General features: G+C 57.1%; 107 protein-coding genes, 5 tRNA genes, 1 rRNA gene and 1 other RNA gene (1 of these 114 cut by a window edge). 70 read left to right on the forward strand and 44 right to left on the reverse strand.

Going from position 1 to position 113,737, the window contains the following annotated elements:
• Positions 1 to 114: 114 nt before the first annotated feature.
• A 5S ribosomal RNA gene (gene rrf, locus BLV48_RS09095) occupies positions 115 to 230 on the forward strand.
• 158 nt (positions 231 to 388) lie between these two features.
• Here rrf and pyrE read toward each other — a convergent pair.
• Positions 389 to 1,036: an orotate phosphoribosyltransferase gene (gene pyrE / locus BLV48_RS09100; protein ID WP_091826235.1), complete on the reverse strand. Its 648-nt coding sequence runs from the start codon at positions 1,034 to 1,036 to the stop codon at positions 389 to 391.
• Between the two features lie 169 nt (positions 1,037 to 1,205).
• On the opposite strand from pyrE, the gene BLV48_RS09105 reads away from it, so the two are divergent.
• The gene (locus BLV48_RS09105; protein WP_091826237.1) at positions 1,206 to 1,979 is read left to right on the forward strand and encodes an exodeoxyribonuclease III; all 774 of its coding nucleotides are present in this window, start codon (positions 1,206 to 1,208) and stop codon (positions 1,977 to 1,979) included.
• 39 nt (positions 1,980 to 2,018) lie between these two features.
• On the opposite strand, the gene rph is transcribed toward BLV48_RS09105, so the two are convergent.
• Positions 2,019 to 2,789: a ribonuclease PH gene (gene rph / locus BLV48_RS09110; RefSeq protein ID WP_277987736.1), complete on the reverse strand. Its 771-nt coding sequence runs from the start codon at positions 2,787 to 2,789 to the stop codon at positions 2,019 to 2,021.
• A 95-nt stretch (positions 2,790 to 2,884) separates the two neighbouring features.
• On the opposite strand from rph, the gene BLV48_RS09115 reads away from it, so the two are divergent.
• Positions 2,885 to 3,748, forward strand: a complete 864-nt coding sequence (locus BLV48_RS09115) for a YicC/YloC family endoribonuclease (protein WP_091826239.1) — start codon at positions 2,885 to 2,887, stop codon at positions 3,746 to 3,748.
• A 3-nt stretch (positions 3,749 to 3,751) separates the two neighbouring features.
• Here BLV48_RS09115 and BLV48_RS09120 read toward each other — a convergent pair whose 3' ends face one another.
• Both BLV48_RS09120 and BLV48_RS09125 read right to left on the reverse strand, forming a co-directional pair.
• The gene (locus tag BLV48_RS09120; RefSeq protein WP_091826241.1) at positions 3,752 to 3,904 is read right to left on the reverse strand and encodes a DUF2256 domain-containing protein; all 153 of its coding nucleotides are present in this window, start codon (positions 3,902 to 3,904) and stop codon (positions 3,752 to 3,754) included.
• A complete protein-coding gene (locus tag BLV48_RS09125) occupies positions 3,882 to 5,933 on the reverse strand; it encodes a deoxyribodipyrimidine photo-lyase/cryptochrome family protein (RefSeq protein WP_175527632.1) in 2,052 nt (683 codons plus the stop codon). Before BLV48_RS09125 ends, BLV48_RS09120 begins: the two co-directional genes overlap by 23 nt.
• 357 nt (positions 5,934 to 6,290) lie before the next feature.
• Between BLV48_RS09125 and BLV48_RS09130 the strand changes: the two genes are divergently transcribed.
• The 6 genes from BLV48_RS09130 (at position 6,291) to spoT (ending at position 12,452) form a co-directional block, all read left to right on the forward strand.
• Positions 6,291 to 7,310: a TRAP transporter substrate-binding protein gene (locus BLV48_RS09130; RefSeq protein ID WP_091826245.1), complete on the forward strand. Its 1,020-nt coding sequence runs from the start codon at positions 6,291 to 6,293 to the stop codon at positions 7,308 to 7,310.
• A gap of 60 nt (positions 7,311 to 7,370) precedes the next feature.
• Positions 7,371 to 7,943: a TRAP transporter small permease gene (locus BLV48_RS09135; protein WP_091826246.1), complete on the forward strand. Its 573-nt coding sequence runs from the start codon at positions 7,371 to 7,373 to the stop codon at positions 7,941 to 7,943.
• Between the two features lie 37 nt (positions 7,944 to 7,980).
• On the forward strand, positions 7,981 to 9,264 hold the full coding sequence (locus BLV48_RS09140; RefSeq protein ID WP_091826248.1) for a TRAP transporter large permease: 1,284 nt from the start codon (positions 7,981 to 7,983) through the stop codon (positions 9,262 to 9,264).
• 87 nt (positions 9,265 to 9,351) lie between these two features.
• The gene (gene gmk, locus BLV48_RS09145; RefSeq protein ID WP_091826250.1) at positions 9,352 to 9,978 is read left to right on the forward strand and encodes a guanylate kinase; all 627 of its coding nucleotides are present in this window, start codon (positions 9,352 to 9,354) and stop codon (positions 9,976 to 9,978) included.
• Positions 9,979 to 10,034: 56 nt separating this feature from the next.
• Positions 10,035 to 10,247: a DNA-directed RNA polymerase subunit omega gene (gene rpoZ, locus BLV48_RS09150; RefSeq protein ID WP_091826252.1), complete on the forward strand. Its 213-nt coding sequence runs from the start codon at positions 10,035 to 10,037 to the stop codon at positions 10,245 to 10,247.
• Positions 10,248 to 10,328: 81 nt separating this feature from the next.
• Entirely contained in the window at positions 10,329 to 12,452 is a 2,124-nt protein-coding gene (spoT, locus tag BLV48_RS09155; protein ID WP_091826253.1) for a bifunctional GTP diphosphokinase/guanosine-3',5'-bis pyrophosphate 3'-pyrophosphohydrolase, read from the forward strand.
• A 20-nt stretch (positions 12,453 to 12,472) separates the two neighbouring features.
• Here the strand turns inward: spoT and ggt are convergent, their stop codons facing one another.
• Together ggt and BLV48_RS09165 are read right to left on the reverse strand one after the other, a co-directional pair.
• Positions 12,473 to 14,215, reverse strand: coding sequence for a gamma-glutamyltransferase (gene ggt, locus BLV48_RS09160; RefSeq protein ID WP_091826255.1), 1,743 nt, complete (start codon positions 14,213 to 14,215; stop codon positions 12,473 to 12,475).
• Positions 14,212 to 14,697 carry an asparaginase domain-containing protein gene (locus tag BLV48_RS09165; protein WP_091826257.1) on the reverse strand — a complete coding sequence of 162 codons (486 nt, stop codon included), beginning with the start codon at positions 14,695 to 14,697 and terminating at the stop codon, positions 14,212 to 14,214. The genes ggt and BLV48_RS09165 overlap by 4 nt, the downstream gene beginning before the upstream one ends.
• Positions 14,698 to 14,796: 99 nt before the next feature.
• Between BLV48_RS09165 and BLV48_RS09170 the strand changes: the two genes are divergently transcribed.
• Positions 14,797 to 16,113 (forward strand): HDOD domain-containing protein, encoded by a 1,317-nt coding sequence (locus BLV48_RS09170; RefSeq protein ID WP_254775003.1) that lies wholly within the window; start codon positions 14,797 to 14,799, stop codon positions 16,111 to 16,113.
• Here the strand turns inward: BLV48_RS09170 and BLV48_RS09175 are convergent, their stop codons facing one another.
• Complete coding sequence (locus BLV48_RS09175) at positions 16,114 to 18,042, reverse strand: ATP-binding cassette domain-containing protein (protein ID WP_091826258.1); 1,929 nt, start codon at positions 18,040 to 18,042, stop codon at positions 16,114 to 16,116.
• Between the two features lie 21 nt (positions 18,043 to 18,063).
• Between BLV48_RS09175 and BLV48_RS09180 the strand changes: the two genes are divergently transcribed.
• Complete coding sequence (locus BLV48_RS09180; RefSeq protein ID WP_091826260.1) at positions 18,064 to 18,549, forward strand: TIGR02444 family protein; 486 nt, start codon at positions 18,064 to 18,066, stop codon at positions 18,547 to 18,549.
• A 62-nt stretch (positions 18,550 to 18,611) separates the two neighbouring features.
• Entirely contained in the window at positions 18,612 to 19,307 is a 696-nt protein-coding gene (locus tag BLV48_RS09185) for a BamJ family beta-barrel-assembly machinery protein (RefSeq protein ID WP_091826262.1), read from the forward strand.
• An 89-nt stretch (positions 19,308 to 19,396) separates the two neighbouring features.
• Here the strand turns inward: BLV48_RS09185 and BLV48_RS09190 are convergent, their stop codons facing one another.
• Positions 19,397 to 20,377, reverse strand: coding sequence for a WD40 repeat domain-containing protein (locus BLV48_RS09190; RefSeq protein ID WP_091826264.1), 981 nt, complete (start codon positions 20,375 to 20,377; stop codon positions 19,397 to 19,399).
• A gap of 2 nt (positions 20,378 to 20,379) precedes the next feature.
• Positions 20,380 to 20,844, reverse strand: a complete 465-nt coding sequence (gene rsd / locus BLV48_RS09195) for a sigma D regulator (RefSeq protein ID WP_091826265.1) — start codon at positions 20,842 to 20,844, stop codon at positions 20,380 to 20,382.
• 138 nt (positions 20,845 to 20,982) lie between these two features.
• Between rsd and BLV48_RS09200 the strand changes: the two genes are divergently transcribed.
• A complete protein-coding gene (locus tag BLV48_RS09200) occupies positions 20,983 to 21,381 on the forward strand; it encodes a flagellar basal body-associated FliL family protein (RefSeq protein ID WP_091826267.1) in 399 nt (132 codons plus the stop codon).
• Positions 21,382 to 21,384: 3 nt separating this feature from the next.
• Here BLV48_RS09200 and gshA read toward each other — a convergent pair whose 3' ends face one another.
• From gshA to pyk, 3 genes are all read right to left on the reverse strand, one after another.
• The gene (gshA, locus tag BLV48_RS09205; RefSeq protein WP_254775004.1) at positions 21,385 to 22,956 is read right to left on the reverse strand and encodes a glutamate--cysteine ligase; all 1,572 of its coding nucleotides are present in this window, start codon (positions 22,954 to 22,956) and stop codon (positions 21,385 to 21,387) included.
• Positions 22,957 to 23,022: 66 nt separating this feature from the next.
• Positions 23,023 to 25,287 carry a Tex family protein gene (locus BLV48_RS09210; protein ID WP_091826269.1) on the reverse strand — a complete coding sequence of 755 codons (2,265 nt, stop codon included), beginning with the start codon at positions 25,285 to 25,287 and terminating at the stop codon, positions 23,023 to 23,025.
• A gap of 18 nt (positions 25,288 to 25,305) precedes the next feature.
• Positions 25,306 to 26,742 carry a pyruvate kinase gene (gene pyk, locus BLV48_RS09215; protein ID WP_091826271.1) on the reverse strand — a complete coding sequence of 479 codons (1,437 nt, stop codon included), beginning with the start codon at positions 26,740 to 26,742 and terminating at the stop codon, positions 25,306 to 25,308.
• A gap of 134 nt (positions 26,743 to 26,876) precedes the next feature.
• Between pyk and BLV48_RS09220 the strand changes: the two genes are divergently transcribed.
• Entirely contained in the window at positions 26,877 to 28,751 is a 1,875-nt protein-coding gene (locus BLV48_RS09220; RefSeq protein ID WP_254775005.1) for a sensor histidine kinase, read from the forward strand.
• Positions 28,748 to 30,115 carry a sigma-54-dependent transcriptional regulator gene (locus BLV48_RS09225; protein ID WP_091826274.1) on the forward strand — a complete coding sequence of 456 codons (1,368 nt, stop codon included), beginning with the start codon at positions 28,748 to 28,750 and terminating at the stop codon, positions 30,113 to 30,115. Before BLV48_RS09220 ends, BLV48_RS09225 begins: the two co-directional genes overlap by 4 nt.
• A gap of 63 nt (positions 30,116 to 30,178) precedes the next feature.
• On the opposite strand, the gene BLV48_RS09230 is transcribed toward BLV48_RS09225, so the two are convergent.
• From BLV48_RS09230 to BLV48_RS09245, 4 genes are all read right to left on the reverse strand, one after another.
• Positions 30,179 to 31,786 (reverse strand): methyl-accepting chemotaxis protein, encoded by a 1,608-nt coding sequence (locus BLV48_RS09230; protein WP_091826276.1) that lies wholly within the window; start codon positions 31,784 to 31,786, stop codon positions 30,179 to 30,181.
• Between the two features lie 212 nt (positions 31,787 to 31,998).
• Positions 31,999 to 34,164 (reverse strand): TRAP transporter fused permease subunit, encoded by a 2,166-nt coding sequence (locus BLV48_RS09235; protein ID WP_091826277.1) that lies wholly within the window; start codon positions 34,162 to 34,164, stop codon positions 31,999 to 32,001.
• Between the two features lie 82 nt (positions 34,165 to 34,246).
• Positions 34,247 to 35,230, reverse strand: coding sequence for a TAXI family TRAP transporter solute-binding subunit (locus BLV48_RS09240; protein WP_091826279.1), 984 nt, complete (start codon positions 35,228 to 35,230; stop codon positions 34,247 to 34,249).
• A gap of 64 nt (positions 35,231 to 35,294) precedes the next feature.
• Entirely contained in the window at positions 35,295 to 35,747 is a 453-nt protein-coding gene (locus BLV48_RS09245; protein WP_091826281.1) for a universal stress protein, read from the reverse strand.
• A 276-nt stretch (positions 35,748 to 36,023) separates the two neighbouring features.
• On the opposite strand from BLV48_RS09245, the gene BLV48_RS09250 reads away from it, so the two are divergent.
• The gene (locus BLV48_RS09250) at positions 36,024 to 36,575 is read left to right on the forward strand and encodes a hypothetical protein (RefSeq protein ID WP_091826282.1); all 552 of its coding nucleotides are present in this window, start codon (positions 36,024 to 36,026) and stop codon (positions 36,573 to 36,575) included.
• Here BLV48_RS09250 and ilvA read toward each other — a convergent pair.
• The gene (ilvA, locus tag BLV48_RS09255; RefSeq protein WP_091826284.1) at positions 36,561 to 38,078 is read right to left on the reverse strand and encodes a threonine ammonia-lyase, biosynthetic; all 1,518 of its coding nucleotides are present in this window, start codon (positions 38,076 to 38,078) and stop codon (positions 36,561 to 36,563) included. The genes BLV48_RS09250 and ilvA overlap by 15 nt on opposite strands.
• A 143-nt stretch (positions 38,079 to 38,221) precedes the next feature.
• Between ilvA and rpiA the strand changes: the two genes are divergently transcribed.
• The gene (rpiA, locus tag BLV48_RS09260; protein WP_091826512.1) at positions 38,222 to 38,893 is read left to right on the forward strand and encodes a ribose-5-phosphate isomerase RpiA; all 672 of its coding nucleotides are present in this window, start codon (positions 38,222 to 38,224) and stop codon (positions 38,891 to 38,893) included.
• A 2-nt stretch (positions 38,894 to 38,895) separates the two neighbouring features.
• On the opposite strand, the gene BLV48_RS09265 is transcribed toward rpiA, so the two are convergent.
• From BLV48_RS09265 to BLV48_RS09275, 4 genes are all read right to left on the reverse strand, one after another.
• Positions 38,896 to 39,345: a heavy metal-responsive transcriptional regulator gene (locus tag BLV48_RS09265; RefSeq protein ID WP_091826286.1), complete on the reverse strand. Its 450-nt coding sequence runs from the start codon at positions 39,343 to 39,345 to the stop codon at positions 38,896 to 38,898.
• Positions 39,346 to 39,361: 16 nt separating this feature from the next.
• Positions 39,362 to 39,487 (reverse strand): hypothetical protein, encoded by a 126-nt coding sequence (locus BLV48_RS19480; protein WP_277987737.1) that lies wholly within the window; start codon positions 39,485 to 39,487, stop codon positions 39,362 to 39,364.
• A gap of 130 nt (positions 39,488 to 39,617) precedes the next feature.
• Entirely contained in the window at positions 39,618 to 42,086 is a 2,469-nt protein-coding gene (locus tag BLV48_RS09270) for an ABC transporter permease (protein ID WP_091826288.1), read from the reverse strand.
• Complete coding sequence (locus tag BLV48_RS09275; protein ID WP_091826290.1) at positions 42,083 to 42,778, reverse strand: ABC transporter ATP-binding protein; 696 nt, start codon at positions 42,776 to 42,778, stop codon at positions 42,083 to 42,085. The genes BLV48_RS09270 and BLV48_RS09275 overlap by 4 nt, the downstream gene beginning before the upstream one ends.
• Here BLV48_RS09275 and BLV48_RS09280 point away from each other — a divergent pair.
• Positions 42,777 to 43,394 carry an arylesterase gene (locus BLV48_RS09280; protein WP_091826292.1) on the forward strand — a complete coding sequence of 206 codons (618 nt, stop codon included), beginning with the start codon at positions 42,777 to 42,779 and terminating at the stop codon, positions 43,392 to 43,394. The two genes, BLV48_RS09275 and BLV48_RS09280, sit on opposite strands and share 2 nt — an antisense overlap.
• On the opposite strand, the gene BLV48_RS09285 is transcribed toward BLV48_RS09280, so the two are convergent.
• The 3 genes from BLV48_RS09285 to nudE form a co-directional block, all read right to left on the reverse strand.
• On the reverse strand, positions 43,333 to 45,048 hold the full coding sequence (locus BLV48_RS09285; protein WP_091826294.1) for a sensor histidine kinase: 1,716 nt from the start codon (positions 45,046 to 45,048) through the stop codon (positions 43,333 to 43,335). The two genes, BLV48_RS09280 and BLV48_RS09285, sit on opposite strands and share 62 nt — an antisense overlap.
• An 88-nt stretch (positions 45,049 to 45,136) precedes the next feature.
• Positions 45,137 to 45,721, reverse strand: a complete 585-nt coding sequence (locus tag BLV48_RS09290; protein ID WP_091826295.1) for a Fe-Mn family superoxide dismutase — start codon at positions 45,719 to 45,721, stop codon at positions 45,137 to 45,139.
• 216 nt (positions 45,722 to 45,937) lie between these two features.
• Positions 45,938 to 46,486, reverse strand: a complete 549-nt coding sequence (nudE, locus tag BLV48_RS09295) for an ADP compounds hydrolase NudE (RefSeq protein WP_091826297.1) — start codon at positions 46,484 to 46,486, stop codon at positions 45,938 to 45,940.
• A 46-nt stretch (positions 46,487 to 46,532) separates the two neighbouring features.
• Here nudE and yrfG point away from each other — a divergent pair, with 46 nt between their 5' ends.
• On the forward strand, positions 46,533 to 47,189 hold the full coding sequence (yrfG, locus tag BLV48_RS09300; protein WP_091826513.1) for a GMP/IMP nucleotidase: 657 nt from the start codon (positions 46,533 to 46,535) through the stop codon (positions 47,187 to 47,189).
• On the forward strand, positions 47,186 to 47,611 hold the full coding sequence (gene hslR, locus BLV48_RS09305) for a ribosome-associated heat shock protein Hsp15 (RefSeq protein WP_091826298.1): 426 nt from the start codon (positions 47,186 to 47,188) through the stop codon (positions 47,609 to 47,611). Before yrfG ends, hslR begins: the two co-directional genes overlap by 4 nt.
• On the opposite strand, the gene BLV48_RS09310 is transcribed toward hslR, so the two are convergent.
• Positions 47,612 to 48,406, reverse strand: a complete 795-nt coding sequence (locus BLV48_RS09310) for a phosphatase PAP2 family protein (RefSeq protein ID WP_091826300.1) — start codon at positions 48,404 to 48,406, stop codon at positions 47,612 to 47,614.
• Between the two features lie 95 nt (positions 48,407 to 48,501).
• On the opposite strand from BLV48_RS09310, the gene hslO reads away from it, so the two are divergent.
• Together hslO and BLV48_RS09320 are read left to right on the forward strand one after the other, a co-directional pair.
• The gene (hslO, locus tag BLV48_RS09315; RefSeq protein WP_091826302.1) at positions 48,502 to 49,377 is read left to right on the forward strand and encodes an Hsp33 family molecular chaperone HslO; all 876 of its coding nucleotides are present in this window, start codon (positions 48,502 to 48,504) and stop codon (positions 49,375 to 49,377) included.
• A gap of 196 nt (positions 49,378 to 49,573) precedes the next feature.
• Entirely contained in the window at positions 49,574 to 51,121 is a 1,548-nt protein-coding gene (locus BLV48_RS09320) for a phosphoenolpyruvate carboxykinase (protein ID WP_091826304.1), read from the forward strand.
• A gap of 57 nt (positions 51,122 to 51,178) precedes the next feature.
• On the opposite strand, the gene BLV48_RS09325 is transcribed toward BLV48_RS09320, so the two are convergent.
• Both BLV48_RS09325 and ppx read right to left on the reverse strand, forming a co-directional pair.
• Positions 51,179 to 52,150, reverse strand: coding sequence for a hypothetical protein (locus BLV48_RS09325; RefSeq protein WP_091826306.1), 972 nt, complete (start codon positions 52,148 to 52,150; stop codon positions 51,179 to 51,181).
• Positions 52,150 to 53,670 carry an exopolyphosphatase gene (ppx, locus tag BLV48_RS09330; protein ID WP_091826308.1) on the reverse strand — a complete coding sequence of 507 codons (1,521 nt, stop codon included), beginning with the start codon at positions 53,668 to 53,670 and terminating at the stop codon, positions 52,150 to 52,152. Before ppx ends, BLV48_RS09325 begins: the two co-directional genes overlap by 1 nt.
• 187 nt (positions 53,671 to 53,857) lie before the next feature.
• Here ppx and trxA point away from each other — a divergent pair, with 187 nt between their 5' ends.
• The 4 genes from trxA to BLV48_RS09350 all read left to right on the forward strand — a co-directional run bounded on the left by trxA (position 53,858) and on the right by BLV48_RS09350 (position 58,037).
• Positions 53,858 to 54,184, forward strand: coding sequence for a thioredoxin TrxA (gene trxA, locus BLV48_RS09335; protein ID WP_091826310.1), 327 nt, complete (start codon positions 53,858 to 53,860; stop codon positions 54,182 to 54,184).
• A 217-nt stretch (positions 54,185 to 54,401) separates the two neighbouring features.
• Entirely contained in the window at positions 54,402 to 55,661 is a 1,260-nt protein-coding gene (gene rho / locus BLV48_RS09340) for a transcription termination factor Rho (protein ID WP_091826312.1), read from the forward strand.
• Between the two features lie 113 nt (positions 55,662 to 55,774).
• Positions 55,775 to 57,256: a 4-hydroxy-3-polyprenylbenzoate decarboxylase gene (ubiD, locus tag BLV48_RS09345; protein ID WP_091826314.1), complete on the forward strand. Its 1,482-nt coding sequence runs from the start codon at positions 55,775 to 55,777 to the stop codon at positions 57,254 to 57,256.
• A gap of 43 nt (positions 57,257 to 57,299) precedes the next feature.
• Positions 57,300 to 58,037 (forward strand): NAD(P)H-flavin reductase, encoded by a 738-nt coding sequence (locus BLV48_RS09350; RefSeq protein ID WP_254775006.1) that lies wholly within the window; start codon positions 57,300 to 57,302, stop codon positions 58,035 to 58,037.
• A 64-nt stretch (positions 58,038 to 58,101) separates the two neighbouring features.
• Here the strand turns inward: BLV48_RS09350 and BLV48_RS09355 are convergent, their stop codons facing one another.
• The 10 genes from BLV48_RS09355 to BLV48_RS09400 all read right to left on the reverse strand — a co-directional run bounded on the left by BLV48_RS09355 (position 58,102) and on the right by BLV48_RS09400 (position 69,315).
• Positions 58,102 to 59,355 (reverse strand): heme biosynthesis HemY N-terminal domain-containing protein, encoded by a 1,254-nt coding sequence (locus BLV48_RS09355; protein ID WP_091826317.1) that lies wholly within the window; start codon positions 59,353 to 59,355, stop codon positions 58,102 to 58,104.
• Positions 59,352 to 60,632, reverse strand: a complete 1,281-nt coding sequence (locus BLV48_RS09360; RefSeq protein WP_091826318.1) for a uroporphyrinogen-III C-methyltransferase — start codon at positions 60,630 to 60,632, stop codon at positions 59,352 to 59,354. Before BLV48_RS09360 ends, BLV48_RS09355 begins: the two co-directional genes overlap by 4 nt.
• Positions 60,633 to 60,649: 17 nt before the next feature.
• Complete coding sequence (locus BLV48_RS09365; protein WP_091826320.1) at positions 60,650 to 61,432, reverse strand: uroporphyrinogen-III synthase; 783 nt, start codon at positions 61,430 to 61,432, stop codon at positions 60,650 to 60,652.
• Complete coding sequence (gene hemC / locus BLV48_RS09370) at positions 61,425 to 62,363, reverse strand: hydroxymethylbilane synthase (protein ID WP_091826322.1); 939 nt, start codon at positions 62,361 to 62,363, stop codon at positions 61,425 to 61,427. Before hemC ends, BLV48_RS09365 begins: the two co-directional genes overlap by 8 nt.
• Before the next feature lie 106 nt (positions 62,364 to 62,469).
• Positions 62,470 to 63,246: an IclR family transcriptional regulator gene (locus BLV48_RS09375; protein WP_091826515.1), complete on the reverse strand. Its 777-nt coding sequence runs from the start codon at positions 63,244 to 63,246 to the stop codon at positions 62,470 to 62,472.
• A gap of 218 nt (positions 63,247 to 63,464) precedes the next feature.
• On the reverse strand, positions 63,465 to 64,967 hold the full coding sequence (locus BLV48_RS09380) for a CoA-acylating methylmalonate-semialdehyde dehydrogenase (RefSeq protein ID WP_091826517.1): 1,503 nt from the start codon (positions 64,965 to 64,967) through the stop codon (positions 63,465 to 63,467).
• A 37-nt stretch (positions 64,968 to 65,004) separates the two neighbouring features.
• Positions 65,005 to 66,171 carry an iron-containing alcohol dehydrogenase gene (locus tag BLV48_RS09385; RefSeq protein ID WP_091826324.1) on the reverse strand — a complete coding sequence of 389 codons (1,167 nt, stop codon included), beginning with the start codon at positions 66,169 to 66,171 and terminating at the stop codon, positions 65,005 to 65,007.
• Between the two features lie 18 nt (positions 66,172 to 66,189).
• Positions 66,190 to 67,545 (reverse strand): TRAP transporter large permease, encoded by a 1,356-nt coding sequence (locus BLV48_RS09390; protein WP_091826326.1) that lies wholly within the window; start codon positions 67,543 to 67,545, stop codon positions 66,190 to 66,192.
• Positions 67,535 to 68,173 (reverse strand): TRAP transporter small permease subunit, encoded by a 639-nt coding sequence (locus tag BLV48_RS09395; protein WP_217632986.1) that lies wholly within the window; start codon positions 68,171 to 68,173, stop codon positions 67,535 to 67,537. Before BLV48_RS09395 ends, BLV48_RS09390 begins: the two co-directional genes overlap by 11 nt.
• Before the next feature lie 77 nt (positions 68,174 to 68,250).
• Positions 68,251 to 69,315, reverse strand: coding sequence for a TRAP transporter substrate-binding protein (locus BLV48_RS09400; protein WP_091826328.1), 1,065 nt, complete (start codon positions 69,313 to 69,315; stop codon positions 68,251 to 68,253).
• 251 nt (positions 69,316 to 69,566) lie between these two features.
• Here BLV48_RS09400 and argH point away from each other — a divergent pair, with 251 nt between their 5' ends.
• Entirely contained in the window at positions 69,567 to 70,964 is a 1,398-nt protein-coding gene (gene argH, locus BLV48_RS09405) for an argininosuccinate lyase (RefSeq protein ID WP_091826329.1), read from the forward strand.
• Between the two features lie 57 nt (positions 70,965 to 71,021).
• Here argH and BLV48_RS09410 read toward each other — a convergent pair whose 3' ends face one another.
• Entirely contained in the window at positions 71,022 to 71,537 is a 516-nt protein-coding gene (locus BLV48_RS09410) for a glycine cleavage system transcriptional repressor (protein ID WP_091826331.1), read from the reverse strand.
• Positions 71,538 to 71,607: 70 nt separating this feature from the next.
• On the opposite strand from BLV48_RS09410, the gene BLV48_RS09415 reads away from it, so the two are divergent.
• Together BLV48_RS09415 and BLV48_RS19485 are read left to right on the forward strand one after the other, a co-directional pair.
• Positions 71,608 to 72,516 carry an AEC family transporter gene (locus BLV48_RS09415; RefSeq protein ID WP_091826333.1) on the forward strand — a complete coding sequence of 303 codons (909 nt, stop codon included), beginning with the start codon at positions 71,608 to 71,610 and terminating at the stop codon, positions 72,514 to 72,516.
• Between the two features lie 213 nt (positions 72,517 to 72,729).
• A complete protein-coding gene (locus BLV48_RS19485) occupies positions 72,730 to 72,855 on the forward strand; it encodes a hypothetical protein (RefSeq protein ID WP_302847885.1) in 126 nt (41 codons plus the stop codon).
• Here BLV48_RS19485 and BLV48_RS09420 read toward each other — a convergent pair.
• The 4 genes from BLV48_RS09420 to BLV48_RS09435 all read right to left on the reverse strand — a co-directional run bounded on the left by BLV48_RS09420 (position 72,845) and on the right by BLV48_RS09435 (position 74,252).
• A complete protein-coding gene (locus BLV48_RS09420) occupies positions 72,845 to 73,438 on the reverse strand; it encodes a 5-formyltetrahydrofolate cyclo-ligase (protein ID WP_091826335.1) in 594 nt (197 codons plus the stop codon). The two genes, BLV48_RS19485 and BLV48_RS09420, sit on opposite strands and share 11 nt — an antisense overlap.
• A gap of 8 nt (positions 73,439 to 73,446) precedes the next feature.
• A non-coding RNA gene (gene ssrS, locus BLV48_RS09425) (6S RNA) lies at positions 73,447 to 73,626 on the reverse strand.
• Positions 73,627 to 73,719: 93 nt separating this feature from the next.
• Positions 73,720 to 74,046 carry a cell division protein ZapA gene (locus BLV48_RS09430; RefSeq protein ID WP_091826337.1) on the reverse strand — a complete coding sequence of 109 codons (327 nt, stop codon included), beginning with the start codon at positions 74,044 to 74,046 and terminating at the stop codon, positions 73,720 to 73,722.
• Positions 74,043 to 74,252: a TIGR02449 family protein gene (locus BLV48_RS09435; RefSeq protein ID WP_091826339.1), complete on the reverse strand. Its 210-nt coding sequence runs from the start codon at positions 74,250 to 74,252 to the stop codon at positions 74,043 to 74,045. Before BLV48_RS09435 ends, BLV48_RS09430 begins: the two co-directional genes overlap by 4 nt.
• Before the next feature lie 165 nt (positions 74,253 to 74,417).
• On the opposite strand from BLV48_RS09435, the gene BLV48_RS09440 reads away from it, so the two are divergent.
• The 9 genes from BLV48_RS09440 (at position 74,418) to BLV48_RS09480 (ending at position 83,397) form a co-directional block, all read left to right on the forward strand.
• Positions 74,418 to 75,026 (forward strand): UPF0149 family protein, encoded by a 609-nt coding sequence (locus BLV48_RS09440; protein WP_091826341.1) that lies wholly within the window; start codon positions 74,418 to 74,420, stop codon positions 75,024 to 75,026.
• Positions 75,027 to 75,042: 16 nt separating this feature from the next.
• Entirely contained in the window at positions 75,043 to 76,359 is a 1,317-nt protein-coding gene (gene pepP / locus BLV48_RS09445) for a Xaa-Pro aminopeptidase (RefSeq protein WP_091826521.1), read from the forward strand.
• Positions 76,360 to 76,376: 17 nt separating this feature from the next.
• Positions 76,377 to 77,621, forward strand: a complete 1,245-nt coding sequence (gene ubiH / locus BLV48_RS09450) for a 2-octaprenyl-6-methoxyphenyl hydroxylase (protein ID WP_091826342.1) — start codon at positions 76,377 to 76,379, stop codon at positions 77,619 to 77,621.
• A 24-nt stretch (positions 77,622 to 77,645) separates the two neighbouring features.
• Positions 77,646 to 78,911, forward strand: coding sequence for a UbiH/UbiF/VisC/COQ6 family ubiquinone biosynthesis hydroxylase (locus tag BLV48_RS09455; protein WP_091826344.1), 1,266 nt, complete (start codon positions 77,646 to 77,648; stop codon positions 78,909 to 78,911).
• Between the two features lie 126 nt (positions 78,912 to 79,037).
• On the forward strand, positions 79,038 to 80,141 hold the full coding sequence (gene gcvT / locus BLV48_RS09460) for a glycine cleavage system aminomethyltransferase GcvT (protein ID WP_091826346.1): 1,104 nt from the start codon (positions 79,038 to 79,040) through the stop codon (positions 80,139 to 80,141).
• A gap of 29 nt (positions 80,142 to 80,170) precedes the next feature.
• Positions 80,171 to 80,563: a glycine cleavage system protein GcvH gene (gene gcvH / locus BLV48_RS09465; RefSeq protein ID WP_091826348.1), complete on the forward strand. Its 393-nt coding sequence runs from the start codon at positions 80,171 to 80,173 to the stop codon at positions 80,561 to 80,563.
• A 75-nt stretch (positions 80,564 to 80,638) separates the two neighbouring features.
• Positions 80,639 to 81,835, forward strand: coding sequence for a class I SAM-dependent rRNA methyltransferase (locus tag BLV48_RS09470; RefSeq protein ID WP_091826350.1), 1,197 nt, complete (start codon positions 80,639 to 80,641; stop codon positions 81,833 to 81,835).
• Between the two features lie 27 nt (positions 81,836 to 81,862).
• The gene (locus BLV48_RS09475) at positions 81,863 to 82,900 is read left to right on the forward strand and encodes an NADP(H)-dependent aldo-keto reductase (RefSeq protein WP_091826351.1); all 1,038 of its coding nucleotides are present in this window, start codon (positions 81,863 to 81,865) and stop codon (positions 82,898 to 82,900) included.
• Between the two features lie 77 nt (positions 82,901 to 82,977).
• Positions 82,978 to 83,397 (forward strand): CBS domain-containing protein, encoded by a 420-nt coding sequence (locus tag BLV48_RS09480; protein ID WP_254775007.1) that lies wholly within the window; start codon positions 82,978 to 82,980, stop codon positions 83,395 to 83,397.
• A gap of 49 nt (positions 83,398 to 83,446) precedes the next feature.
• Here BLV48_RS09480 and BLV48_RS09485 read toward each other — a convergent pair whose 3' ends face one another.
• The gene (locus tag BLV48_RS09485; RefSeq protein WP_091826353.1) at positions 83,447 to 84,103 is read right to left on the reverse strand and encodes a histidinol-phosphatase; all 657 of its coding nucleotides are present in this window, start codon (positions 84,101 to 84,103) and stop codon (positions 83,447 to 83,449) included.
• Between the two features lie 165 nt (positions 84,104 to 84,268).
• On the opposite strand from BLV48_RS09485, the gene BLV48_RS09490 reads away from it, so the two are divergent.
• The gene (locus BLV48_RS09490; RefSeq protein ID WP_091826354.1) at positions 84,269 to 84,745 is read left to right on the forward strand and encodes an RNA pyrophosphohydrolase; all 477 of its coding nucleotides are present in this window, start codon (positions 84,269 to 84,271) and stop codon (positions 84,743 to 84,745) included.
• 38 nt (positions 84,746 to 84,783) lie between these two features.
• Positions 84,784 to 87,114 (forward strand): phosphoenolpyruvate--protein phosphotransferase, encoded by a 2,331-nt coding sequence (ptsP, locus tag BLV48_RS09495; protein ID WP_091826525.1) that lies wholly within the window; start codon positions 84,784 to 84,786, stop codon positions 87,112 to 87,114.
• Here the strand turns inward: ptsP and BLV48_RS09500 are convergent.
• Complete coding sequence (locus BLV48_RS09500; protein ID WP_091826356.1) at positions 87,020 to 87,835, reverse strand: NRDE family protein; 816 nt, start codon at positions 87,833 to 87,835, stop codon at positions 87,020 to 87,022. The genes ptsP and BLV48_RS09500 overlap by 95 nt on opposite strands.
• 70 nt (positions 87,836 to 87,905) lie before the next feature.
• On the opposite strand from BLV48_RS09500, the gene BLV48_RS09505 reads away from it, so the two are divergent.
• From BLV48_RS09505 to rplB, 30 genes are all read left to right on the forward strand, one after another.
• A complete protein-coding gene (locus BLV48_RS09505; protein ID WP_091826357.1) occupies positions 87,906 to 88,706 on the forward strand; it encodes a sulfite exporter TauE/SafE family protein in 801 nt (266 codons plus the stop codon).
• 6 nt (positions 88,707 to 88,712) lie between these two features.
• Positions 88,713 to 89,495, forward strand: coding sequence for a prolipoprotein diacylglyceryl transferase (gene lgt, locus BLV48_RS09510; RefSeq protein WP_091826359.1), 783 nt, complete (start codon positions 88,713 to 88,715; stop codon positions 89,493 to 89,495).
• Positions 89,496 to 89,562: 67 nt separating this feature from the next.
• Entirely contained in the window at positions 89,563 to 90,405 is an 843-nt protein-coding gene (locus BLV48_RS09515) for a thymidylate synthase (protein WP_091826361.1), read from the forward strand.
• A gap of 15 nt (positions 90,406 to 90,420) precedes the next feature.
• Entirely contained in the window at positions 90,421 to 90,945 is a 525-nt protein-coding gene (locus BLV48_RS09520; protein WP_091826362.1) for a dihydrofolate reductase, read from the forward strand.
• On the forward strand, positions 90,942 to 91,907 hold the full coding sequence (gene birA, locus BLV48_RS09525; RefSeq protein ID WP_254775008.1) for a bifunctional biotin--[acetyl-CoA-carboxylase] ligase/biotin operon repressor BirA: 966 nt from the start codon (positions 90,942 to 90,944) through the stop codon (positions 91,905 to 91,907). Before BLV48_RS09520 ends, birA begins: the two co-directional genes overlap by 4 nt.
• Positions 91,904 to 92,629 carry a type III pantothenate kinase gene (locus BLV48_RS09530; protein WP_091826364.1) on the forward strand — a complete coding sequence of 242 codons (726 nt, stop codon included), beginning with the start codon at positions 91,904 to 91,906 and terminating at the stop codon, positions 92,627 to 92,629. The genes birA and BLV48_RS09530 overlap by 4 nt, the downstream gene beginning before the upstream one ends.
• 3 nt (positions 92,630 to 92,632) lie before the next feature.
• Complete coding sequence (locus BLV48_RS09535; protein WP_091826366.1) at positions 92,633 to 93,286, forward strand: hypothetical protein; 654 nt, start codon at positions 92,633 to 92,635, stop codon at positions 93,284 to 93,286.
• A gap of 25 nt (positions 93,287 to 93,311) precedes the next feature.
• Positions 93,312 to 93,387: transfer RNA gene (locus tag BLV48_RS09540), tRNA-Thr, on the forward strand.
• Between the two features lie 24 nt (positions 93,388 to 93,411).
• Positions 93,412 to 93,495, forward strand: a tRNA-Tyr gene (locus BLV48_RS09545).
• A gap of 11 nt (positions 93,496 to 93,506) precedes the next feature.
• A tRNA-Gly gene (locus BLV48_RS09550) sits at positions 93,507 to 93,581 on the forward strand.
• Positions 93,582 to 93,600: 19 nt separating this feature from the next.
• Positions 93,601 to 93,675 (forward strand) — tRNA-Thr (locus BLV48_RS09555).
• 57 nt (positions 93,676 to 93,732) lie between these two features.
• The gene (gene tuf, locus BLV48_RS09560) at positions 93,733 to 94,911 is read left to right on the forward strand and encodes an elongation factor Tu (protein WP_091826368.1); all 1,179 of its coding nucleotides are present in this window, start codon (positions 93,733 to 93,735) and stop codon (positions 94,909 to 94,911) included.
• 66 nt (positions 94,912 to 94,977) lie between these two features.
• A tRNA-Trp gene (locus BLV48_RS09565) sits at positions 94,978 to 95,053 on the forward strand.
• A gap of 59 nt (positions 95,054 to 95,112) precedes the next feature.
• Complete coding sequence (gene secE / locus BLV48_RS09570; protein ID WP_139253902.1) at positions 95,113 to 95,481, forward strand: preprotein translocase subunit SecE; 369 nt, start codon at positions 95,113 to 95,115, stop codon at positions 95,479 to 95,481.
• Positions 95,482 to 95,492: 11 nt separating this feature from the next.
• On the forward strand, positions 95,493 to 96,035 hold the full coding sequence (gene nusG, locus BLV48_RS09575; protein ID WP_175527633.1) for a transcription termination/antitermination protein NusG: 543 nt from the start codon (positions 95,493 to 95,495) through the stop codon (positions 96,033 to 96,035).
• Between the two features lie 89 nt (positions 96,036 to 96,124).
• The gene (gene rplK / locus BLV48_RS09580) at positions 96,125 to 96,559 is read left to right on the forward strand and encodes a 50S ribosomal protein L11 (protein ID WP_091826371.1); all 435 of its coding nucleotides are present in this window, start codon (positions 96,125 to 96,127) and stop codon (positions 96,557 to 96,559) included.
• On the forward strand, positions 96,559 to 97,254 hold the full coding sequence (gene rplA / locus BLV48_RS09585; RefSeq protein ID WP_091826373.1) for a 50S ribosomal protein L1: 696 nt from the start codon (positions 96,559 to 96,561) through the stop codon (positions 97,252 to 97,254). Before rplK ends, rplA begins: the two co-directional genes overlap by 1 nt.
• A 216-nt stretch (positions 97,255 to 97,470) precedes the next feature.
• On the forward strand, positions 97,471 to 97,965 hold the full coding sequence (gene rplJ, locus BLV48_RS09590; protein WP_091826374.1) for a 50S ribosomal protein L10: 495 nt from the start codon (positions 97,471 to 97,473) through the stop codon (positions 97,963 to 97,965).
• 70 nt (positions 97,966 to 98,035) lie between these two features.
• Positions 98,036 to 98,407, forward strand: a complete 372-nt coding sequence (rplL, locus tag BLV48_RS09595) for a 50S ribosomal protein L7/L12 (RefSeq protein WP_091826376.1) — start codon at positions 98,036 to 98,038, stop codon at positions 98,405 to 98,407.
• A 177-nt stretch (positions 98,408 to 98,584) separates the two neighbouring features.
• The gene (rpoB, locus tag BLV48_RS09600) at positions 98,585 to 102,685 is read left to right on the forward strand and encodes a DNA-directed RNA polymerase subunit beta (protein ID WP_091826378.1); all 4,101 of its coding nucleotides are present in this window, start codon (positions 98,585 to 98,587) and stop codon (positions 102,683 to 102,685) included.
• Between the two features lie 69 nt (positions 102,686 to 102,754).
• Positions 102,755 to 106,984, forward strand: coding sequence for a DNA-directed RNA polymerase subunit beta' (rpoC, locus tag BLV48_RS09605; RefSeq protein ID WP_091826379.1), 4,230 nt, complete (start codon positions 102,755 to 102,757; stop codon positions 106,982 to 106,984).
• A 116-nt stretch (positions 106,985 to 107,100) separates the two neighbouring features.
• Positions 107,101 to 107,475 carry a 30S ribosomal protein S12 gene (rpsL, locus tag BLV48_RS09610; RefSeq protein ID WP_091826381.1) on the forward strand — a complete coding sequence of 125 codons (375 nt, stop codon included), beginning with the start codon at positions 107,101 to 107,103 and terminating at the stop codon, positions 107,473 to 107,475.
• Positions 107,476 to 107,628: 153 nt separating this feature from the next.
• A complete protein-coding gene (gene rpsG / locus BLV48_RS09615; RefSeq protein WP_091826383.1) occupies positions 107,629 to 108,099 on the forward strand; it encodes a 30S ribosomal protein S7 in 471 nt (156 codons plus the stop codon).
• Positions 108,100 to 108,118: 19 nt separating this feature from the next.
• Positions 108,119 to 110,212 (forward strand): elongation factor G, encoded by a 2,094-nt coding sequence (gene fusA / locus BLV48_RS09620; RefSeq protein WP_091826385.1) that lies wholly within the window; start codon positions 108,119 to 108,121, stop codon positions 110,210 to 110,212.
• A gap of 32 nt (positions 110,213 to 110,244) precedes the next feature.
• On the forward strand, positions 110,245 to 111,438 hold the full coding sequence (gene tuf / locus BLV48_RS09625; protein ID WP_091826387.1) for an elongation factor Tu: 1,194 nt from the start codon (positions 110,245 to 110,247) through the stop codon (positions 111,436 to 111,438).
• Between the two features lie 189 nt (positions 111,439 to 111,627).
• The gene (rpsJ, locus tag BLV48_RS09630; protein ID WP_091826389.1) at positions 111,628 to 111,939 is read left to right on the forward strand and encodes a 30S ribosomal protein S10; all 312 of its coding nucleotides are present in this window, start codon (positions 111,628 to 111,630) and stop codon (positions 111,937 to 111,939) included.
• A 110-nt stretch (positions 111,940 to 112,049) separates the two neighbouring features.
• Complete coding sequence (rplC, locus tag BLV48_RS09635; protein ID WP_091826391.1) at positions 112,050 to 112,688, forward strand: 50S ribosomal protein L3; 639 nt, start codon at positions 112,050 to 112,052, stop codon at positions 112,686 to 112,688.
• Positions 112,689 to 112,699: 11 nt separating this feature from the next.
• The gene (gene rplD / locus BLV48_RS09640; protein WP_091826393.1) at positions 112,700 to 113,305 is read left to right on the forward strand and encodes a 50S ribosomal protein L4; all 606 of its coding nucleotides are present in this window, start codon (positions 112,700 to 112,702) and stop codon (positions 113,303 to 113,305) included.
• On the forward strand, positions 113,302 to 113,598 hold the full coding sequence (gene rplW / locus BLV48_RS09645) for a 50S ribosomal protein L23 (protein ID WP_091826395.1): 297 nt from the start codon (positions 113,302 to 113,304) through the stop codon (positions 113,596 to 113,598). The genes rplD and rplW overlap by 4 nt, the downstream gene beginning before the upstream one ends.
• A gap of 14 nt (positions 113,599 to 113,612) precedes the next feature.
• Positions 113,613 to 113,737, forward strand: the beginning of a protein-coding gene (gene rplB, locus BLV48_RS09650) for a 50S ribosomal protein L2 (protein ID WP_091826398.1). Its footprint extends 703 nt past the window's final position; 125 of the gene's 828 nt are visible here — the first part of the coding sequence; the start codon lies at positions 113,613 to 113,615; the stop codon falls past the right edge of the window.

A 113,737-nucleotide genomic window follows, 5' to 3' on the forward strand; every position in this document is an offset into this window, starting at 1 on the left:
CGATTATCGGCTCGAAAGAGCACCGATTGAACGCTTGTAGCAACAACACAGACAATCAGAGCAACGTGACATATAAGCACGAGGCTCAATCAGATCCGGTTTGTACCAGTTTCGCCTGGCGACCATAGAGACGTGGAACCACCTGATCCCATACCGAACTCAGCAGTGAAACGCGTCATCGCCGATGGTAGTGTGGGGCTTCCCCATGTGAGAGTAGGTCATCGCCAGGCACTTAATACCAGAAACCCCGGTCTCGTTGAGGCCGGGGTTTTTGCATTGGGGCGAAGCACAGGCAGGCGCCAGACAAAAGAAAGGGCCCGGCGCATTCCCTGCGGCGGGCCCTTTCTCTGACTTTCCTGTCACTGAGCTTGCGAGAGCTCAGTTGTACTCAGTCTTTGATACCATATTCGGCACGATAGGCTTCAATAGCCGACAACTCCTGTTGCATGTTGCCTTGTTCATGCAGGTACTGCACTAGATCATCAAGACTGATAATACTGATGACCGGCATGGCGTAGTCACGTTCCACTTCCTGAATCGCAGATAAATCGCCTGTGCCTCGCTCCTGTCGGTCCAGAGCAATCAGTGTTGCGGCAGGTGCTGCACCGGCCTGTTCAATGATTGCCATTACCTCGCGAATGGCTGTGCCAGCCGTTATTACATCGTCGATGATTAAAACACGGCCTGTAAGCGGCGCACCTACCAGGTTACCACCTTCACCATGATCCTTGGCCTCCTTGCGGTTGAATACGTAAGGGATATCGAGATCATATTCATTGGCCAGGGCCACGCAAGTGGCGGCTGCCAGAGGAATACCCTTGTAGGCAGGGCCAAGCATCACGTCGTATTCAATGCCGGCATTCTGCAGTGCTGCAGCATAGAAGCGGCCAAGCTGAGCCAAGGCAGATCCTGTATTAAACAAGCCTGCATTGAAGAAATAGGGGCTCTTACGACCTGACTTCAAGGTAAACTCGCCAAAGCGAAGAACCTCTTTTTTCAAGGCAAAGTCGATAAAATCACGTTTGTAGTCGAGCATCTTTTTCTCCGCATGCAGGTGAGTGTGGCGCTAATAATACCTGCTGGGGCTGTTCCCATCCACGAGAAGGCCTGTAGAAAAATTTCAATTTCCGGTGCGCAGCCGGTACAATTCCGCTTTGACCTTCCATCCCAGATTCGTTCGAATACGCTCACGGGGCAAAGACAGTATGCGTGTTATTACCTTCAATACTCAGGGTATTGAACAGGCAGCAGATAATGGCTTTTTTGACTGGATGGCCCAGCAGGATGCTGATGTGGTGTGTCTGCAGAATCTCAAGGCAAAAGAGTACCAGCTTGATGGTGATCGCTACCATCCGGATGGATATCATGCGTATTTTTTTGACGCTTTCGAAGATGGCTTCAGTGGTGTAGCCATCTATACACGGCATCTGCCGAAGGCGATCATGACTGGTCTTGGCTTTGAGCAGTGCGATTTCAACGGTCGCTTTATTCAGGCAGACTTTGATAAGGTCAGCGTCAGCTCGATGACCATCCCTTCCGGTCTACGCAGTGAAGAAGCTCAGGCAGGAAAAATGGAGTATTTGGAGCTGCTCATGGGGCACCTGAAGAAAACGCTGCGAAAACGCAGAGAGTTTATCTTCGCTGGAACCTTCAATATTGCCCACAGACCAGTCGACCTGAGCAATTGGTATGTTAATCAGCGAGTTTCGGGCTTTCTCGCAGAAGAGCGGACCTGGATTGAAGAGGTCCTGGATGAGATGGGCTATGTCGATGCTTTCAGGGAGGTTAATAAAGCTGAGCGACAGTTTACATGGTGGCCCGACTATAACCGTGCCTGGTCGCTGAACGAAGGTGCGCGTTTGGATTATCAGATTACAACGGCAAACCTGCGCAAGGTTGTAAAAAATGCGCGGATTTACCGTGACCAACGGTTCTCGGAGCACGCGCCCCTGACAATCGATTACGACATCGATATCTGACAGCATCAGCCGCCGGCCGTGAAACCGGCGGCTTGCTGTTCAGCCTGCCAGTGCCTGCTTTTGCAGTTCAACCAGCTCGGAAATGCCCTTGCGAGCCAGATCCAGCATTGCGTTCAGCTCCTCCTGAGAGTAGGGGGCACCCTCTGCGGTTCCCTGCACTTCAATGAAACCGCCCGCTTCAGTCATGATGACGTTCATGTCCGTTTCCGCTGCTGAGTCTTCGGCATAGTCCAGATCCAGCACTGCTTCACCTCTGTAAATACCCACGGATACGGCAGCGATCATCTGCTTGACGGGGTTACCCTTCATGGCGCCGTTTTTGTCCTTCTTCAGTACGTTAATGGCATCCATCAGGGCCACGCAGGCTCCGGTAATTGAAGCCGTGCGCGTGCCGCCATCCGCCTGAATGACATCACAGTCTATAGTGATAGTGTTCTCGCCTAGCTTTTTAAGATCAAGCGCTGCCCTGAGGGAGCGACCGATCAGGCGCTGAATTTCAATGGTACGACCTGTCTGCTTGCCGCGGGCGGCTTCGCGGTCGGAGCGAGTGTTGGTTGAGCGGGGTAGCATGCCATATTCGGCGGTAACCCAACCTGAGCCACTGCCGCGAAGGAAACGTGGAACACCGCGGTCCACAGTAGCGGTACAGATCACCTTGGTATCACCAAACTCCACCAGAACAGAACCTTCTGCGTGGCGAGTGAAATTGCGGGTGATGCGTATATCACGCATCTGATCCGCTTGTCGGCCGCTTGGACGCATTTTGTTCAGCCCGAGGTTCTGTATCTGTTCGGAGAAGCTGGAACTCATGTTACCTACCCTTGGTCGCTGTCATGGCCCGCGCAGGACTGGCCGATGACTGTTAAAATGGATCAGGTAGCAATTCTAATAGAGATCGCCTGATTATGACACGAAGCATGACCGCCTTTACCCGCCAAGAGCAGCAACAATCTTGGGGGACCCTCATTTGGGAACTGCGATCGGTGAATCATCGCTATCTGGAGCCGCATTTCCGTTTACCGGAATCCTTGCGCGATATTGAGGGCAAACTTCGTGAACAGCTGCGTCAGCTGTTGAGTAGAGGCAAGGTAGAGTGCACGCTGCGCTTCATTCCGGAGCGTAGTACTGAGTCGATGCACATTGATCAGGTGCGTGCTCAAGAGGTCATATCAGCGTTAACCCAAGTCAGCGAGTTGATCCCAGAGTCGCAGCCGATCAACCCTATGGAGGTAATGGCTTGGCCTGGTGTGCTGCAGGAATCAACGATCGATATGTCAGAGGTCAGGGCCCAGGCAGTGCTCTTGTTTTCACAGGCGTTGAAGGATCTGATTGTCGGACGTGAGCGTGAAGGCACTGAACTGGCCGAGCTGATTCAGCAGCGGCTTACTGCCATTGAGCAGATTACGTCGGACGTACGTACCCTGATGCCGAAGATCCTGCAGGGACAGCGTGACACTTTGCGTTCCCGGCTAACGGAGCTTAGTGCAGAGTTGGATGCCGCGCGCCTTGAGCAAGAAATTGTATTAATTGCGCAGAAGGCGGATGTGGATGAAGAGACTGACCGCTTGCAGACACATGTGCAGGAGGTTCGCCGTGTGCTAAAACAACAAGGTCCAGTTGGACGGCGGCTGGATTTCCTGATGCAGGAGCTGAATCGGGAGGCAAATACACTGTCTTCCAAGTCGATAGTCGCGGCCACTACGCGCAGTGCGGTAGAGCTGAAGGTTCTGATCGAGCAGATGCGAGAACAGATCCAGAATATCGAATAAGCCTCAGCTGCTTTTGTCGACAGGGTGTTTGCGGTTGCGTCTGCAGCGTTCGGAGCAGTAGACCACTTCATCCCAGCAGCGCGCCCACTTGCGTCTCCAACTGAACGGGCGGTTGCAGCCACGACAGATCTTCTCAGGCAGATGCCTTTTGTGCATGTTTGCGTCCTGTCGGTTTGCCGGGGTTGCGAACATGCCGACGCAGCAGGCGGCGGGCTTCGGTCTGTACTTCGGGCCGGTTACGCCACTGCCACAAGCGCTCACGGGCAGCGGCAGCCGTGGTCTTCAGTTCAACCAGCGGGGCAGGATAATCAGTACCGATGTGCAACTGAAACATCTGCTCCTCCATCGGTGTCATTTCCCAGGGAATGTGCAGTAGATCGTCAGGTAGTCCATTCAGTTCGGGAACCCATTGACGGATGAACATGCCGTTCGGGTCTTGCTCTTGCGACTGCAGAACCGGGTTATAGATGCGAATGGTATTGATCCCGGTAACGCCCGCCTGCATCTGGAACTGGGGGTAATGAATGCCGGGCTCGTAATCGAGAAACAGTCTGGCCAGTGGCTTCACGCCCCGTTTCCAGTCAATGTTGAGCTGGTGGCAGAGAAAGCTCACCAGCATGGCACGCATGCGGAAGTTGATGTAACCGGTTGCGTGTAGACAACGCATGCACGCATCAACCAGGGGGTAGCCAGTCTGCCCATTGAACCAGGCGTTGAAATCAGCCTCGACCTGCTCATCATGTCGATAGGGAAAATCCAGATAGGCCTTGTTGACCGGACGAAACTCCATGGCGCATTCGGTTTCGAATTTCTGAATGAAATGGCCGCGACATACTCCTTGCCACGAAACTCGAAGAACTCGTTCAACCAAGCCTGTGCTGCGCACTCTCCACCGGATTGATTCGTGCATGAAGCGCCAGTGACGCAGGCTCAGATGAGGGTTCTGCAGTTGAGATGACGAACCCAAACAGGCCAGTCGGCGGCGTCGCGGCTGTCGAGAGCACTGCTGGCGGTTTCCGGCGCCAACACCGGCAATATACTGCCAGTTGCCCCAGTTGCTGGCCACATCGTGGTCAATCAGTTGCTGCTGGAACCAGGCCGCACCGTAGCGCCAGTCGATGTTGAGCTCGTTTACCAGACAACTGGCGGCAATCTGACGCCCACGGTTGGAGATAAAGCCGGTGACGTTGAGCTCACGCATACAGGCATTGACCAGTGGCCAGGGGGTCGTGCCCTGGCACCACCGCCTGAAACGTTCGGGATAAAAGCTGGTCAGGGGTGTCCGTGTGGCTATGCCACTGCGTGCGAACAGACGCGCCCGGTGCTTGAGTGCATACCACTGGAAATACTCGCGCCAAAGCAGTTCAAAGCTGATCCAGTAGGTTGACTCGTTGCTGCCTTGTGCCTGCTCGTAGGCTTTCAGTCGACTCAGAATGCGACGTGGCGACAGGCAGCCATTGGCTAGCCAGGGACTGAAACGGGTGCTGTTGCTCCAGCCCTGAAGCGCATTACGGGTCTGTTTGTAAATCGAGGCATGAGACTGGCTGAAATAGTGCTCCAGGTGTGCCATGGCCTCGGTACATCCGCCACGAAAGGCAGTGTCCCGCAGCTCCATAGATGGCATCAGAAGCATACCCCCGGGCAATCCATGCGGAGGGGGTGGCAATGCCGCAGGGGCGGAAACCGCGCTGGTGGGATCGGGTCCGGCTTCAAGTTGATGGCGAAAGGGTGTGAACTGGTCTGGCAGCTGTGTCAGTGTAAAGGGCAGCTGCTTCGGGCTGAACAGGGTATGACTGCAAACTAACAGAATCTCAATCTCGGTCAGGGCGGCCCGGACGCGGTTGATCTGTCGCTGTTCGTACAGGCCAACCTGTTCGCTCACCACCAGTCGTTCGGGCTTCAGTTCGCGCACCAGCCAAAGCAGTTTTTCAACCGGGTCACCCTCCAACAACAGCAGTCGCTGACCCTTGAGTGCCAATGCATGATCCAGCTGCAGCAGGCTTTGCTGGAGAAACGCTCTGCGATGCCTGCCCATGGGCAGGCTCTGATAGCGATCAGGTTGCCGCCATTGGTTGTCCAGACAATAAACACATACAAGCTCCGTACTGTCCTCAACGGCCTTGAGCAATGCCGGGTTGTCGTCCAGTCGCAGATCCTGGGTTATCCAGTAAAGTGTAAGGCTCACTGTATGTTCTCCATCCAAAGCCTTGTTCTGTACGAAATGGCACCCAAGTCAGATCCGATACAATGAGGAACGAAACGAAAGTTGTGAAAATTACGCCATTGTTCGATGGAATTTTATTTCTTTAAAAAGAACGCAATTAGGTTTTTTGTTGTTTTTTAGTTAAGTTTTTGCCGATTTTTCGCGGTTTTTTGGGTGGGGGTATGGGCCTCTCAAAAGAGGGGGCCTGTTTTTGCGTTAAGATGCTTAGATGTGCTAAGTATTTAAAAAGGAACTATTCTGTAACGGGAGCGGCGGTGCCTCGAACCCATAATCTGGCCGAGCACTCGTTTTGCGAACCCTGGATTGGAGACCAAAATCATGCACAAGCTCAAGACACTGGTAGGCGCCTGTACGGTGGCTCTGGTAACACTCGGAACGGCCGCTACAGCTCAGGCGGCAACTTGGCGATACGCTTTCGAGGAGGCCATTACCGATGTACAAGGTGTCTATGCCACCAAGTTCAAGGAGCATATCGAAGCCAACTCCGACCACAATATCCAGCTGTTTCCCTACGGTACGTTGGGGGAGTCTGCCGATACCATGGAACAGGCCCAGGCAGGACTGCTGCAGTTTGTTGATCAGTCTCCGGGTTTTACCGGCTCTCTGATTCCCGAAGCTCAAGTGTTCTTCATTCCCTATCTGTTGCCGGAAACTCATGAAGCACTGGACAGTTTTTTCCGCAACAGCAAGGCGATCAATGAAGACTTCAAGGAAATCTATGCACAGCATGGCCTTGAATTGCTGAAAATGTTTCCCGAAGGTGAAGTGGTCATTACCACTCAGGAACCGTTTGAAAAGCCAGCTGACCTTAACGGCGTCAAAATCCGTGTCATGACCAACCCGCTGTTGGTGGAGTCCTACAAGGCATTCGGTGCAACGCCCACTCCACTGGCCTGGGGTGAGGTGTATGGCGGATTGCAGACCAACATCATCCAGGGACAGGAAAACCCCTTGTTCTGGGTTGAGTCAGCCAAGATGTATGAAGTCAGTGACGTGATTACCTTTACAGGCCATAACAACTTCACCACTGCCGTGATGGCCAACAAGCGCTTCTTTGATGGACTGCCAGAGGCTGATCAAGCCCTGATACATGAAGCGATGGACGTGGCGTTCGACCATATCATGGAGTACCAGAAGGGGCTCAGTGAACGGTCACTGGAGAAAATTCTTGAGCAGAAGCCCGAGATTGAGGTCGTGCGCCTGACAGAGGAGCAGCGCGCGCCTTTCCGTGCCGCAGCCAAAGAGGTTGAAGCCAAATACATCGAAATGACAGGCGACAGCGGCAAGGCCTTGCTGGAGCAGTTCAAGCAGGATCTGGAAGCGGCAACCGCTGAATAACCGTGATGAACAAGGGAGGGCCTTGGCTCTCCCTTGGCTGATCGCTGAGTGGAGGGCTGGATGTCCGCTGACACTGATATATCGAGTAAGCCTGTTTCAGCTCTGCCCGGACCTCTCGGGTATCTGGATCGCTGGCTTGGGCGTGCCGAGGCATTCATTCTGGGTGCCGGAGTGTTGCTGATGGCACTGAATACCGTCGCGAATGTGGTTGGGCGGTTTGTATTTCAGCACAGCTTCTTCTTTACCGAAGAAGTGAACCGCATTCTGATCGTCATGATCACCTTTGCGGGGATTGGCTATGCCGCACGCCATGGGCGTCACATTCGCATGTCGGCCCTGTTTGATGTGCTGCCGGCGGGCGGCAGACGTTGGCTGATGATGCTGATTGCGCTGGTGACGTCGCTGGTAATGTTTGCACTGGCTTTCTTTTCCATTCGTTACATCGGTTCGGTAGCCAGTTCCGGACGGGTGCTTTCATCTTTGCAGGTACCTGTATGGTGGATTTTTCTGTGGGTGCCAGTCGGACTGAGCGTGACCGGGGTTCAGTATCTGCTGACGGCACTTAAAAATTTGGTTTCCTCTGATGCGGTGTATCTATCGACAGAAGTGAGAGATGGGTATGACCGCAACTGATGCTGTATATGGTGCCACTACGGAAGGGAGTCGATAGATGACCGCCATTATGGTCAGTACCATGATCGTGCTGTTGCTGCTTGGATTTCCGATGATGATTCCGCTGATAGTTGCGGCTTTCATCGGTTTTTACAGCATGTTTGGCGGCTTTGATCAGATGGATTTCATGATCCAGCAGTTTATGGCCGGCATTCGTCCTACCTCCCTGATCGCAGTTCCCATGTTTATTCTGGCTGCGGACATCATGACCCGAGGGCACTCGGCTGATCGTTTGATCGATATGGTGATGAAGTTCATTGGCCACGTACGGGGCGGGCTGGCGATCAGCACAGCGACCGCCTGCACCCTGTTCGGAGCTGTTTCCGGCTCAACACAGGCAACCGTAGTCGCCGTCGGCTCCCCTCTGCGCCCTAAAATGCTCAAGGCAGGCTACAAAGACAGCTTCGTGCTGGCGCTGATCATCAACGCCAGCGATATCGCTTTCCTTATCCCCCCCAGCATCGGCATGATCATCTATGGTGTGGTATCCAACACCTCAATTTCTGAACTGTTTATCGCAGGTGTCGGGCCGGGTTTGCTGATTCTTGGCATGTTTGCACTTTACAGCTATATCTATGCCTGCATTAACCGAGTGCCCACAGAGGAAAAGGCCAGCTGGCCCGAGCGCTGGCAGGCCGTGCGCAAAGCGATTTGGCCCTTGGGCTTTCCGGTCATCATTGTGGGCGGTATCTATGGCGGTATATTCAGCCCGACCGAAGCGGCAGCTGTGTGTGTCCTCTATGCCGTAATCCTCGAATTCATCGTGTTCAGGGCTCTCAAACCCGCTGAGCTGTACAAGATTGCCAAGTCGACCGGTCTTATCACGGCGGTTGTGTTCATTCTGGTGGCGGCCGGAGCGGCCTTTTCCTGGATCATCTCCTTCGCGCAGATACCCCAAACCATTATCGCCTCACTGGGGCTGGCCGATGCCAGCCCTACAGGGGTGCTGATCGCGATCTGTATAGCGTTTTTTATCGGCTGCATGTTTGTCGATCCGATCGTGGTGATTCTGGTACTGGTGCCGATCTTTGCCCCGCTGGTCGCTTCGGCAGGGCTTGATCCTGTGCTGGTTGGGGTGTTGATTACGCTGCAGGTGGCCATTGGTTCGGCTACCCCGCCGTTTGGCTGCGATATATTCACCGCGATCGCCATATTCCGGCGTCCCTATATTGAAGTGATCAAAGGCACTCCTCCTTTTGTCTTCATGCTGATACTGGCTGCGGCTTTGCTGATCATCTTCCCGCAGATCTCTCTGTTCCTGCGTGACCTGGCGTTTGGCTGAGGGTATTGGAAGCAGGGTGCTGGGTCAGTCTGGAGCTGCGTGCTATAGTTTCGGTTCGCAATCAGGATGACATCGGGACAACAGGCAATGACTCAGCTCGCAGGCACACTGTACATTCTTTCGGCTCCCTCTGGCGCTGGCAAGACCAGCCTGGTCAAGGCTCTGCTGGAGCAGGACCCCCAACTGGTGGTATCGGTATCCCATACCACCCGGGCAAGGCGTCCTGGTGAAGTGGGTGGCCAGGATTACAATTTTGTCAGCATGGATGCATTCAACGAGCTGATCGAGCAGGGCCAGTTTCTTGAGTATGCCGAAGTGTTCGGCAACAAATACGGCACCTCCCAGCAGTGGGTGCGTGAGCAGCTGGCTGCAGGGCAGGATGTAATCCTTGAAATTGACTGGCAGGGTGCCGAGCAGGTCAGGCGTTTGATGCCCGAAGCGGTAACGGTTTTCATTCTGCCTCCCAGCCGAGCCGCTCTGCGTGAGCGACTGACCAACCGGGGTCAGGACAGTGATGCCATCATCGCCGGACGGATGTCTGCTGCAGTAAGCGAAATGAGCCACTACCCGGAGTATGACTATCTGGTGATTAACGACCGGTTCGAAGTTGCACTCGATCAGCTTGCCAGTCTTTTCAAGGCACGGCGGTTGCGGCAGGAGGTGCAGCAGCAGTTGCAGGCTGAACTGCTGAGTGAGCTCTTGTCTGAACGCTGAAACCCCCGTAGACTTATCGGTCTTTTCTCTGGCTCCAACCCTGTCTGAGGTCCGCAATGGCACGAGTAACCGTTGAAGATTGTCTGGAAAATGTCGAAAACCGTTTTGAATTGGTGATGATCGCATCCAAGCGTGCACGCCAGATCGCAGTTGGCGGCAAGGACCCCAAGGTCGATTGGGAAAACGACAAGCCCACCGTTGTTGCCCTGCGTGAAATCGCTGAAAAACTGGTCGATCGCAGCGTGCTGGATGAGCAGGTACAGCGCTGATCTTTCCCCCGCACGCGTAATACGGCATCATCAGGGTATATGGCTGGCCCAAGTGCCAGCCTTGGCCTGACGGAGTGATAGATGCCGACCATTGATGCCCTTTCACATCGCCTCGAAGAGTATCTGACACAGGATCAGATTGCTCGGGTGCGTCGCGCCTATTTCTATGCCGAGCAGGCCCACGATGGTCAGCGCCGTAAAAGCGGCGAACCCTATGTGACTCATCCACTGGCCGTAGCCAATGTACTGGCCGGGATGCACATGGACCATCAAAGCTTGATGGCGGCCATGTTGCACGATGTAATCGAAGATACCGAGATCGAATATGCGGGCATTGAGGGGCAGTTCGGCACCTCTGTAGCGGATATTGTCGATGGCGTCTCCAAGCTGACCCATCTGGAGTTCGAGACCAAGGCGGAAGCCCAGGCCGAGAATTTCCAGAAAATGGTGTTGGCGATGGCGGAAGATATCCGCGTCATTCTGGTCAAGTTGGCAGATCGGCTGCACAACATGCGTACCCTCGGTGCCATGCGGCCTGACAAACAGCGTCGTATTGCCCGCGAAACCCTCGATATTTATGCACCCATTGCCGCGCGTCTGGGTATGCGAGACCTGCAGGTTGAACTGGAGGATCTGGCATTCCAGTCCTATTACCCGATGCGAGCCAAGCGCATTCGGCGAGCGGTGGTGCATGCGCGCGGACAGCGCAAGGACATCATTGAACAGGTGCGAGAATCGATCCAGGCCCGGCTGGATCAGGAAGGGCTCAGCGGAAGTGTATCCGGTCGCGAGAAACACCTCTACAGCATCTATCGCAAAATGAAGGTACAGCGTAAGGCGTTCGCCGACATTATGGATGTGTTTGCCTTTCGGATTGTGACCGGCAGCGTTGATGACTGTTACCGTATTCTGGGGGCCGTGCACAACCTGTACAAGCCGGTACCGGGTTGCTTCAAGGATTATATTGCCATTCCCAAGGCCAATGGTTACCAGTCGTTGCACACGGTGCTGTTTGGCGCCCGGGGCATGACCATCGAGGTACAGATCCGTACCAGTGACATGGATGCGGTCGCCAGCCAGGGGATTGCCGAGCACAGTCATTACAAGGTCAAGGGTAGTACTGAAAGCGCACTGGGTTCTTACAACCGTGCTCGTAAATGGGTACAGGGGCTGCTGGAGATGCAGCAAAGTGCCGGTGACTCGATGGAATTTATCGAGAGCGTGAAAAAAGACCTGTTCCCGGACGAGGTCTACATCTTCACCCCCAAAGGGCGGATTTTGGAGTTGCCGCGTGGCGCAACACCGGTCGACTTTGCCTACGCCGTGCATACGGACGTGGGTAACTCCTGTGTTTCCTGCCGTATCAACCGTCGCCTGGCGCCACTGTCGGAACCTCTGGAAAGCGGTCAAACGGTCGAAATCATCACTACGCCGCGGGCCCAGCCGAACATGGCATGGCTCAATTTTGTGGTGACCGGCAAGGCACGCACCAGCATCCGGCACTTTCTGAAGAATCAACAACGCAATGAATCGATCGAATTGGGGCGTCGACTGTTGAGCCAGTTTTTGGGCAACTACGGTGCAAGCCTTGATGACATTGACCCTGATCAGTTGGCACAGCTGCTGGACGAGGCTGAGTTCAAGCAGCTGGATGACCTGCTGGAAGATATCGGCATGGGCAACCGCATGGCGTATGTGGTAGCGCGCCGTCTGCGCCCTGCCGAGCATGTTGAGCAGGACCCAGGGTTGACTGAACAGGGCCGGCCTCTGGCTATTCGGGGTGCTGAGGGGATGGTCATGCAGTATGCCCGCTGCTGCCACCCCATTCCCGGAGACAGCATCATCGGGCATATCAGCAGTGGTCGTGGGCTTGTGGTACATCGTACCGACTGTCGCAACATAGGTTACCTGCGTGATAACCCCGAAAAAACCATCTATCTGGAGTGGTCAGCACCACAAAGCAACGAAGAAGAATTTGTGGTCGGGCTTTTCCTTGAGGTTGAATCCCAGCGCGGCATCATTGCCAACCTGGCGACGGCCGCTGCCAGTATGGGTGCCAACCTGCTTAAAATCGACAGTGGCGAGCGTGATGGTCAGCTGTTCAGCGTGAACATGGAGCTGACGGTTTACAACCGTGTGCACCTGGCACGGGTGATTCGCAAGCTGCGCAGCCTGCGTTCAGTCAATCACATAAACCGCCAGTAAACATATGGCTGGCTGATAGTTCAGCGTCCCAGTGCCTTTCCCTCGCGGCGCGGATCGACCCCCGACTCCCAGCGACCATCGGACCGTTGACGAATGGCGTGTACTCCGCTGTTGAGTTCCCGAATGCTTACGCGATGCCCCATATCCCTGAGCTCGAACAGCAGTTGCTCGGCGGAGGTGGCTTCCTCCAGTTCGGTATCGCCGTTACGGTTACTTATATTGGGCTGGTAGAGGATATCCTGCAGTGACATATCGGTATGCAGCATCAGCAGGAGAGTTTGTGCCACATAGTTGATGATACGACTGCCACCAGGAGAGCCGAGCGCAGCGATCGGGCGATTATCGGCGTTGAATACCATCACCGGTGCCATTGAGCTGCGTGGGCGCTTGCCTGGTTCAACCCGGTTAGCCACTGGCACGCCGTTGATCTCGGGGATAAAGGAAAAGTCAGTGAGCTGATTGTTGAGCAGAAAGCCCCCTGCCATCAGGGTCGAGCCGAATGCCATCTCAATACTGCTGGTCATCGACAGCAGGTTGCCATATCTGTCTCGAATGACGAAGTGGCTGGTTGACGGCAACTCGGGCGAGCGGTCATCGGCACGGGTCAGTTCCACTGGCTGGCCTGGCTGGGCCTGCCCCATGTCGTGCTCAGAGCTGATCAGGCTGGCGCGCTGGCGCAAGTATGTGGGATCGAGGAGCGCCGCTGTTGGGACCTCCACAAAGTCCGGGTCAGCCAGGTAGCGACCCCGGTCGGCATAGGCCAGGCGGCTGGCCTGGGTAAACAGATGAGCAAAGCCACTACTGTCGTGAGGCAGTGCAGCCAACGGAGTGTGCTGCAGCAGGCCCAGTATTTGCAGCAGCGTCACACCACCCGAAGTCGGTGGTGGAAAGCCACAGACACGGTATTCGCGATAGGGCAAACATATCGGCTTGCGTTCCCGTGCAACATAGCTCGCCAGATCCGTTCGGCTGATCATGCCCGGGTTGTCTTTAGCCTCGGATATGCTGGTTAGAATCTGGTCTGCAATAGGACCGTGATACAGGGCGTCCGCCCCTTGGGCGGCGATCAGTCGCAACGATTCGGCCAGTTCAGGGTTACGCAGCAGAGCTCCGGCAGGCAGCGGCGCACCGGAGTGGTCAAAAAAGTACTGGCGACTGGCCGCATAGCGATCCAGCCCGGGATTGACTCTGTCTGAGATCAGTTTGTGTAACCGGTTACCGATATGGAACCCCTGCTCGGCACGGGCAATGCTGGCGTCAAACAGCACCGACCAGTCCAGTCTGCCATGGCGCTGATGGGCCAGTTCAAGCATCCGCAATACTCCCGGAACCCCAACTGAGCGCCCGCCAACAAGCGCTTCATGCCATGGCATAGTGCTACCGTCAGATTGCAGGAAGAGATTTTCAGTGACGTCAGCCGGGGCGGTTTCACGGCCATCATAGGCGTGCAATGTTTGGCTGGACTGGTCCCAGTAGAGCAGAAAGGCACCGCCACCAAGGCCAGAAGACTGGGGCTCGACCAGGGTCAGCATTGCCTGAACAGCGATGGCTGCATCCACAGCGGTGCCGCCCTGGCGGAGCATATCAAAGCCCGCTTCAGTCGCCAGTGGGTGAGCCGTGACCACCAGCGAATCCTCAGCGATGACGCGCTGGGGGTGTTGCCAGCCGGTAGCGCTTTCCGGTGCGATCGACTCATCAGCGGCCCAGAGGAAAGGGATCTGCAAAGCCAGCAGGGTGATAATTGCTTGGCGAAAAATGCTCATGTGGACACCTGAAATTGTCCGGCTGCACGATTCTTGATGGTGTGCTCAGGGTTGAAAACACGTCCGTTCATAAAGATGTAGACCCCCGCAGGCAGCGTCTGGGCCAAGGCCACGGCTCCTCCCAGATTGAAGGCCGCATCACTGTCGCGAAATCGGGCCGGTTGCATGGCGCCGGTGAGGACGATGGTGCGGTCATTCAGCGCCTGCAGGGCACGGGCTGTATCAACCATGGTGTCGGTACCGTGTGTAATGACGATATGTCGGCAGGTATCGGCTTCAATATGGTCACGAATCAGCGCCCGGTCATGTGCATCCATTTCAAGGCTGTCCTTGCGCAGCAGGCTTTCGATGCTGTATTGGCAACTCACACCGGCCTGTGCCAGCAGTTCTGTCGCCGCCGGCTCACCGATATGATAGTCACTCAGTGCATCGTAGTAGACCTTGTCGATTGTGCCCCCGATTGTCAGAATCTTGATCTGCATTGGATGCCTGTAGCCTCTATTTCCGTTATTCTTAATGCAAGCTTAAAGCATCGAATAGTGTCACAAAAGCGCCAACTAATCCGCCAGCGGAGAAAAGTCTTGTCTGTAGATATCGGCACATTCTCAGAGATGAGCACCCCGGCACAGCAGGTTCGGCTGGTGCTGCTGCATGATCGTCAGGGTAAGGTATTGGCGCTGCTGCCTCCGTCACGGATGCTGGACCTGACCTCGGTAGCGAAACTGTATGGGCGCGAGCTTCAGGCTACACGAGTGGATGATGCGAGACGCTTTTTTACTCAGCCGGGTCTGCAGACAGAGGCCGGTCAGGCAAAACTGCTGTCGTTGCCGTTGCTGCTCGACAGCAGCCTTGGCGAAGCGCCACTGCGTTGCAACGAGCTTCATTCCGGTCTCTGTTTTACACTCAGCAGCGTGCCCACGCACGACCAGGTCAGTCGCGGTCAGGTCAGTTGTGATCCGGCAACCAGCGGTATGGGTAGCGCTGGGCTGGATGATGCGACCGTGATCACCCGGGCCGTTGAGCGATTCACCAGTTTGCGGGTTCAGCAACGACTGGAAGATACGCTGGGTCTGCCGGGTCTGTCTCAGACCATGCGCAAGATTGTAATGCTGCGCTCCGACCCGGAAGCCGGCGTGGATGAGCTGGTGCCGGTCGTGAAGCTGGACCCGAGTCTGTCTGCACAGGTGATGGGCTGGGCGTCTTCACCCTATTATGCTGCCCCCGGACGCGTACGCTCAATCGAGGACGCGATCATTCGGGTATTGGGGTTCGACCTGGTAATCAACCTGGCGCTGGGGGTTGCCATGGGGCAGGTACTGCGTCTGCCCGAAGATACTCCACGGGGTACAGTGCCCTACTGGGAGCAGGCTGTTTATACGGCTACGCTGAGCGAAAAGCTGGCGCGATCCATTCCGCTGGAGCGACGGCCCCGTCCAGGGCTGGCCTATCTGGCTGGCTTGTTGCACAACTTTGGTTATCTGGTGTTGGGGCATCTGTTCCCGCCCCACTTTTCGCGCCTGTCACGTCATATCGAGGCCAACCCCCAGCTGGAGCAAAGCCTGATTGAGCAGGAAGTGTTACATGTGACCCGTGAGCAGGTGGGTGGGTGGTTGCTGGAAAGCTGGAAGCTACCGGCAGAAGTGTCGGTAGCGGTACGCTATCAGCATGAACCCGGCTTTGAAGGTGAACATGCGGAGTATGCGCGCCTGCTGTATCTGGCCAGCCGGCTGCTGCGTCAGCATGGCATGAGTGCAGGTCCGGCAGGGCCGCTGCCGGATGAGGTGATGCAAGAGCTGGGCCTGCAGCAGGCGGATCTGGAACAGGCCATGCTGGTGCTGAAAGCCGATGCGGAAGGGCTGTCGCAGCTGTCCGATCTATTCAGCGGTTCAGTGAGCTGATCAATCCTCGAGTGACTGTTCCAGTTGCTCCAGTGCCTCCAGCTGGTCCAGCCAGTCGGTTTCAATCTGTACCTGCCGCTGTTTCAGATCGGCTTGTTGCTGCAGCAGTGTTTTCAGCTCTGTCTTGCGGTTCTCGCTGTACAGGTCGGCATCCCCCAGCTGTGTTTCGAGATCACCGATCTGGGTAGTGACCTGCTCAAGTTGTTGCTCCAGGCGAGCGACCTGCTGTTTCAGCGGCCGCAAGCGAGCACGCTGCTCAGCCTGGACTCGCTTGAGCTCCTTGCGCTCGGTGGCACTGAGTGAGCGCTCGGCGGCGCTGTCGTTGGTGGTCTCAGGCTCGCTGCGTTTCTGCTCTTCTCGGCGCTGTTGGGCCAGCCATTGGTGATAGTCCTCCAAATCGCCATCGAACTCGCTGATCTGGCCATCGGCGACCAACAGGAATTGATCGACTGTGTTGCGCAGCAGATGGCGATCATGTGACACCAGTATCAACGCACCCTCGAACGCTTGCAGTGCCAGGCTTAGAGCGAGTCGAACCTCCAGATCCAGATGGTTGGTCGGTTCGTCAAGCAGCAACAAGTTGGGTTGCTGCCAGGCGATCAGGGCCAGCGCCACACGCGCCTTCTCACCGCCGGAAAAACGACCCACCGGGTCCAGTGCGTCATCACCAATAAAGCCAAAGCTGCCGAGAAAGTTGCGCAGTTCCTGGTCAGTGGCGTCGGGGCTGATGCGCTGCAGGTGCAGCAGGGGAGAGGCGTCCATGTCCAGCGCCTCCAGCTGGTGCTGAGCGAAGTAGCCAATACGCAGATGCTCCCCTTCGTGGCGTTCGCCGATCAGCAACTCCAGATCGCCCACCAGGGTCTTAATCAGGGTGGATTTGCCTGCACCATTGGCACCGAGCAGACCAATGCGGGCTCCGGGGATCAGACTCAGAGACTGACCCTTGAGAATAGTACGATCCGGATAGCCCAGATCTGCTTCCGCCAACGTAAGCAGGGGAGAGGAGATCTTGTCGCTGGTATCGAAGCGGAAGGAAAAAGGAGAGTCTACATGAGCCGGCGCAATCTGCTCCATGCGTTCCAGCTCTTTGAGCCGACTCTGAGCCTGTTTGGCCTTGGTGGCCTTGGCCCGGAAACGGCGTACAAACTGTTCGATCTGTTCGACGCGGGCCTGCTGTTTTTCGAACGCAGCCTGCTGCTGTGACAGTTTTTCGGCACGGAGGCCTTCGAACGCGGTGTAGTTGCCTTTATAGAGTGTCAGGGTCTGCTGGGCCTGATGCACGATATGGCTCACCACGTTGTCGAGGAAGTCTCGGTCATGGGAGATCAGCAGCAGGGTGCCGGGATACTGGCGCAGCCACTGCTCCAGCCAGATGGTGGCATCCAGATCCAGATGGTTGGTGGGTTCGTCCAGCAGCAACAGATCGGACGGGCACATCAGGGCCTGGGCCAGATTCAACCGGATGCGCCAGCCGCCGGAAAAGCTGTTGACCGGCCTTCCTGCGTCATCCGGGGCAAACCCGAGCCCGGCCAATAGCTGATGCGCGCGTGCTTCGGCGCGATAGCCATCCATCGCATCCAGCTCGGCATGCAGCTCGCCGATCCGGTTAGCCTGATGCTCCGCTTCTGCGACTGCCAGTGCGGCCTCAACGGCACGCAGACGGTGGTCTCCATCCACTACATAGTCCAGTGCACTGCGCTCGGACGTATCCACTTCCTGTGCCATATGGGCAATACGAAGCCGTGAGGGCAGTTGCAGCTCACCGCCGTCGGGTTGCAGCTGGCCCAGCAGCAGCTTGAACAGGGATGACTTGCCCACGCCGTTGGCGCCGACAATACCCACCTTCCAGCCGGCATGAAACGTCAGGCTGGTCTGTGCTAGCAACTGTTGGGTACCGCGATGTAAGCTTAGGTTCTGTATCTGAATCATGGCGCGAGATTTTAGCACAGCATGAGTCTGGAAAATCTTCTCTGGCAGTACGCATTGACACTTTATTCTCGGTCGGGGGTTGAACAATGCTGCCTGCAGTTGCAGGATCAGGGAGCCGTAGTCAATCGCCTCCTGTTTGCCTGCTGGCTTGCCAGTCAGGGCATCAAGCTTGATCATGATCGGTTACACCAATCAGGCAACCGTTGGCAGCCTGAGGTTACCCGGCCATTGCGGGCAGTGCGCTTCAGGGTGCGTGAGCGGTTGGCCGCGCTGCCTGAGGCTGAAGCCTGTTATCGAGCTTTACGTCAGGCGGAGCTGGCGGCAGAGCAGCTGGAGCTCATGCTGCTGTGGCAAGATGGCCAGAGCTGGTTACCTGACAGTGAGGTGGGCGCGGCGCTGTTCCGGCACAACCTGCAGCAGGCGCTCGGCGAACACTACAACCGGGTCTCAGGTGTGCTTCTGCTGCAACTGCAGTCGGCTGCGATTGCACTGCTTGATGATGACTGAACTTTCCTCCGGGCAAGATGTACTAACAAGAACATGTCCGAACAACACTAAGGATTCACATGATGAAAAAAAGCATGCTGGCACTGGCTCTCAGTGGAGCACTGGCCACAACGGCAACAGTGCAGGCACAGACACTGGAAACTGAACAGCAGAAACTGAGCTACAGCCTGGGGCTGATTTTGGGCGAGCGTATCCAGGCGGATGTTGAAGAGCTGGATATCACTGCATTCAGCAAGGGTGTCGAGGCTGTGTTTTCCGGCAAGGAACCGGCACTTGATCAGCAGCAGGTTGCCGAGGTGATGCAGGCGTTTCAGAGTCGCAAGATGGAAGAACAGCGTCAGGCGATGGAAAAGCTGGCCGATGAAAACAGCGCCAAGGGCGCCGCCTACATGGCTGAAAATGGCGCGAAGGAAGGTGTTAAAACCACTGATTCAGGGCTGCAGTATGAAGTTCTGACAGCCGGCGAGGGCAAAAGCCCCAAAACCACGGATACCGTCAAGGTCCACTACCGTGGCCACCTGATTGATGGTACTGAGTTTGACAGTTCCTACGCCCGCAATGAGCCGGTTTCTTTCCCGCTCGATGGTGTGATTCCGGGCTGGACCGAAGGCTTGCAGCTGATGAAAGAAGGTGGCAAAAGCCGCCTGGTGATTCCGGCAGACCTGGCTTACGGCCCGGGTGGTATGGGTAATGCGATCGGCCCGAACGAGACACTGGTGTTCGAAGTGGAGCTGCTGGAAGTGAATCCTTCAGAGTAAGGCTGTTCCGGTCAGGGTGAGCCCGCTGCCTTCAGACAGAGGCAGCGGGCTCGCCGGCCACTGCTGCTCCTGTCACCAGCTGTACCGTCCTACCTGAGCCAGTTCATGACCCCGTTGGACCCTGCAGCCAGCCAGCTGTTTCCGTCCGCACCAAACGCCAGTGCAATGATACCGGTACTGGTAGGTCCGTAGGCGGCTCGCTTGTGTCCCTTCCAGCGTTTGATCAGCTCGCCCCGGTTTACATCCCAGAGCTCTACCGTACCATCTGCACGTCCGGCCAGAAGGCGATCACTGTTGTCCGAAAAACGGGCGCTGAGATAGCTGAGCTTGCGTGGAAACAGGGTCTCGCCCCCACTGAGGTGAAACAACGTCTCGCCGCTGGATGTATCCCAGACCAGTGCCTGATCCAAACTGCCGGAACTGAACGCAAAGCGACCATTGGGTGAAAGTGCAACAGTGTCGACCGTATTGCCAAGTTTCACCTGTTGCAGGATCTGGCCGCTGTCTAGATCCCACAGGCGGGCGCTGTAGTCATCAGCCCCGGTCAAAGCCGTGCGCTCGTCGCCACTGAGGGCGACGCTGCGTACCCGCGCCTGGTGGCGGAGGCTAGTGCGGATACCGCCGTTGCGAATATCGAAGTAGACCGCCTCATGGTTGGCCAGCCCAAGCAGTGCATAGGCACCGCCGCTGGAAAGATCGGCCGCCAGAATCTCGCCGGGTGAGCTCCAGAAGCCTTCTGCCATGCCGGTATCGACGCTCCACAGCACAAGATCCTGTGGGTTTGCAGTCAGGGCGTAGCGGCCATCGGGGGAAAAGTCCACCGCCGGTAACACCGAGAATACGCCAGGCTGGTGGTTCCAGTCATACAGGCGCGCTTCATTATTCAGATCCCAGAGACTGCCGCCATGGGTCACGGCACCGACCAGTGCATGCCCTCCGTCGGGGGCAATGGCTGTGCTGTAGGCACCGCTTTGCTCGGTCAGCTCAAGCCAGCGGCTTGGCGAGTGAGCGCTGCCGTCACAGCCGGCAAGAGCGAATGCGGACAGCAGCAGGCAGACGGATCGTTGCACGGCTACACCATGTCCTTGTGGGCGTTGTGCAGCGTTTCGATGAGTTGATCTTCCAGCTCAAAACGCTCTTCCAGGGCCTCGCCAAGTGCCGACAGATCTTTCGAAAGTTGGCACAATTGACGCAGGGTGGGGCGTTCCAGCTTGCCATAATGATCGTTGAAATCCAGCGATGCATCAGTGGAAGGCTGAATTTTCGGAAAGATTGCCTGAGAGCGCTCGAGACTGCCGTCAGCGAATTCGCTGCCTTCTCGCAGCAGCTGCTCGTAGACCTCGAAGTGGCCTGAAGACAGGTAGTCCATCAGCAGTACACAAAACTCTGACAGGGAACTGTTGAGCGGGGCACCGGCCTCCTGACCCTGCAGGGAAACGAACACCGAAATCAGCTGCTGTCGCTCCTCCAGCCAGTGATCAATGATTGTGCTGACACCACCCCAGCGTTCTTTGGCGTCGCGGCATTTTTCCAGCATGTTCGATCCCTCCCGATTGACTGCCTCAATACTACTGCCAGGCAGCCAGCGGGTGCAACAAGCATCCGAAGGCATGGAGATTGCGCACCGTGCAGCGGTATACTGAGTTTTTGCACACACGATGCGGAGAGTTTTGGGATGTGGAAAAGCAAAATGCTGGCATTACTGCTGTTGGCAGCCAGTGTCAGCCTGCCTGCGCAGGCGGAAAAAACAGCTGAAGACTACATCAACTACATTGAGCTCAAGCCTTTTGTGACCAACTACGGTGGCCCGGGACCGGTTCGTTTCCTGAAGGCTGAAGTGACGATCCAGGTGGATGACCCGTCAGCGCATCATGCCGTCAATGCTCACGTTGCGCACATCCGCAATGATCTGGTGTTTCTGTTTTCGGGTGTTACGGAAGAAGATCTAGGCAGCATCGCCGCCCAGCAGGTACTGGCAGAACGGGCCCTGCAGACGGTACAGCAGCTGTTGAAGGAAGAGACCGGCAACACACATGTGGCCGACCTCTTTTTTACCAGCTTTGTAACCCAGTAGTTTTCAGCGTGCCACGTAGTCGGCCAGGAACTGGTCAAACGGCGGTTGTTCGGCCTGCTCCAGTTCAGCCTGCTCCGTCAGCGAGCGAGCGGCTTCGTCCAGCAGGGATTGCTTCACGGCGGGGTCGATAAGGGGCTCAAGATTGGCTCGATGCTCTGAGCTGATTGCCAGTACCCATTCACTGTAGCCCATGCCGCTTTCACGCAGGGCTTTAAGCACTTGGGCCGATGGCGTCAACACGGAGTCTTCCAGCTTGGCGCGCTGCAGCGAGACAGATCGGCGGTAGTGGTCGGTGCCCTGTGCATCGTCCAGCAGCGCAGCGGTTTTGGCCACTTTTTCCAGCACTTGGTAGCCCAGCGCCTCACGGCTGACTTCACCGGCGGGCGTCAGCAGCTTGAGACCCGGCTCGCGACCGCGGTTGACGACACGGCTGTGGTTTTCAGCCACCATCCGGCACTCGGCTTCGTCCAGGTCATCGGCCTGTCCCAGCAAACAGCTGATCAGGAAGACATTGAGGAAGCGGGCCTGATCCAGATCCATGCCCAGGGGCAGCAGTGGGTTGATATCGGTGTTACGTACCTCGATATACTCAACCCCGCGCTTGATCAGGGCGTGCACGGGCTTTTCCCCGGACTGTGTCACCCGTTTTGGACGGATGTCACTGTAGTATTCGTTTTCGATCTGCAGCACGTTGGTGTTCAGCTGACGGTATTCGCCATCGACTTTGACACCAATGTCTTCATATGCCGCGTGCGAAGTGTGAATCGCCTGCTGCAGCGAGTCGGCGTAACTGTCCAGATGGTTGAAACAGATCTGCAGTGATGCCTGAGCCTTGTTTGAATAGCCAAGATCGCTCATACGCAGGGAGGTGGCCCATGGCAGATAGAGCGTGTTCGCATTCAGTGTTTCCAGCTGGTGAGACCGTCCAGCCATGAAAGAGGCGGACAGTGTCGGAGAGGCTCCGAACAGATACAGCAGCAGCCAGCCGTAGCGACGGAAATTGCGGATCAAACGGAAGTAGCTGGCAGAGCGAAACTCCTGCAGGCTGTCACTGTTTTCACATATCGCCTGCCACTGTGGCCAGAAGGCTTCCGGCAGGGAAAAGTTGTAGTGGATGCCTGCAATGGTCTGCATCATCTTGCCGTAACGGTATTTCAGCCCCTGACGGTACACGTGCTTGAGCCTGCCCACGTTTGAGCTGCCATAGTCGGCGATGGGGATCGCATCCTCTCCAGCAATTTCACACGGCATGCTGGCACACCATAGCTGCTCATCACCGAGCTGCTGCCAGCTGAAGGCGTGCAGATCGGAAAGAAACGCCAGTGCAGACTCCGGGCTTTCGTGTACCGGGGTGATGAACTCCAGCAGCGCTTCAGAGTAGTCGGTCGTGATGTACTTGTGAGTCAGTGCCGACCCCAATCCTTGAGGGTGGGGTGTCTGTGCGATCTGCCCGTCAGGACGCACTCTCAGGCCCTCCTTCTCGATGCCCTGCAGGGTCCGGGTAAGGAGGTTGGCACAGCCCTGGCGGGCCAGAAGTTCAAGTTGGTGTTCCAGAGTTGCCAGCACCGTCATCATTCCTGTCACTTGCGTTGAAGGGGCGCATTATACGCCCTGCCCCGGTTTAAATGCATCCGCTTGCTGTCAACGGCCTTGTTTGAGGCCGGCCGCGCGCAGTTTGTCCGCCAGAGTTCCACCTGCAGCAGCTGGTGCCGGACGAGGCGGCGAGGCGGCGGGCTGTCCCGTCGCGCCGGTTGGCTGCTTGCTGGAGCCTGACTTCATGCTCAACGCAATCCGCTTGCGTTTTTCGTCTACCTCCAGCACTCGGACCTGTACGATCTGGCCGCTGCTGACCACTGTATGTGGATCGCTGATGAAGCGGTCGGACAGCTGAGATATGTGCACCAGCCCGTCCTGATGCACTCCGATATCGACGAAGGCGCCGAAGTGGGTCACGTTGGTAACGACACCTTCCAGCTCCATGTCAGGCTGTAGGTCCTTCAGGGTTTCGACGCCGGCGGCATACTGTACCGATCGAAACTCCGGACGTGGGTCACGGCCGGGCTTTTCCAGCTCGGCGATCACATCACGAAGGGTATAGGTGCCATAACCCTGTGCTTCCAGCCGGGCTCTGTCGACCTGCTGAAGTTTCTCCGGCTGTTGCAGCAGGGCTTTGAGTGACAACTTGCAGCTGTCGGCAATCGCTTCGGCAAGAGGATAGCTCTCCGGGTGTACCGCCGAGTTATCCAGTGGCTCTTCACCTTCACGAATGCGTAGAAAGCCGGCGCACTGCTCAAACGCTTTTGGTCCAAGACGCGGAATCTTCAGCAGCTGGCGTCGGTTGTGTAGAGCGCCATTGGCATCGCGCCAGGCGACAATGTTCTCGGCCGTGGTGCGGTTAAGGCCTGCCACGTGGCTTAACAGGGCTGCCGAGGCGGTATTCACGTCCACACCGACATGGTTGACGCAATGTTCAATCACGCCGGTTAACGCATCACTTAGGCGGCTCTGATCGACATCGTGCTGATACTGGCCGACGCCGATCGACTTGGGATCGATCTTGACCAGCTCTGCCAGAGGGTCCTGCAGCCGGCGCGCGATGGATACAGCACCACGGATGGTGACATCTAGATCGGGGAATTCAGCCGCCCCCTGTTCGGATGCCGAGTAGATGGAGGCTCCCGCCTCGTTGACCAGTACGGCCTGAATGTTCTGCTGCGGCAATGCCTTGCACACTGCCTGTGCCAGCTGCTCGGTCTCGCGCGAGGCGGTGCCGTTACCCACAGCGATCAGCTCGATCTGGTGCCTTTTTGCCAGTGTGGTCAGTGTGTGGAGGGACTTGTCCCATTGCTGTTGTGGTACATGTGGATAGATGGTTGTGTAGTCGACCAGCTTGCCGGTAGCGTCGATAACCGCCACCTTGACACCGGTACGCAGGCCCGGGTCCAGCCCAAGGGTGGCGCGGGCCCCGGCCGGAGCAGCCAGCAACAGATCCTGCAGGTTGCGGGCAAAGACCTCAATGGCGGCCAGGTCAGCCTGTTCACGCAGACGTTTGATCAGCTCGGTCTCCAGCGAGGGGCGCATTTTTTTCTGCCATGTCTGCTGCAGTGTTTGCAGCATCCAGCTGTCGAGCTGGGCCGGACGTAGATGGTGGCGTTTGGCCATCTGCTTTTCCGGCCAGCCGGCAAGATTTTCCGGCAGCTGCAGGCTGGCCTTAAGTACGCCTTCGGCTACCCCGCGCAACGCAGCCAGTGCCCTGTGCGAAGGTACGCGCGCGATCGGTTCGGCGTAGTCGAAGTAGTCACGGAACTTGCTGTCCGGATCCGCCTTGCCACGGGCTGCACGAACCTGCAACTCGCCCTGCTGCCACAGTCGTTGGCGCAGGACACCGATCAGCTCGGCATCCTCGCTCAGGGTCTCCAGCAAGATCTGGCGCACGCCCTCGGCCACTGTGTCAGCATCAATAAAACCGGCTTCAGAGTTGAGAAACTGCTCCAGCTTGCCTACGGGCAATTGCCCTTGCTGCAGGGCTTCCAGCGCCAGCGGCTCCAGTCCTGCCTCACGTGCTTCCTGTGCCTTGTTGCGCCGTTTGGGGCGGTAGGGCAAGTAGAGATCTTCAAGGCGGGCTCGACTGTCGGCCGTCAGCAGGGCCTGCTCCAGCTCCGGTGTCAGCTGCTGCTGTTCACGCAGACGACCAAGAATCGCTTCGCGCCGGCTTTCCAGCTCTCGCAGCTGCCCCAGCCGCTCATGCAGTTGGCGCAGCTGGGTATCATCCAGGGCGCCGGTCTGCTCCTTTCGGTAACGGGCGATGAAGGGAATAGTGGCGCCTTCGTTCAGCAGGGCCAGCGTAGCTGCTACCTGAGCCGGGCGGATGCTCAGCTCGGTAGCCAGTTGTTGTTCGATTGTCATGGGCGCTCGTGTTCAGACTCAGGGGAGCTGCAGAATCTGCAGCGAGTTGGTGCCGCCATGCTCGCCGAGACGGGCGCCGCGGGTCAAGATGATGCGGTCGCCGCTGCCGAGCAGTTCTCGAGCCTGAAGGCCGGCCAGAATTTCGTCATTCAGGCGCTCTTCACTGACGGCGGTGGCATCGAAAAACATCGGCATTACGCCACGGTAAAGTGCCATGCGACGCAGGGTACGGTCATTGCGGGTGAGGGCAAAAATTGGGATGCCGGAGCGAATGCGCGACATCCACAATGGGGTCGAACCGGATTCGGTCAGACAGATGATTGCCTTGATGTTCTCCACGCCGTTGGCGGTGTACATGGCAGCACGGGCAATCGCCTCGTCGGTGCGGGTACACAGGTGATCAGGTGCTACAGGGGCCGGACGCGACAGCTGATGCTTTTCGGCACCCTGGCAGATACGGGTCATCGCCTGCACCACTTCTACCGGGTAGTTGCCGGCGGCGGTTTCCGCCGAGAGCATCACCGCATCGGTACCGTCGAGAATGGCGTTGGCCACATCGAACACCTCGGCACGGGTCGGCATCGGGTTGAGAATCATGGTCTCCATCATCTGGGTGGCGGTGATCACCACGCGGTTGAGCTGGCGTGCACGCTTGATGATATGTTTCTGCACACCGATCAGTTCGGCATCACCGATCTCTACACCCAGATCGCCCCGCGCCACCATGACACCGTCGCAGGCGTTGATGATCTCATCCAGCGCTTCGGGTGTGGCTACGGTTTCGGCGCGCTCCACCTTGGCGATAATTTCGGCGCGGCTGCCGGCGGCTTCCAGCAGTTCACGCGCGACGTTAAGATCCTCGGCGGTACGCGGGAAGGAAACGGCGACATAATCCATTTCCAGCTCGGCGGCCACCTTGATGTCGTGCCGGTCCTTGTCGGTCAGTGCAGCGGCACTCAGGCCGCCGCCCTGACGGTTGATCCCCTTGTTGTTGGACAGAGGGCCGCCGACCGTTACTTCGGTTTCAATGCGACTGCCATTGATCTCCAATACCTTTAACTGTACGCGACCATCGTCCAGCAACAGAATGTCACCTGCGCTGCAATCCTGCGGCAGTGCCTTGTAGTCCACGCTGACAGCGTTTTGGTCGCCAGCGGTTTCATCCATGGCGGCATCCAGTGTAAAGCGATCACCGATCGCCAGCTGGATAGGCCCTTCCTTGAAGCGGGAAATGCGAATCTTTGGGCCCTGCAGGTCACCCAGCAGGGCCACGGACTCACCGGTGCGGCGGCTGGCCGCACGCACGGCATCCACCCGGCGGCGGTGATCGGCTGCGCTGCCGTGTGAGAAGTTAAGACGTACCGTGTTTACGCCGGCACGGATCAAGTCATCAATTACGCCGGCTTTGTCAGTAGCAGGGCCCAGAGTGGCAACAATTTTGGTACGCTTAAGCATCTGTTTGGGTCTCATGGTCGAGGATGGGACGGGAGCTGCGACTAAAGTATGATTCTGCATCTGTTTTTTCAAGCACTGCCGGGTAATCAACCGGTGGCTGACTGCCCTTATGGGGGAGGCAGGTGAATTCCGCCGTGCGCAGCAGCCACCGGCCCCTGTCGTTGTTGCTGGGGTTATTGGTGCTGGTACTGGTGTTGCTGCAAACGGCCCAGCTGAGTCAGCGACAAGCACTGGAAGCACTGCAAAGTCGGGCCGAATCGGATCTGAACCGCTATGCCCTGAGTGTGCAGCAGAAGCTGGATCGGTACAAGGATCTGCCACGGCTGCTGGCAACCCACTCCAATTTCATGGAAGCACTAGCCCAACCGGAAAATCCCGATGTTATTCAGCATACGAACCTCTATCTGGAACAGGTAACGCGTATCCTGGGTGCATCAGACAGCTACCTGATGGATGCGCAGGGCGTCACCCAGGCCGCGAGCAACTGGAACCGGGAGAGCAGCTTTGTCGGGCTGAATTTCGGCTTCCGGCCCTATTTTCGTGATGCCATGGCAGGCAAGGCCGGACACTATTTCGCGCTGGGAACGACCTCTCGCCAGCGTGGCTATTATTTTTCCTGGCCGGTCAGGATCGGTGAGCGGATTGCGGGTGCGATCGTGGTCAAGATCGACCTGAATGAGGTGGAACAGGACTGGAGCGATCCGATCATCGATATTGCCGTGACCGATGAAGATGGCGTTATTGTCATCACGACTCGGCCGGAGTGGAAGTTCCATGCACTGGGCGGTTTGTCTTCACAGGATCTGCAGCGCATTCAACAGAGCCAGCGCTATCTGGGACAGCCACTGGAGCCGCTGGATCTGGTTCGCCACCAAACGCTGGAAGGAGGGCGGGCTGAACGGGTGACCCTGCGAAGGACAGGTGATCAGGCATCCCATCCGGTTGCCCAGCGCAGTGAGGATTTCCTGCTGCTGACCAAGCCGGTGCCTGATACTGGCCTGAACGTGGCGGTCTTTGCGCGCACCACTCCCGTGGATCGGGCCGTGCTGCAGGCCGTTGTGTTGGCGGGTTTTGTCTGTATAGCGTTGTTATTGCTGGTGCTGTTTATTCAGGCTCGCTGGCGTATTGTGCGGCAGCGACGTGAATTTGAAGTTCGTGAACTGCAGGCCCTGCAGGCGGCACGGGATGTACTGGAAACTCGTGTTGAAGAGCGAACGGCCGATTTGACACGGACCAACGCCCGCTTGCTGGAAGAGATGGAACAGCACCAGAGTACCCAGAACGAACTGGTACAGACCGCCAAGCTGGCAGTGTTGGGCCAACTGGCGGCCGGGATTAATCATGAGCTGAACCAGCCACTGACGGCGATCCGCAATTATGCCGATAATGCTCAGGCCTTCCTGCGCCTGGAACGGTTTGATCGGGTTGGGGATAACCTGAAAGAGATAGCCGGGCTGACCGACCGAATGGCGAGGATCATCCACCCGTTGAAAGAGTTCGCTCGCAAAAGCAGTGGCCGTCCGATGCCGGTGTCATTGCAGGCCGTTAAGGATGGAGCCATGTCGATCATGTATGGGCGCCTGGGCCAGCAGGGTGTTGAAATCGTTTGGCCGGCAGGGCTGTCTCGGATCCATGTGCTGGGCGATACGCTCAGACTGGAGCAGGTGCTGGTTAACCTGTTGGCCAACGCCATGCAGGCAATGGAGTCGTGTGTGCACAAACGAATCGAAGTTGGTCTGGAACAGCAGGGTGAGCGGATAAGGCTTTCGCTGCACGATACCGGTCCTGGCATTGAGGCGGAAGATCCACAGCAGGTATTTGAGCCTTTCTACACCACCAAACAAAGTGGTCAGGGCCTGGGTCTGGGGCTATCGATCTCCCACAGGATTATTGAAAACCTGGGTGGGCACCTGACTGCGGCCAATCATCCCGAAGGTGGTGCCGTGCTCACCCTTGAACTGCTGCTGGCCCAGCCCGCCGAGGCTGGCATGGATGGAGATTCACAATGAACAAGCCTGATCTTCTGCCGGTTATTTTGATCGATGATGAACACCATATCCGTGTGGCGGCTGGACAGACGCTGGAGCTGGCCGGATATGAAGTGACGACACTGGAACGCGCTGAGCCAGCTCTCGAGCGCGTCAGCGAGGACTGGCCAGGGGTGGTTATCACGGATATCAACCTGCCGGGAATCGATGGACTGGAGCTGATGCGCCGCATCCATCAGGTTGACGCAGACCTGCCGGTCATTTTGATTACAGGGCATGGTGATATCTCCATGGCCGTCAGCGCGATTCGCGAAGGGGCCTACGATTTTATTGAAAAACCCTTTGCAGCTGAGCTATTGCTGGATGTTGTGCGCCGTGCACTGGACAAGCGCAATCTGACACTGGAGATCCGCCAGTTGCGGGATGAACTTGAAGCGCAGAACGTGCCGGGCCCGCGTATCATTGGCAATACCCCCATCCTGCGCGCCTTGCGTCGTACCAGCCGCTCTGTTGCCGGGATGCCGGCAGACATCCTTATTCATGCCGAAACCGGCTGTGGCAAGGATCTGCTGGCGCGCTATTTGCATGAACACGGACCGCGGCGTGAACACAACTTCGTTGCCATCAACTGTGGTGCCGTGCCGGAAAACCTGATTGAAAGTGAGTTGTTCGGCCACGAGGCCGGGGCGTTTACCGATGCCAAAACGCGTCGCATCGGCAAGTTTGAGCACGCCAGCGGCGGCACGCTGTTTCTGGATGAGATTGAAAGCATGCCGATGGCGCTGCAGATCAAGCTGCTGCGTGTGCTGGAAGAGCGTGCCATCGAGCGACTGGGTTCGAATACGCTGATTCCGCTGGACTTGCGTGTCATCGCTGCCACCAAGGTGGACCTCAGGCAGGAGGTGGCGGCAGGCCGCTTCCGTGAGGATCTGTACTACCGTCTTAACGTGGTCAAACTGGATATTCCACCCTTGCGGGAGCGGCGAGAGGATATTCCGCTGCTGTTCCAGCACTTTGCTCTGGTGGCATCTTCCCAGTACGGGCGTGAAATGCCATCGTTGTCAGCCGAGCGCATGCATAGCCTGATGCTGCATGATTGGCCCGGTAACGTCAGGGAGTTGCGTAATCTGGCCGAACGCTATGTTCTGCTGGGAGAGGGCTGTACTTTCGATTTCGATAATCGTCCGATCAGCGACCCTGACTCGGTCGGGGAGATGAGCCTGCCGCAGCAGGTGGAGCGGTTTGAGAAAATGTTGATCCATACCGAACTTGGGCGACACGGAGGGTCGATCAAGGACACCCAGGAAAGCCTGGGGCTGCCACGCAAGACACTGTACGACAAGATGAAAAAGTACGGCCTCGACAAGCGTGATTACAAGCAGTAATCGATCGACATCAGAGTCGGTTGCCAGCCAAACCTGATGGATTTGGCTGGCAACCAGCGGGGTTTAGAGCTTGAAGCGGCTGAGCATTTGCTCCAGCTCTTTTGACAGCTGTTCCAGCTCATCTGAAACACGGTTCAGATGCTCGGAACGCTCGGCGGTGTCTTCTGCACTGTTGCTGATCTCGCTGATGCTGCGTTCCACACTGCTGGCCATTTCACTCTGCTCGCGGACGGCACTGGCGACCTGATGGTTAAGGTCGTTGATCACGCGGACTTCTTCCGTGATATTGGTCAGCGCAGAGTTGGTCTTCTGTACCTGCTCGACTCCGTCGCCTGCCGCTGCCAGTGCCTGTTGCATCACGGTCACGGCCTCCTTGGCATCATTTTGCAGCTCGGCAATGATGTGATTGATCTCTTCGGTAGAGTTGTGAGTCCGGCTGGCCAGTGTCCGTACCTCGTCCGCGACCACGGCAAAGCCACGACCCTGTTCACCGGCTCGAGCCGCTTCGATCGCCGCATTCAGAGCCAGCAGGTTGGTTTGCTCGGCGATTTTCTGAATCACCTCCAACACCGTCCCCACATTCTGACTTTGACTGTCCAGTTTCTGGATCACTTGGGTTGCGCGGTCTATATCCTGCTGCAAACGAGTAATGGCGGTAATGGCCTGCTGAGTAACGCGCGCGCCGTCACTGCTTTCCTGTAGCGCCATATTGGATGCGGACACCGTGTTTTCAGCACTGGCCGCAACACTGCGCGTGGCGGCTTCCATCTGCTCCATGGCCGAAGCGACTGAGCTGGTTTGCATTTGCTGATGATGTACAGCCGAGGTCGATTCGGTAGCGACTTTGCTGATACGGCTGCCTGAGTCGGCCAGTTGTGCCACGGTTTGACGAACATGCTGCATGCTGTCGTGGATGTTTTCCAGCATCGAGTTGAAAGCAGCCGACATCTCGCCAATTTCGTCGCTGGAGCTGACCGGAGTGCGCTGGTTCAGGTCGTTGTCGCGTTCAATGGCATGAATGGTCTCGGCCAGGCGGTTCACCGGCGTGACCACGATACGACGCAGAAGCAGGCTGATCAGGATGATGCCGGCAACGAACAGTGCCAGCTCGATCAGGGCAACACTGATCAGATTGCTGTTGATCTGCTTGTCCAGCGCTTCATAGGAATAGGTCACACGAACGGCGCCGACCACTTCACCTTCTTCCACTTGATGGCACAGCAGGCAGTTGGTGCCCTTGTAATCAGACAGGGCACGCATTGGCGTGACGACGGTAAGGCGGTGCCCCTGCTCATCGTTAAGTTCTTCAATCACCTGTTCGCCGCGCATGGCTCGTTGATCATACTCATCAACTGGCATCGAATCTGGAGTACCGGGGCCGTACACCTCTGTGATCTGTTGACCACGAATAATGCGGGCTTCAGTGATGGCGGGGTTGGACAGAATTTTTTGCTGTAGCGTGCCACGGTTGGCCATGGCGCCACTGAGCATCAGCATGTTGATGCTGTCGAAGTAGGAATCGGCCGAGTCAAGAGTCGAACGGGTAACAACGTTATCAACCAGTGAGGTTTCGCTACGATATATGGTGGTCAAAGAGCTGATGAGAATAATCAGAAATACAGCAATCAGCGAGAGGTTAACCTTGTTTTGTATCGACAGACCTTTTTTCACTGTATCCCGTTCCGATCTTAGGTTGTTATGTGACAGGGGGCAGACACTAATTGTGTATTCACATTACCAGATCCTAAGCGAAAAAACGCTGAACCGCTACAGAGCCGGGTCAACTTCAGGCCCGTTAACACAGCTATTTGTGAGCTTTGTGCCCTGAAATGAAAAAGGGCGCCCCGGCAGGGCGCCCTTGACTATTACCACGGATCCAGGGGCTAGCTGGCCAGAGCAGTGCGACGTGTTGCCAGCTGCCAGAACAGCACCAGTGCACTCAGGCCGATACCGATCGCATCGGTGAGCAGGCCACCGGCAATCATCGCCAGAGCGGCTACCAGCAGCATGCATCGCTGGACACGGTTGACACTGCCGTTCAGGAACCAACCCTGAATCGAGGCGGCCAACAGATAGATGCCGGCCGAAGCGGTGATGAACACGCGCAGGACCTCACCCCAGCCGCCCTGCATCAGCAATGCGGGGCTGTAGAAGAACATGAATGGCACGATGAACGCAGCCAGACCGAACTTGAACGAGGTCACGGCAGTCTTCAGCGGGTCTGTTCCGGAAATCGCGGCAGCCGCGTATCCGGCCAGTGCAACAGGCGGTGTGATGGCTGACAGTACCGCGTAGTAGAACACGAAGAAGTGTGCAACCAGCGGCGGAATGCCGATCTGCTGCAGACCCGGAGCCACCACGGATGCCGCGACGGCGTAGGCGGCCGTGGTTGGCATGCCCATGCCCAGCAGGATGCTGATGCACATGGCGAAGAACAGTGCCAGCATATGGCTTGCATCTGCAATCCCCAAAAGCATGGAGGCGAAGCGAGCGCCCACTCCGGTCAGGCTGATGACCCCGACAATGATACCGGCACAGGCACAAACAGCGATCAGCGGAATCGCCATGCGCGCACCCAGCGACAGGGCTTCAAGCAGCGCGCGTATGCCCATGCGGTAGGGGGTCAGCCAGGAGACAACGGCGGCACTGACCATCGCCAGCGTACCGGCCCGAATAACCGAGTAACCCATGAACAGAGTCGATACCAAAATGATGATCGGCAGGAACAGGTAGACCTGCTTGATCATTTGGCTGAACACTGGCAGCTGGTCTTTCGACAGGCCTGACATCCCTTCGCGACGTGCTTCCAGGTCAACCATGAAATAGATCGACAGGAAATACAGTGCAGCCGGGATCAAAGCGGCAATGGCGATATCGGTGTAGGGAATGCCGGTCACTTCCGCCATGATAAAGGCGCCTGCTCCCATGATGGGGGGGACGATCTGGCCACCGGTGGAGGCGGCGGCTTCGATGCCACCGGCACTGCGTGGGTGGTAGCCAACCTTTTTCATCAGCGGGATGGTCAGGCTGCCCGTGGCGACCACGTTGCCTGCCGAGGTACCGTTAATCATGCCCATCAAGCCGGATGCGAATACCGCCACCTTGGCCGGGCCGCCACGGGCGCGACCGGCCGCGGCAAAGGCAAAGTTGACGAAGTAATCACCTACACGCGATGCCTGCAAAAAGGCGGCGAAGGTGATGAACAGAATGATGTAGGTGGATGATACCGCGGTGGTTGGGCCGAGAATGCCGTTATCGGTGTAGATGTAGGTGAAGAAACGCTGCATGGAGTAGCCACGGTGCTCCAGAATACCCGGCAGCCAGGGGCCGGCAAAGGCGTACGCCAGAAATACCGCCGTGATGATAATCAGGGCCAGACCGGCGACACGTCGTGTCAGTTCCATGATCAGAACGACACCGGCCAGTGCTACCAGAAACTCGGTTTGGCCCGCCATCGGTGTGCCTGCAGCCATGCGCCAGCGACCCAGAACAAACAACAGGTAGGCTGCAACAACAATGGCCGACAGCATCAGAACCCGGTCAGCCCAGAAAATATGCCGGTTATGGCCGGTGCGCCAGATCCAGCTGCTGATGACAGCGGCCCCGGTTCCGAGTGCCAGTGCCCAGGCAACCTGAGGCAACAGCCAGTTGGGCGGTAGTTCACCCAGCACCATACGACTGAACCACGCATAGGCGATGCCTGCGGCGGCTAAAACGATAGCCAGACTGGTTGGCACGCGGGCGGCCCATTGCAGTGGCGACAGCGGCGCTGGTTGTGTCTGTCGGTCGAGGGTAAAAGCTGCGATAAGTGCAAACCCCACCACCAGGCCGCCTGCGACATGGATGATGCGGAATGCCCAGGTTTCGATGGGGGATACGTTCAATGCGTAGAGGTGCAGCAGTGTGTAGCACACACAGGTGAAGAAAATGATCTTGCCAACTGCGCCACTCAGATCCCGCTCGTTATGACCAAGCGGAACATCGGCTACGCCTTCTGCGCCGATTTTGTCTGCTGCGGCATCGGCGGATGCCGGAGTTTTGTCTGTCATGTTATATGGACCTGCATTAAGCCATGTTGAGCGCTGCCGGCCAGTGGTCCGGCAGCGCGGGCAAACGTCCCTATTGAGCGAATCAATCCTTCATGTTTGCCGGGATTTCATAGCCGTTCTCTTCGAACCAGCGGACTGCACCGGCGTGCCAGGGCACGATGGTGTTGTACTTGTAGTTCTCCGGCAGGGTTTCCTTGGCCGCACCATGGATCTGCAGCATGCGGTCGTTGTTTTCCATCACGGTCTTGGTTACGCCGTATACCAGCGATTCCGGCATGTCCTTATGGGTGATGGCAAAGTTCCACAGTGACAGCGCAGATACATCTTCATCCAGTGAAGAGTAAACAGAAGCAGGGATGGTACCGGCACTCAGCTCAGGGTAATCAGCTGCGATCTTTTCGATGTTCTTCGGCGAGTAGGAGAAGATGTTCACATCAGCCTGGGCTTCCAGCTGGTTGAAGGCCGAGATCGGCACGCCGGCTGCAAAGGCAAAGGCGTCAATCAGGCCATCCTGCAGCTGACCGGCCTGATCGGCCGCACCACCATTACGGGTGCTGACGTTCAGCCCCAGTTTCTTGAACAGCTGCGGATGGTACATGTCAGCGGTACCGCCGGCAGGGCCAACACCCACGGTCTTGCCATCCAGGTCATCCACGGAGTCGATGCCTGAGCTCTTGAGGGCAATGATCTGCAGAGTGGTCTGATACATCGGGAATACAGCGCGGACATCTTCATGGGACATGCCCGGTGCCAGAGCGCTCTTGCCCTGCAGTGCTGCGACCAGCGGCCCGGTGGTGACCATGCCAAAGGCGTGCTCGCCCATCTGTACCAGAGTGGCGTTCTGAACCGGACCACCGGTCACTTCTGCACCGGCCGAGATACCCAGGGCTTCACCGACCATATTGGCCCAGCCGGCGCCATAGATGTAGTAAGTGCCACCCTGGCTTGCGGTACCCACCGTAATGCTGCTGGGCCAATCGCTGCGATCTTCGGCGAATGCTGCGGTGGTCGCCATGACAGCGCCGATACAGCCGGCAACCAGTGATTTCTTGGACAGAATATTCATTATTGTATTTCTCCTGTTGTGTTGCTTGTTGTCTTGCGGTTGTGCTCCAGTGACCTGATAAGGCTCAGGACCTGACGGTCAAAACGGGAATGGGGGAGTGGCGTACCACACGCTCGGCTGTAGAGCCGACCAGTATTTTTTCGATACCGGTCTTGCCGTGGGTACCCAGAATGATCATGTCGGCACCCAGCTGTTTGGAGGCCTCGATGATGTCGGTGTAGCCACTGCCGAACATCACCTCATGGGTCAGCTGAATGCCCTGAGATTCGGCATCGGCAAAATGCCGCTGGCAGAAGGCTTCCATATCCGTGTTGGCCACCTCTGTGACCTCATGAATAAACGTATCGATCACGTCAGCGGGAATGCGCTTGCGGCGCTGGTCGGACAGCTCCGTGATCACATGCAGCAGATGGAGTCGTGCACCGGTCAGTGTGGCGAGGGTGCGGGCATGTTCTACGGCCTTTTCTGCGCCTTCCGAGAAGTCGGTCGCGAACAGCAATGTGTTGTAGGTCGCCATGGATGTACCTTTACTTGTTGTTGTATCCGGCAGTGGCTGATGCAAGCCCGGGCGCCGTGTAACAGCTGTAAAGCAGGCTCCGTGCCAATCTGTGGCAAACAGCCTTTTTCGGGGGGGTGGGAGATGAGCAAGCGATCCGGTAAACCGCCAGATGGGCGGAGAGTCACCCGTAGTCATGGATGAAATGGGTGGAAAGCCGCCCGTTTGTTGCTGTTTTCTGCCACCGGGTGGTTCAGGCTATAATGCCCCTCCTTTTGAATCCGACAGAGAGACAAGATGCTCGGAGTAATCGCAGCATTCTGGGGCTTTACCGGCATCTGCCTGCTGCTGGGCAGTGCTGTCTGGCGCCTTGGCAGCATGGCGCTTGATATGCCGCTGGACAGTTTTGACTGGTATCACTGGGTGGCGCTGGTACTGTGCCTGGGCTTCATGGGATTTGCAGAGGGCTACCGTGGCTTTCAGCAGAACTTTTCACCCCGCACGGCCGCGCGAATCCGCTATCTGAAAGGCCATGTCACGCCGCTGCGACTGCTGTTGGCACCTCTGTTCTGCATGGGATTCTTTCATGCCCAGCGGCGTCGGCAGATCATCACCATCTGCCTCAGTAGCGGCATTGTGCTGTTGATACTGCTGGTGCGACTGCTGGAGCAGCCCTGGCGCGGAATTGTGGATGCGGGTGTGGTGCTGGGTCTGAGCTGGGGGCTGGCGTCGCTGGCGCTGTTCACCCTGCAGGCGCTGACACGTGATGTCTATGATGTCTCGCCGGAGACACCGGATCGGCCGGTGGGGCCGAGTCCGGTGGTGCGAGCGGGCTCAGCCCAGAAATAGCTGATAGGCGGGGTTGTCGGTCTCGTCGTACCAGGTGTAGCCGATCTCTTCGAGGAAACGGGTCACTTGGCTGCGCTCGGTCTGCGGGACCTGCATGCCAACCAGTACGCGCCCATAGGCGGCACCGTGGTTGCGATAATGGAACATGGATATGTTCCAGCGCCCGCCCAGCTTGCTTAGGAATTTCATCAAGGCGCCGGGGCGTTCCGGGAATTCGAAGCGGAACACCGCTTCATTGTCCACGCTTTGCGGGGCGTGACCGCCGACCATGTAACGTACATGCAGCTTGGCGGTCTCGTCGTCGGTGAGATCGACCACCTCATCCAGGTGCTCGCGCAGTTCTGTCAGCAGCTCTTCACGCCCGTCATTGTTCGGCCGTACCTGAACACCGGCAAAGACGATCGCCTGATCATCATCGCTGTAGCGGTAGTTGAATTCAGTGATGTTACGCTTGCCCAGTACGGTGCAGAACTTCTTGAAGCTACCGGGGCGTTCCGGGATTTTGGCGGCGATGATCACCTCACGCTTTTCGCCCAGCTCCGAGCGTTCGGCGATATGCCGCAGTCGGTCAAAGTTGACATTGGCACCTGAATCGATAGCGATCAGTGTCTGGCCACTGATGCCTTCACGGGCAACGTACTTCTTCAACCCGGCCACGCCCAGAGCCCCGGCCGGCTCACACACCGAGCGGGTGTCATCGAAGATATCCTTGATGGCTGCACAGATCTCGTCGATCGAGACGGTGATCACTTCGTCCACATAGTCCTTACAGATCTCCCAGGGGTGATCGCCTATCTGGGCAACGGCCACACCATCGGCAAAAATGCCAACCTGGTCCAGAATTGCACGTTCGCCCTTCTCCTTTGCCAAGGAAAGACAGGCTGATTCGACCGATTCAACACCGATGACCCGAGTCTCCGGGCGCAGATACTTGACGTAGGCGGCAATGCCGGCGATCAGGCCACCACCGCCTACCGGTACGAAGATCGCATCAATATGCCCACTTTCCTGACGCAGGATCTCCATGGCAATGGTGCCCTGACCCGCAATCACCTCAGGATCGTCATAGGGGTGGACATAAACCAGCCCCTTTTCAGCCATCAGCTTTTCCGAGTGGCGGCGTGCATCGTCAAAGGCATCTCCGATCAGTACCGCCTTGCCACCAAGGCGACGCACGTTATTTACCTTTACATCCGGTGTCGTGCGCGGCATCACGATGGTGGCCTTAACACCGAGCAGTCGGGCTGCCATGGCAACGCCTTGTGCATGGTTGCCGGCAGAAGCGGTAATCACGCCGCGCGCCTTCTCATCGTCGGTGAGCTGCACCATCTTGTTATAGGCGCCGCGCAGTTTGAAGGAGTAGACTGGCTGTTCGTCCTCACGCTTGAGCAGCACTCGGTTGCCGAGGCGTTCAGACAGGCCGCGGGCCTCGTCCAGCGGTGTTTCGATGGCGGCATCATAGACACGCGCTTCGAGAATTTTCTTGATATATCGGTGTGGCATAGGGACAGGTATCAGCATCGGTTCAGGTGGCCCGAAAGGGCACAGGATCAGAGAATGGTATCGGCTTGACTGCCCAACGTCTACAAGGGCAACCCATGGTTGCTATAATCCGAACTCAGTTTGAATCAGCGACGGGCACAAAGATGACACAGGAAAAGATGAAACTGGCGGTAGCGCAGGCAGCCGTTGACTACATTAAACCCCGACTGCGTGATGACAGCATAGTTGGAGTCGGTACCGGTTCTACAGCCAACTGTTTCATCGACGCACTGGCGCAGGTGAAAGACCGCTTTGCGGCGGCTGTTGCCAGTTCTGAAGCGACAGCAGAGCGCCTGCGCGGGCACGGTATTGACGTGCTGGATCTTAATTCAGTCAGCCAGATGGAGTTCTACATTGATGGGGCTGATGAGTTTGACCCCTACATGAACTTGATCAAGGGCGGTGGCGGTGCGCTGACGCGAGAGAAGATAGTTGCAGCCGTGGCAAAGGAGTTTGTTTGTATAGTGGACCAGTCCAAGCAGGTGGACTTGCTCGGAGCATTCCCGCTGCCGGTGGAAGTGATCCCCATGGCACGCTCGTATGTGGGCCGTCAGTTGGCGGCGCTGGGTGGACAGCCCGTGTACCGCGAAGGCTGTGTGACTGACAACGGAAATGTGATTCTGGATCTGCACGATCTGGAAATTCTGGATCCAAAAGCGCTGGAGGTGCAGCTGAATAATATTGTTGGCGTGGTGACCAACGGTCTGTTTGCGCAACGTGGAGCGGATCTGATTCTGATGGGGACGCCCGAAGGGGTCCAAACCCTCAAGCGCTGATATCAGCGTCTGGTCTTGTCTGCATCATGCGGGCAAGGCCGGGGTGGGTCACTATCCTGCTCCAGAAAGGCCAGTATCGGACAGTCTGCCGCTGAGCCTTCACCGTCACACAGGGCGGACAGTCCTTCCAGCGCTGCCAGTATCTGCTGCAAGTCACGTACCTTGCTGCGAATATCAACAATGCGTTGTTCGACCCGCTGTTTGACGGCAGCCGATTCCAGTTCGGGGTGCTGTTGCAGTTGCAACAGGTCCAGCGTTTCTTCGAGTGTAAAGCCCAGCCCCTTGCAGCGGCGGATAAAGGCCAGCCGTTGCAGGATTGCAGGCGGGTAAACGCGATAGCCCGAAGGCAGGCGTTCAGGGGGCGGGATCAGGCCTCGGCGCTCGTAATACCTGAGGGTTTCGACGCTGAGGCCTGAACGGCGCGCCAGCTCACCAATCTTGAGTGAGCTCATGCGGCCAGTCCGGTGTTTACCACTGAACCACCTTGGTCAACACGATGCTCACCGGCATGGTTACCCAGGCCAGTGCGACCAGGTTGATCAGAATCCAGCCGTAGCCGGAGCTGTCACGAAAGTTTTCATCATGATGAGCCATGTTTCACCCTTATCCAATAGAACTGTTTAATTAATGATCAGCATAGGGCCGCCGATTATAGCTCAAGGGTTAGGGTTTTTATAGCCAAAGGTAATAAGCGCTCTTTTTGTAAGGTTATTGCTGCACCCGGCTAACCTGAGCGCAGCAATCGGTAGCATTGGTCCAGCCGCAGTGGTCGTCGAATCAACAGTCCAATCAGCACGAATAACAGGGCAGCGAATGGTGGCAAACTGAGCCAGAGCAGGGGGTGCAGGCGCGGGTCGATCTGCAGAAGATACAGGTGCAGGCTGGCCAGCATGGCTTCGGCACTGATACTGGCCAATACGCCACACACCAGTCCAATCAACAGAAACTCCAGCAGATCAAGGCGGCGTGCCTGCTCTGCGGTCACTCCCAGTGTCTGTAACAGGGCTGACTCAAACCGGCGTTGCTCCAGTGCTTGCAGCAGGGTAACGCCGAGCAGCATCAGGCCGCAGCCGAGGCTCAGCGCCAGTATGAGAGCCGAGCTGTCGGCCAGCCGCTTCAACCATTGCGATAGTTGAGACAGCAGCTGATCAATGTCGATCAGTGTCAGCGAGGGGAACTGCTGCAGCAACTGCCGCGACACCTGTTGTCGCTCTGGCGGCAGGTGGAAGCTGGTGATCCAGGTTGAGGGCGCTCCCTCAAGCGCACCCGGACTGAAAATGATGTAGAAGTTGGGGCGGAAGGAGGTCCAGACTACCTCGCGAATATTACTGATGCGCCCCTCAATCTGCACTCCGCCAACGTCGAAGCCGAGTCGGTCACCGATCTTGAGTCCCAGCTCCTGTGCCATCTCCCCTTCGATGGAGATCAACGGCTCGGTGCTGTCAGCCGACCACCACTCACCCGCTTGCAGCGGATTGTGTTCAGGGCGTTCAGTGCTCCAGCTCAGATTCAGCTCGCGACGCAGGGTGTTGTGTGATTGTTGCTTCTCGTTGAGCTGGGGTTGAACAGGTGCGCCGTTCAACTCAGTGAAGCGGCCGCGAATCATCGGGTAAAGCTCGGTTTCAAGCGACTGCTCATCCAGAAATTGGTCCAGCGCTTCCTTTTCCCAGGGCTGAATGTTGATCACAAAATAGTTGGGCGTGTCGCTGGGGAACTGCGCCTGCCACTGCTGCAGCAGGTCGGAGCGGCTGATCCAGATGACGCTGAGCAGAGTGAGCAACATAACGACCACGGCGGCCTGCAGCCGGTGCCACTGACGCTGCTGGCGCAGACGCATCAACAACAGACGTCCCAACAGCAGGCGTCGAGCGAGCGGTTTGGCGCTGGCGATCAGCGCCCATTGAGCCAGCCAGCCGAACAGTACACCGCCAATCATCAGAAACAGCAGCAGGCTGATGGCCGCTGCCGGTGCCTGCAGGAATGCCAGCAGGGTGATGATCAGCAACAGGGCAGAACTCCCCTGCAGCAGCATGGCGATGCGATCCCGTGGAGGCGGATCGCCGCGCAAGAGGTGGGCGACCGGAATGCGAGCCAGTTGCAGAATGGGAGGCAGGCCGAGCAGTACCAGCAGTGCCAACCCCAACGCCGGGCCAGTCAGCCAGCGCAGCCAGCCGGCAGCGGGCAGCGATTGTGGCAGAAGGTCGGCCAGCCACTGATAGACAGCGGCCTGTAACAGGTAGCCGGTAACAAAGCCGAGAATGGAGGTTATGGCCCAGGCCATTAGCAGCTGGTAGAGGTAGAGTTGAACCAGCTGGCCCGGCTTGAGGCCCAAGTTCAGCAGCAGGGCGCTGCGGGTGTGCTGGCCGAGTGCGAACCGGCGCAGGGCCAGCACAATGGTCATGGCAGAGAGCAGCAGAGCGATCAGTGCCGTGAGCTTGAGGTAACGTAGTGCATTGCCCAGCGCGTTGCCGGTCATGGGCTGGTCAGCCTGCAGTGCATGCAGGCGTTCATGGTCGGCGAGGGTGGGCCGCAGCTTTTGATCAAGCTGACGTATCCGCTCGCTGCTGCCGGCGATCAGCAGGCGATAGTCGGCACGGCTGCCCTCGGCCAGTACGCCGCTGGCTTCAAGGTCGGCGTGATTGACCAGGATATGTGGACTGAAGCTGCGAAAGCCCGAGCCCCGATCCGGTGAGGCCAACAACCGGTGTGTGAGCGTCAGTTTTGCGTAGCCAAACTCTAGCTGGCCGCCCAGTTCAAGCCCCAGCTGAGTCATCACGCGGGGTTCGGCCCAGACCTCGCCGGGGCCCGGAATCTCGCCCTGTTGCACAGGTTCAGTGACCAGCTCACCCCGCAGGGGATAGGGTGACTTCAGTACACGTACTGAAACCAGCATCAGCTCGTCACCCTGCCCCACCATGCTGGGAAACTGGATAACCTGAGTGTGGCGTGTATCAGACAAGTCTATCTGATCCAGCCGCTTGGGCGTAATCGGACGGCTGCTGCTCAGCACCAGATCGGCTCCCAGCAGGCTGGCACTCTCACGCAGCAGGCCTCGCTCCAGTCGATCGCCGAGGACCGCCAGCAGAGTCGTCAGGGCGATGGCAACCCAGGTTGCCAGCAACAAAGCACGCCATTCAGTGGTGCGCAGCTGGGTATGCAGCTGACGCCGGGCCAGTCGGGGTAACAGGCTCATTCTACCACCTCTTCCAGACGGCCGGCATGAAGGTGCAGGCGTCGACGGCAGCGCCGCGCCAGCTCCAGATCATGCGTGATCAGGATCAGAGTTGTACCCTGGCTGGCATTGAGGCTGAACAGCTGTTCAATAATCTGGTGTCCAGTCTCGTCATCCAGGTTACCGGTTGGCTCATCCGCAAACAGTACACTGGGGCGGGTCGCAAATGCGCGAGCGATCGCCACGCGCTGTTGCTCGCCACCTGACAGTTGCGAGGGGTAATGATCCATGCGGGCACCCAGTCCAACCTCCTGAAGCCAGTGGCGAGCCTGTAGTTCAGCATCTGCAGCACCCTGAATCTCCAACGGCAAGCGAACATTGTCGAGAGCGTCCAGTTCCGGCAGCAGATGAAAGGACTGAAAAATGAAGCTCAAATGGCGCAGCCTGATATCGGCACGAACCGGGTCGTCCAACTGGTCAAGCGGTTGACCGGCAAACATGACATGGCCTGAAGTCGGGGTATCGAGACCGGCCAACAGGCTGAGCAAAGTGGACTTGCCTGCTCCGGAACGGCCGATAATGGCCAGACTTTCACCGGGTGCAACACTCAGACTGAGTCCGGTGAAGAGTTCTACCTTTCCCGCTTGTGTATTGAAACTTTTTGCGACATCGTGAGCCTCAATAATCGGTTTACCACTGTCGAGGTGCTGCATGCGTTATCTGGTCTCTTGTCTGCTGTTGCTGTTTGTTTGCGTCACTCCACTGCAGGCGAAAACCCTGCTGGTGGTCGGGGATAGCCTGTCGGCCGCCTATGGCATGCCTCAAAGCGATGGCTGGGTCAGCCTGCTGGAGCAGGAGCTGAAACAGCGTGACAGCCACCGGCGGGTGATCAATGCCAGTATAAGTGGAGAAACCAGCAGCGGCGGGCTGAGTCGACTGCCTCGGTTGCTGCAGGACTATCGCCCGGATCTGGTACTGCTGGAATTGGGCGCCAATGACGGCCTTCGCGGTACCCCCCTGAGCATACTGGAACAGAATCTGCGCCAGATGATCGAGCTAAGCCAAGCGGCGGATGCGCAGGTGCTGCTCATCGGCATACGCCTGCCCCCTAACTATGGACCTCAATATACAGAAAGGTTCTATCAAATCTATCCACAGCTGGCTGAAGAGTTTGGGCTGCCACTGGTACCCTTCCTGCTTGAAAGCGTGGCAACTGACCTGCGACTTATGCAGCGTGATGGCTTGCATCCCAATCGTGATGCTCAGCCTATCCTGCTGCAGACGGTGTGGAAGCAGCTCGGACCTCTGCTTGAGAAAGAGGGATTCTAAGTCGCAGCCGGGTGCCGTCACCCGGTTGACTGTTGATGGTCAGATCTCCTCCCAGAGCCTTGGCCCGAGCCTGCATGCCGAGCATACCGAAACGCCCCTTGCGGCTGATGATGGATGGGTCAAATCCGCAGCCGTTGTCACGGACTTCCAGCTCCAGTCGGTCGGACGGTTCGTCGGCATCAGAGCGTTGTAGCCGGATTTGGACTTCGGTACAGCTGGCATGCCGCTGGATGTTGGTCAGCGCCTCCTGAATCATGCGGTAGAGATTGATGTTGAGCCGTTCCTCCATATCGTTCAGGGCGCCCTTGAGGGTCAACTCCAGCTGAACCCCCTGTCGTTCAAGGTGCTGACTGCGAATTAACTCGCGTACTGCGTCCACCAGCCCCAGGTCATCCAGCAGGGTTGGGCGGAGTGCGCGCATCAGATCATAGGTGACATCGTAAATATGTCGTGCGATAGCATCGATGCTTTCGGCATGATGGTTAACGCTGTCACTGCTGTCAGGATGATCCTGCAGCAGCATGCGTGCATCGGTACGTATTGCAGTGAGGCATTGGCCCAGCTCATCGTGCAGCTCTTGGGCAAGGTGGCGCCGTTCCCTTTCCTGAATATCCAGAATGCGATGGGTGAGCTGTTGGTTTTCTTGCAATTGCTGCTGCAGTTCTTCTGAATGGGTCTGAAGGTGTTGCTTGAGACGCTGGATCTCAAGTGTTTCAAGGTAACTGATGGTGGCAGCCTGCCGTTGACGCAACCAGGCGTAAAACAGCAGGCTGCCGCTGGTATTGAGGACGAGCGTGATCAGTACCAGCCCCCAGCTGAAGTCGGCCAGTCGTACCGGGTATTCCAGTAGCAGGCTTAGCTGCAGGTGTTTATTGCCTACAGTCTGCTGGCGCGGCAGATAAAACAGCACCGCTTCAGGCGTGGTACTTTGCCACAAAGTCTGGGGGCCGTTCTGTGGCAAGGTCAGGCTGACACGACTGCCCGGTGGCAGCATTTCTGTGTCGAGCAGGTCACGGCCGCGCAGGGCGACTGACAGCAGCAGGGTTGGATCCTGTGGTACAGCCAGAAAGGCAGCGATCAGTGGCTCTCCTCGCGCCTGGTTGAATACATCCGAATAGGCTATCAGTGACTGATTGCGAGCGGTGGCGATGGCGGTCTTGAGGGCGGGAATCAGGCTCAGGTCGGTGCCCAGCGGTGGCAGGTCGCTCTGCCCGGCCGGCAACGCAAGGATAACAGGCTGATAGATGACCGCTCCTGATGTTTCAGTGTTGGCGGGTGTAATGGCGCTGAGACCGTGCAGAAGAAAGTCGGGGTACTTCAGTCGCATTTGCCGCTCGAATGCGTAAATCTCGTCTTCCGTGACCAGCTGCTGCAGGTGGAGGCGGTGGATGACGGGTGAGAGCGGCAGAAGCTCTTCCAGCGTCTGCGACAGACCGCTCAGGTCGTGACTGCTGCGAGCGGTCAGGATAGCCATGTGGTGCAACAGCTGCTCGGTTTTGTTCAGTCGCTGATTCAATCGCTGCTCAAGGTTGACAAGCAGTGCACTCTGGTGACGGCTCAGGCCGCTCAGATCAAGCTGAACCAGCAAGCCGAGCAACATCACTGTCAGCAGTATCCAGAGCAGCAGGGCCGTGAGCTTGTGAGATCCGAGCATCAGTCAGGTGTCCTTTCCCGAGCGAGAAACGCAGACAGTATAAACAGAAAAGGCGCCCGCAGGCGCCTTTTCAAAACGACGAGGTTGATCAGCCGTTGTAGTTTTCGTTAACGAAGTCCCAGTTAACCAGTGCCCAGAAGTTCTTGAGGTATTCAGGACGCAGGTTGCGGTAATCGATGTAGTAGGCGTGCTCCCACAGGTCAACCGTCAGCAGAGCGGTCTGTCCATCGGTCATCGGTGTACCGGCGTTGCTGGTGTTAACGATATCCAGAGTGCCGTCTGCGTTCTTCACCAGCCAGGTCCAGCTGGAACCGAAGTTGTTCACAGCCTTGTCGTTGAACGCTTCCTGGAACTTCTCGAAAGTTCCCCATTTTACGGCGATGGCATCGGCGATATCACCGGTCGGTGCGCCGCCACCATTCGGAGACAGGCAGTGCCAGTAGAAGGTGTGGTTCCACACCTGAGCCGCGTTGTTGAAGATGCCGCCAGCCGGAGCAGTCTTGATGATCTCTTCCAGAGACTTGCCTTCAAACTCGGTTCCCGGTACCAGACCGTTCAGCTTCACAACGTAGGTGTTGTGGTGCTTGCCGTGGTGGTATTCCAGAGTCTCGGCAGAGATGTGCGGTTCCAGTGCATCTTTCGCATACGGCAGTGCAGGCAGTTCGAAGCTCATAGTAATCACCTTGTTTATTGAGACAGGTTCAGCATAAAACCGATTGTTGTTGGTGAGGTTGGACCAGACAGGGGCCAAACCTCTTGGGTGCCCTGATGATAGCACCGAAAAGGCGTCTTATCATGGCACAGTTTGTAGCAGTATTATGAAGTGCAGACGGGCTGTACCAATTGCACCTCAATGGGTATGTTGAGGCGCAGGGGAAAAAAACAAGGCCTATCCCGCGCGAGACAGGCGCTGCTGTACCAGGCAGAGGGCGGCGATCGCACGGCCTTCGGAAAACTCTGCCTGGTCGAACAGCTCCGGCAGCTGTGACATGGGCCAGGGCACCAGTTCCAGTGGCTCGGGCTCATCACCTTCCAGTTTGTTGGAGTACAGATCGCGTGCCAGAATCACCTCAAGCCGGTGCCCCATATAGTTGGGTGCCGCCGTGAGCTGGCGTATATGGCTCAGCTCGCGTGCGCCGAAGCCGGCTTCTTCCTGCAGCTCACGATTGGCGGCTGTCAGTGCATCCTCACCGGGGTCGATCAATCCCTTGGGTAGTGTCAGGACATACTCCTCCAACCCTGCGGCATATTCACGAATCAGCAGCACCTCGTCGCGCTCGTTGATGGCGACGATCATCACCGCCCCGTGACCACCGGTTCTGAGCCGCTCATAGTGCCTCTCAACACCGTTGCTGAAACGAAGCTGCATGCTTTCAATATGAAACAGCCGGCTGCTGGCCACTTTGGTTAACTTCAAAATCTCGGGCTTGGCGGTCATACTGATATCCGAAAACTGTTATTACCTGTCAGAGTGTTCCCTGATTATGCTTGATTGGCAAGCCATAGATACTGTGCTGTTGGATATGGACGGCACCCTGCTCGACCTGCACTTCGATTCCCACTTCTGGCTTGATCTGGTGCCTCAACGCTATGCGCAAAAGCGAGGACTGGAGCTTGAGAATGCCCGCCAGTGGCTGCACGAGCGGATTCGGCAGGAGCAGGGCTCACTCAGCTGGTACTGCCTGGACTACTGGACCGAGCAGCTTGATCTGCCGATTGCCCAGCTGAAACGGGAGATCATGGATCGAATCGGCTTCCGCCCCGGCGCCGAAGCCTTTCTGCAGGCGCTGCGCCGCAGTGGACGGCGTACCGTGATCGCTACCAATGCCCACCGGGACAGTCTGGCCCTCAAGATCGAAGTGACCGGTATCGATCAGCAGGTGGACCTGGTGATCTGCTCGCACGATTTCGGCTATCCCAAGGAAGAGCAGGCGTTCTGGCAGACACTGCAGGAGGTGGAGCCTTTCAACCCGGCGCGCACACTATTGGTCGATGACAGTCTGGCGGTGCTGGCATCCGCACGGCGGTACGGTATCGCTCACCTGCTGTCGATCACCCAACCGGACATGCAGCAGCCGGCGCGGCAAGTGACTGAATTCGATGCAACCAATGATTTCAGCGAGGTGATAGCAGCCCTATGAGTCATCACCATAAGGAAGAGCTGGAGCGCGAAAAGTCTCAACAGGCGCACCAGGGCGTGCGGCTGGACAAGTGGCTTTGGGCCGCCCGCTTTTACAAAACTCGGGCCCTGGCCAAGGAAATGATCGAGGGTGGCAAAGTGCATTACGATGGCCAGCGCAGCAAGTGCAGCAAACATGTGGAGATCGGTGCGCTGATCCGCCTGCGGCAGGGGAATGACGAAAAAACAGTCGAAGTGCTGGCGCTGTCGGATCAGCGTCGCGGTGCCTCGGAAGCACAAAAGCTGTATCGAGAAACCGAAGACAGCATCCGCGCCCGCGAACAGCGGGCACTGGAACGCAAGACCCAGGGCAGCGCGCCGGAGCAGCGGCCGAACAAGAAAAGTCGGCGTGAGCTGCTGCGGATCAAGGGCAGTTGGGACTGATCAGCGGCCCGGGTTGAAAAACGGCAGCCTTCCCAGCAGCGGAATGCGGCCGGCCAGTCGATACAGGGGCGTCAGCCCCATCAGCAGCCATCGGTTGAGCCAGCCGGCAACCGGTGTGGCCCAAGCCCATGCCAGTGTGGTGAGCGCCAGACACATGCCACCAACGGCAGCATCGGTGAACCAGTGGGCTCCGCCAAACAGGCGTGGCAACATCAGAAAAATACCTAGCCCCGCCGCGCAGAAAGTTGCCGGGCTCCGCCGAATGAACAGCAAAAAACCGACCCAGACCAGCAGAACACTGGCATGGTCACCGGGAAAACTGGTAGACGCACTGTCCTTGGCCGGGATCTCTGGCAGATGTTCACCGAACAGATAGGCTGGCTGTAACTGCAGGGACGGGCTTGGACCACTGAGGCCGGCGCTGTGTGCGTACTCAGACAATAACTCCCGCATCGGCAACATCAACAGCATCAACAGTAGAAAACCGGTAAATGCGGCCTGAAGCTGATGACGTCTGAGCCCCCCCAGTCCGGGGAAGATCAAAAACAGCAGCATCACAACCGCTGAAAGGGCGTCAACCTCGCGGGTGTTCATCCATGCCCAGAAGTGAGCCCAAGGCTCGTTGTGGAACAGTGAGCCGTTGAGTGTGAAAAATACCGATCGGTCGATGCTGCGCCATATTTCACGACCAGCATCGCTGGCAAAGCTGAGCAGCAGCAGAGCCGCCACCAGCTGAGTCGAAATGAATGCCAGCGGTCGCCAACGAGTGGAAAAGACAGGTTCCGGGGTGATCATCAGCGGTCCATTCAGCTAGAATTACGAAACCACTATTCTAGCAACACCGCTCGGCCGACTCACGCGGTACGAGCAGAAATCTCCGGGAATCCTGCATGAGCAACCCAGATCAGATCCAGCGCATTCTGTTCGAACAGATTGATGTCCGCGGCGTGGTCGTCGGACTTGAAACCAGTTACCAGGAAGTGCTGGCGCGGCACGACTATCCGCCGGTACTGCAGCGGGTACTGGGGGAAATGCTGGCGGCCGTCGGCATGCTCAGCGCGACACTGAAGTTTGAAGGCCGCCTGCTGTTGCAGGCTGAAGGAGAAGGGCAGGTTAAGATGCTGATGGCTGAGTGCAACCGGCATCAGGATCTGCGCGCCATCGCCCGCTATGATGGAGAACTGGGCGATGATCTGAGTTTTGATCAACTGCTGCAGAACGGTCGTATAGCCTTAACTATCGAACCGGAAAAGGGTCAGCGCTATCAAGGGGTTGTCCCGCTTGAAAATGAGACGTTGGCGCAGTGCCTGCAGGCATATTTCGAACAATCTGAGCAGCTGGGTACCTCAATTCAGTTGGCCGCTGATGGGCAGCGCGCCGCCGGCCTGATGTTGCAGGTTATGCCGGCCGAGGGGCGGGGAGATGAGGACTGGAATCGGGTCAGCATGCTGGCCTCTACGCTCAAGGATGAAGAACTGCTTCAGCTGGACAACGAAGCGCTGCTGTTCCGTCTGTTCCATGAAGAGGAGTGTCGGCTGTATGAGCCTCAGCCGCTTCGATTCCGCTGTGACTGCTCACGCGAGCGTAGCGCCGAGGCACTGAAATTTATGACCGAAGAGGAATTGCTGGAGATTCTCAAGGAGCAGAACGGCATCATTGATGTGGGCTGTCAGTTCTGCAATCAGACCTATAATTTCGATGAAACCGACATCCGTGCATTGTTCAGCGAACCGGGCTATCTCGACGAAGATGGTAGAATGCATTGAATAATCAGTGAGTTGGAAAGGTGGCCGTAGGATCGGGGAGGATTTTAAATGAGAATGATTCCGGCAGTCCCATCCCGGCGGATTTTGTGCAATAATACGGCCCCAAAAATAACAACCCGAGCTGCGTTAACCGGAACGCAGTGGCCCTTTTTTGCTTTCAGGTAATTGTTTGGCGAACAGCCAAGGGAATCCAGTAATGACCAAAGAAACCGTCACTAGCGTACACGTGAATCTGACCCCGGCTGAGCTGGTCGAGCGTGCGATTCAGCGTAACGAAGGCGTCCTCGCGGACACCGGCGCACTGGTTGTCACCACCGGTCAGCGTACAGGTCGCTCACCGATGGATCGCTTCATCGTCGAAGAGCCGAGCACGTCTGACGTGATCGAGTGGGGCAATATCAACCGTCCTTTCAACGCCGACAAGTTCGACGCACTCTGGACCCGGGTTGAAGAATATCTGACTGACAAGGAACACTTTGTCTCTCATGTGCACGTAGGGGCTGATCACAGTCATTACCTGCCGGTCAAAATGACCACTGAAACCGCGTGGCAGAATCTTTTTGGTCTCAACCTGTTCATCCGTCCGCACGAATACAATCCGAAGAGCAAAGAAGAGTGGCAGATCCTGAACGTGGCTGGCTTCCAGTGTGAGCCTGAACGTGATGGTACCAACTCCGATGGCTGCGTCATCCTGAACTTCGCCAAGCGCAAGGTGCTGATTGCGGGCATGCGATACGCCGGTGAAATGAAGAAAGCGATGTTCTCGGTGCAGAACTTCCTGCTGCCGGAAAAAGACGTACTGCCGATGCACTGCTCTGCCAACATTGGCGAAGATGGTTCCACTACCCTTTTCTTTGGCCTGTCCGGCACCGGCAAGACCACTCTGTCTGCTGACCCCGAACGCTACCTGATCGGTGATGACGAGCACGGCTGGGGCAAGGGCGTTGTCTTCAATCTGGAAGGTGGCTGCTATGCCAAGACCATCAACCTGAGCAAAAAGAACGAGCCGATCATCTGGGATGCCATTCGCTTCGGTGCCATCGTTGAAAACGTGGTACTGGATGGCAGTCGCAAGGCGGACTACAACGATGTCTCCCTGACCGAAAACGGTCGCTGTGCCTACCCGCTCGATCACGTTGACAAACGTTCTGCCACCAATATGGGTGACGAACCTGATTCAATCGTGTTCCTGACCTGTGACCTAACCGGTGTACTGCCGCCGGTATCCGTATTGAGCAAGGAAGCGGCCGCATACCACTTCCTGTCCGGTTACACCGCACTGGTCGGCTCTACCGAAATGGGGTCAGGTGGTGGTATCAAGTCCACTTTTTCCACCTGCTTCGGCGCGCCGTTCTTCCCGCGTGCTGCGCATGTGTACGCCGAACTGCTGATGAAACGTATTGAAGAGTACGGCTCACGTGTTTACCTCGTGAACACTGGCTGGACCGGTGGCTCCTTCGGTACCGGTGAGCGCTTCAGCATTCCGACTACGCGGGCCATCATCAGTGCCATCCAGAGCGGTTCATTGAAGGATTGCGAAACCGTGCAGTTGGACGGGATCAACCTGGCGGTACCGACAGCGGTTCCGGGCGTTGACACCAAGTTGCTTAACCCGCGTGATACCTGGGCTGATCCGGCCGCCTATGACGCAGCGGCAGCCGATCTGGCCAAGCAGTTCGTCAACAACTTCACCAAGTTTGATGGTGTATCCGCCGAGATTCTGGCGGCAGGTCCCAAAGCCTGAAACTGGACTTGATCCAAACGCAACGCCCCGCATGTCGGGGCGTTCTTGTATCCGGGACTAGCGTTCAGCGGTCGGCACGACAGACCGTACCAACAGTTTCTGCCAATACGGGTGTTTCAGGGTGCGGCTCAGCAGAGCGATGACCAGCAGGGCGAATCCCAGCCGTGCCCAGAAAATACCGGACAGATCTGCCCCGATCAGCATGACCAGCAGGGTGTCTTCGATCAGGCTGTGACACAGGCCGAGCAGGCTGATGGCGGCAAAGATATCAGCCGGTGCGATGTCGCCTCGCTCGGCTTCACGAATCAGCAGTCCTCCGCCGTAGGCCAGACCCAGAGTCATGCCAATCAGAGTGATTGACAGAGCGCCGGGCGCGATGCCGATCAGTTTGAGTAACGGCCGCAGCAACCATTCCAGCAGACGCTCGATGCCGAGCAGACGCAACAGGCGCAGTGCGGTCAGCAGCAGAACGATTACTCCCGCAGTCCATGCCAGTGTTTTCAACTGGCCTAGTGTCCACCCGAGCAGGCTTGGGTCTTCCGGTTGAGGTACCCAAGGGACGCGATTGACGGCCTGCAGGGTTTCACTGTGCTGATAGAACTGGTGCAGCAGCACAGACAGAACAATGCCGCCACCGATACGCAGCAGCAGTTGTGGAATGACACGACAGCCCGCTTTCTGTGCTACGCGAATCTCAACCGGAAGGTTGTGAGCGCTGAGCAGCAGGGTACCAAGAATGGTGGCCTGGGCGATGCTCCAGTGCTCAGTGCCGGTGGTGGAAAAGAAGATGATAATGCCGGTGTAGATATTGGTCAGCATGGCACTGGCCCAGATCAACCCCGCCTCCGGCGGCAGCCCCATCCAGCCCATCAAGGGCGCAAACAGATGACCCAGTAGTTCAGCAGCCCCCAGTTCAGTCAGCAGCTTGACAATGAGAATGGCCGGAACCATCACTTTGAACAGGGTCAGAATCACCCTGTAACTGTCAGTCAGAATCTCTCTGATCGAATGCAGCAGGGCTCGATACATCAGCTGATCTTGAGCTTGAAATCAATATTGCGCAGGTAGCCGGCTTCCTGCTCCAGGTCAGCCCGGGTCAAGGGATGTTGATCCAACCAGCCCGGAGGGAGTGCCAGCTCGATTCGATGTCCGTCCACATTAAGCCTGAAAGCAGGCAGGCGTGCCTTGCTGCGGCTGCGGTGCAGCAATACCGCCAGCCGTAACAGCAGACAGAGGTAGCGGCAGGATGCTTTCAGAGCAGGCGGCAGGTTGCGAAACTCATCCTTGGGAAACTTGCGTCGGTGGCCCCGCACCAGAAATGCCAGCTGCTGCTGTTCGGGGCGGGTGAAGCCGGGCAAGTCTGAGTGCTGCAGCAGGTAGGCACTGTGTTTGTGAAACTGGCTGTGGGCTACAGCGAGTCCGATCTCGTGGGTCCTGGCCGCCCAACTCAGCAATTCTCGGTACTCGATATCCTGCAGCTTCCAGGCCTCTGCTGTCTGTTCCAGAGCGGCCAGTGCTGTCGCCTCTACCCGAGCGGCCTGACGCCTATCCACGTGGTAACGCCGAGCCAGTGCGGTGATGGTGCGCTCGCGTACATCCTCATGGCGCAGTCTGCCTGCCATGTCATATAACAGGCCTTCACGCAGGGCGCCCTCTGAAAAACTCATGCTTTCGACGCCCAGAGATTCGAAAATGGCGCCGAGAATGGCGATGCCGGCGGGCAGTACGGCACAGCGCTCAGGCTTGATGCCATCAATCTGAATGCGATCAATATGCCCCACACTGACCAGATACTCGCTGAGCTGTTTCAGTCCACTGGCACTGATCTGGTCATTGCTCAGGCCGAGAGAGATACAGGCCTGACGGGCGGCCTTGATGGTGCCTGATGCTCCTACACTGCTGCTCCAGCCGAGGCGGCGATAGCCACGCCGGATTGACAGCAGCTCCTGCAGGGCTGCTGTGCGTGCCTCTCGCATGGCGGCAGCCGAAATTTCACCGCTGGAAAAGAACAGGTCGGTATAGCTCACACATCCCATCTGCAGACTTTCACACAGGCGTGGCTCAAACCGGGAGCCGATAATGAACTCAGTGCTGCCACCGCCAATATCCACCACCAGGCGTCGGCCGCTATCATCGGCCAGAGTATGCGAGACACCAAGATAGATCAGGCGGGCCTCCTCTCGACCGGCGATGACCTCAACCGGTGTGCCCAGCAGGGCCTCGGCCCGGGCAATGAAGTCATCACTGTTGCGAGCTTCGCGCAATGCGTTGGTGCCGACTACCCGAATCGATTGGCGGGGAAGGTCCACGACCCGCTGGGCGAAGCGGCCCAGACACTCAAGCCCACGTGCCATTGCGTTTTCTGTCAGGCAGCCTTCGGCGTCGAGCCCGGCAGCCAGTTGTACTTTCTCCGACAGTACGTCCAGTGTGCTCAGTTCGCCGGCAAAAACGCGGGCAACGATGATGTGAAAACTGTTGGAGCCGAGATCGATGGCAGCCAACAGAGAGGTGTCGGCGGTCGCCACGGCAGCCGTGTCCTGTGCGTACATCAGCGATTTTCCCCAATTTACAGCGGTCAAGAATGCAAAAATACCGGTTAACGGGGGCCGGATGCTACCCTTTTATGATGACAGTCGTACTGCAGTGTACGACGGACAGGATGTGGCAGGCGTGGGTAGCAGGTGTTATCATCCTGCCAATGTCTTAAACGCACCTCGTGCACTGGAGAATCGATCCATGAGTGAAAATATCGTCAATGTGACTGACGCCTCCTTCGAAGAAGATGTTCTCAAGGCTGAGGGCGCTGTGCTGGTAGATTACTGGGCCGAGTGGTGTGGACCCTGCAAGATGATCGCCCCGGTGCTGGAAGAGATCGCCAAGGAATATGCGGGCAAACTGAAGGTTTGCAAATTGAACATCGACGAAAACAATGAAACGCCGCCCAAGTTTGGCATTCGTGGCATCCCGACTCTGATGCTGTTCAAGGGCGGTAATGTGGAAGCGACAAAGGTAGGCGCGCTGTCCAAGTCTCAGCTGGCGGCTTTCATCGACGCCAATCTGTGAGCCTGGCCAGGTGGAAACACGCAGGCTGCGCAACGGTCGCGTTTTTCCACCAGCTTCTGCTGGACAGGTCCCGTTTTACCTTTTATAGTGGTCCCACATACCGGCCCGGCGATCCATTGTCTGGGTGTCACAAGTAAGACCTTAACCTTATTTCTTCCGACTAACCATCCGGTTTCCATCCGTAACCAGCCGACTCTGGGCTGCTTCTCTGAATACTATGAATCTTACCGAACTCAAACTAAAAAGCGTTCCGGAACTTCTGGATATCGCCATCGAAATGGGCCTCGACAACATGGCCCGCTCCCGCAAACAGGACGTGATCTTCGCTATTCTGAAGAAACATGCCAAAAGCGGAGAGGACATCTACGGTGACGGTGTGCTGGAGATCCTGCAGGACGGCTTCGGCTTCCTGCGCTCAGCCGATTCTTCCTACCTCGCTGGCCCTGACGATATCTATGTATCTCCCAGTCAGATCCGTCGTTTCAATCTGCGCACCGGTGACACCATCTCGGGCAAGATTCGCCCGCCGAAAGATGGGGAGCGCTACTTCGCGCTGCTGAAGGTCAACGAGATCAACTATGATCGCCCGGAAAACGCGAAAAACAAGATCCTGTTCGAAAACCTGACGCCTCTGTTTGCACAACAGCGCATGCGGATGGAAATCGGCAATGGCAGTACCGAGGATCTGACGGCGCGTGTAATTGATCTGGTGTGCCCCATGGGCAAGGGCCAGCGCGCCCTGATCGTATCACCGCCCAAGGCCGGTAAGACGCTGATGCTGCAGAACATTGCCAACAGCATCACCCGTAACAATCCTGAATGCTACATGATCGTGTTGCTGATCGACGAACGCCCCGAGGAAGTGACCGACATGCAGCGCACCGTTCGTGGTGAAGTGGTTGCATCCACCTTCGACGAACCGCCGTCACGTCACGTACAGGTTGCTGAAATGGTGCTGGAAAAGGCCAAACGCCTGACCGAGCACAAGAAAGATGTGGTGATCCTGCTCGACTCCATCACACGTCTGGCGCGTGCCTACAACACCGTTATCCCATCTTCGGGCAAGGTACTGACCGGTGGTGTTGATGCACACGCACTGGAGCGCCCCAAGCGCTTCTTTGGTGCAGCCCGTAATATCGAAGAAGGCGGCAGCCTGACGATCATCGCCACCGCACTGGTTGATACCGGCTCGAAAATGGACGAGGTTATCTTCGAGGAATTCAAGGGTACCGGTAACTCCGAAGTCCACCTGGACCGCAAGATTGCTGAAAAGCGTGTATTCCCGGCGATCAATATCCGCCGTTCAGGTACCCGCCGTGAAGATCTGCTGACCAGCGAAGAAGAGCTGCAGCGGATGTGGATTCTGCGCAAGCTGCTGGATCCGATGGACGACTCCGCAGCTACCGAGTTTGTGATCGACAAACTGAAGGACTTCAAGACCAATGATGAGTTCTTCCTGTCGATGAAGCGCAAGTAAGCCGAATTCACCTGCTGTAGTGAACCAAGGCGACGAAAGCGGGGTAAGCTAATCACTTACCCCTTTTTTATGTACAGGATGTACCCAGTCGTATTCTTTGGACAGGCGATCCCATGTCGACACCCAAATACAAGGACCTGCGCGACTTCATCGAGATGCTGGAAGCGCGTGGCGAACTCAAGCGTATCCGGATGCCGGTTGACCCGGTACTGGAAATGACCGAAATCTGCGACCGTACCCTCAAGGCCGGTGGCCCCGCGCTGCTGTTCGAGAACCCCAAGGGCTATGACATGCCGGTGCTGGGCAACCTGTTCGGTACTCCTGAACGTGTGGCGCTGGGCATGGGTGAGACGTCGGTAGCGGCCCTGCGAGAGGTCGGCAAGACGCTGGCCCAGCTTAAGGAGCCTGAACCGCCCCGCGGCATGAAGGATGCCTGGGACAAGCTGCCGTTGTATCGTCAGGTGCTGCACATGGGGCCGAAACAGGTGCGTAAGGCGCCCTGTCAGGAGATGGTCATCGAGGGCGATGATGTCGACCTTTACCGTATTCCGATCCAGACCTGCTGGCCCGGTGATGCCGGTCCGCTGGTGACCTGGCCACTGGTGATCACCCGCGGGCCGGACAAGCCGCGACAAAACCTGGGCATCTACCGTCAGCAGTTGATCGGTCGCAACAAACTGATCATGCGTTGGCTGGCCCACCGTGGCGGCGCCCTGGATTTCCGTGAATGGAAGCTGGCTCATCCCGGTGAGCGCTTTCCGGTTGCAGTGGCGCTGGGCGCCGATCCGGCGACCATTCTGGGTGCTGTGACGCCGGTGCCGGATACCCTGTCCGAGTATGCCTTTGCTGGCCTGTTGCGCGGTGGCAAAACCGAAGTGGTTAAGTGCATCGGCAGTGATCTACAGGTGCCGGCCAGCGCGGAAATTATTCTTGAGGGGTACATTGATCCCGAGGAGATGGCGGACGAAGGTCCGTTCGGCGATCATACCGGCTACTACAACGAGGTGGATCGTTTCCCGGTGTTTACCGTAGAGCGGATCACACGGCGCAAGGATGCCATCTATCACAGCACCTACACCGGACGGCCACCAGATGAGCCGGCTATTCTTGGCGTCGCGCTGAATGAAGTATTTGTGCCGATCCTGCAGAAACAGTTTCCCGAAATTGTGGACTTCTATCTGCCGCCGGAAGGCTGCTCCTATCGCATGGCGGTGGTCACGATCAAGAAGCAGTATCCGGGGCATGCCAAGCGGATCATGTTGGGTGTCTGGTCGTTTTTGCGTCAGTTCATGTACACCAAATTTGTCATCGTCTGCGATGACGACGTCAATGCTCGCGACTGGAATGACGTGATCTGGGCGATCACCACTCGTATGGACCCGCAGCGGGATACGGTGATGATCGACAATACGCCGATCGACTATCTCGATTTTGCCTCACCGGTTTCGGGTCTGGGCTCGAAAATGGGGTTGGATGCCACCAACAAGTGGGAAGGCGAAACCACTCGCGAGTGGGGTGAGCCGATCAAGATGGACCCAGCCGTGAAGCAACGGGTGGACGAGATCTGGGATCAGCTGGGTATTCTAGACAACTGATACCGGCAGGCGGCTACGGTTGCCTGCAGCAAGGAGTGATGTTTTGGAAACAAGAGTATGTGATGTGACAGGGTTCGAAGCCCTGAATCAGGATGTGTTTCGGGTTCGGCTGCGTCTGACAGCGGTGGACCCGGAGTCGATGCATTATCGAGCCGGCCAGTATTTGGATATTCTGTTGCCGGAGGGGAAAAAGGCATCCTTTTCCATTGCGTCGGCACCGGATCAAGGGCGAGACCTTGAACTGCATATACGCCAGGTACCGGGCAGTGAGTTCAATGCCATGATCCTCAGTTATCTGCAGACCAGTCCATCCGTCCAGATCGAGCTGCCCAAGGGTGCTGTAAGCCTGACTATGGCTGATGTAACGCCTGAAACCCGATTTGTATTTGCGGCTGCCAGCACTGGCTTTGCTCAGATCAAGAGCATGGTCGAACACCTGCTGGCCAATCAGGCCCACAACCGGATCGATATTTACTGGGGCGCGCGCATGGAGGCAGACCTTTATCTGGAGAAGCTTCCACAGCAATGGGCGCATGAACATGCCAATGTGCATTTTATGCCGGTGGTGAGCGAACCCGAAACCAGTCCGGGCTGGACCGGGCGTACCGGGCTTATGCCGGATGCCATTGCCGAAGACCTGGAGTGTATCGAGGATCTGGCGGTATATGCCTGTGGCTCACCTGGGATGGTGTATGCCTTGCTGGATCGACTGACGGAAAAAGGGGTGGCAGAGAATCAGGTTCATTCTGACGTGTTTGCCTGGGCGCCGCGACCGGCCTAGTTCATTTTGCTGCCAGTGATATGAAAACGCCCGGCTTTGCCGGGCGTTTTCGTTTGGGGCAGGCTCAATGGCTCTCGCTGTTCGGTGCAGGCAGAGGCAGCGCCGGCAGTGAGTTATCGAGCTGTTGCAACTCGCGTGTCATCATATCGAGCGTACGCTTGTCTTCGCCCAAGTGATGCAACAGGCGGTACAACTCCTTGAAGGTCTCTGCGTCGGGCTGTAGCTCAAGGCTGCGTTCAAAGTGATTGATCGCCTTGCCCCAGTGTGCGTTACGCATACTCAGGCGCCCCAGTGTCAGCTCCAGACCGGGGCTGTCGGCGTGCTGCTTGAGCCAGCCGCGGGCTATATTCAGTTGCTTCTCGGCATTTTCACCCTGAATGCGGCCATACAACCTGACCAAGTGCTCGTCCCACTGGCGTTTGATCAGGTCTCGCAGCATTTTCTCGACTTCCACTTCGGCGCCGATCTCGATCATCAGATCAGTATAACGGCTGACCAGTACCGGGTTGCGCAGCAGTGGCTGTGGAATGGACTGCCAGCTGCGGCTGAGGCTGCGCAGGCGTTCCTGTGCATCGGCTCCGTCCGGCAGGCTGGAGATGCTGTATTCGAGTTGATGCAGGTGACATTGCAGCTCAAGTTGTTCCAGCTCGTCATCTTTCATCGCCTGCAGTCGCTTTAGCTCCGGTAGAAGCTCGGTAAGGCCTTTCCAGTCCTCCAGCTTCAGATAGGCTTCCTTGAGCAGGCGGATGACATGGGTATGTTTGGGTGCCTGGCGTCGCAGATGGAGCAGTGTGGCCAGGCTGGGTTCCAGTTGACCACGCTCCAGCTGCATTTCTGCCTGAGTGATGCTGATCGCGACCTCGGCCTCGGGGGTTGACTGGCGGGCGCGATTGAGCAGGTCATCGGATGATTTGCTGTCGCCCTGCTCGTGGGCTGCACGGGCCGCCGCAAGATAATTGATGACCGGCAGGTCGGAGCGCTGTGCCGCCTGTGTCAGGTAGCGCTGTGCCTTCCACCAGCTGCCCTCGGACAGCGCCACAAGCCCTTTCAGGGTTTTGCTGCGCGCCAAGCGGTGGTTGCGGTCACTGCGCCAGCTGCGCAGACGATCACCCGGCAATCGTATGTTATGGACCAGGTTGAACAGCCAGTGCAACAGTGCAAAACCGAGTACCAGTATCAGCAACAGCACCCAGAGACTGGTTTCAACCGTGGTCTGCTGGTATGACAGCAGTACATAGCCTGGATCCTGCACCATCAGCTGGCCAACCCAGGCGCCGGCTACCAGCAGTATTAAAAGGATGATAAACAGTTTTTTCATCTGTTCTGCCCTCCCTCACGCAACTGCTGCATGCGACCGAGATAATCCTTGAGGCTGCTCAGGGAGCCGGAAATGTCCGGCAGCTCTGGTGCCACGTTTACCTCGGAAAGTTCAGCCAGTCCTGTGCGCAGGGCAATAGTGGTGGCATCTTTTGGGTCGAAGTGGGTGGCAATCCACTCCTGCGCCTTGCTCAGGCTGCTATCGAAAGCCTGTTGCTTGCGCTGCAGCAAGGCCATCTGAGCCTGTTCCAGCATCAGATGCAGGTTTTGCTGCAGGAAGAAGGTTTGCTCAGGTGACATCAGCGGCTTGATGGGCTCGTCACGGTGTTGAATCACGATCAGCTGCTCAAACTTGTTTACTGCCTTGTTCCAGCTGGTCTTGAAACCGTCGCCCCAGGACTGCTTGACACTTTCGGGTGTGATCTCTTCCAGCATCTGCGGCAGCTCACGTCGTTCGCTGACGGGTACCACGCGCAGGTTGTCCACCTGACGGTTGAGCGCACCCAGTCGCAGGAATACCCCCTCGCTATCCAGTCTGGGCACTGCTTCCAGTGCTGCGATGTCAGCGGCCAACGCCTTGCGTACATCGTAGATGGTAACGTCATCAGTTTCACTGAGAATGGTGTCGGCCGATTTCAGGAGAGTCAGTGCGCCATTCGGAGTCTGTTCCATTAATACGCGCTGATTGGCCAGTCGCAACAGATATTCCACCTCGGCCAGCAACCAGTCTTTGCGGCTGAGCTCACGGCTCGCTGTGACCTGCTGGATACTCCGGGTCAGTCGATCCTGCAGCTCGGCGATATTCTGCGCTTCGGCTTCCGAGCGGGCCTGCAGCTGTCCCAGTTGCTGGTTTACACTGCTGACTGTCTGGGCCACTTCGGCTCGACCATTGGCCAGGGCGGTTTCGACCTGTTGGCTGAGGCGTTCCTGCATCTGGCTGTTCTGTTGTTTCAGTTGCCAGCCTTCCCAAGCCAGATAGCCTCCGCCGCCGAGGGTTATAAGCGACAGCACCAGTGCCAGCTTGCCGGGCCAGGTTGCGCCACAGCGTTTTTGACTTTCAGCCTTCGGCTTGCGAGGAGGCTGTTTGGCAGGTTTGTCGGCAGTTGCGCTGGAGGCCGCATTAGCGTCCTGATTTACTTCCGGTTTTTCTTTGGTGGTTTCAGCGGCTGATTTGCTGGTATCCGTAGCAGGGGAGTCCTTTGTCTTGCTGCTGGACTCGTCGTGTGCGTCAGCGGGCTTATTGGTTGGTTCAGATGAATTGTCGCGGGTTTCTTTCATGCCGGTGGTTCCGATTGTCAGGCGGGTAGCAGTGCTTCGACGATACTGCGGTCGTCCGGTCCCTGTGCTACCCGGATTCGGGTGAATCCCAGCGAACAGGCCAGCTCGGCAAGGCGGGCACTGGGAACGATGATCCGGATTTCAGCCAGGCCTGCATCGGTGCTTCCGCTCAGCGTGAGCAGGTTCTGCAAGGCTTGACCACTGGTAATGAGGATAGCCGATAACGGCTGTGCATAAATAGTACTTTGGATAATGTCGGTCGAATAGGCTGGGCAGACGCGCCGATAGATATGGGCATAGTCGACTCGAGCGCCCCGCTGGCTCAGCGTATCGGCCAGCATGTCTCGTCCTCCATCGGCGCGCGCAATCAGGAAGCGTTGCGTGGCCACGGACTGCATGGACGGGTCCGCCAGCAGTGTCTCGGAGTCGAAGCCACCCTCGGCATGCCAGGCATGGATGCCGAACTGTTCCAGGGCGTCACAGGTTTGCTGGCCTATACCGATCCAGCGCACGCCAACCGGCAACTGCGGCCAATACTGATCGATCCAGTCGGCCCCGATGCGTGCTGCATTGGGGCTGACAAAAATGACGCCGTCATAGAGATCCAAGTCCAGCATACAGCGTTTGCATTGCTGGTAGTCGGCACCGTCTTCTTCTCCGGTGGGCATGATTTCCAGCAGGGGCAGGCAGACGGGCTCAGCCCCCAGTCCGCGCAAATACGCCACCTGGCCTTCGGCCTGATGTGCAGGGCGGGTCACCAGTATCCTCTGTCCGCACAGGGGTTGTATCGGTTCAGCCACGTTCCTTGTACACCTCGGCCAAAATCTTGTCAGCACCGGCGGCCAGCAAACGATCGGCCAGAGTAATACCCATTGCCTCGGCCTGTTCGCGAGGGCCGCGGATTTCATCGCGCAGTACCTTGCTGCCATCCGGGCGACCTACCAGTCCGCGCAGGAATATCTCATCCCCGTCTTCGCTCAGGGTGGCGTAGCAGCCGATCGGCACCTGGCAGCCACCTTCGAGCCGGCGGTTCATGGCACGTTCGGCCAGTACGCGATCAGCGGTGTCGGTGTGATGCAGCGGTTGCAGCAGTTTGATCAGTTCGGCGTCATCGTTGCGGCATTCGATACCCACGGCACCCTGGCCACCAGCAGGCAGGCTCTCTTCTGGTGACATTTCATGGCGGATGCGATCCTGTAACTTGAGTCGCAACAGGCCTGCGGTGGCGAGAATAATGGCGTCGTACTCGCCTGCATCCAGCTTGGCCAGTCGGGTCTGGACGTTGCCGCGCAGAAAACGCACTTCCAGGTCCGGGCGGCGCTCACGTATCTGTACTTCGCGGCGCAGGGAAGAGGTACCGACGATGGCGCCTTCCGGCAAAGCATCCAGGTTATCATACTGGTTGCTGACAAAGGCATCGGTAGGCTGTTCACGTACACAGATGACCGGTAGTCCCAGTCCCTGCGGGAACTCCATCGGCACGTCCTTCATGGAGTGTACGGCGATGTCGGCGCGGCCTTCCAGTAAGGCGTTTTCCAGCTCCTTGACGAACAGACCTTTGCCGCCGATCTTGGCCAGAGGCGTATCGAGAATCTTGTCACCGCGGGATTCGATTTTCAGCAACTCGATATGGATACCGGGGTGGTGGAGCTCCAGTTCTGCCTTGACGTATTCGGCCTGCCAGAGTGCCAACAGGCTGCGGCGGGTGGCGATGCGAATGGTTCTGCTCATGATTGAATCCTTGTCAGCAGGCGGAGCCGAGCCGGAGCGGGCTCCACCGGATCGAGTTGAATGATCGGCAGTGTAACAGAAAGTGGCACAGCGGTTGACTGATGCCTCAGCTCTGCTCTGGTACGCTGATTACCTGCTCTAGTTCATGTGCTGCCTGACGCAGCAGCGGCTCGAATTGCAGCAGGTCATCGAGTGAGCTGCGAATCACGGGGGCGTGGGTGAACAGGCAGGCAACCAGGCGACCTTGTGTATCCTTGACTGGAACGGCCACCGCTACCATGCCGTCGATGAACTCTTCATTGTCGACGGCCAATTGTTGTTCGGCGACATGCTTCAGTTCGTCGAGCAGTTCTGCGGGATCGGTCAGGGTGTTGCGCGCAAACTGTTGCATGGGCAGCTTTTCAAGCATCAACTTGCGTTGACTGGCAGGCAGGTTGGACAGGTAAAGCTTGCCGCTGGCGGTGCACCAGGCCGGGGTATGGCTGCCTACCGGCAGGTTGATCTGCAGCGGCCAGTTGGTCTGGACACGATCGAAATAGAGCATCTCGGTGCCATCGGGAATCGCCAAGCCGATGGTTTCTCGAATCTGGCCGGAGAGCCCTTCCAGAATGGCGCGGCGCTGGGCCTTGTGGCGGCTGGCGTAGATGATACCAAGCGCAACCTGGTGCAAACGTGCGCCGGGGACGACGAAACCGCGCATGTTGGTCTGCAGAAAACCTTCTTTTTCCAGCGTTTGAATCAGACGATGGCCGGTGGCTTTGGGAATATCCAGTTGTTTCGACAGTTCTGCGGCGGTCATCGGATGGCCGGAGCTGGCTACTGTTTCGATGATTTCCAGAACCCGGAGAATCGAGGAGCCTTTTTCCCTGCGTGTGGTACTCATAATGTTGGTCAGGTCCAAGGTTGCAATAGGTATTCAGTATATCGTGTTAACGGGTGGGCATAAAAAAAGCCGCCTCATGGGCGGCAAGAGCAGTACCTTGTTGGGACAGGGCAATCCACTTTATGTGTCGTCGTGGCAGGCATATCAGGTTGCATGCCTCTGCGGCGACCAGCCAGCCACAGTCTCCCGTCAGAGGCGGTGTGGCTGGCTGCAAACGGTTACTTCATTGTCGGCATTGAGAACTCGGCGCCGGCACGGATGCCGGTGGGCCAGCGGCGGGTCACGGTCTTCATGCGGGTGAAGAAACGTACACCGTCGGAGCCGTGCATGTTCAGGGGGCCGAATACGGAACGTTTCCAGCCACCGAAGCAGTGGAAGGCCATCGGCACCGGAATCGGCACGTTGATGCCGACCATGCCGACCTTGACGTTCTCCTCGAACTGGCGGGCGGTGTCGCCGTCGCGGGTAAACAGGGCCGTACCGTTGCCGTATTCGTGATCGTTGATCAGCTGCAGGGCTTCATCGAAACTGTTGACGCGCACGACCACCAGCACCGGGCCGAAGATCTCTTCCTGGTAAATGCGCATCTCGGTGGTGACGTTGTCGAAAAGGGTTGGGCCGACAAAGAAGCCGTTCTCGTGGCCGTTTACTGTGAAGTTGCGACCGTCGGCAACCAGGGTGGCGCCTTCCTCTACGCCGCTATCGATGTAGGCCAGGATTTTCTGCTGATGTTCGCGGCTGACCACCGGGCCCATGTGCGGCTCCTGCTCCTGACCCAGTCCGGGACCGACACGCATCTGGCCAATCTCGGTTTTCATCATCTCGACCAGGTTATCGGCTACTTCGTTACCGACACAGACCGCTACCGAGATCGCCATGCAGCGTTCACCGGCGGAGCCGTAGGCGGCACCCATCAGTGAGTTGACCACCTGTTCGGGATCGGCGTCCGGCATGACCACCATGTGGTTCTTGGCGCCGCCCAGTGCCTGACAGCGCTTTCCGTGGGCCGATGCGGTGGCATAGATATATTCGGCGATGGGAGTGGAGCCGACGAAACTGACCGCCTGCACGCGCTCATCGGTGAGCAGCACGTCGACTGCTTCCTTGTCGCCGTTGACCAGGTTGAATACGCCCGCCGGCAGGCCGGCTTCGGCCAGCATTTCGGCGATGAACAGGGTGGCGCTCGGGTCCTTCTCGGACGGCTTCATAACGAAGGTGTTGCCGCAGGCGATTGCCACCGGGAACATCCACATGGGTACCATGGCCGGGAAGTTGAACGGGGAGATGCCGGCGCAGACGCCCAGCGGCTGCATCAGCGAGTCGGAGTCGATGTCACGCCCTACGTTGAGCGAGTGCTCACCCTTCTGCAGGTGGGGAATGCCACAGGCGAATTCGACCACTTCCATGCCGCGGGTGATTTCGCCCTGAGCGTCGGAGAACACTTTGCCGTGTTCCAGGGTGATTAGCTCGGCCAGCCTGTCCCGGTTTTCGTCCAGCAGCTGCTTGAACTTGAACATGACGCGGGCACGGACCACGGATGGGGTCTTGGACCAGGCCGGGAAGGCCGCCTCGGCGGCAGTAATCGCGCTGCGCGTCTCGTCGGCGGTGGACAGGGTGACGGTGCCGCTTTGTTCTCCGGTGGCCGGGTTGTAGACCGGGGCAGTGCGGCTGGACTCGCTCGGGGTGCGGGTGTTGTTGATAAAGTTGGTCACGTTGGTCATCTGAGTATATTCCTGAGTCTTGTTATAAAAATTATTGTTACTGCTGATTCCAGACAGCGGCATAGAGGTCGATCAATTCATCCACGCTGGGCACGCGGGGATTGTTGCCGGGAGAACCGGACGCCAGTGCCTGTTCGGCCATGGTGGCGCGCAGTTCGAAGTAGCGTGCTTCATCAATGCCGTAGGCGGCGGGGCTCGGCACTTCAAGCTCTTCGTTAAGGGCCCGCAGTTCGGCTACCAGCTTGGTGTTGGCGGTATCGGTGTCATCACTCTGCAGGGCGGCGCCGATGGCGCGGGCACAGTCGGCGTAGCGCTCCGGCGCGCTGTCCAGCGAGAAGGCGGTGACGGTGGGCAGCAGCATTGCGTTGGACAGACCGTGCGGCACATGGAAGAAGGCGCCTATAGGTCGGCTCATGCCGTGTACCAGCGCCACTGAGGCAGCCGAGAAGGCAATGCCGGCCAGGGTTGAACCAAGCATCATCGCCTCGCGTGCTTCCCGGTTATCCGGTTGGTGATAGGCAGTACGCAGGTTCGGGCCGAGCAGCTTCATCGCCGCCAGTGCCTGGCTGTCGCTGTACGGGTTGGCCTTGGCACTGACATAGGCTTCGATGGCGTGGGTCAGGGCATCGATGCCGGTGTCGGCGGTGACGCGGGCCGGTACCGACAGGGTCAGTTCATAGTCGATCAGCGCGGCGGTCGGCATGAAGCCGAGACCGACGCAGAGCATCTTCTCATCCTTGTCGGCATCGGTAATGATGGTGAAGCGGGTCGCTTCTGAGCCGGTGCCGGCGGTGGTCGGGATGGCGATGATCGGCAGGCCCTGCTCGCTGACATCACGCGGGAACTTGTAGTCGCGCATCTGGCCGCCGAACTTGCCCAGGATCGAGATCGCCTTGGCTGAATCGATCGGGCTGCCGCCACCGAGGGCGATGATCGCGTCGTAATTGCCCGCTTTGACTTTATCCACACCGGCCAGAATCGAGGCTTCAGTGGGTTCGGGCAGGGTGTCGGCAAAAAGGTCGCTGGCAACGCCGGCTTCGCTCAATGCTGCCTGCAGGTTATCCACATAACCCAGCTTGACCATCATCGGATCGGAAATGATCAGTGGGTTGCTGCAGCCCAAAGCCGCCAGTACTTCAGGAGCCTTGCGGCTGGCGCCGGCACCTACTTCCATCAGGCGGGGTAGAATGATTCGGTTGCTCATTGTTATTCTCCGAAAGGGTCAGTTTGAATAGGCCATGGAAGGCAGCCAGGTCACGATCTGCTGCCAGTAGAAAACGATCGACAGTCCTACCAATTGCAGTGCGATAAAGGGTAGTACGCCACGGTAGATGGTGCCGACGGTGATCCCCTCGGGGGCCACGCCTTTCATGTAAAACAGGGCGAAACCCACCGGCGGGGTCAGGAACGACGTCTGCAGGCAGACAGCGAACAGGATGGTGAACCAGACCAGATCGAAACCGAGGCCGGACACCACCGGGGCCACCAGCGGCAGGATGATCAGGGTCAGCTCGATCCAGTCGAGGAAGAAGCCGAGTACGAAGGTCACCAGCAGAATGCAGATCACGATGCCGGTGGGGCTGAACGGCAGACCGGTCAGCGCCGATTCGATCAGCTCGTCACCACCCAGGCCGCGAAGTACCAGCGAGAATGCCGTCGCGCCAAGCAACAGAGCGAAGATGAACGCCGTGGTTTTGGTGGTCTCGCGGCAGACTTCATAGAGCACCTGCAGGTTGACGCGCTTCTTGATTACTGCCAGCAGGGTTGCACCGGCGGCACCGACGCCGGACGCCTCGGTGGGGGTGGCGATACCGGCGAAGATGGAACCCAGCACCGCCAGGATCAGACCGGCAGCAGGCAATACGGTGACAAACACCTTTGCAACCAGCAGCGGCGTCACCGGCTCTGCGTCGTCCGGGGCTGGCGCGGCCTGGGGACGCAGAAGTCCCACGGCAAAGATGTAACCGATATAGAGCGCGGCGAGCAGCAGACCCGGAAAGAGTGCGCCGAGGAAAAGGTCGCCCACCGGCACGCCCAGCCGGTCGCCCATCATCACCAGCATGATACTGGGCGGAATCAGAATGCCCAGGGTACCGGTGGAACAGACTGTGCCGCAGGCCAGTTCGTGGCTGTAGCCCTGGCGCATCATCATCGGGATGCCAAGCAGCGCCAGCAACACCACGGACGCACCGATAATGCCGGTAGAGGCCGCCAATAACAGCCCGACGAAGGTGACGGTGATCGCCAGCCCGCCGCGGACGCGACCGAACAGGCGCACCAGATTGGTCATCAGGTCTTCGGCGATACCGGAGCGGTCCAGCATCAGGCCCATGAAGACAAACATCGGCAGGGCAACCAGCACCCAGTTGGTCATTACGTTCCAGATGCGGGGGACGGTGATTGAAACGTATTCCCAGTCGATGCCGATCCAGGCGTCCCACATCTGGTCGGCCATCATGGAGATAATGGCAAAGATCAGTGCCACGCCGCCCAGTACCCAGGCAACCGGGAAACCGGTGAACAGCAGCACAATAAAGCTGGCGAACATGGTGATGGCGAGAATTTCATTAATTTCCACGGGCTTTCTCCTCGCTGATTCGTATTGTCCGGGGGAAACCGAACAGTAGCGCGCAGACACGGCTCAGGCGTGACAGCATGGCAAGCAGCAGCAGCGCAAAGCCGAGCACCAGTACCGCCTTGATCGCCCAGCGGTAGGGCAGCCCGCCCGGTGCCATGGAAATTTCGCTCATCTCGAAGGAGTACTGCACAAAGGGGATGGCGTACCAGAGTACGACCAGGGCAAAGGGCAGCAACAGGAACAGGATGCCGAGCAGCTCTATAACGGCCTGGGTCTTCAGACCAAGGCGTTCATGCAACAGGTCCACCCTGACGTGGTCATCGAGCACATAGCAGAAGGAGAGGCCGACCAGCCAGCCGATGGAGTAAAGGTGCCACTGCAGCTCCTCCAGCTCGATATGGCCCTCACCGAAGGCGTAGCGCAGCACCACGTTGATCATGATGACCAACATAAGCAGTGGCCAGCTCCAGTGAGCGATGGCTGAGATTGTGCCTATAACCGCGTCGAAGCTGCGTGACAGACGTGTATGGGGCAGCTCGGTGTGATGGATCAGCTGTTCCATGTCGAAGTTGTCAGGGCTTGGTGCCTCGTCGGCGTAGACCGGGGCAGGTGTTGTCAGTTGATTCATGTCTGGACTCCGGTGATACCTGAACAGTAGGAAGGGACGGGCGGCTCCCGCCCCTTCGCTGGCAATTCAGCAGCGCCTTACAGCGATCCCAGCTCTTTCCACTGGTCGTATCCCTGACGGAAGTCCTGAATCGAGGTATACACCTCCTTGAACATCGGGTCGGTGCTCGAAGTTTCCTGCATCACTTCGTTGGTGGCGTTTTCCAGTGCCTCCATCAGTGCAGGGCTCAAGCGGTGCGGTGTTACACCCTTGGCGCCGAAGCCTGCCAGTTTTTCGCCCTGCAGAGATTCGCTGTAGGCCAGGCCGCGGAAAGTGGCGGCGGTACAGGCAGTCTCGATCAGGGTCTGGTTCTGTTTGCTCAGGCCGTTCCAGACATCGGTGTTGACCACCAGATGGGACGCGGTAAACGGCTGGTGCCAGCCCGGGAAGTAGTTGTGTTTGGCGACCTTGTCAAAACCGAGCATCTCGTCGATCGCCGGCGTGGCAAATTCGGTGGCGTCGATGGCACCTTTCTCCAATGCCGGGAAAATTTCACCGCCAGGGATGACCGTGACCGAGGCGCCCAGTTTCTGCAGTACCTTGCCGCCGATACCTGCAAAACGGATCTTCAGGCCCTGGAGATCTTCTGGCGTATTGATCTCCTTGCGAAACCAGCCAGCTGTTTCAGCACCGGTGATGGAGCAGAGGATCGGATGGATGTTATGCGGGGCGTAAAGCTTTTCGGCCAGCTGATGACCACCGCCTTCGTACCACCAGGCGCTGTAGCCCATAGGATCCATGCCGAAAGGCACGGCGGCAAACAGAGCGGCGGCTGGCATCTTGCCCTGATCGTAGGCTAGCCAGGCGAAACCGGCGGGAATCTGTTTGTTCTTGACCGCTTCGGTGATTTGAAAGGACGGCACGATTTTGCCCGGCTCGTATACCTTGATCTGGGCTTCTCCGCCACTGGCTTCCTTCAGGGACTCCTCGACCAAGCGAATGGGGTTGCCTAAACCCGGCCAGTTGGTATTGAACACCGCCTGAACTTTCCAGCGCACCTGGTCGTCGGCGGCCTGAATGGCGGTACTGAAACTGGACGCCAGCACGGCGCCGGTTAGCAGGGCGAGTGAGTGTTTGGTCAGGGAGCGTGTGAACGGTTTCATATCAGTTCCTTTTTGTTATTTTGAGACTATAAGTCTCGTTATTTATGATATTGCCTTGAGGTTATGTCAATTAAAATGAGATTTAAAGTCTCAAAATAATACTAAAGTATTGTGGTTGGGTGGTTTTGGCTGGCAAGCAACCGGAATCGGTATTGACCATGCTGTTGGTCGGAAAGGGCTGTATAATCAACTCATCGACATTCACCGGTCCGCTTGTTTGGGCCGATTCAGCGTCAGCGAGGTAGAGGTGTATGAGCAAAGAGACCAATCAGCAGTGGGGCGGCCGCTTCAGTGAGCCAACCGATGCATTCGTCGCCCGTTTCACCGCTTCGGTTGATTTCGACAAGCGTCTTTATCGGCACGATATCCAGGGCTCAGTGGCGCACGCACGTATGCTGGCGAAGGTGGGGGTGCTGACCGAGGAAGAGCGCGACGCAATCATCCGTGGCCTGGGCGAGATCCGGGTCGAGATTGAGCGTGGCGAGTTCGAGTGGTCGGTGGAGCTGGAAGATGTTCATATGAACATCGAGGCTGCACTGACGAAGAAGATCGGCATCACCGGCAAGAAACTGCATACCGGTCGTTCGCGCAATGACCAGGTCGCCACTGACATCCGTCTCTACATGCGCGACGAGATCGACCTGATTCTGGCCGAGGTCAGCCGCCTGCAGCAAGGACTGCTGAATCTGGCCGAGCAGGAAGCCGATACCATCATGCCCGGCTTCACGCACCTTCAAACCGCCCAGCCGGTTACCTTCGGCCATCATCTGCTGGCCTGGTTCGAGATGCTGAGCCGTGACTATGAGCGCTTTGCCGACTGCCGCAAGCGCGTCAACATCATGCCGCTGGGGGCCGCGGCTCTGGCCGGTACAACTTATCCGATTGACCGACACTACACCGCCGAACTGCTGCAGTTTGATGCTCCGGCGGGCAATTCCCTGGATGCAGTGTCCGATCGTGATTTCGGCATCGAGTTCTGCGCTGCTGCCAGCCTGCTGCTGATGCACATGACCCGGATGTCGGAGGAGTTGGTACTCTGGACATCGGCCCAGTTCAACTTTATCAACCTGCCTGACCGTTTCTGCACCGGCTCTTCCATCATGCCGCAGAAAAAGAATCCGGACGTGCCTGAGCTGGTACGAGGCAAGAGCGGCCGCGTTTACGGCCACCTGATCTCACTGCTGACGCTGATGAAGTCCCAGCCGCTGGCGTACAACAAGGACAATCAGGAAGACAAGGAGCCGCTGTTTGACGCTGTGGACACGGTGAAGGGCTGCCTGCGTGCCTTTGGTGACATGGTGCCGGCTATCGAGTCGCGCAAGGATCAGATGCGTGAAGCGGCGCGCCGTGGTTTCTCCACCGCTACCGATCTGGCCGACTATCTGGTTCGCAAGGGAGTGGCCTTCCGTGATGCCCACGAAATTGTCGGGCTGTCCGTCGCCTACGGCATCAAGACCGGCAAGGACCTGTCCGACATGACACTGGAAGAACTACAGCAGTTCTCCGATGTGATCGCCGATGATGTGTTTGCAGTGCTGACGCTGGAAGGATCGGTGGCGGCGCGTAACCACATTGGTGGCACGGCACCGGATCAGGTGCGGGCAGCGGTGATTCGCGGTCGTGACCTGTTGGCGGCGCGTGCCGACTGAAAATGACGCGGTGGTCGAAGAGCCGCCAGTTTGGTGGCTCCAGTCTTGGTTTTGCTGTCAGCGCAGGGTGATGTCCACCATCAGATCACCGGCGATCGCTTCCAGTGCCTGCTGCAGATCATCAGGATCCAGGTCTGCCGGGGCCAACAGTTCTGCCTCGGCCTTGAACAGCTCTTCCGCCGACATTGAGCCAGAGGTCAGCTCGGTGCTCAGTCGTTCTACATTGATGTGTCGTGCGGCCAGTGCCTGTGAAATCTCGCGCACAATACCCGGTTTGTCATGCCCCACCAGCTCCAGTGTCATCGGCTGCATCTCGGCTACGGGTGGGGCGTCTTCGCTGCGCTCCGCCGTGACTCTGAGTCCCTGTGTTTGCAGCGCTTCCAGTGCGCTGATCAGTGCCTCGGCCTGTTCGTTGGGCACTTGAGTGATCAGAATGCCGGCGAACTTGCCACCCAGGCGTGACATGCCCGACTCCAGCCAGTTACCCTGATGCTCGGCAATGGTGCGGGACAGCAGTCCGACCAGCCCCGGCTTATCCGGTCCGATGACCGTAAGAACCAATGATGTCAGCATTATATGCAGCCTTTGTTGGTAATGGTTGAGCAACCTGTGTTGCCGTCTCTTGTAGGGGAATGTATATCAGATGCAGCCGATAATCATCGCCCTCTGGCCTGTTTTTGCGCTCCTGCTGCTCGGCTTTCTGGCTCGTCGCAGTGGATTTCCAGGTGAAGGTTTCTGGCAGCCGGCAGAAAAGGCGACCTATTATGTGCTGTTTCCGGCTTTGCTGGTGGAGCGTCTGGCCAATGCCCAGCTGGCAGGTGACGATTCTATTCGGCTGGCGGCACTGGTTGTGGTTGTGTTGGTTATGGCCGCTCTGTTCTGTTGTGCCTGCAAACCGCTGTTGCGTCTGACGGTACCTGCCTTCACCTCTTTTTTTCAGGGCAGTGTACGCTTCAATACCTATGTTGCGCTTGCTGTCACTGCGGCGCTGCACGGGTCAGAGGGCATCGTGCTGGCGGCGGTGATAACGGCCGTGATGATTCCGCTGCTGAACCTGTTCAGCGTCCTGGCTTTTGCACTGACTTCCGAGCAGGCGTTTTCGCCGCGTCAACTGCTGATGACACTGGCTCGAAATCCGTTGATTCTGGCTTGTCTGCTGGGTATTGCGTTGAGCCTTTCGGGCGCTGCTTTGCCTTTGGGTGTAACTTCGGTGCTGGAGCTGTTGGGGCGTATGGCGTTGCCAATGGGGCTGCTGGCGGTGGGAGCCGGATTGGACTTGCGGGCCTTGCGTGGCGGCGGCAGGGCACTGGTCGCGGCCAGTCTGATCAAGCTTCTGTTTTTGCCGCTGCTGGCGTTTGCGCTGGCCGGGTTGTGGCAGCTGGACCTGCTGACAACCAGTGTAGTAGTGATATTTGCGGCCGTACCGACGGCCACTTCGGCCTATATTCTGGCCCGGCAGATGGGCGGTGATGCCGAGTTGATGGCGGGCATCATTACGGCACAGACGATGATTTCAATGCTGACGCTGCCCGTAGTTTTGATTCTTCTTTAAAAGTGTCGCCAAAAAATACCTTATTTCATACATTTTTCGGCACGTTTGGCGACATATCCCTGAAGATATAAAAAATAGAGGTTAAAATCCGGAAAAGTGCCGCCAAAGGGGTTGAAAAAAAAGCTGCGTGTGAAAGACTAGCGTTTGTCACATGATTATGCTGACACTTAAAGCATAACTTTAACTGCAACCATCGGATAACTGCTGACGATCATGAATAAAAGCCCGGATCTGGTATTGGTACTCGTGATTGTGTTCATAGTAGGTGCCGTAATGACTGGCATCTCACAGAGCGATCTCCAACTGGCCGCCATGGTGCAGCAGGTTTTCAACAGTTGATGGCGTAAACCCGCGAGTCTGTCGCGATCGCGTCCAGCGGAACGTCCCACCTTTCTATCGGTAGCTGATTTACTCGTTGCAACTCGTGTGCAAGTCCCACTAGTTTTGGTCCGCGCATGCCATTGCCTTTCAGGCGGAAGGCAAACGTCCGGTCATAATAGCCTCCTCCCATGCCCATGCGGCCACCATCGGCTGAAAACGCCACCAGCGGCAGCAGTACCAGATCCAGTGCTACAGCAGGGCGAACAGGCTTGCCCTGAAGTACAGGCTCCAGAATACGGTAGCGATTGAGCTGCATCCGGGTCGTTGTGGCGTAGGGGGTAAACCAGAGTCGGTTGTGCCGGATCGGGTGCAGTACCGGTAGATAGAGCGTTTTGCCAAGCGTGCGGCAAAGGGTTATCAGTGGTCGGGTATCGATTTCGCCATCGTTGGGCAGATAGATTGCCACATGGCGAGCCTTGGCAAACCAGAGTTGTCGGGCGAGGTTTCGAGCAAGGCAGCGACCGGCTGTGCGCTGTTGCTGGGGGGTAAGTGCCCGTCTTCGGGCCCGCATTTCGCGGCGGAGTGTTTTGCGATCCTGCATGATGTAAAAGGCTTCCCGGAGTGCCGGTGTCGGTCGTGGCCCTGAACCCTAAGGTTCAGAGTGGAAGCGCTTACTGATATATCAGGCTTTCCGTCAAGCGGACATGCTCACAATACCAGTTGAGCGCTGCCGGGGTATTGCTTATCGGCTCGAGGGACTTGACCGACTGTCGAACACTCCAGGAACCTGATTTCATTATACGCGTGCTTGTCTGAATGTCAGCTCTTGTAATTCTTTCTGCTTCTGCTAAGGATGCTTAAAATTATGAAAATAAAGTGTTTTCAGGATGATGAAGAGTTTTCATTCGCTTTGGAGGTGTTGTTGCGTGCCAGGCTCTGGTCAATTTTCTGCCCCAATCGGCGCAGGTTGACCTCTACTGCCTGACGCTGTTCCTCTCGGCTTTTGATCAGCTCGTGCGACATATTCAATGCGGCCATAACAGCGATCCGCTCAAGGCCGATGATCTTGCCTGAGTGACGTATATCGAGCATTTTCTGGTTCAGGTAGTCGGCAGAGGCCAGTAACTCCGCTTCGGCTCCGTCCGGGCAGCTGATGGTATATTCCTTGTCGAGCAACTTGACGGTGACAGTGCGTGCGTCTGCGCTCATGAGTTCTGCTCCAGTGCCTTGAGTCGCTGTATCATGCCTTCAACCTTGCTGCGGGTCTGGTCATTCAGCTGGATCAATTGAGCACGTTCTTCGCGCAGACGGGTGTCCTGTTCGCGCAGCGTGCTGTTTTCAAGCTCAAGCTGTTCTACCCGCGCAAGAAGCAGGTCAATCTTGTGTTCCAGTGCGTTGAAATAATGTTCGGTCATGCCAGGCCCCATGCAGTATGCGCTGACTATAAACAGCCGTTGCGACAGGGTCAATCTGACACGCATGGCCCTGTATAGGGCTAAATGCTAGCATAGAGATCAATGCAGTGCCGGCCCTCTCCGGATACCCTCTGTAAAAACATGACCCGAACCGGATAGATCAATATGACAGATGAACAGGCCCCCGTAATCGAGCTGCCGGATTTTGACACTTTGGCTGACCTGCTGGTGGAAGAGGGATTGCTGACCCTTTCCCCCGCTGAGCTGCACGGACTGCTGTGCGGCCAGGTAGCGGCCGGTGCCCGGTTTGATCCGGTCACCCTGTTTGCCCGTATCGGCGAGCTGCTGGATCTGGAGCCGTTCAGCCGAGAGCTGACGCGTACTGGCATCATGCAGCTGTATCTGGCCACGCTGCAGCAGCTGCAGGCCCCGGACTTCAGCTTTGAACTGGTCCTGCCGGATGATGACCAGCCACTGGCGGGGCGTGCAGATGCGTTGGGTTTGTGGTGCAGCGGTTTTCTCAGCGGTTTCGGCCTGCAGGAACGCAAGGGTAGCCAGGGGTTGTCGATCGAAGGCCAGGAAACCCTGCGAGACCTGGCTCAGATCGTTCAGATCACAACGGCTGCCGATGCCGAAGCGGAAGAAGACGAAAATGACCTGATGGAAGTGCAGGAATACGTACGCATGGCGGCATTACTGGTGTTCAGTGAATGCAATGAGCCGGATGGGCAGCCGAGCGATGCTGCAGCCGAAACAGCGCCTGTTCTGCACTGAGCGGAGGAAAGCCAGCATGAAAATTGCTCAATCTGAATTTGCCCGTCGCCGCCAAAGGTTGCTGGAAAAGTTGCCGGCCGGCAGTGTGGCGCTGGTCTGTGCAGCCCATCTGAAAACGCGCAACCGCGATGCCGAGTACAGCTTTCGCCAGGACAGCGATTTTTATTACCTGACCGGTTTTAATGAGCCGGACGCCTTGTTGCTCCTGATTCCCGGTCGAGTCGAGGGTGAGTTTGTGCTTTTCTGTCCGCCGCGCGACCCGCAGATGGAGATCTGGACCGGCTACCGCGCCGGCCCCGAGGGCTGTGTACGTGATTTTGGCGCGGACCAGGCGTTCTCGCTGACAGAGCTTGAGCAGACAGTGCCGAGCCTGTTGGATGGTGCCAGCCGGCTCTACTATGCACTGGGCAGCGATGAAGCCCTGGATGGTCGGGTACGCGGCTGGCTCAACGAGATTCGCGGCCGAGCCCGTCAGGGTGCGCAGGCGCCGGAAGAGCTGGTGCTGTTGGATAATTTGCTGCATGAGCTGCGCCTGTTCAAGTCTGAAGCCGAGCAGGAGGTGATGCGTCGTGCCGCCGAAATCTCGGCTGAAGCGCATTGCCGCGCCATGCGCGCAGCAAACCCCGGGATGCATGAATACCAGCTGGAGGCCGAGATTACCGGCTACTGCATGCAGCAGGGCGCCCGCTTTCAAGCCTACTCACCGATTGTGGGCGCCGGCGCCAACGCCTGCATTCTGCACTACATCGAAAACAGCGCTCAGATGCAGGATGGTGATCTGGTGCTGATCGATGCCGGTTGTGAGCTGGACAACTATGCCAGCGATATTACCCGTACCTTTCCGGTCAATGGCCGCTTCAGTGACGAACAAAAGGCGCTGTATCAGCTGGTACTGGATACCCAGGAAGCCTGCATCGCGGCGATGAAGCCTGGTGTCCCCTGGAACAAGATTCACGATCTGTCGGTTGAGTGTCTGACCGATGGGCTGATTAAGCTGGGTCTGCTTGTGGGCGAGCGTGATGCGTTGATTGAGGAAGGTGCCTATCGTCGTTTCTACATGCATCGCATCGGTCACTGGCTGGGGATGGATGTGCATGATGTGGGCCAGTACAAATTGAAGAGCGAGTGGCGACCGCTTGAGCCGGGTATGGTGATGACCGTGGAGCCGGGGCTGTATATCGCACCGGATGATGACAGTGTTGAGCCTCGCTGGCGCGGAATCGGTATCCGTATAGAAGATGATGTGCTGGTCACGCCTGCGGGCTGCGAGGTGCTTACTTCGGCCGTACCCAAAACCGTTGCCGCCATCGAAGAGCTGATGGCTCGCCGCTGACTCAGTGAGGAACGCGCATGCAGCAGTATGATCTGGTCATAATTGGTGGCGGCATGGTCGGGGCGAGTCTGGCCTGCGCCCTGCTGCCAACGGCAAAAGCGCTCAATCTGCGGATGGCACTGGTCGAAGCCCAGCCTTTGCCGGGTGCGGATGAGCCGATTTTCACCCCAAGTTACGACAATCGCTCAACGGCGCTGGCTCAGGGTGTGCGCACCCTGTATGAGCGTATGGGGCTTTGGCAGGCGCTGCAGGCTCATCTGACGCCGATCAATACCATACACGTGTCCGAGCGCGGGCGTTTCGGCACCACCCGGCTACAGGCCGAGGATGAGGCCGTCCCGGCGCTGGGCTATGTGGTAGAAAACCATTGGCTGGGTCAGGTGTTGAATAGCCAGCTACAGCGCAATGTCGGTCCGTGGCTGACTCTGATGGCGCCGGTCGAGGTGACTGCGCTGGAGCAGCGTGCCGGCGGCAACAGGCTGCAGCTGCAGGTCAACGGCGAGCAGCAGAGACTGCAGGCTGACCTGGTGGTCATGGCTGACGGTGGTCGCTCGTCCCTGCGCGAACAGCTGGGAATTGGCTACAGCGTACAGTCCTATGATCAGCATGCACTGGTTGCCAATGTGTCACTGGATCGGCCGCACCGCAACATAGCCTATGAGCGCTTCACTCAGGATGGCCCGCTGGCGCTGCTGCCCGGCGAATCGATCAACGGCCACAACCGTTGCGGTCTGGTCTGGACTCTGGGTGATGACGAGCTGGACGGGGTTCTGGCGCTGGATGACGCGGCGTTTCTGGCGCGCCTGCAGGAGCGCTTCGGTTACCGTGCCGGCCGTTTTACCGCGGTGGGTGAGCGCTATCATTACCCGCTGAAGCTGTCGCTGGCAGAAGAGCAGGTGCGTGCCGGGCTGGTGGTGCTGGGTAACGCCGCGCACGCCCTGCATCCGATTGCCGGACAGGGCTACAATCTTGCCCTGCGCGGCGCCGTTGCGCTGGCAGACTTGATCATCGCGCGCAAGCGTGCCGACCTTGCGCTGGGTGACCTGACTGCGCTGCAGGAGTTTGTTGAGCAGCGGCGTCAGGATCAGTTTCGTACCATTCAGTTCAGTGATCGAACCATGAAACTGTTTACCAGCCACAATCCACTGCTGCGGGCCCTGCGTGGCAGCGGGCTGCAGCTGCTTGAAAGTTGTCCTCCTGCCAAAACCCTGTTTGCCCGTGCCGCCATGGGGCTTGACCAGCCCGCCGCACGGCTTCGCTGACCCTCTTTCCTGTCGGAGCTGAACATGACCTCATCCTCTATGACCGATATTGTGATCAGTGGCGCCGGCATGGTGGGCGCCGCACTGGCCTGTGCGCTGGCACCTTCAGGTGTCAGGATTCAGCTGCTTGAGCAGCGTCCCGGATCGTTGCAGCAGTGGTTGGCAGAAGCCGACGCTGCCATGACTCTGGGCAGGCATGACGCCCGCGTCAGTGCTCTCAATCTGGCATCTGTTCAACTGCTGACCTCTTTGTTCGCCTGGAGCGGTGTGCAGGCAAGGCGTGCCGCAGCCTATACCGATATGGAGGTTTGGGATGGCGAGGGCAGTGGCCGTATCCATTTCAGTGCCGATGCCCTGCATGAAAACTGCCTGGGCTATATTGTTGAGAACAGTGTGATATTGGCGGCGCTGCATGAGCAGCTCAATCGGTTTGATAATGTGGAATTGATCAGCGATGTATCCCTGAGGCAGTTGTCGGCTCCTGATACCGATGGTCACCGCGAGCTGGTGTTGAGTAATGGTCGTCGCATTGAGACTCGGTTGCTGGTAGGGGCTGATGGAGCGGAATCCCTGACGCGACAGTTGTCAGGCATTGGTGCCACTGAGTGGGACTATGGTCATCACGCCATTGTCACCACTGTTCACACCGAACAGTCACACGCGGATACCTGCTGGCAGCGCTTTACCGAAGATGGCCCGCTGGCACTGCTGCCGCTGGCCGCGAAGAATGATCGTACCCTGTCAATTGTCTGGTCGACTTCACCCGAGCATGCTGCCAGCTTGATGGCGTTGGATGAAGCTGACTTCTGCACCGCCCTTGGGCGCGCTTTTGAACACCGCCTGGGGCGCATCGAGGGCTGTGACGAACGCCGCTCGATTGTGCTGCGCCAGCGCCACGCACACCGCTATGCCGAGACGGGACTTGCACTGGTGGGTGATGCCGCCCATACCATCCACCCCTTGGCCGGGCAGGGCGTAAATCTCGGTTTTATGGATGCCGCCGCGTTGGCTGAAGTGCTGCTGGCAGCCAAGGCGCGAGGTGAAAGCTGGACCGATGAAGCAGTGTTGCGCCGCTTCCAGCGTCAGCGTCGTAGCGCCAATCTGACCATGGCTGCTGCCATGGAAGGGTTTCGTCGCCTGTTTGCACCCCGGCCGCCGGTTGTGCGTCTGTTACGCAGCTGTGGCATGAATCTAACCGACCGGTTGGAGCCGCTTAAGCAACACTTGGTGCTGCAGGCGATGGGGCTTTCGGGTGAGCGACCGGCGCTGGCGTGGCGTCCAACTATTTGACGGGCGGTTAAAGATTGAACTGCGGCGTAAATGCCGATACATTGTCTTCCCTTTTTTTGTGTTAACCGGTTGCGACGTGGCTGTTGAAGCTGCAAATTCCGAACACTGCTGCAGATGAGTTTGCCGATGGGACATAAGACCGCACTCTACGAACAACATCATGCGCTGGGCGCCAAGCTGGTTGATTTCAGTGGTTGGGACATGCCACTGCATTACGGATCCCAGGTTGAAGAACATCATAAGGTACGTCAGAGCGCAGGCATGTTCGATGTGTCCCACATGACAGTGGTGGATGTGTCCGGAGCTCAGGCACGCAGTTACCTGCGCCACCTGCTGGCGAACGATGTGGCACTGTTGCGGCAGAAGGGTAAGGCGCTTTACAGCGGCATGTTGAACGAAAAGGGCGGCGTGATCGATGATCTGATCGTCTATTTGATGACCGAACCGGATTCATCCGGTGAATGGTATCGGGTAGTGGTCAACTGTGGTACCCGTGACAAGGATCTGCTCTGGATGGCTGATCAGGCCGTGCGCTTTGACGTTACGCTGACCGAGCAGCCCGACCTGGCCATGATTGCTGTACAGGGCCCGAAAGCGCGTCAGCGTGTGGAGCAGGTGGTAAGCGAGTCTCGTGCCCGCCTGATTTCCGAGCTGAAGCCCTTTGTGGGCCAGGAATCGGAAGGCTGGTTTATTGCGCGTACCGGCTATACTGGTGAGGACGGTCTGGAAATCATGCTGCCCGAAGAAGAGGCGGCAGACTTCTGGCAGCACTTGCTGGACGCGGGTGTCGCTCCTTGTGGTCTGGGCGCTCGTGATACCCTGCGACTGGAAGCGGGCATGAACCTGTACGGCTCCGATATGGATGAAAGTGTATCACCACTGGCCGCTGGTATGGGCTGGACCATCGCCTGGGAACCGGCAGAGCGCGACTTTGTCGGTCGAGCAGCGCTGGAAGCACAGAAGGCTGACGGGGTTGCCGAACGCCAGGTAGGCTTGGTCCTGACTGAACGTGGGGTGCTGCGCTCCCACCAGAAAGTGGTGGTCGATGGGCTGGGTGAAGGTGAAATTACCAGCGGCAGTTTCTCACCTACCCTGGGACACTCCATTGCGCTGGCGCGGGTGCCGGCAGGTATCGGCAGTGACGCCGAAGTCGAAGTGCGTGGCAAGCGTGTGCGCGTGCAGGTGGTGAAACCGCCGTTCGTACGCCATGGTGAAAAAGTTTTTTCCTGAATCCTGAACAAGACCGATAGGAAGCCCAGATGAGCAACATCCCCAATGAACTGAAATATGTCGCCAGCCACGAGTGGATCCGCGAAGAGGGTGAAGGTGTCGTGACCATCGGTATTACCGAGCACGCTCAGGACCTGCTGGGTGATGTGGTGTTTGTCGAATTGCCGGATGTGGGTGATGAAGTTTCAGCCGGGGATGATGCCGGTGTGGTGGAATCCGTCAAGGCCGCTTCCGATGTCTATGCTCCTCTCAGTGGTGAGGTCGTGGAAATCAATGAAGCACTTGAAGATTCTCCAGAACTGGTCAACTCTGATCCCTATGGTGATGGCTGGTTCTTCAAACTCAAGCTGACGGACCCAGCAGAGCTCGATGATCTGCTGGATGCCGACGGATACGCAGCGCACTGCGAGTCCGAAAGCTGAACCCGGCCGTTGGGCCTGCATAATTCCACTGTCCCGGCTCAGGCCGGGACAGTCATTTCAGAGCATGTGAATACGATGAATCTCAGACCCCTCCAGCTTCAGAACAATGCAGACCGCCGCCTTAGGGCTGGCCATCTTTGGATCTACAGCAACGAAGTGGACAACCAGGCCACACCGCTGAAGGCTTTCGAGCCCGGTGAGCAGGTGGTGGTACAGGATGCCCGTGGCAAAGCGCTGGGTATTGCCTCGGTAAACCCCAATACACTGATCTGTGGCCGAATGCTGAGCCGGGATCTGCGTTATCCGCTGGATCGCTCGCTGCTGGTACATCGCTTCAAGGTGGCCCAGTCACTGCGTGAAATGTGCTTTGATCAGCCCTGTTACCGGTTGATCTTTGGCGATGCCGATCTTTTGCCCGGGCTGGTGGTGGACCGTTTCTACGACATCTTTGTGGTGCAGATTTCCAGTGCCGGCATGGAACAGCTGCAGCAGGAAATCGTGGATGCGCTTAACAAAGTGTTCCAGCCGCAGGCGATTGTGTTCCGCAATGACGGCAAGATGCGTGCAACCGAAGGCTTGGAGACCTATGTCGAAGTGGTGCAGGGCGAAGTGCCGGAGCTTGCCCCGCTGATGGAAAACGGGGTGAACCTGCTGGCGCCGATTCTGACTGGACAGAAAACCGGCTGGTTTTATGACCACCGTGAGAACCGGGCGCGCATGCAGACGCTGGTCAAGGGCAAGCGGGTGCTGGATCTGTTCAGTTACGTTGGCGGCTGGGGGGCGCAGGCACTGGCCGCCGGTGCCCGCGAAGTGGTGTGTGTGGATGCTTCGGTGACGGCGCTGGAAGTGGCAGCCGAAAATGCGCGCATCAATGAGGGTGAAACCCGCTTCCGGGGCCTGCAGGGCGATGCCTTTGACCTGTGCAAGGCACTGGTCGCCGACAAGGAGCGCTTTGATGTAGTGATTGTGGACCCGCCGGCCTTTATCGCCCGGCGCAAGGATATCCGCAACGGCGAGCGTGCCTATGCCCGTATCAATAATCTGGCCATGCGGCTGCTGGAAAAGGACGGCACACTGATATCCGCGTCCTGTTCCATGCATCTGGAAAAGAGCCGTCTGGTAGATATTCTGCGCGCGAACAGCCGCGAGCTGGATCGTAACGGCCAGATCTTCGCGCAGGGCAGCCAGGGCTCGGATCACCCGATCCATCCGGCCATTCCCGAAACCGAATACCTGAAAGCCTACTTTATGCGCGTGCTGCCTTCAGGTTAAACAGGTCTAAAGTCAGAGGAGAGCGCAATGCAGTATCAAATGCTGGGACAGTCCGAGCTGAATGTCAGCCGTATCGCACTGGGGACCATGACCTTCGGGCGTCAGAACAGTGAGGCAGAAGCGTTCGAACAGCTCGATTATGCCTTGGCTCAGGGCGTGAACCTGATCGATGCCGCCGAGATGTATCCGGTGCCCACCGCTGCAGAGTTTCAGGGGCGTACGGAGCAGTATATCGGCAATTGGATGCAACAACGCGGTTGTCGGGATCAGGTCGTACTGGCCACCAAGGCAGCCGGTCCTGGCGAAATGGTTAGCTATTTGCGTCCTGATCTGCACCATGACGAGGCCAATCTGCGTGCGGCAATCGAAGGCAGCCTTACCCGTTTGCAAACGGATTATATCGACCTGTATCAGCTGCACTGGCCCGATCGCAAGACCAACTTCTTTGGCCAGCTGGGCTATCAGCACGACCCTTCAGCCGATGGCACGCCATTGGCTGAAACATTGCGTGTACTGGGGGACCTGGTAAGCGAGGGCAAGGTCCGCTACATCGGTCTGTCCAACGAAACCCCCTGGGGTACCATGAAGTGCCTTCAGCTGGCCGAGCAGCTGGGTCTGCCTCGGATCATCTCGGTACAGAATCCCTACAGCCTGCTCAACCGCACGACCGAGGTAGGGCTTGCCGAGGTGCTGCTGCGTGAAAAGGTGGGTCTGTTGGCCTACTCACCGCTGGGATTTGGCGTGCTCAGCGGCAAATACGCAGGAGGGGCCCGCCCTGAGGGATCGCGTCTGGCGCTGTTTCCCGAGTACAAGCGCTATATTACCGAGCAGGGACTTGCGGCCACCGATGCTTATTTGGCGCTGGCGGCCGAGCAGGGCATGGACCCGGCACAAATGGCGCTGGCCTATGTGAACAGCAGGCCTTTCCTGGGCAGTAATATCATTGGCGCGACTCGCATGACCCAGCTGCGCAGTAACCTCGCGTCCCTGCAGCTGACCCTGACTTCCGACCTGTTGGCAGAAATTGAAGCGATCCATCAACGCTACCCCAACCCCTGTCCCTGACTATAATCAAGACAGAAGCAGGCAACGATCTGAGATAATAGCCGCAAAAGACGACCGGTGACCCAAGGAGAGTCAATATGATTCATCAGCAACGCGTAGAGGATTTGATGCAGCCTGTACCCCATCCGCTGCACGTGGAGATGACGCTGGCCGAGGCGGTGGATCTGGTACTGCAGTCTGGCCAGAGCGGTTTGCCCGTGGTTGATGATGAGCATCGGGTGTGTGGCTTTGTGTCCGAGCATGATTGTGTCGGTTATCTAATCAGTGGCAGTTACCACTGTGATAGCCGGATTCAGGTGCGCGATATCATGTTCAGCGAGCCGCTGTGTGCCAGCCCCGGAGAGAACATTATTGATCAGGTGCAGAAAATGGGCGGTGATAAACCCAAAACCTGGCCGGTCGTGGGCAAGGACGGTCGGCTGGCGGGGGTGATTAGCCGTCGTTCCATCATGCGTGCGCTTAATGCCAGCATGAAAGCCTGCCGCACGCGCCTCTGATGGGGAATGGCCGCGCCGAAACAGAGTCACCCCGGCGCAGCCATCGATATCACTCCATCAACTGCAGGATCGGCCAGCCACGTGCCTCTGCCGTTGTGAGCAGGCGTTCACCCGGGTTGGTAGCTACCGGGTTGTCCACTACTTCCAGCAGTGGCAGGTCGTTATTGGAGTCGCTGTAGAACCAGCTGTCTTTCAGGCTGTGGCCGGTCTGTTTCAGCCACTGCTGGAGGCGTATCACCTTGCCACTCTGGAAACACGGCGTACCGGCGACCTTACCGGTGAAACGGCCGTTGATCATCTCTGGATCGGTGGCCAGCAGATCATCGACACCCAGCCGTTGGGCAATGGGTGCCGTTACGAAGCGGTTTGTTGCAGTGATGATCAGCAGAAAGTCGCCCTGTTCTCGGTGCTGTTGCAGCAATGCTTCCGCTTTGGGCAGGATGATCGGCTCGATGCACTCCTGCATGAATTCTGCGTGCCATCTGTCCAGTTGTTCCGGTGAGTGCTGAGCCAGTGGATTCAGCGCAAAATTCAGAAACTGGTGGATATCCATCTCGCCGCGCAGGTACTCTTCATAGAAGCGGTCATTGGCAGCGCGGTATTCCGTTTCGTCTACCACGCCCTTGCGGCACAAAAATTCGCCCCAGGCATGGTCGCTGTCGCCGCCGATCAGGGTATGGTCCAGATCAAAAATCGCCAGGCTCACGGCTAACTCCCTCAGTGTCGGTTGCCGGCGGAGCCGGCTGAAAATAAAGCGCAAGCATAGACGGGCCTGGAGGTACGTGCAATTGCCGAGAAGCGGTGGCTATTTGCCAAATCACGGATCTGTGGAACAATAAAACTAAAACGTATATTGATCGGGATCAGAATTGTGATTGATACAGATGGATTCAGGCCCAATGTCGGAATCATTCTGGTTAATTCGCAGGGTCAGGTTCTTTGGGCAAGACGCATCGGGCAGAACGCCTGGCAGTTCCCGCAGGGGGGCATACAGTCGAACGAAACGCCGGAGCAGGCAATGTATCGTGAACTGAGCGAAGAGATCGGTTTGTCGCCCCATGATGTTGAAATCATGGCGGTGACGAGAGGCTGGCTGCGCTACCGTTTGCCCAAACGCATGATCAGGCGCCACTCACACCCTGTGTGTGTAGGCCAGAAGCAGAAATGGTTCCTGTTGCGGATGCTCAGTGAAGACAGTGCCGTGCGGATCGACCATACCGACTCTCCCGAGTTTGATGGCTGGGAGTGGGTAAGTTATTGGTACCCTCTGGGGCAGGTGGTGTCCTTCAAGCGCGAGGTGTATCGGAAAGCGATGAAGGAGTTGTCACCGCGGTTGGCACGTTTATAGGCCGTGGTCTGATGCAGAGATAGGAGCGCTCCATGAGCATGTTGAGTGTACTGCGCAAAATCGTACAGGAAGTCAGTACTGCCCCGGACCTGGAGTCTGTGCTGGACCTGATTGTGCGCCGTATTCAGCGTGCCATGCGGACGGAGGTGTGCTCTATTTTTTTGCTGGACTCAGTGCAGAAGCGCTATGTACTGCGAGCAACCCAGGGGCTGAATCAGGAAGCGGTCGGCAAGGTCAGCCTGTCCATGACAGAGGGTATCGTGGGGCTTGTGGGACAGCGAGCCGAGCCGATCAACCTGGAAGATGCCTTCAGTCACCCGGCGTTTCACTACCTCCAGTCAACCGGAGAAGAGCGCTTTCATGCCTTCCTGGGGGTGCCGATCATCCATCACCGCAGTGTACTGGGGGTACTGGTCGTACAGCAGCATGATCTGCGCCGCTTTGATGAAAGTGAAGAGGCTTTTCTGGTAACGGTGTCGGCCCAGTTGGCGGGGGTTATCGCCCATGCAGAGGCGACCGGTTCAATCAACTCGGAGCAGCACCCCCAGGCCGAGGCGAAGGCGGTGCATGATCGTCGCTTCGATGGTGTGGCTGCCGCGTCGGGAGTGGCGATTGGAACTGTGGTCGTGGCAACCATCGACGCCGAGCTGGAAACCGTTCCAGACAAGACTCCACACGATGTCGAGCAGGAGCTGCACAGTCTGGAGATGGCGATGGAAGCGGTACGGGATGATATCCGCACCGCGGGACGCAGTCTGGCACAGCGGCTGAAGTCCGAAGAACAGGCGCTGTTTGACGTTTACCTGCGGATGCTGGATGACCCGGCGCTCAAGACTGAAATTGAGGCGCACATTCGTGCCGGCAACTGGGTTCAGGGCGCGCTGCGCGAAGTTATCCTTGGCCATGTGAAGCAGTTCAACGCCATGGAAGACGCCTACCTGCGTGAGCGGGCTACCGATGTGCGCGACCTTGGCCGGCGCATTCTCAGCTATCTGCAGGAAAGTGCAGGCCCGATGGAGGTAGATTATCCCGATGACAGTATCCTGATCGCAGATGAACTGTCGCCGGCGATGCTGGGCATGGTGCCGGAGAACAAGCTGGTCGGACTGGTATCGGTGACCGGCTCGGGCAATTCCCATGCAGCGATCATGGCACGCTCAATCGGCATACCCACCGTGATGGGGGTGGTCGACCTGCCCTTTACCCGCCTTGAAGGGCGCAAGGTGATAGTGGACGGTTACTCCGGTCGCATCTATGTGAACCCTTCGGAACAGTTGCTGGAAGCCTTCCGTGAAGTGATGCGTGAAGAGCGGTTGGTGGCAGCCGGGCTGGAAGGTCTCCGGGACCTGCCGGCTGAAACAACGGACGGTTATCGCATGCCGCTGTGGGTCAACACCGGGCTGGTGGCGGATGTGACCCGCTCACTGGAGCGTGGTGCCGAAGGGATCGGTCTGTATCGTACTGAAATTCCCTTCATGATCCGTGATTTCTTCCCCAGCGAACAGGAGCAGCTGCAGAGTTATCGCAGTCAGATGGAAGCGTTTGCACCACGGCCCGTGACCATGCGAACACTGGATATCGGCGGCGACAAGGCGCTGCCCTACTTCCCGATCGAGGAAGACAATCCCTTCCTGGGCTGGCGCGGTATCCGAGTAACCCTGGACCACCCCGAAATATTTCTGGTACAGGTGCGGGCCATGTTGCGCGCCTCCGAGGGGCTCAACAATCTGCGCATCATGCTGCCGATGGTGACCAGTGTGCACGAAGTCGAAGAGGCGATGCGCCAGATCGACCGTGCGTTGGCCGAGCTGCAGGATGAAGGTTACGCGGTTGAGCGCCCGATGGTCGGCGTGATGGTAGAGGTTCCGGCCGCGGTGTACCAGGTGCGCCGCTTTGCACGCATAGTCGATTTCATCTCAGTGGGGTCCAACGATTTGACCCAGTACCTGCTGGCGGTGGACCGCAACAACCCGCGCGTGGCCGGCTTGTATGCACCCTATCATCCCGCTGTATTGCGCGCGCTGCAGTACATTGCCCGTGAAACCCGCAAGGAGGGCAAGCCGGTTTCCATTTGTGGCGAGATGGCAGCTGACCCCGGCGGAGCTCTGCTGTTGATGGCGATGGGGTATGAAGTGCTGTCAATGAACTCCAACAACCTTCCACGGGTCAAGTCCGCCATTCGTGGTGTAAGCCTGGCCAGAGCGCAGTCACTGCTCAGCCAAGTGCTGCGCATGGATGATGCCGAAGAGATCCACCGGTATTTGCGTCGTACCCTCAAGCATCTCGGCCTGGGGCAGCTGACCCGGCCACGCCTTCCCAATCAACAGGAACCAGCAGAGGACGATCCAGACTGTAGCGGCGCAGACTGAGTGCGCGGCCATCCCGGTCGTATCCCTCCTCCAAAAACAGCATGCGGCCGCTGCGGTGCTGCAGCAAAAGAGTGCTGGCGCGGGTACCATAATCCGGCGAACGGATGAAGCAGGATGACAGCAGCCGTTCCCGTTCCAGCCGGATACCGGTATCCGGCAGTGCCTCATCACTGGGGCGATGCTCATCGTGCAGCAATCGCAGTAGCTGGGTTTCGCTCAGCTCACAGTTATCCATGGCGCGTGCCAGGGTTGCCCTGGCACGCAGTGCCTTTGGCCAGGGTGTATCCAACAGCGCGTTGCTTAATGCATGGATGCCGGGCATGACCGGCTGACACAGACCGTTGACGTTGCTGTAATGCCAAAGTCCCTTGCCATCGGCCAGCAGCAGGTTGAAGCCGGCACGTGCGGCTGTAAGGCTTTGGCAGAAATCCTGTGCCGATTGCTGAGAGAGAATGAACTCCGTAACCAGCGTCCCGCGGCTGGGGGCTTCCTCGGGTGGCTGGCGCCGTGCATCGCGGTGATTGGTAACCAGTGCAAAGCGATTGTTGTTCCCCAGTGCCATCCAGCTGCCGCCTGCCTGCAGATCCCGACCGCCCAAAATGGGCAGGTCTGGCCAGGGGGCGACGGGTGCGGTGGGGCGCGCATGAAATTCATCACGGTTGGCAACCAGCAGCAGCGGCCATTCCGGATCGGCATTAACGGCAATAGTGAGCAGACACACATCCCCTCCGGTTTCATCTGTGGGCAACAGTCACTAATATAATCGACTTTTTCGTACCAGGATTGAAACCATGTTAACAACTTTGGCGCTGTATCTGTTGCTGGGTGCGCTGGCTGGTGTCGTTGCCGGCCTGTTTGGAATCGGTGGCGGTCTGCTGATCGTGCCGGTGCTGATCGTTACCTTTGAGCTGCAGGGAATATCCGCTGCTGTACTGACCCATATGGCGGTGGCAACCTCGCTGGCAACCATCGTAGTCACGTCGATCAGCTCTGTTCGGGCGCATCACGGGCGTCGGGCGGTGCGCTGGGAACTGTTCCGGCCGCTGGGGGCGGGCATTCTGTTTGGCGCTCTGCTCGGCGTGAATACGGCAGTACAACTGCCTGGCCCGGTGTTGCAGCTGACCATCGGCATTTTTGTGCTGTTGGTAGCCATCCAGATGGCCCTGAATCTCAAGCCTTCTGCAGGTGATGCGCAGCCATCAAAACCTGAGCTTGGGGTAGCAGGGGCAGGGATTGGCTGGGCGTCTGCGATTTTCGGTATCGGTGGCGGTACCCTGACGGTGCCTTATCTGAACTGGCGTCGGATCGATATGCAGCAGGCAGTTGCGACTTCAGCGGCCTGTGGTCTTCCAATCGCACTGATGGGGGCCGGCACCAATATCTGGCTCGGCTGGGGTGAACAGCAGCTGCCAGCGTGGAGTCTGGGGTATGTTTACCTGCCGGCGTTTGCCGGTATTGTCGTGGCCAGCTATCTGACGGCGCCGATCGGTGCGCGGCTGGCACACAGTCTGCCGCAGGCGAAGCTGAAAAAGGTTTTTGCCCTGTTTTTGCTCGCGGTATCGCTGCGTTTTATTCTCGGTAATCTCTGGTGAGGCTTTATGTGGATTCATAATATCAACCCGCTGGCGCTGGAGCTGGGCCCGCTGCAAATTCACTGGTATGGACTGATGTATCTGATCGGTTTTGGCGGTGCCTGGTGGCTGGGCAATAGGCGTGCCCGTCAACCAGGTTCAGGCTGGACCGAGCAGCAGGTGTCGGATCTGGTATTCTGGGGCGCGGTCGGCGTGATCGTCGGTGGGCGTGCAGGCTACGTCCTGTTCTACAATTCTGACTATTTTCTGCAGGACCCGCTCTGGCTGTTCGCCGTGTGGGAGGGGGGCATGTCTTTCCACGGGGGCTTGCTGGGCGTGCTCGCGGTGGCATGGCTGTTTGCTAGGCGACAAGGGAAAACCTTCTTCGAAATCGGGGATTTCATTGCGCCACTGGTGCCGATCGGGCTCGGCGCTGGCCGGTTGGGCAACTTTATCGGCGGGGAGGTCTGGGGACGGCCAACGGATCAGTCTTGGGGCGTCATCTTCCCCCGTGCCGGTGACATGTTGGCACGACACCCGTCACAGCTGTATCAGATGCTGTTGGAGGGTGTTGTCCTGTTTGTATTGCTGTGGTGGTTTTCATCCCGTCCTCGCCCGCGCATGGCAGTGTCGGGCCTGTTTTTGATGGCGTATGGCAGTTTCCGCTTTCTGGTTGAATTTGTGCGTGAGCCGGACGGGCATCTCGGCTTTATCGCGTTTGACTGGCTGACCATGGGGCAGTTGTTGTCGCTGCCAATGCTGCTGCTGGGAGGGTTGCTGATGCTGCTGGCTTACCGCCGCAAAACATAGATCGATCTGGTCTACACAACCCAAACGCCCTAGAATGAAGTCCATTTGTTTTTGGAGCGGGGCGCATATGCAGCAGTATCTGGATCTGATGCGTGAGATCAAGGAGCAGGGCACTGACAAGGGTGATCGCACAGGTACAGGTACACGTTCCCTGTTCGGGCGCCAGATGCGGTTTGATCTGAGTGAAGGTTTTCCACTGTTGACCACTAAAAAGGTGCACCTGAAGTCGGTGATCTACGAGTTGCTCTGGTTTCTCTCAGGCAGCACCGACAACACCTGGCTGCAGCAGCGCGGGGTTAGTATCTGGAATGAATGGGCGCTGGAAAACGGTGAGCTGGGGCCGGTCTACGGCAAGCAGTGGCGTTCATGGGCCTGTCCGGATGGGTCCAGTATCGACCAGATCGCCACTGTTGTTGAACAGATCAAGCGCACCCCCAACTCACGCCGCCTGATCGTCAGTGGCTGGAACCCGGCGGATCTGCCGGATGAGTCGCTCAGCCCGCAAGAGAATGCCCGGCACGGCAAGGCAGCTCTCCCTCCCTGCCACACTCTGTTCCAGTTTTATGTGGCAAACGGTCGGCTGAGTTGCCAGCTGTATCAGCGCAGTGCCGATTTCTTTCTGGGGGTGCCATTCAATATAGCCTCCTATGCGCTACTGACCCACATGATCGCACAGCAATGTGATCTTGAGGTGGGGGAGTTTGTGCATACCTTTGGCGATCTGCACCTGTATGCAAATCATCTGAGTGATCCGGCCATTGTGGACGAACAGTTGTCGCGTACGCCCAAGCGCTTGCCTCAGCTGCAGATAAAGCGCCGCCCGGCGGATATCTTCAGCTATGAATACGATGATTTCGAGGTGATCGGCTATGCGCCTGATCCTGCCATTCGAGCCCCTATCGCTGTCTGAATCCGAGGAGATCTCATGCGTCTGGCGATGATTGCTGCCCAGTCTCAAAACCGAGTAATTGGTAATAACAATAAGCTGCCCTGGTATCTGCCGGAGGATCTGAAGTACTTCAAGCGGGTGACTTTGGGTAAGCCGATCATCATGGGGCGCAAAACCTTCGAGTCGATTGGTCGACCGCTGCCGGGACGCACCAACATCGTCATCACGCGCAATCCGGACTGGACTCATGATGGTGCAGGGGTCCGGGTTGTCCACAGTCTGCAACAGGCGATTGAGCTGGCGGAGAGCCTGGCACTCGTCAATGGCTTTGAGGAGTCGCTGGTCATTGGTGGTGCCGAGATATATGCACTTGCCCTGCCGCAGGCTGATCGCCTTTATTTGACTCAGGTTCATGCCGAGGTGCAGGGTGATGCGCATTTTCCGCCGCTCGACCCCACGCAGTGGCAAGAGATGGCTCGGGAAGACTTCAGTGCCATTGAGCCCAATCCTTATGATTACAGTTTTATCGTGCTGGATCGTGCTGGAGGCAAGACTGCATGATGCTGGATAACCTGTTGCGGGTTCTGGCTGATGGTGCATTCCATTCCGGCAGTGAACTTGGTCGAACCCTGGGCATCAGTCGCAGTGCTGTCTGGAAGCACATGCAGCGGCTGCAGGAGCTGGGTGTTGAGGTGTATAGCGTGAAGGGACGGGGATATCGTATTCCCGGAGGCCTGGATCTGCTGGATGAAGCTGACCTGCAGCAGCAGCTGCCGCAACCTGTGCGAGACCGGCTTGGGCAGTTGGTGCTGACGGTGGAAACGGATTCAACCAATACGCGTGCACTGGATGCCATGCAGGCGGGGCTCACGACTGGGCTGTTCGCTTCCGAGTATCAGCACTCGGGACGGGGGCGACGTGGGCGGCAATGGGTCAGCCCGCTGGGCTCAAGTCTTTGTTTCTCTCTGGCCTGGCGCTTTAACAGTGGTGCTGCCGCCCTTGAGGGGCTCAGTCTTGCTGTCGGGTTGGCACTGCAGCAGGCGTTGGCACAGGAGGGGCTAGTGAATATCGGTCTCAAGTGGCCCAATGATCTGCTGGTGAATGATGCCAAGTTGGGTGGAATTCTGATTGAACTCAGTGGCGATGCGGCGGGTGAATGTCAGGTGGCTATTGGTATAGGTCTCAATGTCCAATTGCCTGAAGCAATGGTTGAGCAGCTGGATCAACCCTGTGTGGACCTGACTCAGCTGGGATATTCCGGTTCAAAAACACAGCTGCTTGCGACTGTGGTGAGTGAGCTGATCCACATGCTGGAGCGCTTTGAAACCAGTGGCTTTGCGCCACTGCGTTCCGCCTGGGAGGAGGCCAACGCCTTTCGTGGGCGCGAGGTGGCGCTGACCTCAGGGCCACGCCGGTATGAAGGGGTCTGTTTGGGGGTGACTGATCAAGGTGGGTTGCGGCTGCAAACGAGTGCCGGACAGGAAGTGTTCCATGGTGGCGAAATGAGCGTGCGACTGCAATGATACTTGAGGTCGATGCGGGTAATACGTTCATCAAATGGCGCTACAGACAGGGGAATGACGCTGCAGCGGCAAGCGGGCGCTGGCTGACGCGCGACTTCAGTGCTGCGAGTCTGGCTGACTGCCCTGAGGTGCCGCAACAGGTGCTGGCAGGCTCGGTTGCCGGTGTCGCTTTCGAGCAGGCGTTGTCTGCATCAGTTGCAGCGGTTTGGGGTGTGCCGGTGCGATTTGCGCGAACGGCTACAGCGGCTGCCGGTGTGCGTAACAGTTATGCTGATCCGGCCAGAATGGGGGTTGATCGCTGGTTGGTGATGTTGGCAGCCTGGCAGCGTTGCGGGCAGGCCTGCTGCATCATTGATTGTGGCAGTGCAATTACAATCGATCTGCTCGGTGCCGAAGGTGAACATCTCGGCGGCTATATACTACCGGGCCTGCGCTTGATGCGTCAGGTGTTGACCGGCTCTACGGCCGGCATACTGGTCGATCGTGACATCGAGGTGTTCAGTCTTGAACCGGGTTGTGATACCAGCAGTGCTGTGGCTCATGGAACAAATCTGATGTTCAGCTCGCTGGCACAAATGCTGCCGCGTTGGCTGGAACAGCAGCAGACAGGTGCGCCCTTGCTGGTGACCGGGGGTGATGGTGCTCTGTTTTGCGAACTTATGGGTATGGGAGAGCTTGTGCCTGATCTGGTCCTTGAAGGACTGCGTTGGGCGCTGGAGTAAGGCATGCTGCGTTGGTTGTTGCTGATTCTGCTGTTGTGCAATGCGCTGCTTTTTTTGTGGTACGCGCAGCGTGAGCAGACGGCAACTGCCAGCAGTGCCTTCAGTCAGGATCAGGTAACCAGGTTACGGCTGTTGCATGAGTTGTCCGGAGGGGAGGTTGTACGCCCGCTTCAGCTCGAGTGTTATCAGGTGGGCGTTTTTGCAACGGAGAATGAAGCTGGGCAGGCCGCCCAACTGCTGGCGCCGATCGCAATGGCCGTTGCACAGTTCCCCGCCCCGGAAGAGGTGGTGGGTTATCAGCTGGCGGTTGAGATTCCATCACAGGCTCAGGCGCAACGTGAGTTGCTTGACCGGCTGGCGATTGCGGGGTGGGTACCGCAAACCCGTCAGGGGCGCTTCCTGCTGGGGCCGTTCACCGGTAATCGTGCCCGTGCAGAAGCAGCGGTTGAGCAGCGTGCGCTGAAGGAAGGCTTGGGACTTAACAGTGAATTGCAGCCGGTCATGCAGCCAGGTACGGGTGTTCTGCTTGAAGTTGAGGTGTCAGCGGGAACGGAAATTGGCCTTGCCCCCAGTCAGTTGTTACTGCGAGGATGGCCGGGTATAAAAATTGAAAAAAAATTATGTTCTGGGCTTGCACAGTCCCAGTCGGATCAGTAAGATACGCACCACTTCGAGAGACAAGGCCGGTATAGCTCAGTTGGTAGAGCAACTGACTTGTAATCAGTAGGTCCGGGGTTCGACTCCTCGTGCCGGCACCATCTCGACGAAGTGTTTGAAAGGCTGGTGGGGTTCCCGAGTGGCCAAAGGGATCAGACTGTAAATCTGACGCGCGAGCTTCGGTGGTTCGAATCCACCTCCCACCACCATCTCCGTTCAAGCGGGTATGGTATAGTGGCTATTACCTCAGCCTTCCAAGCTGAAGAGGCGGGTTCGATTCCCGCTACCCGCTCCAACGAAGATGTACCGAATATGCTCATGTAGCTCAGGGGTAGAGCACACCCTTGGTAAGGGTGAGGTCGGCGGTTCAAATCCGCCCATGAGCTCCAGTTTTGTCGCAAAGGGTAGATATAGAGATATGTCTACCCTTTGTTGTATTTGCGTCCTTGAAACGACTTGATCAGGTTGACTCGCGAACGAAAAAAGGCCACGTTGACCACGGCAAAACGACACTGACCGCTGCACTGACTCGCGTCTGTGCAGAAGTATGGGGCGGCGCAGCCGTTGCCTTCGACGGTATCGACAACGCACCGGAAGAGCGTGAGCGTGGTATCACCATCTCTACTTCACACGTAGAGTATGAATCACCGACTCGCCACTACGCGCACGTAGATTGCCCGGGACACGCTGACTACGTTAAGAACATGATCACCGGTGCTGCCCAGATGGACGGCGCGATCCTGGTATGTTCTGCTGCTGACGGCCCCATGCCGCAGACCCGTGAGCACATCCTGCTGTCACGTCAGGTAGGTGTACCTTACATCGTCGTGTTCCTGAACAAAGCGGACATGGTAGACGATGAAGAGCTGCTGGAACTGGTGGAGATGGAAGTTCGCGAACTTCTGGATCAGTACGACTTCCCGGGCGACGACACTCCGATCGTTGTAGGTTCTGCGCTGATGGCGCTGAACGGTGAAGACGACAACGGCTTCGGCACCTCTGCTGTTAAGAAGCTGGTTGAGACTCTGGACGAGTACATTCCTGAGCCTGAGCGTGCAATTGACCTGCCGTTCCTGATGCCGATCGAGGACGTATTCTCCATCTCCGGTCGTGGTACCGTAGTAACCGGTCGTATCGAGCGTGGCATCCTGAACGTGGGTGACGAAGTGGAAATCGTGGGTATCCGCGACACCACCAAGACCACCTGTACTGGTGTTGAGATGTTCCGCAAGCTGCTGGATCAGGGCCGTGCCGGTGAGAACGTTGGTGCGCTGCTGCGTGGTACCAAGCGTGACGACGTTGAGCGTGGTCAGGTACTGTGCAAGCCGGGCTCAATCAAGCCGCATACTCAGTTCGAAGGCGAAGTGTACGTGCTGAGCAAAGAAGAAGGCGGTCGTCATACTCCGTTCTTCAAGGGCTACCGTCCGCAGTTCTACTTCCGTACCACTGACATCACTGGCGCATGTGAACTGCCGGAAGGTGTTGAAATGGTAATGCCGGGTGACAACGTTCAGATGTCCGTTACCCTGATCAACCCGATCGCGATGGAAGAAGGCCTGCGCTTCGCTATCCGTGAAGGTGGTCGTACTGTTGGCGCAGGTGTGGTAGCCAAGATTATCGAATAAAATTCGGTAATTACCTGTTGCACCTGTGTGGGGAGGTGCATATAATGTGCCTCCCTGTTACGCAACAGGCCAGTAGCTCAACTGGCAGAGCAGCGGTCTCCAAAACCGCAGGTTGGGGGTTCGAGTCCCTCCTGGCCTGCCATTCCTAATCGGGAATGGCGTCACACAAAGCGCAAGCTTTCATTTTTCCGAGGCCCTGGCGTGAACTCTAAAGTGACTTCCGAAGGATCTAAACTCGACGGCCTGAAGTGGCTTGTCGTTGTAGCATTGGTTGCAGCTGGTGTGGTAGGGAACTCCATGTTCGCTGGCGAGTCACTGCTGTACCGTGTTTTGGCGCTGTTGGCGCTGGCGGTGATTGCAGGGCTGGTTGCACTGCAGACCGCGAAAGGAAAGGCATTCTTCAGGCTGTTCAAAGAAGCCAAGAATGAGATTCGCAGGGTTGTCTGGCCGACGCGCCAGGAAACGCTGCAGACAACTGCAATTGTAGTGATTGCTGTACTGTTGGTCGGGCTGGCGCTCTGGGGGCTTGATTCCCTGTTGGGTTGGCTGGTGTCCGGCGCCATCGGATAAGAGGTGTGAGCATGGACATGGACAAGAAGCGCTGGTATGTCGTGCATGCCTACTCCGGCTACGAAAAGCGCGTCATGAATGCACTGAAAGAACGGATTGAACTGCATGGCATGCAGGATCTGTTCGGCGAAGTGCTGGTTCCCACCGAAGAGGTGGTTGAGATTCGTGACGGCAAAAAGCGTAAGTCCGAGCGCAAGTTTTACCCCGGTTACGTGCTGGTGCAGATGGCCATGAATGATGAGACCTGGCATCTGGTGAAGAATACTCCCCGCGTAATGGGTTTCATTGGTGGTACGGCTGATAAGCCTGCACCGATTACTGAAAAAGAGGCTCAGGAAATTCTGCAGCGTGTTGAAAGCGGTGCAGACAAGCCAAGGCCCAAGACTGTATTTGAACCCGGTGAGATGGTGCGTGTCATCGACGGTCCCTTTGCTGACTTCAACGGCGTGGTCGAAGAGGTTAACTACGAGAAGAACCGTTTGCAGGTGGCTGTTCTCATCTTCGGGCGCTCGACACCGGTCGAGCTTGAATTTACTCAGGTCGAAAAGGCCTGAGATTCTGGTAACGAAGCCGCCATCAGGCGGTTTTCGTTGTTGTGGAAATGGGGAGCCCTCAGGGCGTTTGAACCCAAAGGAGTAGCTTAATGGCTAAGAAAATCAACGCTTATATCAAGCTGCAGGTAAAAGCAGGTCAGGCTAACCCGAGTCCTCCAGTAGGTCCGGCTCTGGGTCAGCACGGTGTTAACATCATGGAGTTCTGTAAGGCGTTCAACGCCCAGACTCAGGGTATCGAGCCTGGTCTGCCGACTCCGGTTGTTATTACTGTATACAGCGACCGCAGCTTTACGTTCATCACCAAGACTCCGCCGGCTGCCATTCTGTTGAAGAAGGCTGCAGGTCTGAAGAGTGGTTCTGCGCGTCCGAACACTGAAAAAGTGGGTACTGTTACCCGCGCTCAGCTGGAAGAGATTGCAACCACCAAGATGCCTGATCTGACCGCGGCTGACATGGATGCGGCTGTCCGCACCATCGCCGGAAGCGCGCGCTCCATGGGCCTTGTTGTAGAGGGTGATGAATAATGGCTAAGCTGACAAAGCGCCAGAAGGCGATTCGTGAAAAAATCGAGAGCGGCAAGCTGTACGCAGTAACAGATGCTGTATCTCTGCTGGGCGAAGTTTCCGCTGTCAAGTTCACCGAGTCTGTCGACGTTGCGGTGAACCTGGGTGTTGACCCGCGTAAATCTGATCAGGTTGTACGTGGCTCCAGCGTACTGCCGAACGGTACCGGCAAGGATGTTCGTGTTGCGGTTTTCGCGCAGGGCGAAAATGCCGAGAAGGCAAAAGCAGCTGGTGCAGACATCGTTGGTTTCGATGATCTGGCTGAGCAGGTAAAAGCCGGTAACCTGGATTTTGACGTTGTGATCGCGACTCCGGACGCTATGCGCGTTGTTGGTCAGTTGGGTCAGATTCTGGGTCCGCGCGGTCTGATGCCGAACCCGAAGGTTGGTACTGTAACTCCCGACGTGGCGACTGCCGTTAACAACGCCAAAGCTGGTCAGGTGCGCTTCCGTACTGACAAGAACGGTATCATTCACTGTTCAGTTGGCAAGCTGGGCTTCGAAGCTCAGGCTATCCAGCAGAACGTTGAAGCATTGTTGGCTGAACTGAAGAAGCTGAAGCCTTCTTCCGCCAAGGGTGTTTACGTCAAGAAAGTGACCCTGTCCACTACCATGGGCCCGGGTCTGGCGATCGATCAGTCCTCTCTGAGCTTCTGATCGACGTAAAGGTTTTTTGAGGGTCTTCGTGACCTGTAATACAGAGACGAAGGCCGTCAAAGACCGCAGGTGATGTCGTCACTTCGGTTGCGGCATCTTAATGGAAACACCAGCCTGCGCAGACGGTGCGATTCACATGAATCAAAACCACCGTACTCAGAAGCCCCGCAGGGGGTGGTTGGTAAACAGTCGCAAGACTATATCCAGGAGTAAATCGTGGCATTAGGACTCGAAGACAAAAAAGCGATCGTCGCTGAAGTCCAGGAAGCTGCCAAGTCTGCTCTGTCTGCAGTTGTAGCCGATTCACGCGGTGTAACTGTAGAAGACATGACTGCTCTGCGTAAAGAAGCCCGTGCAAACGGCGTATGGCTGAAAGTCGTACGTAATACACTGGCTCGTCGCGCAGTAGATGGCACTGACTACGCATGTCTGCAGGACAGCTTTGTAGGTCCGACCATTATCGCCTTCTCCACCGAGCACCCGGGTGCCGGTGCGCGTATCCTCAAGGATTTCGCGAAAAAGAACGAGAAGTTCGAGCTGAAAACAGCCGCCTTCGAAGGTGAACTGGTCGATATCACAATGCTGGCAAGCCTGCCGACTTACGACGAAGCAATCGCTAAGCTGATGAGCGTCTTGAAAGAAGCTTCAGCCGGCAAGCTGGTTCGTACCATTGCGGCCATTCGCGACCAGAAAGAGCAGGAAGCTGCCTGAGATTCGTTCTCGGCTGTTTCTTGAAAGTTTTAACGAGCTATTGCTCTACCCAATTATCAGGATTTGAATCATGTCTCTGACTCACGAAGATATCATCAACGCAATCTCTGAAATGTCTGTTAAGGACGTTGTTACTCTGATCGAAGCCATGGAAGAGAAGTTCGGCGTAACTGCCGCTGCTGCTGTTATGGCTGGTCCGGCTGGTGATGCCGGCGCTGCTGCTGAAGAGCAGACTGAGTTCAACGTTGTTCTGGCTGCTGCCGGCGACAAGAAAGTAAACGTCATCAAGGCTGTCCGTGGCGCTACCGGCCTGGGCCTGAAAGAAGCCAAAGAGCTGGTTGACGGCGCTCCGTCTACCATCAAAGAAGGCGTTTCCAAAGATGAAGCTGAAGAGCTGAAAAAGGCTCTGGAAGAAGCTGGCGCGACTGTTGAGCTCAAGTAATCGCGTTGATGCGCAAAAAGCGGCTTAAAACTGCTTGAAAGCGTATGGCTGGTGGCGAAACGCCACCGGCCTTTTTCCGTTATTTATAGACAGCAAATAAATAATGGCTACACAGCCCGATCGCAGGCATGCGACGGACTGGCTTCTCAACCTGGGTGCAGATGCTGGGGAACACTGATGGCTTATTCATATACTGAGAAGAAACGCATTCGCAAGAATTTCGCCAAGTTGCGACAGGTTATGGATGTGCCATACCTGCTGGCGATTCAGCTCGACTCTTATCGTCGCTTCCTGCAGGATGGCAACGCAAGCGATGGACGTCGTGACGAAGGCTTGCACGCTGCGTTCAATTCCGTATTTCCAATTGTCTCTTACTCTGGCAACGCAGCCCTCGAGTACGCCGGTTACCGTCTGGGCGAACCCGTATTCGACGTGAAAGAGTGTCAGCAGCGTGGTATCACCTACGCAGCGCCTCTGCGCGTCAAAGTGCGCCTGATCATCTATGATCGCGACTCTTCTACGAAGGCGGTCAAGGATATCAAGGAGCAGGAAGTTTACATGGGCGAAATGCCCCTGATGACCGAGAACGGTACCTTTGTTGTTAATGGTACCGAGCGTGTCATCGTATCTCAGCTGCACCGCTCTCCGGGTGTGTTCTTTGACCACGACAAGGGTAAGACACACTCTTCAGGCAAGCTGCTCTATTCTGCCCGCATCATTCCTTACCGTGGCTCATGGCTCGACTTCGAGTTCGATCCGAAGGACAGTCTGTTCGTGCGTATCGACCGTCGCCGCAAGTTGCCGGCGACCATTCTGCTGCGTGCGTTGGGCCTTGAAGCGGAAGAAATTCTCGAAACCTTCTTTGAAACCACCGGCTGGACCCTCGAGCAGGATGCCATCTGGATGGACCTGATCCCGGAGCGTCTGCGTGGCGAGACCATGTCGTTCGAGATCAAGGACCCTGAAGGCAGCGTGATTGTTGAAGCGGGTCGCCGTATTACCCCGCGTCACATCCGCCAGATGGCCAAGGCAGGCATGCAGCAGCTGAACGTGCCGGCCGAATACCTGATCGGCAAGGCATTGGCGCGCAACCTGGTCGATCCGAGTACCGGTGAACTGGTTGCCAACTGCAACGCCGAGATCACCGAAGAACTGATCGGTAAGATGCAGGTGCTGGGTATTGATCGCATCGAGACACTGTACACCAACGACCTGGATTGTGGTCCGTTCGTGTCTGACACTCTGCGTATCGACCCGACTCGCAGTCAGCTGGAAGCGCTGGTTGAAATCTATCGCATGATGCGTCCCGGCGAGCCGCCTACCAAGGAATCGGCTGAAGGTCTGTTCGAGAACCTGTTCTTCTCTGAAGAGCGCTATGACCTGTCCGGCGTTGGTCGCATGAAGTTCAACCGTCGACTGGGCCGTGAAGAAGTAACCGGTTCCGGTGTGCTCGACAAGAGCGACATTCTGGACGTCATGAAGACCTTGATCGAGATTCGCAACGGTCGTGGCACCGTAGATGACATCGATCACCTGGGCAACCGTCGTATCCGTTCCGTCGGTGAAATGGCCGAGAACCAGTTCCGTGTCGGCTTGGTGCGTGTTGAACGCGCCGTACGTGAGCGCCTCTCAATGGCCGAATCCGACAACCTGATGCCGCAGGATCTGATCAACGCCAAGCCAGTGGCCGCCGCGATCAAGGAATTCTTTGGCTCCAGCCAGTTGTCGCAGTTCATGGACCAGAACAACCCGCTGTCGGAAATCACCCACAAGCGTCGTGTTTCCGCACTGGGCCCGGGTGGTTTGACCCGCGAACGTGCCGGCTTCGAAGTCCGTGACGTGCATCCGACCCACTACGGTCGTGTCTGCCCGATCGAGACCCCTGAAGGCCCGAACATCGGTCTGATCAACTCGCTGGCCGTTTTTGCCCGCACCAACGACTACGGCTTCCTTGAAACGCCGTACCGTCGTGTGCTGGACGGTCAGGTAACCGACGAAATCGATTACCTGTCAGCGATTGAAGAAAATAAGTACGTTATCGCCCAGGCTTCAGCGGCCATGGATGATAACGGTCGTCTGACTGACGATCTGGTGGCAGTGCGTCACCTCAACGAATTTACCGTAATGCCGCCAGAACGTATCCAGTACATGGATGTGTCTCCGCGTCAGGTGGTATCCGTTGCAGCGGCACTGATTCCGTTCCTGGAACACGATGACGCCAACCGAGCGCTCATGGGCTCCAACATGCAGCGTCAGGCTGTGCCGACTCTCCGTGCCGAGAAGCCGCTGGTCGGTACCGGTATTGAGCGTAATGTGGCGCAGGACTCCGGTGTCTGCGTGGTTGCGCGTCGCGGTGGTGTGATCGAGTCGGTCGATGCTGCTCGCGTTGTGGTACGTGTACATGACGATGAAGTTCAGGCGGGCGATGCCGGTGTGGATATCTACAACCTCACCAAGTATGTTCGTTCCAACCAGAACACCTGCATCAACCAGCGTTCCATCGTCCGTCCGGGCGAAGTGGTACAGCGTGGCGATATCATGGCTGACGGCCCGTCCGTTGACCTGGGTGAGTTGGCACTGGGCCAGAACATGCGCATCGCGTTCATGCCCTGGAACGGTTACAACTTTGAGGACTCCATTCTCATCTCCGAGCGTGTGGTGCAGGAAGATCGCTTTACCACCATCCACATTCAGGAACTGACCTGTGTGGCGCGTGATACCAAGCTGGGGCCGGAAGAGATTACCTCCGATATTCCCAACGTGGGCGAATCTGCACTCTCCAAACTGGATGAGGCCGGCATTGTTCACATCGGTGCTGAAGTGGGCCCGGGCGACATTCTGGTAGGCAAGGTAACGCCGAAAGGCGAAACCCAGTTGACGCCGGAAGAAAAACTGCTGCGTGCGATCTTCGGTGAAAAGGCGTCCGATGTTAAGGATACCTCCTTGCGCGTTAAGACCGGTACTATCGGCAAGGTTATCGATGTTCAGGTATTCACCCGTGACGGCGTGCAGAAGGATGAGCGTTCACTCTCGATCGAAAAATCAGAGCTGGATGGCATTCGCAAGGATTTGAACGAAGAGTTCCGTATCGTTGAGCAGGCAACCTTCGAACGTCTGCAGCGTAAGCTGGTCGGTCTGTCCGCTGAAGGCGGTGCAGGTCTGAAGAAAGGCGAAGAGATCAGCGAAGAGTTCCTCTCCGGACTGAAAAAGTCCGAATGGTTCAAGATTCGTGTGGCTGATGAATCGGTAGCAGAAGAACTGGAGCTGGCACGCAAGCACCTGGAAGAACGTCGCGAGAACCTGGACAAGCGTTTTGAAGACAAGAAACGCAAACTGCAGACCGGCGATGATCTGGCTCCGGGCGTACTCAAGATCGTCAAGGTATACGTTGCCACCAAGCGCCGCGTGCAGCCGGGTGACAAGATGGCGGGTCGTCACGGTAACAAGGGTGTTATCTCGGTTATCATGCCGGTTGAAGACATGCCATACGATGCCAATGGCGAACCGGTCGATATCGTGCTCAACCCGCTGGGCGTACCGTCACGTATGAACGTGGGTCAGATTCTGGAAACGCACTTCGGTGCTGCTGCCAAGGGTCTGGGTCGCAAGATCAACGGTATCCTGGAACAGGAGCAGGCCAAGGCTGAGAAGGTCAAGGCGCTGCGTACCTTCCTGGGACAGATCTACAATGATGACCACGGCGGTCTGACTGCGGGTCGTCAGGAAGAGCTGGACAGCTTCAGCGATGCTGAAATCCTGGAGCTGGCTGCTAATCTGAAAGGCGGTGTACCGCTGGCAACGCCGGTATTTGATGGCGCCAAGGAAAGCGAAATCAAGGCACTGCTGCGTCTGGCTGATATGGATGACAGTGGTCAGGTACGTCTGTATGACGGCCGCACCGGCGACCTGTTTGACCGTCCGGTAACCGTTGGCTACATGTACATGCTGAAGTTGAACCACTTGGTTGACGATAAAATGCATGCCCGTTCCACCGGCTCCTACAGCCTCGTTACTCAGCAGCCGCTGGGTGGTAAGGCTCAGTTCGGTGGTCAGCGCTTCGGTGAGATGGAGGTCTGGGCGCTGGAAGCCTATGGTGCCGCCTACACCCTGCAGGAGATGCTGACCGTGAAGTCGGACGATGTGAACGGTCGTACCAAGATGTACAAGAACATCGTCGATGGCGATCACCGTATGGAACCGGGTATGCCCGAATCGTTCAACGTGTTGATCAAGGAAATCCGTTCTCTCGGCATCGATATCGAGCTTGAGAGCGAGTAAGACCTGAATGATCACCAGGCCGGGATCCGCGGGTCCCGGCGCAGAGAACTCCGCGAGGAGCTATAGACAATGAAAGATTTGCTGAATCTGCTGAAGTCCCAGGGGCAGTCCGAAGAGTTCGACTCCATTCGTGTGTCCCTGGCATCACCGGATATGATCCGTTCCTGGTCTTACGGTGAAGTCAAAAAGCCGGAAACCATCAACTACCGTACCTTCAAGCCGGAACGTGATGGTCTGTTCTGTGCCAAGATTTTTGGTCCGGTCAAGGACTACGAGTGCCTGTGCGGCAAGTACAAGCGCATGAAGCACCGTGGTGTCATCTGCGAGAAGTGTGGTGTCGAAGTCACTCAAACCAAGGTGCGTCGTGAGCGCATGGCTCATATTGAGCTTGCATCACCCGTTGCACATATCTGGTTCCTGAAGTCACTGCCGTCTCGTATCGGCCTGATGCTTGACATGACCCTGCGTGATATCGAGCGTGTACTCTACTTCGAATCTTTCGTAGTGATCGATCCGGGTATGACCACGCTTGAGCGCGGTCAGATGATGAACGACGAGCAGTACTTTGAAGCACTGGAAGAGTTCGGTGACGACTTCGATGCCCGTATGGGTGCGGAAGCGATTAAAGAACTGCTGGCTTCAATCGACCTGGAAGAAGAGTGCCAACAGCTGCGTGAAGAACTGCCGCAGACCAACTCTGAAACCAAGATCAAGAAGCTGTCCAAGCGTCTCAAACTGATGGAAGCCTTCCTGAAGTCGGGCAATGATCCCGGCTGGATGATCATGGAAGTGCTGCCGGTATTGCCGCCGGATCTGCGTCCGCTGGTACCACTGGATGGTGGTCGTTTCGCGACCTCCGACCTGAACGATCTATACCGTCGTGTGATCAACCGTAACAATCGTCTGAAGCGCCTGCTCGACCTGAACGCGCCGGATATCATCGTGCGCAACGAGAAGCGCATGCTGCAGGAATCCGTTGACGCATTGCTGGACAACGGTCGTCGCGGTCGTGCCATTACCGGTTCCAACAAACGTCCGCTGAAATCCCTGGCCGATATGATCAAGGGCAAGCAGGGTCGTTTCCGTCAGAACCTGCTCGGCAAGCGTGTTGACTACTCCGGTCGTTCCGTAATCGTGGTAGGTCCGTATCTGCGTCTGCATCAGTGCGGTCTGCCGAAGAAAATGGCACTGGAGCTGTTTAAGCCATTCATCTTCTCCAAGCTGGAGCTGCGTGGCCATGCGACCACCATCAAAGCGGCCAAGAAGATGGTTGAGCGCGAAGAACCGCTGGTATGGGATATCCTCGACGAGGTCATCCGTGAGCATCCGGTCCTGCTGAACCGTGCGCCGACTCTGCACCGTCTGGGTATTCAGGCGTTCGAACCGGTTCTGATCGAAGGCAAGGCGATTCAGCTGCACCCGCTGGTGTGTGCGGCATACAACGCTGACTTCGACGGTGACCAGATGGCGGTGCACGTACCGCTGACCATCGAGGCTCAGCTTGAAGCCCGCGCTCTGATGATGTCCACCAACAACATCCTGTCACCGGCAAACGGCGAGCCGATCATTGTACCGTCTCAGGACGTGGTACTGGGCCTGTACTACATGACCCGTGAGCGTATCAACGCCAAGGGTGAAGGCATGATCTTCTCCGACATCAAAGAAGTGCAGCGCGCTCACGGTGCCGGTCAGGTTCATCTTCAGGCACGTATCAAGGTACGTATTCCTGAAGTGATCCGTGACATTGAAGGTAATGTGGAAGAGCGTCATGAGCTGCAGGATACGACTGTAGGTCGTGCCATGCTGTTCGATATCGTGCCTGATGGCCTTCCGTTCGAACTGGTCGACCAGGCGATGAAGAAGAAGTCGATCTCACGCCTGTTGAACGAAGCCTATCGCCGTTGTGGTCTTAAGGACACGGTAATCTTCGCTGACCAGTTGATGTACATGGGCTTCCGTCAGGCGACCATGTCTGGCGCCTCCATCGGTGTGAACGACTTTGAAATCCCGGCCGAGAAGGTCGAGATCATTGCCGAGGCCGATAAAGAAGTTAAAGAGATCGAGCGTCAGTTCGCTGATGGTCTCGTAACTCAGGGCGAAAAATACAACAAGGTTATCGACATCTGGTCTCGTGCCAACGAACTGCTGGCCAAGAAGATGATGGATAACCTGAAAGTCGACGTTGTCACCGATGCCGAAGGCAACAAGGTCGAGCAGGAGTCCTTCAACTCCGTTTACATGATGGCCGACTCTGGTGCTCGAGGCAGTGCCGCACAGATTCGTCAGCTGTCCGGTATGCGTGGCTTGATGGCCAAGCCGGATGGTTCCATCATCGAAACACCGATCGTGGCTAACTTCCGTGAAGGTCTGAACGTACTTCAGTACTTCATCTCAACCCACGGTGCGCGTAAGGGTCTTGCGGATACCGCTCTGAAAACCGCAAACTCTGGTTATCTGACTCGACGTCTGGTTGACGTGGCACAGGATGTTGTAATCACCGAGCCGGACTGTGGTACCGACAAGGGTGTACTGGTACAGCCGATGATCGAGGGTGGCGATGTGATCGTGACTCTGGGTGAGCGTGTACTGGGGCGTGTCGTGGCTCAGGATGTGCTTGACCCGAGCGGCAAGGAAACGCTGATCGAAGCCGGTACGCTGATTGACGAAACCTGGGTTTATCGTCTGGAAAATGACGAGAAATACAGCGGCATTGACGAGATTCTGGTGCGCTCCGCGATCACCTGTGAAGCTCAGGTCGGCATCTGTTCCAACTGCTATGGCCGTGACTTGGGTCGTGGACATCTGGTCAACCGTGGCGAAGCGGTCGGTGTTATTGCCGCCCAGTCGATCGGTGAGCCGGGTACACAGCTGACCATGCGTACCTTCCACATCGGTGGTGCTGCATCGCGAGCTGCTGCTGTGGATAACATTCAGGTCAAGAACGGTGGTGAAATCCGCCTGCACAACTTGAAATACGTTGAGCGTACTGACGGCAACCTGGTGGCGACCTCCCGTTCCGGTGAAGTCGGTGTAACCGATGAGCATGGTCGTGAGCGTGAGCGTTACAAGCTGCCGTATGGTGCCATTATCAAGGTACGTGACGGATCCAAGGTTGATGCCGGTGCTGTTGTTGCCAACTGGGACCCGCACACCCATCCGATCGTGACCGAAGTGGCGGGCCGCATCCAGTACGTGGGTATGGAAGATGGTATCACCATCAAACGTCAGACCGACGAACTGACAGGCCTCTCAACCATTGAGATCCTGGATGGCAAGGATCGTCCGCAGGCTGGCAAAGACATTCGTCCGATGGTCAAACTGGTAGACGAGCAGGGCAACGACGTGTTCCACCCGGGCACTGAAATGCCGGCCCAGTACCTGTTGCCGGCCAAGGCGATCGTAAACCTGAACGACGGTGCTGATGTTCAGATCGGTGACATTCTTGCGCGTATTCCGCAGGAAGGTTCGGTCAACAAGGACATCACCGGTGGTCTGCCGCGTGTTGCCGACCTGTTTGAGGCGCGTAAGCCGAAAGAGTCTGCCGTACTGGCAGAGGTTTCAGGTACCGTAACCTTCGGCAAGGAAACCAAGGGCAAGCGTCGCATCGTGATCACCCCGCTGGATGGTTCTGATCCGGTTGAGATCATGATCCAGAAGTGGCGTAACCTGAACGTGTTTGAGGGTGAAACGGTTGAGAAGGGTGAGGTCATCTCTGATGGTCCGTCCAACGCTCATGACATCCTGCGAATCCTGGGTGTAGCCGAACTGGCCAAGTACATTGTCAGCGAGATCCAGGAGGTTTATCGCCTCCAGGGTGTGGCAATCAACGACAAGCACATTGAAGTAATTGTGCGTCAGATGCTGCGCAAGGCCGAGATTAATGAAACCGGCGATTCCGACTTCATCCCGGGTGACCAGGTTGAGTATGCCGCGATCATTGATCAGAACAAGCGCCTTGATGCTGAAGGCAAAATTCCGGCCAAGTACGAGCGCGTACTGCTGGGTATTACCAAAGCCTCTCTGGCAACAGAGTCGTTCATCTCCGCGGCCTCCTTCCAGGAGACAACCCGCGTATTGACCGAAGGTGCGGTAACCGGCAAGCGTGACTTCCTGCGCGGCCTGAAAGAAAACGTGGTGGTAGGTCGACTGATCCCGGCGGGTACGGGTCTGGCATACCACAGCGAGCGTAAGCGTAAACGTCAGATGGCAACAGAAGGTATGACCGTGAGTGCAGAAGATGTGCAGCAGGCACTGACCGAAGCACTCAATGCATCCATGTCTTCGCCGGACGCTGAGTAAATATTGCTCAATAATTGACGTCAGGGGCCGGAATTGATTAAAATTCCGGCCCCTTCGTGCTGGACTCAAAGTTCAGCTCATAAAGATGGTAAAAAACCAAACGTGGAGTTTGCTTAATGGCAACGATTAACCAGTTGGTACGCCAGCCACGTAAGCGCAAGGTGCAGCAGAGCGACGTTCGCGCGCTCGAAGCATGTCCGCAGCGTCGTGGCGTGTGTACCCGTGTTTACACTACTACACCGAAGAAGCCGAACTCGGCTCTGCGTAAAGTATGTCGTGTGCGTCTGACCAACGGCTTTGAAGTGTCTTCCTACATCGGTGGTGAAGGTCACAACCTGCAGGAACACTCAGTTGTTCTGATCCGTGGTGGTCGTGTAAAAGACCTCCCGGGTGTTCGTTACCACACTGTACGCGGTTCTCTGGACTGCTCTGGTGTTAACGATCGCAAACAGGGTCGTTCCAAGTACGGTACCAAGCGTCCCAAGTCCTGATCCCGTCGCTCCGACGGTGAAGCTGTTCCAGCCGGTGGCCGCTTAGGGTTGCGTAGCTGTTAAAGCGAGACCGAAAGACGATAAGAGTAAGGGCGGATGTGAATACAATCCGCATATCCTGAAGACCTTAATTTATTACAGAGGGCTTATCCAATGCCAAGAAGACGCGTCGCTGCGAAGCGCGAAATCCTGCCGGATCCCAAATTCGGTAACATTACACTGGCAAAATTCATCAACCACCTGATGGTGCACGGCAAGAAGTCTGTTGCTGAGCGCATTGTTTATGGTGCGATGGACAAAATTGAAGAACGCACCAAGCAGGATCCGCTGGAGTTGTTCGAAAAAGCACTGGAAACTGTTCAGCCGCTGGTTGAAGTCAAGTCCCGCCGTGTAGGTGGTGCGACTTACCAGGTGCCCGTGGAAGTACGTCCCTCCCGTCGTATGGCTCTGTCCATGCGCTGGCTGGTAGACGCCGCCCGTAAGCGTGGCGAGAAATCCATGGCGTTGCGTTTGGCAGGTGAACTTGCTGATGCTGCTGAAGGTCGTGGTGCTGCTGTTAAGAAACGTGAAGACGTGCATCGCATGGCAGAAGCCAACAAGGCCTTTGCCCACTATCGCTTCTAAACATCAGAGGAATTGAGTCGTGGCTCGAACTACCCCACTTGCACGATATCGTAACATCGGTATCTGTGCGCACGTTGATGCCGGCAAGACTACCACCACTGAGCGTGTTCTGTTTTACACAGGCCGTAGCCACAAGATGGGTGAAACCCATGACGGTGCATCCACTACCGACTGGATGGAGCAGGAGCAGGAGCGCGGTATCACCATTACTTCTGCAGCCGTTACCTGTTTCTGGAGCGGCATGCAGAAACAGTTTGAAGAGCATCGCGTTAATATCATCGATACTCCGGGGCACGTTGACTTCACAATTGAAGTTGAGCGTTCGCTGCGTGTACTGGATGGTGCCGTGGTTGTACTGTGTGCCTCCTCAGGCGTACAGCCGCAGACCGAGACTGTATGGCGTCAGGCCAACAAGTATGAAGTCCCCCGCATGGTGTTCGTCAACAAGATGGACCGCGCCGGTGCAGACTTCTACATGGTCGAATCTCAGTTGAAAAAGCGTCTTGGCGCGACCCCTGTTCCAATCAATCTGCCGATTGGTGCGGAAGATGAATTCAAGGGTGTTGTCGACTTGCTGCGCGGCAAAGCGATCCTATGGAACGAAGAAGATATGGGTATGACCTTCGAAGAAGGTGATATTCCAGCTGACATGCAGGATACCGTCGATCAGTACTACGAGCAGATGGTCGAGGCTGCTGCTGAAGGCTCTGAAGAGTTGATGGACAAGTATCTCAACGAAGGTGAGCTCACCGTTGAAGAGATCAAGGCAGGCCTGCGTGCACGTACTTTGAACAATGAGATCATCCTGATGCAGGCTGGTTCGGCGTTCAAAAACAAGGGTGTACAGGCTGTACTGGATGCCGTCATTGAATACCTGCCGTCACCGACAGAAGTTAAGGCGATCGAAGGTACTCTCGACGACAAGGCTGAGACCGTTGAAACACGTGAAGCGGATGATGATGCCCCGTTTGCGGCGTTGGCATTCAAGATCGCAACTGACCCGTTTGTTGGTACGCTGACGTTCGTACGTGTTTACTCCGGTGTGCTGAATTCTGGTGACAGTGTGTACAACTCTGTCAAACAGAAGAAAGAACGTATCGGTCGTATGGTGCAGATGCATGCCAACAGCCGTGAAGAGATCAAGGAAGTACGCGCTGGTGACATCGCGGCGATGATCGGTCTGAAGGATGTAACCACGGGTGACACTTTGTGCGACCTGGACAAGAAGATTGTTCTGGAACGCATGGAATTCCCTGAGCCGGTTATCTCCGTTGCAGTAGAACCGAAGTCGAAGGCTGACCAGGAGAAAATGGGCATCGCACTGAGCAAGTTGGCTCAGGAAGACCCGTCTTTCCGCGTCGAAACCGATGAAGAAACAGGTCAGACCATTATCTCCGGTATGGGTGAGCTTCACCTTGATATCATCGTTGACCGCATGCGTCGCGAATTCAAGGTTGAGGCTAATATCGGTAAACCGCAGGTTGCCTACCGCGAAAAAATCCGTAAGCCTGTTGTGGCAAACCACAAGTTTGCTCGCCAGTCTGGTGGTCGCGGTCAGTACGGTCACGTTGTTGTAGAGTTCAGCCCGAGTGATGAAGAAGGACTGGAATTCGTCAACGAGATCGTGGGTGGTGCGATTCCGAAGGAATACATCCCGGCGGTACAGAAAGGTATCGAAGAGCAGATGAAGAACGGTGTTATCGCCGGTTATCCGCTCATCGGTTTGAAGGCACGTCTGTACGACGGTTCCTTCCACGAAGTTGACTCCAACGAAATGGCGTTTAAAATCGCCGCATCACAGGCACTTAAGAAGTATGCACAGGAAGCCAGTCCGTGTCTGCTCGAGCCGATGATGAAAGTTGAAGTCGTAACCCCTGAAGAGTACATGGGCGATGTGATGGGTGACCTGAACCGTCGTCGTGGTCTGGTGCAGGGTATGGAAGACAGCACATCCGGCAAGGTGATCAACGCTGAAGTACCGCTGGGTGAAATGTTCGGTTACGCTACTGACCTGCGCTCTGCGTCTCAGGGTCGTGCGACCTATTCTATGGAGTTCAAGGGTTATTCCGAAGCTCCGCAGAATATTGCCGAAGCCGTTATTAAGCAGAACTGATAAGCCAATTGCTGAATTAAGAGGATATAACCGTGGCTAAGCAATCATTTGAACGTAACAAGCCGCACGTTAACGTAGGTACTATCGGCCACGTTGACCACGGCAAAACGACACTGACCGCTGCACTGACTCGCGTCTGTGCAGAAGTATGGGGCGGCGCAGCCGTTGCCTTCGACGGTATCGACAACGCACCGGAAGAGCGTGAGCGTGGTATCACCATCTCTACTTCACACGTAGAGTACGAATCACCGACTCGCCACTACGCGCACGTAGACTGCCCGGGACACGCTGACTACGTTAAGAACATGATCACCGGTGCTGCCCAGATGGACGGCGCGATCCTGGTATGTTCTGCTGCTGACGGCCCCATGCCGCAGACCCGTGAGCACATCCTGCTGTCGCGTCAGGTAGGCGTACCTTACATCGTCGTGTTCCTGAACAAAGCGGACATGGTAGACGATGAAGAGCTGCTGGAACTGGTAGAGATGGAAGTTCGCGAACTTCTGGATCAGTACGACTTCCCGGGCGACGACACTCCGATCGTTGTAGGTTCTGCGCTGATGGCGCTGAACGGTGAAGACGACAACGGCTTCGGCACCTCTGCCGTTAAGAAGCTGGTTGAGACTCTGGACGAGTACATTCCTGAGCCTGAGCGTGCAATTGACCTGCCGTTCCTGATGCCGATCGAGGACGTATTCTCCATCTCCGGTCGTGGTACCGTAGTAACCGGTCGTATCGAGCGTGGCATCCTGAACGTGGGTGACGAAGTGGAAATCGTGGGTATCCGCGACACCACCAAGACTACCTGTACTGGCGTTGAGATGTTCCGCAAGCTGCTGGATCAGGGTCGTGCCGGTGAGAACGTTGGTGCGCTGCTGCGTGGTACCAAGCGTGACGACGTTGAGCGTGGTCAGGTACTGTGCAAGCCGGGCTCAATCAAGCCGCATACTCAGTTCGAAGGCGAAGTGTACGTACTGAGCAAAGAAGAAGGCGGTCGTCATACTCCGTTCTTCAAGGGCTACCGTCCGCAGTTCTACTTCCGTACCACTGACATCACTGGCGCATGTGAACTGCCGGAAGGTGTTGAAATGGTAATGCCGGGTGACAACGTTCAGATGTCCGTTACCCTGATCAACCCGATCGCGATGGAAGAAGGCCTGCGCTTCGCTATCCGTGAAGGTGGTCGTACCGTTGGTGCGGGTGTTGTTGCCAAAATCATTGCGTAATCCTTGTTGATTACAGCATGAGTCAAAAAGCCCTCCTCGGAGGGCTTTTTTGTAGCTGTTACCATGGTTGGTCAAAAAGTAAACTTTCGGTTGACGATGGTGGCTCCACTGGGTAAAATTTGCGTCCCCTTTATCCGAGGGGAGGTCGGCTATTGCCGTTAAAAAACTTACAGGAAATGCGTGATCAGAATGCAGAACCAAAAAATCAGAATTCGTCTGAAGGCTTTTGATCATCGCCTGATCGACTCATCTGCTCAGGAGATCGTTGAGACTGCTAAGCGGACGGGTGCTCAGGTGCGTGGTCCGATCCCACTTCCTACCCGCAAAGAACGTTTTACCGTACTGATCTCTCCGCACGTCAACAAAGACGCGCGTGACCAGTACGAAATCCGTACTCACAAGCGTGTACTGGACATCGTTGAGCCGACAGAAAAAACTGTCGACGCACTGATGAAGCTGGATCTCGCTGCGGGTGTTGAAGTGCAGATCAGCCTCGGCTAATAAGCACTGCGCTAATTATTCAATTAATGAAGCGCTATTTGTGGAATGCGCCTGAAAAGGGCAGCCATAGCGGGTGACAGCCCCGTACACAACTGGCAAGAGGTATAAACATGTCTGTAGGACTTATCGGACGTAAAGCGGGTATGACCCGTATCTTCACAGAAGATGGCGTGTCCGTGCCAGTCACCGTCATCGAAATGGAACCGAACCGTGTTACCAGCATCAAGACCGTCGAAACTGACGGTTATGCAGCGGTACAGGTGACCACCGGAAGCAAGAAGGCCAATCGCCTGAGCAAGCCGGAAGCGGGTCACTTTGCCAAGGCAGGTGTCGAAGCCGGCCGCGGTTTGTGGGAGTTCCGTCTGAATGGTGACGAGGAAATCAACGTTGGTGATTCGCTGACGGTTGAGCGCTTCGAAGCAGGTCAGAAGATCGATGTTACCGGTCAATCCAAGGGTAAAGGTTTCCAGGGCGGTGTTAAGCGCTGGAATTTCCGCACTCAGGATATGACTCACGGTAACTCCGTTTCTCACCGTGCTCCGGGTTCCATTGGTCAGTGCCAGACCCCGGGTCGTGTCTTCAAGGGTAAAAAGATGGCCGGTCACATGGGTGACGAGCGTTGCACCGTACAGACTCTTGAAGTCGTACGTGTTGACGCAGAGCGCAACCTGCTGATCGTCAAGGGAGCAATCCCGGGCGCCACTGGTGGCGATGTCATCGTTAAACCTGCTGTTAAAGCACGCGCCTGAGGAGGATTGTTATGAATCTGAATCTGACTGGAGCCAACGGATCGGTTGAAGTTTCCGATCTGGCTTTTGGTAAAGAGTTCAATGAGGCGCTGGTTCACCAGGTTGTCACTGCCTATATGGCAGCTGGCCGTCAGGGTACCAAAGCGCAGAAAAATCGTTCAGCTGTATCCGGCGGTGGTGCCAAGCCCTTCCGTCAGAAGGGAACTGGCCGTGCCCGTGCCGGTACCAGTCGCTCGCCGCTGTGGCGCTCGGGTGGTGTTACCTTCGCTGCGCAGCCGCGTAGCTTTGCTCAGAAAGTAAACAAGAAGATGTATCGTGCTGCAATGCGTTGCATCCTGTCTGAGCTGGTGCGTCAGGAACGTCTGGTTGTTGTTGAAGACTTCCAGCTTGAAGCACCCAAAACCAAGCAGTTCATTGCCAAGCTCGGTGAGCTGAAGCTGGACAATGCCCTGCTGATTACCGAAAACGTCGAGCAGAATCTGTATCTGGCTGCGCGCAACGTTCCGCACGTTGATGTACGCGACGCTGCAGGTATCGACCCGGTTAGCCTGGTTGGTTTCGAGAAGGTCCTGGTAACAGTCCCTGCTCTGAAGAAAATTGAGGAGGTGCTGGCATGAACCCGGAACGCATTTATAAAGTGCTGCTCGGACCGCACATCTCTGAAAAAGCCACAATCGTAGCAGAAGGCAGCGAACAGGTTGTCTTCCGTGTGGCCAAAGATGCAACCAAGCCGGAAATCAAGCGAGCCGTTGAAGAACTCTTCAATGTTAAGGTCGCGGGCGTCAGCGTTCTGAACATCAAGGGCAAAACCAAGCGCACTCAGCGTGGTCTTGGCAAGCGTAACGATGTTCGTAAAGCGTATGTCCGTCTGGCCGAAGGCTCCGAAATCGATTTCCTGGCAGGCGAATAACGAGGGGTTGAACAATGGCAGTTATTAAAGCAAAGCCGACCTCTGCTGGACGTCGTCATCTCGTAAAGGTGGTCAGCGCTGATCTGCATAAGGGTAAGCCTTTTTCCGCACTGGTCGAGAAGAAGAGCAAGTCCGGTGG

This window comes from Marinobacterium iners DSM 11526 (genome assembly GCF_900107855.1).
Lineage (GTDB): Bacteria > Pseudomonadota > Gammaproteobacteria > Pseudomonadales > Balneatricaceae > Marinobacterium > Marinobacterium iners.

Bases quoted from the DNA above. Each gene is read 5' to 3' on its own strand.
- pyrE (WP_091826235.1), bottom strand. From the start codon at position 1,036: ATGCTCGACTACAAACGTGATTTTATCGACTTTGCCTTGAAAAAAGAG.
- BLV48_RS09105 (WP_091826237.1), top strand. From the start codon at position 1,206: ATGCGTGTTATTACCTTCAATACTCAGGGTATTGAACAGGCAGCAGAT.
- rph (WP_277987736.1), bottom strand. From the start codon at position 2,789: ATGAGTTCCAGCTTCTCCGAACAGATACAGAACCTCGGGCTGAACAAA.
- BLV48_RS09115 (WP_091826239.1), top strand. From the start codon at position 2,885: ATGACACGAAGCATGACCGCCTTTACCCGCCAAGAGCAGCAACAATCT.
- BLV48_RS09120 (WP_091826241.1), bottom strand. From the start codon at position 3,904: ATGCACAAAAGGCATCTGCCTGAGAAGATCTGTCGTGGCTGCAACCGC.
- BLV48_RS09130 (WP_091826245.1), top strand. From the start codon at position 6,291: ATGCACAAGCTCAAGACACTGGTAGGCGCCTGTACGGTGGCTCTGGTA.
- BLV48_RS09135 (WP_091826246.1), top strand. From the start codon at position 7,371: ATGTCCGCTGACACTGATATATCGAGTAAGCCTGTTTCAGCTCTGCCC.
- BLV48_RS09140 (WP_091826248.1), top strand. From the start codon at position 7,981: ATGACCGCCATTATGGTCAGTACCATGATCGTGCTGTTGCTGCTTGGA.
- gmk (WP_091826250.1), top strand. From the start codon at position 9,352: ATGACTCAGCTCGCAGGCACACTGTACATTCTTTCGGCTCCCTCTGGC.
- rpoZ (WP_091826252.1), top strand. From the start codon at position 10,035: ATGGCACGAGTAACCGTTGAAGATTGTCTGGAAAATGTCGAAAACCGT.
- spoT (WP_091826253.1), top strand. From the start codon at position 10,329: ATGCCGACCATTGATGCCCTTTCACATCGCCTCGAAGAGTATCTGACA.
- ggt (WP_091826255.1), bottom strand. From the start codon at position 14,215: ATGAGCATTTTTCGCCAAGCAATTATCACCCTGCTGGCTTTGCAGATC.
- BLV48_RS09165 (WP_091826257.1), bottom strand. From the start codon at position 14,697: ATGCAGATCAAGATTCTGACAATCGGGGGCACAATCGACAAGGTCTAC.
- BLV48_RS09175 (WP_091826258.1), bottom strand. From the start codon at position 18,042: ATGATTCAGATACAGAACCTAAGCTTACATCGCGGTACCCAACAGTTG.
- BLV48_RS09180 (WP_091826260.1), top strand. From the start codon at position 18,064: ATGAGTCTGGAAAATCTTCTCTGGCAGTACGCATTGACACTTTATTCT.
- BLV48_RS09185 (WP_091826262.1), top strand. From the start codon at position 18,612: ATGAAAAAAAGCATGCTGGCACTGGCTCTCAGTGGAGCACTGGCCACA.
- rsd (WP_091826265.1), bottom strand. From the start codon at position 20,844: ATGCTGGAAAAATGCCGCGACGCCAAAGAACGCTGGGGTGGTGTCAGC.
- BLV48_RS09200 (WP_091826267.1), top strand. From the start codon at position 20,983: ATGTGGAAAAGCAAAATGCTGGCATTACTGCTGTTGGCAGCCAGTGTC.
- gshA (WP_254775004.1), bottom strand. From the start codon at position 22,956: ATGATGACGGTGCTGGCAACTCTGGAACACCAACTTGAACTTCTGGCC.
- BLV48_RS09210 (WP_091826269.1), bottom strand. From the start codon at position 25,287: ATGACAATCGAACAACAACTGGCTACCGAGCTGAGCATCCGCCCGGCT.
- pyk (WP_091826271.1), bottom strand. From the start codon at position 26,742: ATGCTTAAGCGTACCAAAATTGTTGCCACTCTGGGCCCTGCTACTGAC.
- BLV48_RS09225 (WP_091826274.1), top strand. From the start codon at position 28,748: ATGAACAAGCCTGATCTTCTGCCGGTTATTTTGATCGATGATGAACAC.
- BLV48_RS09235 (WP_091826277.1), bottom strand. From the start codon at position 34,164: ATGACAGACAAAACTCCGGCATCCGCCGATGCCGCAGCAGACAAAATC.
- BLV48_RS09240 (WP_091826279.1), bottom strand. From the start codon at position 35,230: ATGAATATTCTGTCCAAGAAATCACTGGTTGCCGGCTGTATCGGCGCT.
- BLV48_RS09245 (WP_091826281.1), bottom strand. From the start codon at position 35,747: ATGGCGACCTACAACACATTGCTGTTCGCGACCGACTTCTCGGAAGGC.
- BLV48_RS09250 (WP_091826282.1), top strand. From the start codon at position 36,024: ATGCTCGGAGTAATCGCAGCATTCTGGGGCTTTACCGGCATCTGCCTG.
- ilvA (WP_091826284.1), bottom strand. From the start codon at position 38,078: ATGCCACACCGATATATCAAGAAAATTCTCGAAGCGCGTGTCTATGAT.
- rpiA (WP_091826512.1), top strand. From the start codon at position 38,222: ATGACACAGGAAAAGATGAAACTGGCGGTAGCGCAGGCAGCCGTTGAC.
- BLV48_RS09265 (WP_091826286.1), bottom strand. From the start codon at position 39,345: ATGAGCTCACTCAAGATTGGTGAGCTGGCGCGCCGTTCAGGCCTCAGC.
- BLV48_RS19480 (WP_277987737.1), bottom strand. From the start codon at position 39,487: ATGGCTCATCATGATGAAAACTTTCGTGACAGCTCCGGCTACGGCTGG.
- BLV48_RS09270 (WP_091826288.1), bottom strand. From the start codon at position 42,086: ATGAGCCTGTTACCCCGACTGGCCCGGCGTCAGCTGCATACCCAGCTG.
- BLV48_RS09280 (WP_091826292.1), top strand. From the start codon at position 42,777: ATGCGTTATCTGGTCTCTTGTCTGCTGTTGCTGTTTGTTTGCGTCACT.
- BLV48_RS09275 (WP_091826290.1), bottom strand. From the start codon at position 42,778: ATGCAGCACCTCGACAGTGGTAAACCGATTATTGAGGCTCACGATGTC.
- BLV48_RS09285 (WP_091826294.1), bottom strand. From the start codon at position 45,048: ATGCTCGGATCTCACAAGCTCACGGCCCTGCTGCTCTGGATACTGCTG.
- BLV48_RS09290 (WP_091826295.1), bottom strand. From the start codon at position 45,721: ATGAGCTTCGAACTGCCTGCACTGCCGTATGCGAAAGATGCACTGGAA.
- nudE (WP_091826297.1), bottom strand. From the start codon at position 46,486: ATGACCGCCAAGCCCGAGATTTTGAAGTTAACCAAAGTGGCCAGCAGC.
- yrfG (WP_091826513.1), top strand. From the start codon at position 46,533: ATGCTTGATTGGCAAGCCATAGATACTGTGCTGTTGGATATGGACGGC.
- hslR (WP_091826298.1), top strand. From the start codon at position 47,186: ATGAGTCATCACCATAAGGAAGAGCTGGAGCGCGAAAAGTCTCAACAG.
- BLV48_RS09310 (WP_091826300.1), bottom strand. From the start codon at position 48,406: ATGATCACCCCGGAACCTGTCTTTTCCACTCGTTGGCGACCGCTGGCA.
- hslO (WP_091826302.1), top strand. From the start codon at position 48,502: ATGAGCAACCCAGATCAGATCCAGCGCATTCTGTTCGAACAGATTGAT.
- BLV48_RS09320 (WP_091826304.1), top strand. From the start codon at position 49,574: ATGACCAAAGAAACCGTCACTAGCGTACACGTGAATCTGACCCCGGCT.
- BLV48_RS09325 (WP_091826306.1), bottom strand. From the start codon at position 52,150: ATGTATCGAGCCCTGCTGCATTCGATCAGAGAGATTCTGACTGACAGT.
- ppx (WP_091826308.1), bottom strand. From the start codon at position 53,670: ATGTACGCACAGGACACGGCTGCCGTGGCGACCGCCGACACCTCTCTG.
- trxA (WP_091826310.1), top strand. From the start codon at position 53,858: ATGAGTGAAAATATCGTCAATGTGACTGACGCCTCCTTCGAAGAAGAT.
- rho (WP_091826312.1), top strand. From the start codon at position 54,402: ATGAATCTTACCGAACTCAAACTAAAAAGCGTTCCGGAACTTCTGGAT.
- ubiD (WP_091826314.1), top strand. From the start codon at position 55,775: ATGTCGACACCCAAATACAAGGACCTGCGCGACTTCATCGAGATGCTG.
- BLV48_RS09355 (WP_091826317.1), bottom strand. From the start codon at position 59,355: ATGAAAAAACTGTTTATCATCCTTTTAATACTGCTGGTAGCCGGCGCC.
- BLV48_RS09360 (WP_091826318.1), bottom strand. From the start codon at position 60,632: ATGAAAGAAACCCGCGACAATTCATCTGAACCAACCAATAAGCCCGCT.
- hemC (WP_091826322.1), bottom strand. From the start codon at position 62,363: ATGAGCAGAACCATTCGCATCGCCACCCGCCGCAGCCTGTTGGCACTC.
- BLV48_RS09375 (WP_091826515.1), bottom strand. From the start codon at position 63,246: ATGAGTACCACACGCAGGGAAAAAGGCTCCTCGATTCTCCGGGTTCTG.
- BLV48_RS09380 (WP_091826517.1), bottom strand. From the start codon at position 64,967: ATGACCAACGTGACCAACTTTATCAACAACACCCGCACCCCGAGCGAG.
- BLV48_RS09385 (WP_091826324.1), bottom strand. From the start codon at position 66,171: ATGAGCAACCGAATCATTCTACCCCGCCTGATGGAAGTAGGTGCCGGC.
- BLV48_RS09395 (WP_217632986.1), bottom strand. From the start codon at position 68,173: ATGAATCAACTGACAACACCTGCCCCGGTCTACGCCGACGAGGCACCA.
- BLV48_RS09400 (WP_091826328.1), bottom strand. From the start codon at position 69,315: ATGAAACCGTTCACACGCTCCCTGACCAAACACTCACTCGCCCTGCTA.
- argH (WP_091826329.1), top strand. From the start codon at position 69,567: ATGAGCAAAGAGACCAATCAGCAGTGGGGCGGCCGCTTCAGTGAGCCA.
- BLV48_RS09410 (WP_091826331.1), bottom strand. From the start codon at position 71,537: ATGCTGACATCATTGGTTCTTACGGTCATCGGACCGGATAAGCCGGGG.
- BLV48_RS09415 (WP_091826333.1), top strand. From the start codon at position 71,608: ATGCAGCCGATAATCATCGCCCTCTGGCCTGTTTTTGCGCTCCTGCTG.
- BLV48_RS19485 (WP_302847885.1), top strand. From the start codon at position 72,730: ATGAATAAAAGCCCGGATCTGGTATTGGTACTCGTGATTGTGTTCATA.
- BLV48_RS09420 (WP_091826335.1), bottom strand. From the start codon at position 73,438: ATGCAGGATCGCAAAACACTCCGCCGCGAAATGCGGGCCCGAAGACGG.
- BLV48_RS09430 (WP_091826337.1), bottom strand. From the start codon at position 74,046: ATGAGCGCAGACGCACGCACTGTCACCGTCAAGTTGCTCGACAAGGAA.
- BLV48_RS09435 (WP_091826339.1), bottom strand. From the start codon at position 74,252: ATGACCGAACATTATTTCAACGCACTGGAACACAAGATTGACCTGCTT.
- BLV48_RS09440 (WP_091826341.1), top strand. From the start codon at position 74,418: ATGACAGATGAACAGGCCCCCGTAATCGAGCTGCCGGATTTTGACACT.
- pepP (WP_091826521.1), top strand. From the start codon at position 75,043: ATGAAAATTGCTCAATCTGAATTTGCCCGTCGCCGCCAAAGGTTGCTG.
- ubiH (WP_091826342.1), top strand. From the start codon at position 76,377: ATGCAGCAGTATGATCTGGTCATAATTGGTGGCGGCATGGTCGGGGCG.
- BLV48_RS09455 (WP_091826344.1), top strand. From the start codon at position 77,646: ATGACCTCATCCTCTATGACCGATATTGTGATCAGTGGCGCCGGCATG.
- gcvT (WP_091826346.1), top strand. From the start codon at position 79,038: ATGGGACATAAGACCGCACTCTACGAACAACATCATGCGCTGGGCGCC.
- gcvH (WP_091826348.1), top strand. From the start codon at position 80,171: ATGAGCAACATCCCCAATGAACTGAAATATGTCGCCAGCCACGAGTGG.
- BLV48_RS09470 (WP_091826350.1), top strand. From the start codon at position 80,639: ATGAATCTCAGACCCCTCCAGCTTCAGAACAATGCAGACCGCCGCCTT.
- BLV48_RS09475 (WP_091826351.1), top strand. From the start codon at position 81,863: ATGCAGTATCAAATGCTGGGACAGTCCGAGCTGAATGTCAGCCGTATC.
- BLV48_RS09480 (WP_254775007.1), top strand. From the start codon at position 82,978: ATGATTCATCAGCAACGCGTAGAGGATTTGATGCAGCCTGTACCCCAT.
- ptsP (WP_091826525.1), top strand. From the start codon at position 84,784: ATGTTGAGTGTACTGCGCAAAATCGTACAGGAAGTCAGTACTGCCCCG.
- BLV48_RS09505 (WP_091826357.1), top strand. From the start codon at position 87,906: ATGTTAACAACTTTGGCGCTGTATCTGTTGCTGGGTGCGCTGGCTGGT.
- lgt (WP_091826359.1), top strand. From the start codon at position 88,713: ATGTGGATTCATAATATCAACCCGCTGGCGCTGGAGCTGGGCCCGCTG.
- BLV48_RS09515 (WP_091826361.1), top strand. From the start codon at position 89,563: ATGCAGCAGTATCTGGATCTGATGCGTGAGATCAAGGAGCAGGGCACT.
- BLV48_RS09520 (WP_091826362.1), top strand. From the start codon at position 90,421: ATGCGTCTGGCGATGATTGCTGCCCAGTCTCAAAACCGAGTAATTGGT.
- birA (WP_254775008.1), top strand. From the start codon at position 90,942: ATGATGCTGGATAACCTGTTGCGGGTTCTGGCTGATGGTGCATTCCAT.
- BLV48_RS09530 (WP_091826364.1), top strand. From the start codon at position 91,904: ATGATACTTGAGGTCGATGCGGGTAATACGTTCATCAAATGGCGCTAC.
- BLV48_RS09535 (WP_091826366.1), top strand. From the start codon at position 92,633: ATGCTGCGTTGGTTGTTGCTGATTCTGCTGTTGTGCAATGCGCTGCTT.
- nusG (WP_175527633.1), top strand. From the start codon at position 95,493: ATGGACATGGACAAGAAGCGCTGGTATGTCGTGCATGCCTACTCCGGC.
- rplK (WP_091826371.1), top strand. From the start codon at position 96,125: ATGGCTAAGAAAATCAACGCTTATATCAAGCTGCAGGTAAAAGCAGGT.
- rplA (WP_091826373.1), top strand. From the start codon at position 96,559: ATGGCTAAGCTGACAAAGCGCCAGAAGGCGATTCGTGAAAAAATCGAG.
- rplL (WP_091826376.1), top strand. From the start codon at position 98,036: ATGTCTCTGACTCACGAAGATATCATCAACGCAATCTCTGAAATGTCT.
- rpoB (WP_091826378.1), top strand. From the start codon at position 98,585: ATGGCTTATTCATATACTGAGAAGAAACGCATTCGCAAGAATTTCGCC.
- rpoC (WP_091826379.1), top strand. From the start codon at position 102,755: ATGAAAGATTTGCTGAATCTGCTGAAGTCCCAGGGGCAGTCCGAAGAG.
- rpsL (WP_091826381.1), top strand. From the start codon at position 107,101: ATGGCAACGATTAACCAGTTGGTACGCCAGCCACGTAAGCGCAAGGTG.
- rpsG (WP_091826383.1), top strand. From the start codon at position 107,629: ATGCCAAGAAGACGCGTCGCTGCGAAGCGCGAAATCCTGCCGGATCCC.
- rpsJ (WP_091826389.1), top strand. From the start codon at position 111,628: ATGCAGAACCAAAAAATCAGAATTCGTCTGAAGGCTTTTGATCATCGC.
- rplC (WP_091826391.1), top strand. From the start codon at position 112,050: ATGTCTGTAGGACTTATCGGACGTAAAGCGGGTATGACCCGTATCTTC.
- rplD (WP_091826393.1), top strand. From the start codon at position 112,700: ATGAATCTGAATCTGACTGGAGCCAACGGATCGGTTGAAGTTTCCGAT.
- rplW (WP_091826395.1), top strand. From the start codon at position 113,302: ATGAACCCGGAACGCATTTATAAAGTGCTGCTCGGACCGCACATCTCT.